Annotated in this window: 88 protein-coding genes and 1 tRNA gene (1 of these 89 running past the window's edge); 42 read left to right on the forward strand and 47 right to left on the reverse strand. The window is 65.5% G+C overall.

Features of this window, described 5'->3' with window-relative positions:
* A protein-coding gene (locus AC3A6P_RS10935) for a GNAT family N-acetyltransferase (protein ID WP_487691508.1) crosses the window boundary here: on the forward strand, window positions 1-228 show its 3' portion. The gene continues 105 nt to the left of window position 1, outside the view; only the last 228 of its 333 coding nucleotides appear in the window; the start codon falls outside the window, past its left edge; its stop codon occupies window positions 226-228.
* Between the two features lie 13 nt (window positions 229-241).
* Here AC3A6P_RS10935 and AC3A6P_RS10940 read toward each other — a convergent pair whose 3' ends face one another.
* The 3 genes from AC3A6P_RS10940 to AC3A6P_RS10950 all read right to left on the reverse strand — a co-directional run bounded on the left by AC3A6P_RS10940 (window position 242) and on the right by AC3A6P_RS10950 (window position 1,672).
* Window positions 242-436 (reverse strand): hypothetical protein, encoded by a 195-nt coding sequence (locus AC3A6P_RS10940; protein ID WP_487691509.1) that lies wholly within the window; start codon window positions 434-436, stop codon window positions 242-244.
* A gap of 153 nt (window positions 437-589) precedes the next feature.
* A complete protein-coding gene (gene usfY / locus AC3A6P_RS10945; RefSeq protein WP_487691510.1) occupies window positions 590-886 on the reverse strand; it encodes a protein UsfY in 297 nt (98 codons plus the stop codon).
* A 444-nt stretch (window positions 887-1,330) separates the two neighbouring features.
* Window positions 1,331-1,672: a hypothetical protein gene (locus AC3A6P_RS10950; RefSeq protein WP_487691511.1), complete on the reverse strand. Its 342-nt coding sequence runs from the start codon at window positions 1,670-1,672 to the stop codon at window positions 1,331-1,333.
* A gap of 575 nt (window positions 1,673-2,247) precedes the next feature.
* Here AC3A6P_RS10950 and AC3A6P_RS10955 point away from each other — a divergent pair.
* From AC3A6P_RS10955 to AC3A6P_RS10980, 6 genes are all read left to right on the forward strand, one after another.
* A complete protein-coding gene (locus AC3A6P_RS10955) occupies window positions 2,248-2,451 on the forward strand; it encodes a hypothetical protein (protein ID WP_487691512.1) in 204 nt (67 codons plus the stop codon).
* 336 nt (window positions 2,452-2,787) lie between these two features.
* Window positions 2,788-3,153, forward strand: coding sequence for a PASTA domain-containing protein (locus AC3A6P_RS10960; protein WP_487691513.1), 366 nt, complete (start codon window positions 2,788-2,790; stop codon window positions 3,151-3,153).
* A 290-nt stretch (window positions 3,154-3,443) separates the two neighbouring features.
* A complete protein-coding gene (locus AC3A6P_RS10965; RefSeq protein ID WP_487691514.1) occupies window positions 3,444-3,803 on the forward strand; it encodes a hypothetical protein in 360 nt (119 codons plus the stop codon).
* A gap of 186 nt (window positions 3,804-3,989) precedes the next feature.
* A complete protein-coding gene (locus tag AC3A6P_RS10970) occupies window positions 3,990-4,733 on the forward strand; it encodes an SGNH/GDSL hydrolase family protein (RefSeq protein ID WP_487691925.1) in 744 nt (247 codons plus the stop codon).
* A gap of 863 nt (window positions 4,734-5,596) precedes the next feature.
* A complete protein-coding gene (locus tag AC3A6P_RS10975) occupies window positions 5,597-5,839 on the forward strand; it encodes a hypothetical protein (protein WP_487691515.1) in 243 nt (80 codons plus the stop codon).
* Window positions 5,840-6,004: 165 nt separating this feature from the next.
* Window positions 6,005-6,775: a polysaccharide lyase family protein gene (locus AC3A6P_RS10980; protein WP_487691516.1), complete on the forward strand. Its 771-nt coding sequence runs from the start codon at window positions 6,005-6,007 to the stop codon at window positions 6,773-6,775.
* A gap of 56 nt (window positions 6,776-6,831) precedes the next feature.
* Here the strand turns inward: AC3A6P_RS10980 and AC3A6P_RS10985 are convergent, their stop codons facing one another.
* On the reverse strand, window positions 6,832-7,038 hold the full coding sequence (locus AC3A6P_RS10985) for a tyrosine-type recombinase/integrase (RefSeq protein ID WP_487691927.1): 207 nt from the start codon (window positions 7,036-7,038) through the stop codon (window positions 6,832-6,834).
* A 696-nt stretch (window positions 7,039-7,734) separates the two neighbouring features.
* A tRNA-Tyr gene (locus tag AC3A6P_RS10990) sits at window positions 7,735-7,817 on the reverse strand.
* Window positions 7,818-7,953: 136 nt separating this feature from the next.
* Here AC3A6P_RS10990 and AC3A6P_RS10995 point away from each other — a divergent pair.
* Window positions 7,954-8,445, forward strand: coding sequence for a YajQ family cyclic di-GMP-binding protein (locus tag AC3A6P_RS10995; protein ID WP_487691517.1), 492 nt, complete (start codon window positions 7,954-7,956; stop codon window positions 8,443-8,445).
* 17 nt (window positions 8,446-8,462) lie between these two features.
* Here AC3A6P_RS10995 and AC3A6P_RS11000 read toward each other — a convergent pair whose 3' ends face one another.
* Complete coding sequence (locus AC3A6P_RS11000; protein ID WP_487691518.1) at window positions 8,463-9,719, reverse strand: MFS transporter; 1,257 nt, start codon at window positions 9,717-9,719, stop codon at window positions 8,463-8,465.
* Between the two features lie 156 nt (window positions 9,720-9,875).
* On the opposite strand from AC3A6P_RS11000, the gene AC3A6P_RS11005 reads away from it, so the two are divergent.
* From AC3A6P_RS11005 to AC3A6P_RS11030, 6 genes are all read left to right on the forward strand, one after another.
* Window positions 9,876-11,408 carry a flavin-containing monooxygenase gene (locus AC3A6P_RS11005; RefSeq protein WP_487691519.1) on the forward strand — a complete coding sequence of 511 codons (1,533 nt, stop codon included), beginning with the start codon at window positions 9,876-9,878 and terminating at the stop codon, window positions 11,406-11,408.
* Window positions 11,409-13,945: 2,537 nt separating this feature from the next.
* Window positions 13,946-15,193, forward strand: a complete 1,248-nt coding sequence (locus AC3A6P_RS11010; RefSeq protein ID WP_487691520.1) for a fibronectin type III domain-containing protein — start codon at window positions 13,946-13,948, stop codon at window positions 15,191-15,193.
* A gap of 19 nt (window positions 15,194-15,212) precedes the next feature.
* The gene (locus AC3A6P_RS11015; protein WP_487691521.1) at window positions 15,213-15,410 is read left to right on the forward strand and encodes a dTDP-4-dehydrorhamnose 3,5-epimerase family protein; all 198 of its coding nucleotides are present in this window, start codon (window positions 15,213-15,215) and stop codon (window positions 15,408-15,410) included.
* A gap of 399 nt (window positions 15,411-15,809) precedes the next feature.
* The gene (locus AC3A6P_RS11020; RefSeq protein WP_487691929.1) at window positions 15,810-16,850 is read left to right on the forward strand and encodes an NAD-dependent epimerase/dehydratase family protein; all 1,041 of its coding nucleotides are present in this window, start codon (window positions 15,810-15,812) and stop codon (window positions 16,848-16,850) included.
* A gap of 43 nt (window positions 16,851-16,893) precedes the next feature.
* Window positions 16,894-17,913: a transferase gene (locus AC3A6P_RS11025; protein ID WP_487691931.1), complete on the forward strand. Its 1,020-nt coding sequence runs from the start codon at window positions 16,894-16,896 to the stop codon at window positions 17,911-17,913.
* Complete coding sequence (locus AC3A6P_RS11030; protein WP_487691522.1) at window positions 17,906-18,859, forward strand: TIGR03621 family F420-dependent LLM class oxidoreductase; 954 nt, start codon at window positions 17,906-17,908, stop codon at window positions 18,857-18,859. The genes AC3A6P_RS11025 and AC3A6P_RS11030 overlap by 8 nt, the downstream gene beginning before the upstream one ends.
* A 103-nt stretch (window positions 18,860-18,962) precedes the next feature.
* On the opposite strand, the gene AC3A6P_RS11035 is transcribed toward AC3A6P_RS11030, so the two are convergent.
* From AC3A6P_RS11035 to AC3A6P_RS11100, 14 genes are all read right to left on the reverse strand, one after another.
* Window positions 18,963-20,369 carry a tyrosine-protein kinase domain-containing protein gene (locus AC3A6P_RS11035; RefSeq protein WP_487691933.1) on the reverse strand — a complete coding sequence of 469 codons (1,407 nt, stop codon included), beginning with the start codon at window positions 20,367-20,369 and terminating at the stop codon, window positions 18,963-18,965.
* 105 nt (window positions 20,370-20,474) lie between these two features.
* The gene (locus tag AC3A6P_RS11040; protein ID WP_487691523.1) at window positions 20,475-21,884 is read right to left on the reverse strand and encodes a glycosyl hydrolase family 28-related protein; all 1,410 of its coding nucleotides are present in this window, start codon (window positions 21,882-21,884) and stop codon (window positions 20,475-20,477) included.
* 34 nt (window positions 21,885-21,918) lie between these two features.
* Window positions 21,919-23,289 (reverse strand): O-antigen ligase family protein, encoded by a 1,371-nt coding sequence (locus tag AC3A6P_RS11045; protein ID WP_487691524.1) that lies wholly within the window; start codon window positions 23,287-23,289, stop codon window positions 21,919-21,921.
* A gap of 29 nt (window positions 23,290-23,318) precedes the next feature.
* Window positions 23,319-24,032 carry an SGNH/GDSL hydrolase family protein gene (locus AC3A6P_RS11050; protein WP_487691525.1) on the reverse strand — a complete coding sequence of 238 codons (714 nt, stop codon included), beginning with the start codon at window positions 24,030-24,032 and terminating at the stop codon, window positions 23,319-23,321.
* A complete protein-coding gene (locus AC3A6P_RS11055; RefSeq protein WP_487691935.1) occupies window positions 24,029-24,697 on the reverse strand; it encodes an acyltransferase in 669 nt (222 codons plus the stop codon). Before AC3A6P_RS11055 ends, AC3A6P_RS11050 begins: the two co-directional genes overlap by 4 nt.
* Window positions 24,698-24,702: 5 nt before the next feature.
* Window positions 24,703-25,812, reverse strand: coding sequence for an MATE family efflux transporter (locus AC3A6P_RS11060; protein ID WP_487691526.1), 1,110 nt, complete (start codon window positions 25,810-25,812; stop codon window positions 24,703-24,705).
* A 145-nt stretch (window positions 25,813-25,957) separates the two neighbouring features.
* Window positions 25,958-26,965 (reverse strand): glycosyltransferase, encoded by a 1,008-nt coding sequence (locus AC3A6P_RS11065; RefSeq protein ID WP_487691527.1) that lies wholly within the window; start codon window positions 26,963-26,965, stop codon window positions 25,958-25,960.
* Complete coding sequence (locus AC3A6P_RS11070; protein WP_487691528.1) at window positions 26,962-28,107, reverse strand: glycosyltransferase family 4 protein; 1,146 nt, start codon at window positions 28,105-28,107, stop codon at window positions 26,962-26,964. The genes AC3A6P_RS11065 and AC3A6P_RS11070 overlap by 4 nt, the downstream gene beginning before the upstream one ends.
* Window positions 28,104-29,243, reverse strand: coding sequence for a DUF1972 domain-containing protein (locus AC3A6P_RS11075; protein WP_487691529.1), 1,140 nt, complete (start codon window positions 29,241-29,243; stop codon window positions 28,104-28,106). Before AC3A6P_RS11075 ends, AC3A6P_RS11070 begins: the two co-directional genes overlap by 4 nt.
* Window positions 29,236-30,465: a methyltransferase domain-containing protein gene (locus AC3A6P_RS11080; protein ID WP_487691530.1), complete on the reverse strand. Its 1,230-nt coding sequence runs from the start codon at window positions 30,463-30,465 to the stop codon at window positions 29,236-29,238. The genes AC3A6P_RS11075 and AC3A6P_RS11080 overlap by 8 nt, the downstream gene beginning before the upstream one ends.
* 2 nt (window positions 30,466-30,467) lie before the next feature.
* A complete protein-coding gene (rfbF, locus tag AC3A6P_RS11085) occupies window positions 30,468-31,235 on the reverse strand; it encodes a glucose-1-phosphate cytidylyltransferase (RefSeq protein WP_487691531.1) in 768 nt (255 codons plus the stop codon).
* A gap of 46 nt (window positions 31,236-31,281) precedes the next feature.
* Window positions 31,282-32,184, reverse strand: coding sequence for a glucose-1-phosphate thymidylyltransferase RfbA (rfbA, locus tag AC3A6P_RS11090; protein ID WP_487691532.1), 903 nt, complete (start codon window positions 32,182-32,184; stop codon window positions 31,282-31,284).
* Between the two features lie 2 nt (window positions 32,185-32,186).
* The gene (locus AC3A6P_RS11095; RefSeq protein WP_487691937.1) at window positions 32,187-33,731 is read right to left on the reverse strand and encodes a sugar transferase; all 1,545 of its coding nucleotides are present in this window, start codon (window positions 33,729-33,731) and stop codon (window positions 32,187-32,189) included.
* A gap of 1,256 nt (window positions 33,732-34,987) precedes the next feature.
* Entirely contained in the window at window positions 34,988-36,202 is a 1,215-nt protein-coding gene (locus tag AC3A6P_RS11100) for an MFS transporter (protein WP_487691533.1), read from the reverse strand.
* A 54-nt stretch (window positions 36,203-36,256) separates the two neighbouring features.
* On the opposite strand from AC3A6P_RS11100, the gene AC3A6P_RS11105 reads away from it, so the two are divergent.
* Window positions 36,257-36,814 carry a TetR/AcrR family transcriptional regulator gene (locus AC3A6P_RS11105; RefSeq protein WP_487691534.1) on the forward strand — a complete coding sequence of 186 codons (558 nt, stop codon included), beginning with the start codon at window positions 36,257-36,259 and terminating at the stop codon, window positions 36,812-36,814.
* Here the strand turns inward: AC3A6P_RS11105 and AC3A6P_RS11110 are convergent.
* Window positions 36,789-37,109, reverse strand: coding sequence for an ArsR/SmtB family transcription factor (locus tag AC3A6P_RS11110; protein WP_487691939.1), 321 nt, complete (start codon window positions 37,107-37,109; stop codon window positions 36,789-36,791). The two genes, AC3A6P_RS11105 and AC3A6P_RS11110, sit on opposite strands and share 26 nt — an antisense overlap.
* Window positions 37,110-37,209: 100 nt before the next feature.
* Here AC3A6P_RS11110 and AC3A6P_RS11115 point away from each other — a divergent pair, with 100 nt between their 5' ends.
* The 3 genes from AC3A6P_RS11115 to AC3A6P_RS11125 all read left to right on the forward strand — a co-directional run bounded on the left by AC3A6P_RS11115 (window position 37,210) and on the right by AC3A6P_RS11125 (window position 40,077).
* Window positions 37,210-38,412, forward strand: a complete 1,203-nt coding sequence (locus AC3A6P_RS11115; protein WP_487691535.1) for an MFS transporter — start codon at window positions 37,210-37,212, stop codon at window positions 38,410-38,412.
* Window positions 38,413-38,672: 260 nt separating this feature from the next.
* The gene (locus AC3A6P_RS11120) at window positions 38,673-38,984 is read left to right on the forward strand and encodes a hypothetical protein (RefSeq protein ID WP_487691536.1); all 312 of its coding nucleotides are present in this window, start codon (window positions 38,673-38,675) and stop codon (window positions 38,982-38,984) included.
* A 67-nt stretch (window positions 38,985-39,051) separates the two neighbouring features.
* The gene (locus AC3A6P_RS11125) at window positions 39,052-40,077 is read left to right on the forward strand and encodes an NAD(P)H-dependent glycerol-3-phosphate dehydrogenase (protein WP_487691537.1); all 1,026 of its coding nucleotides are present in this window, start codon (window positions 39,052-39,054) and stop codon (window positions 40,075-40,077) included.
* Between the two features lie 25 nt (window positions 40,078-40,102).
* Here AC3A6P_RS11125 and AC3A6P_RS11130 read toward each other — a convergent pair whose 3' ends face one another.
* Window positions 40,103-41,140 (reverse strand): S1C family serine protease, encoded by a 1,038-nt coding sequence (locus AC3A6P_RS11130; RefSeq protein WP_487691538.1) that lies wholly within the window; start codon window positions 41,138-41,140, stop codon window positions 40,103-40,105.
* A gap of 92 nt (window positions 41,141-41,232) precedes the next feature.
* Between AC3A6P_RS11130 and AC3A6P_RS11135 the strand changes: the two genes are divergently transcribed.
* A complete protein-coding gene (locus AC3A6P_RS11135) occupies window positions 41,233-41,712 on the forward strand; it encodes an NADPH-dependent FMN reductase (RefSeq protein WP_487691539.1) in 480 nt (159 codons plus the stop codon).
* 138 nt (window positions 41,713-41,850) lie between these two features.
* On the opposite strand, the gene AC3A6P_RS11140 is transcribed toward AC3A6P_RS11135, so the two are convergent.
* Entirely contained in the window at window positions 41,851-42,384 is a 534-nt protein-coding gene (locus AC3A6P_RS11140) for a hypothetical protein (RefSeq protein WP_487691540.1), read from the reverse strand.
* A 353-nt stretch (window positions 42,385-42,737) separates the two neighbouring features.
* Between AC3A6P_RS11140 and AC3A6P_RS11145 the strand changes: the two genes are divergently transcribed.
* Entirely contained in the window at window positions 42,738-44,150 is a 1,413-nt protein-coding gene (locus tag AC3A6P_RS11145) for a hypothetical protein (RefSeq protein WP_487691542.1), read from the forward strand.
* Between the two features lie 7 nt (window positions 44,151-44,157).
* Here AC3A6P_RS11145 and htpX read toward each other — a convergent pair whose 3' ends face one another.
* Entirely contained in the window at window positions 44,158-45,057 is a 900-nt protein-coding gene (gene htpX / locus AC3A6P_RS11150; RefSeq protein WP_487691543.1) for a zinc metalloprotease HtpX, read from the reverse strand.
* Window positions 45,058-45,132: 75 nt separating this feature from the next.
* Entirely contained in the window at window positions 45,133-46,140 is a 1,008-nt protein-coding gene (gene grcC1, locus AC3A6P_RS11155; protein WP_487691544.1) for a nonaprenyl/(2E,6E)-farnesyl/geranylgeranyl diphosphat synthase, read from the reverse strand.
* 21 nt (window positions 46,141-46,161) lie between these two features.
* On the opposite strand from grcC1, the gene menJ reads away from it, so the two are divergent.
* Window positions 46,162-47,394, forward strand: a complete 1,233-nt coding sequence (gene menJ, locus AC3A6P_RS11160) for a menaquinone reductase MenJ (protein WP_487691545.1) — start codon at window positions 46,162-46,164, stop codon at window positions 47,392-47,394.
* Window positions 47,395-47,460: 66 nt separating this feature from the next.
* Here menJ and AC3A6P_RS11165 read toward each other — a convergent pair whose 3' ends face one another.
* Window positions 47,461-48,339 (reverse strand): ribokinase, encoded by an 879-nt coding sequence (locus AC3A6P_RS11165; protein WP_487691546.1) that lies wholly within the window; start codon window positions 48,337-48,339, stop codon window positions 47,461-47,463.
* Complete coding sequence (locus tag AC3A6P_RS11170; RefSeq protein WP_487691548.1) at window positions 48,336-49,361, reverse strand: LacI family DNA-binding transcriptional regulator; 1,026 nt, start codon at window positions 49,359-49,361, stop codon at window positions 48,336-48,338. Before AC3A6P_RS11170 ends, AC3A6P_RS11165 begins: the two co-directional genes overlap by 4 nt.
* Window positions 49,362-49,521: 160 nt before the next feature.
* Here AC3A6P_RS11170 and AC3A6P_RS11175 point away from each other — a divergent pair, with 160 nt between their 5' ends.
* Genes AC3A6P_RS11175 through AC3A6P_RS11200 form a run of 6 tightly spaced genes read left to right on the forward strand, consistent with a single transcriptional unit; the run spans window position 49,522 to window position 54,438 of the window.
* A complete protein-coding gene (locus AC3A6P_RS11175) occupies window positions 49,522-50,520 on the forward strand; it encodes an ABC transporter substrate-binding protein (protein ID WP_487691549.1) in 999 nt (332 codons plus the stop codon).
* 11 nt (window positions 50,521-50,531) lie between these two features.
* Window positions 50,532-51,224, forward strand: coding sequence for a M24 family metallopeptidase (locus tag AC3A6P_RS11180; protein ID WP_487691550.1), 693 nt, complete (start codon window positions 50,532-50,534; stop codon window positions 51,222-51,224).
* A 46-nt stretch (window positions 51,225-51,270) separates the two neighbouring features.
* On the forward strand, window positions 51,271-52,026 hold the full coding sequence (locus AC3A6P_RS11185; RefSeq protein WP_487691551.1) for a glutamine amidotransferase: 756 nt from the start codon (window positions 51,271-51,273) through the stop codon (window positions 52,024-52,026).
* On the forward strand, window positions 52,023-52,778 hold the full coding sequence (locus AC3A6P_RS11190; RefSeq protein ID WP_487691552.1) for an ABC transporter ATP-binding protein: 756 nt from the start codon (window positions 52,023-52,025) through the stop codon (window positions 52,776-52,778). The genes AC3A6P_RS11185 and AC3A6P_RS11190 overlap by 4 nt, the downstream gene beginning before the upstream one ends.
* Window positions 52,778-53,614, forward strand: coding sequence for an ABC transporter permease (locus AC3A6P_RS11195; RefSeq protein WP_487691553.1), 837 nt, complete (start codon window positions 52,778-52,780; stop codon window positions 53,612-53,614). Before AC3A6P_RS11190 ends, AC3A6P_RS11195 begins: the two co-directional genes overlap by 1 nt.
* Window positions 53,615-53,628: 14 nt before the next feature.
* Window positions 53,629-54,438: a nitrilase-related carbon-nitrogen hydrolase gene (locus tag AC3A6P_RS11200; RefSeq protein WP_487691554.1), complete on the forward strand. Its 810-nt coding sequence runs from the start codon at window positions 53,629-53,631 to the stop codon at window positions 54,436-54,438.
* Here AC3A6P_RS11200 and AC3A6P_RS11205 read toward each other — a convergent pair.
* Complete coding sequence (locus AC3A6P_RS11205) at window positions 54,423-55,508, reverse strand: M20 family metallopeptidase (protein ID WP_487691555.1); 1,086 nt, start codon at window positions 55,506-55,508, stop codon at window positions 54,423-54,425. The genes AC3A6P_RS11200 and AC3A6P_RS11205 overlap by 16 nt on opposite strands.
* 109 nt (window positions 55,509-55,617) lie before the next feature.
* Here AC3A6P_RS11205 and AC3A6P_RS11210 point away from each other — a divergent pair, with 109 nt between their 5' ends.
* Window positions 55,618-56,037, forward strand: coding sequence for a GAF domain-containing protein (locus tag AC3A6P_RS11210; RefSeq protein WP_487691556.1), 420 nt, complete (start codon window positions 55,618-55,620; stop codon window positions 56,035-56,037).
* 155 nt (window positions 56,038-56,192) lie between these two features.
* Here the strand turns inward: AC3A6P_RS11210 and AC3A6P_RS11215 are convergent, their stop codons facing one another.
* Window positions 56,193-56,567 (reverse strand): hypothetical protein, encoded by a 375-nt coding sequence (locus AC3A6P_RS11215; RefSeq protein WP_487691557.1) that lies wholly within the window; start codon window positions 56,565-56,567, stop codon window positions 56,193-56,195.
* Window positions 56,568-56,698: 131 nt separating this feature from the next.
* Between AC3A6P_RS11215 and AC3A6P_RS11220 the strand changes: the two genes are divergently transcribed.
* The 6 genes from AC3A6P_RS11220 to AC3A6P_RS11245 all read left to right on the forward strand — a co-directional run bounded on the left by AC3A6P_RS11220 (window position 56,699) and on the right by AC3A6P_RS11245 (window position 62,581).
* Window positions 56,699-57,886 (forward strand): sensor histidine kinase, encoded by a 1,188-nt coding sequence (locus AC3A6P_RS11220; RefSeq protein ID WP_487691558.1) that lies wholly within the window; start codon window positions 56,699-56,701, stop codon window positions 57,884-57,886.
* Window positions 57,883-58,530, forward strand: a complete 648-nt coding sequence (locus AC3A6P_RS11225; protein WP_487691559.1) for a response regulator — start codon at window positions 57,883-57,885, stop codon at window positions 58,528-58,530. The genes AC3A6P_RS11220 and AC3A6P_RS11225 overlap by 4 nt, the downstream gene beginning before the upstream one ends.
* Before the next feature lie 353 nt (window positions 58,531-58,883).
* On the forward strand, window positions 58,884-59,669 hold the full coding sequence (locus tag AC3A6P_RS11230; protein WP_487691560.1) for a sugar phosphate nucleotidyltransferase: 786 nt from the start codon (window positions 58,884-58,886) through the stop codon (window positions 59,667-59,669).
* Window positions 59,666-60,328: a PIG-L deacetylase family protein gene (locus tag AC3A6P_RS11235; protein ID WP_487691561.1), complete on the forward strand. Its 663-nt coding sequence runs from the start codon at window positions 59,666-59,668 to the stop codon at window positions 60,326-60,328. Before AC3A6P_RS11230 ends, AC3A6P_RS11235 begins: the two co-directional genes overlap by 4 nt.
* On the forward strand, window positions 60,316-61,371 hold the full coding sequence (locus tag AC3A6P_RS11240; protein WP_487691562.1) for an NAD-dependent epimerase/dehydratase family protein: 1,056 nt from the start codon (window positions 60,316-60,318) through the stop codon (window positions 61,369-61,371). Before AC3A6P_RS11235 ends, AC3A6P_RS11240 begins: the two co-directional genes overlap by 13 nt.
* Window positions 61,352-62,581 carry a methyltransferase domain-containing protein gene (locus AC3A6P_RS11245; RefSeq protein ID WP_487691563.1) on the forward strand — a complete coding sequence of 410 codons (1,230 nt, stop codon included), beginning with the start codon at window positions 61,352-61,354 and terminating at the stop codon, window positions 62,579-62,581. Before AC3A6P_RS11240 ends, AC3A6P_RS11245 begins: the two co-directional genes overlap by 20 nt.
* Here AC3A6P_RS11245 and AC3A6P_RS11250 read toward each other — a convergent pair.
* Window positions 62,568-63,116 (reverse strand): dTDP-4-dehydrorhamnose 3,5-epimerase family protein, encoded by a 549-nt coding sequence (locus tag AC3A6P_RS11250; RefSeq protein ID WP_487691564.1) that lies wholly within the window; start codon window positions 63,114-63,116, stop codon window positions 62,568-62,570. The two genes, AC3A6P_RS11245 and AC3A6P_RS11250, sit on opposite strands and share 14 nt — an antisense overlap.
* A gap of 14 nt (window positions 63,117-63,130) precedes the next feature.
* Here AC3A6P_RS11250 and AC3A6P_RS11255 point away from each other — a divergent pair, with 14 nt between their 5' ends.
* On the forward strand, window positions 63,131-64,186 hold the full coding sequence (locus AC3A6P_RS11255; RefSeq protein ID WP_487691565.1) for a class I SAM-dependent methyltransferase: 1,056 nt from the start codon (window positions 63,131-63,133) through the stop codon (window positions 64,184-64,186).
* Here the strand turns inward: AC3A6P_RS11255 and AC3A6P_RS11260 are convergent.
* From AC3A6P_RS11260 to AC3A6P_RS11275, 4 genes are all read right to left on the reverse strand, one after another.
* Window positions 64,139-65,473: a lipopolysaccharide biosynthesis protein gene (locus tag AC3A6P_RS11260; RefSeq protein ID WP_487691566.1), complete on the reverse strand. Its 1,335-nt coding sequence runs from the start codon at window positions 65,471-65,473 to the stop codon at window positions 64,139-64,141. The two genes, AC3A6P_RS11255 and AC3A6P_RS11260, sit on opposite strands and share 48 nt — an antisense overlap.
* Window positions 65,470-66,363 (reverse strand): glycosyltransferase family 2 protein, encoded by an 894-nt coding sequence (locus AC3A6P_RS11265; protein WP_487691567.1) that lies wholly within the window; start codon window positions 66,361-66,363, stop codon window positions 65,470-65,472. Before AC3A6P_RS11265 ends, AC3A6P_RS11260 begins: the two co-directional genes overlap by 4 nt.
* Window positions 66,360-67,238, reverse strand: coding sequence for a glycosyltransferase family 2 protein (locus AC3A6P_RS11270; RefSeq protein ID WP_487691568.1), 879 nt, complete (start codon window positions 67,236-67,238; stop codon window positions 66,360-66,362). The genes AC3A6P_RS11265 and AC3A6P_RS11270 overlap by 4 nt, the downstream gene beginning before the upstream one ends.
* Before the next feature lie 399 nt (window positions 67,239-67,637).
* Window positions 67,638-68,333 (reverse strand): demethylmenaquinone methyltransferase, encoded by a 696-nt coding sequence (locus tag AC3A6P_RS11275; RefSeq protein ID WP_487691569.1) that lies wholly within the window; start codon window positions 68,331-68,333, stop codon window positions 67,638-67,640.
* Window positions 68,334-68,425: 92 nt separating this feature from the next.
* Between AC3A6P_RS11275 and AC3A6P_RS11280 the strand changes: the two genes are divergently transcribed.
* Window positions 68,426-69,250 carry an SDR family oxidoreductase gene (locus tag AC3A6P_RS11280; RefSeq protein WP_487691571.1) on the forward strand — a complete coding sequence of 275 codons (825 nt, stop codon included), beginning with the start codon at window positions 68,426-68,428 and terminating at the stop codon, window positions 69,248-69,250.
* 60 nt (window positions 69,251-69,310) lie between these two features.
* On the opposite strand, the gene AC3A6P_RS11285 is transcribed toward AC3A6P_RS11280, so the two are convergent.
* Complete coding sequence (locus AC3A6P_RS11285) at window positions 69,311-70,438, reverse strand: glycosyltransferase family 4 protein (protein ID WP_487691572.1); 1,128 nt, start codon at window positions 70,436-70,438, stop codon at window positions 69,311-69,313.
* A 103-nt stretch (window positions 70,439-70,541) separates the two neighbouring features.
* On the opposite strand from AC3A6P_RS11285, the gene AC3A6P_RS11290 reads away from it, so the two are divergent.
* Window positions 70,542-71,213, forward strand: a complete 672-nt coding sequence (locus AC3A6P_RS11290) for a DsbA family protein (protein WP_487691573.1) — start codon at window positions 70,542-70,544, stop codon at window positions 71,211-71,213.
* Here AC3A6P_RS11290 and AC3A6P_RS11295 read toward each other — a convergent pair.
* From AC3A6P_RS11295 to AC3A6P_RS11310, 4 genes are read right to left on the reverse strand one after another with little or no spacing between them, the layout of a single operon-like run.
* Window positions 71,194-71,694 carry a DUF3592 domain-containing protein gene (locus tag AC3A6P_RS11295; protein ID WP_487691941.1) on the reverse strand — a complete coding sequence of 167 codons (501 nt, stop codon included), beginning with the start codon at window positions 71,692-71,694 and terminating at the stop codon, window positions 71,194-71,196. The genes AC3A6P_RS11290 and AC3A6P_RS11295 overlap by 20 nt on opposite strands.
* 5 nt (window positions 71,695-71,699) lie before the next feature.
* On the reverse strand, window positions 71,700-73,310 hold the full coding sequence (menD, locus tag AC3A6P_RS11300; RefSeq protein ID WP_487691574.1) for a 2-succinyl-5-enolpyruvyl-6-hydroxy-3-cyclohexene-1-carboxylic-acid synthase: 1,611 nt from the start codon (window positions 73,308-73,310) through the stop codon (window positions 71,700-71,702).
* Between the two features lie 12 nt (window positions 73,311-73,322).
* Complete coding sequence (locus AC3A6P_RS11305; protein ID WP_487691942.1) at window positions 73,323-74,132, reverse strand: alpha/beta fold hydrolase; 810 nt, start codon at window positions 74,130-74,132, stop codon at window positions 73,323-73,325.
* Window positions 74,133-74,181: 49 nt separating this feature from the next.
* Window positions 74,182-75,462 (reverse strand): glycosyltransferase, encoded by a 1,281-nt coding sequence (locus AC3A6P_RS11310; protein ID WP_487691575.1) that lies wholly within the window; start codon window positions 75,460-75,462, stop codon window positions 74,182-74,184.
* A gap of 39 nt (window positions 75,463-75,501) precedes the next feature.
* On the opposite strand from AC3A6P_RS11310, the gene AC3A6P_RS11315 reads away from it, so the two are divergent.
* Window positions 75,502-76,149, forward strand: coding sequence for a TetR/AcrR family transcriptional regulator (locus AC3A6P_RS11315; RefSeq protein WP_487691576.1), 648 nt, complete (start codon window positions 75,502-75,504; stop codon window positions 76,147-76,149).
* Here the strand turns inward: AC3A6P_RS11315 and AC3A6P_RS11320 are convergent.
* The 4 genes from AC3A6P_RS11320 to AC3A6P_RS11335 all read right to left on the reverse strand — a co-directional run bounded on the left by AC3A6P_RS11320 (window position 76,098) and on the right by AC3A6P_RS11335 (window position 79,372).
* Window positions 76,098-76,853: a DJ-1/PfpI family protein gene (locus tag AC3A6P_RS11320; RefSeq protein WP_487691577.1), complete on the reverse strand. Its 756-nt coding sequence runs from the start codon at window positions 76,851-76,853 to the stop codon at window positions 76,098-76,100. The genes AC3A6P_RS11315 and AC3A6P_RS11320 overlap by 52 nt on opposite strands.
* Before the next feature lie 8 nt (window positions 76,854-76,861).
* Window positions 76,862-77,833 (reverse strand): GlxA family transcriptional regulator, encoded by a 972-nt coding sequence (locus AC3A6P_RS11325; RefSeq protein WP_487691578.1) that lies wholly within the window; start codon window positions 77,831-77,833, stop codon window positions 76,862-76,864.
* 54 nt (window positions 77,834-77,887) lie between these two features.
* Window positions 77,888-78,316: a DUF1707 domain-containing protein gene (locus AC3A6P_RS11330; protein WP_487691579.1), complete on the reverse strand. Its 429-nt coding sequence runs from the start codon at window positions 78,314-78,316 to the stop codon at window positions 77,888-77,890.
* A gap of 87 nt (window positions 78,317-78,403) precedes the next feature.
* Window positions 78,404-79,372, reverse strand: coding sequence for an o-succinylbenzoate synthase (locus AC3A6P_RS11335; protein ID WP_487691580.1), 969 nt, complete (start codon window positions 79,370-79,372; stop codon window positions 78,404-78,406).
* A 63-nt stretch (window positions 79,373-79,435) separates the two neighbouring features.
* On the opposite strand from AC3A6P_RS11335, the gene fadD8 reads away from it, so the two are divergent.
* Window positions 79,436-81,046: a fatty-acid--CoA ligase FadD8 gene (gene fadD8 / locus AC3A6P_RS11340; RefSeq protein WP_487691581.1), complete on the forward strand. Its 1,611-nt coding sequence runs from the start codon at window positions 79,436-79,438 to the stop codon at window positions 81,044-81,046.
* Between the two features lie 26 nt (window positions 81,047-81,072).
* Here the strand turns inward: fadD8 and AC3A6P_RS11345 are convergent, their stop codons facing one another.
* Genes AC3A6P_RS11345 through AC3A6P_RS11360 form a run of 4 tightly spaced genes read right to left on the reverse strand, consistent with a single transcriptional unit; the run spans window position 81,073 to window position 84,027 of the window.
* Window positions 81,073-81,648 (reverse strand): SAM-dependent methyltransferase, encoded by a 576-nt coding sequence (locus AC3A6P_RS11345; protein WP_487691943.1) that lies wholly within the window; start codon window positions 81,646-81,648, stop codon window positions 81,073-81,075.
* A gap of 26 nt (window positions 81,649-81,674) precedes the next feature.
* A complete protein-coding gene (locus AC3A6P_RS11350) occupies window positions 81,675-82,412 on the reverse strand; it encodes a PIG-L deacetylase family protein (RefSeq protein ID WP_487691582.1) in 738 nt (245 codons plus the stop codon).
* Window positions 82,412-83,329, reverse strand: a complete 918-nt coding sequence (locus AC3A6P_RS11355) for an acyl-CoA dehydrogenase (RefSeq protein WP_487691583.1) — start codon at window positions 83,327-83,329, stop codon at window positions 82,412-82,414. Before AC3A6P_RS11355 ends, AC3A6P_RS11350 begins: the two co-directional genes overlap by 1 nt.
* Entirely contained in the window at window positions 83,326-84,027 is a 702-nt protein-coding gene (locus tag AC3A6P_RS11360; RefSeq protein WP_487691585.1) for a glycosyltransferase family 2 protein, read from the reverse strand. Before AC3A6P_RS11360 ends, AC3A6P_RS11355 begins: the two co-directional genes overlap by 4 nt.
* A gap of 31 nt (window positions 84,028-84,058) precedes the next feature.
* On the opposite strand from AC3A6P_RS11360, the gene AC3A6P_RS11365 reads away from it, so the two are divergent.
* Genes AC3A6P_RS11365 through AC3A6P_RS11375 form a run of 3 tightly spaced genes read left to right on the forward strand, consistent with a single transcriptional unit; the run spans window position 84,059 to window position 86,147 of the window.
* Window positions 84,059-84,778, forward strand: a complete 720-nt coding sequence (locus AC3A6P_RS11365; protein ID WP_487691586.1) for an HAD family hydrolase — start codon at window positions 84,059-84,061, stop codon at window positions 84,776-84,778.
* A gap of 9 nt (window positions 84,779-84,787) precedes the next feature.
* Entirely contained in the window at window positions 84,788-85,243 is a 456-nt protein-coding gene (locus tag AC3A6P_RS11370; RefSeq protein ID WP_487691587.1) for a nitroreductase family deazaflavin-dependent oxidoreductase, read from the forward strand.
* 4 nt (window positions 85,244-85,247) lie between these two features.
* Window positions 85,248-86,147, forward strand: a complete 900-nt coding sequence (locus AC3A6P_RS11375; RefSeq protein WP_487691588.1) for a 1,4-dihydroxy-2-naphthoyl-CoA synthase — start codon at window positions 85,248-85,250, stop codon at window positions 86,145-86,147.
* The last annotated feature ends 136 nt before the right edge of the window (window positions 86,148-86,283 follow it).

An 86,283-nucleotide genomic window follows, 5' to 3' on the forward strand; every position in this document is an offset into this window, starting at 1 on the left:
GACCGCGACGGGCAGCGGGTTTTCTTCCACACCGAGGTGGACGACCAGTTCGGCGGTCGTGGTATCGCCACGGTATTGGTCCGTGAAGCGTTGGTCGCCACCCGGGCAGAAGGCCTGCGGATCGTCGCAGTGTGCCCGCTGGTGTCGGCCTACGTCAAAAAGCACCACGAGTTCGATGACATCGTGGACCGGCCGACGCGCGACATCATGCGCTGGCTGGAAAGTTAGCGCGCCGCTCGTCTCAAACGATCAGCGCTGCGAACACCGCCCCGGTGAGGATGGTGATGATGAGCGCCACGGTGGTCTCCCCGGCCAGCATCGCGACCACCACGGCCGTGATGGCTCCCAGAGCCAGAACGAAAAGCAGAGCGTGCAGAACGCTCTTGAGGGAAAGGTGACCTCCGCCGGCCGGTCGCAGTGCGGCGGGGGGATGCATCAGCGGACCTTGTGCACTGACCATGGCAAGCCCTCTTTCGTTGTGGCGAGAAACACAGTTTAGCGATTTATGTGACGAACGCCACAATATGTTGACGGCCTAAATGTGTTCGTGTCGGACCGACCGGCAAGTCGGTCATGTTCAGCCGCGCCGTTACAGATGCGGGCGCGGATGTTCAGCCATCCACCGACGCTCCACCCGTTTCACCCGCTGATGCTCGAGCGTGATCAGCAGCGCTCCGGCGGTGACCAGCGCCCCAGCCACCAGCCCAAGGATCAGCGGCCAGCCGTCGCGGCTGTACGCAGTGGCGGCGACAGTTCCGGCGATGGCGATGATTCCGAGCGCCAACAGAAACAACCCGGGCCACCACAGCGTGTCGATGAAGGATTCGCCAGCGTGTGGCTGGGTGGTCCGTGCGTGGTCGATCGGGTCGTGGAATGCGCCTTTCATTCCCATCTCCCTCCGCTAGAGATGCTTCGAGGCTACGCCTTTTGTGATGTGAATCACATAGAGCGGAGGCGCCTATAAGCGGTGTCAGTAGCTGGGCGCAGCAAGCAGCGATAGCCCGCTCCACGTAGGGTTGTTGCGTATGACGAGGTACGTGACGCGAGTGGTGCTTAGCCGCGCTGACGAGCCAACACGTCGAGATGTCAGCTCGGCTGCGGGTCGTGAACTTTTCTGCGTCTCGTGGACTCTCAGCAAATCCGGTTGCAGCGATCAGGACTTCACGCAGTCGCATCACACGCTCTGCTCGGCTCAGGCGCACGCCACCAAGCTGCTGCAGCGCCTACCGCTCGGCGCGTCGATCGGCGACGTCTACCGAGAGAGTCTCGAAGACGACGCGCCACCACGAGCGCGCACCGCGGCGGAACGCTGCGTGTGCGGTCATCCTTCTCATCCGAGCGGGTTCTGCTCGTGCGGCTGTTCGATCAGCGAGACCGACAACGGACGCGATGCAACTGCACGCACCACCACGCCTTCACGCTGACCGCTCTTGCATGCCCGAGGCCCGAAGCCGCCGTCATGCCCGCGCTGCTGCGTCCTGGTCACCGAGGTGCGGCTGGCGTCTCCGGCCCTTAACACCTGGCCCCGGAGGCGGCGGTTCGGACTCGATCCGGATACCGGATCGTTCACGGCCTCGCCATGCTGTACGCGCTGATCGTCAATGGCGTCAGCCGGACGCATGAAGAGTTGCGCTTGCCCATGCGTTCGTCGCGACAGCACAACCAAAGGCACCAGCGCCGACCGCCAACCCGACTTCGATCGAGCAGCAGTTCTACCTTGTGTGGCCCGCGTTGCTTCGTGCGCTAGGTCTGCTGGCAATCCACACGAGTCGGGGGCGGCAGTTACGGGTTACGGGCGGCGCCATCGCAGTGCCGACTGCCGCGTCATTGGCCTGGGTGATCTACGAGTCCGCCACCTCTCCGGCGTGGGCTTACTTCAGCACCTTCGCACGACTGTGGGGGTTCGGAGTCGGCGCACTTCTCGCCGTTGCGAGCGGATTGCTCGCACGTTTACCAAACTGCTCAAACCGCTACTGTCGTGGACGTGGCTGGGACTCATTGGCACGAGTGTTGTTCTCTCGCAGAACTTTCCACTGAAACACCTGGCTCCCTGTACGTTCCTGCCGGTGGCCGGAGCACGTTGGTAATCGCGGCCGGCACCGGGGGCGAGCCACAATCCCAAGGCTTCCTGCGCACCTGTGCCAGCACCTACATCGACAATCTCTCTGACTCGAGTACCTGGTGCACTGGCCGGCGATTGTGCTCATCGGATCGCTGCTGGCGATACACCACCTCATTTGAAACCCATTGCGCGAGGCCGATTCCAGCAAGATTCGCGAAACCCGTCGCGCGATCAGGGAGGGCGTTTACACCGTTGAGCGTTCAAGCAAGGTCGGGGTGGTGGCCGCCCTCGTGTTGTTGACAATCGGGCTGATCGCGTATGCCGCTCGGCCGGACGCATACGAACCGTCAACGCCGGCTCCGGTGGAGCAGGTCAACCCGCTGCTGTAGCCGGCTTGCCGCGGGGCGGAATACACAGTTTGCACCGCGAGTTGTGGCCAACGGATACAGACGGCGTATCTCCGGGTCTTCCGGTTGTTCCTGCTATGTCGCTGTGAGGATGCTGCATGCGCCGTGCCGGCTCCCACAGTGGTTGACAAGCTTGTTCACAGCACACACCACTGGTATTTGCAGCTACACGGTTGACAACCTCTGCTCATCGCAACGCTACGGCGTCGTAGCAGCTCTGCGAGGCATTGAGTCACTCGGCAACCGTTGAGTGGCAACACATTCGATGATCAGACCGGTCACCACGGGCTGCCTCGACCCACAGCAACAGGAACTCACATGAAGAAACATCTCACCATCGCTGCCGGCGCCGTTGCCCTGCTTCTCCCCGCAGCCATCGGACTCGCCGGGCCGGCGCAGGCAGCCCAAGCCTTCAAGATGCCGTCGATCGACGGCATGAACCTGCAGGAGGCCGAGGATGCGGTGTCCGCCGCAGCCAAGGGCCTACCCGTGGACATGCACTCGCACAACATCTCTGGCATGGCGCAGAAGCAACTCAGCCTCACCGACTGGCTGGTCTGCGATCAGGTGCCCTCTGCCGGAACGATGGTCAGCGCCTCAACCGACGTCGATTTCGGGGTCGTGCGCGAATTCGACGCGGCACGCAACACCCTGGACCCGATGGTGGCCGACGCCTGCAAGTAACCGTGAGCGACTGTGCCCGCGCCGGAACCTTTTGGCGCGGGCACAGTCGCGAGCAATGGCCCGATAGCGCTTTGCCATATTCACGCACGGCTGCGTACACGTAGCGGAGAAGTCGCCTCACTTGACCTCAGTAGCTAACTGCGACAACAACAATCGCAGAAACCAGAGCCGCTGCAGCGTTACCATAACGTGACCAGACTCCCGTTTAAGCTGGGCGCCACTGGCGTGTGCAGCTAAGCGGAGCTTCCTCTAATCCGATACGTTGGCCTCTCAATCACGAGAGGACCAGAGTGAGAACACGCACTGCAGCCGTCGTCAGCGCCCTCGCGATCGCACCCCTGTTGATCGCGAGCCCAGCCGCCGCGGAACCGGCGCCCACCGCGACGATCACCAGGACAGCCGCCCCGACCCCCACCTTCACCATGCCGTCGGTGACTGGCGTGACCCTCGCCAAGGCCCTGGACACCATCACCGCCATCTCGCCGACGACGCAGTTCCGCCTCAATGTCACCCAGATGGGCGGTGAGGCCACTCAGATTCAGAGCCCGGGTAGCTGGGTGGTCTGCCGCCAATCACCGGCAGACGGAGGCAGGCTCACCGCCCGAACGTCGATCACCCTTCGCGTGGAGCGTCCCTGGTACGGCTGCTGAGCTCTCCACTTCCAACGGCGAACTACGGCTTCATTGAGGGGCCTCATTGTGTTGTGTTACACCGAGGGCGAGTTCGAGGCTCCCCCGCAATAGGGACGTCGAGTCTATGACGACATCCGAACCAACGCGTTGGAACTTAATAACCATGACGGCACGACAGCCGTTCAGCAGCCGGGCGCGCCCTCAATGAGGTGCCGTAGACTCGCGCAGATTCTCAAAGGGGGCGTAAACGTGCGTACCGTGGCAATCGTTACGGCTCTGATCGCCATTTTGGCGGGATGCCAATTACACGAACCTCCGGAATATACGTCGCGATACACGTCACCCCCACCCCCGCCGCCACACACATACGTCGCCGTCATTGGGGATACGTATACGGCCGCCTCGGAGTTCGGGGGCCGGGGCCAGCGCGGCTGGCCGCTTATTGCCGCATCGCAGCTTCGACAACAGGGGCTCGATGTGAAGGTGACCAATGGATCCCAGGCAGGATCCGGTTACGCTGACCCCAATTTCAGGGGAGTCACATTCGCCAGCCAAGTCTCGCGGAGCGTCGGATCGGACACCAAACTCGTCGTTCTTTTTGGCGCTCGCAGCGACGACAAGGTTCCAGGCCCCGTCCTCATACCTGCGGTCCGTTCCACATTGGCTCAGGTCCGTGCGACCGCGCCGACCGCGCAACTGATAGTGGTAGGCCCGGCATGGGCTGACTCGACGCCGCCGCCTGGAATTCTTCACGCAAGAGACGTCCTCAGAAGCCAGGCTGCAACTGTTGGAGCTGTCTTCGTCGATCCAATAGCCGAAGGGTGGTTTGTGAACCAGCCGGGTTTGATATCCCCTGATGGCGCGCATCCCACCGACCAGGGACACGAATTCATCGCCAGCCGACTTACGCCCCTGATGGCGCAACAGATTTCGGCGCACAAGCCGTGAGCAGCTAGCTAGTCCTAGGTACAACCGGCCCGTGCGGCAATAACTACTGCCCGCACCTCATTGCTTTCTTTCAGAGCCGTTAGATTCGCCGCGACGACGATGATGAACGACTCATCGAATTAGTTCGACACACACGCACGCTCGCCTACCGCCCTGGAGGAGGTAGGTGCGTTAACTTGAACACAATGAGCTCGCTTAGCGTCTAGACCGTCCCGTGTCTGAGCGCATAGCGAAGCGTACGCTGCGATAAATAACCATCGGCAGATCGAGACCACAACGTTGAATCGCAAGGTATCCGACCGCATTGAGCACTCGCGCGTTTCGGTTCGCCATTCCATCAGGCGTAGATGAGCCTCTGCCATCGACGCTCGGAGTAGACGACTGGGTCGTCCTCCATCTTGTTCGCGCACTTGGAAGGTTCGTGCGACCTAGCGACGCCCAAAACGCAGTTATGTAACAGTGCGACCCGGCCCCCAAGGGCACCTACTCCGCCCACGCTCGTTCTGTAGTGACATTAAATGAGCAGACCCTCTTGACCAGCCACGCGGACGAGACTCGGCTGTCTGTGAGCCCCTGCAGTGCGTCTCTCGGAGCTATTAGACGGCACAGAGCGTCGAGCGCCGGGCTTGGCGGAATCTCGCCCAATAGTGGCACTGAGGCTCAAACACATCAGGCCCCTCTTTCGAGGGGCCTGAATACTGCATGGCAGGTACAGGATACGAACCTGTGTAGGCGTTAGCCGACGGATTTACAGTCCGAGATAGAGGTCGTGCGATAGTCCGGGCTCTCGCAGCGCTCAGCTCCCATTGGTCGAGCACAATGGCCAGCAGGGGTGCCTCAGCTCCGGTCCTATCCTGGCGTCCATGCTGACCTACGTGACTCGGATTGGGGTGACCCAGGTCGATGACTACGACCCGGCGGCGCACGACCTCACCACCGCGCCGGGCAGCCAGGTGCGGATCGTGGAGTGGACGAAGAGTGCCGGCCCGATGCGGGAGTTCAGGATGCCGCAGCCGTCAATAGCGGCGGCGCGGCGGCTGACGATGAACCTGCTGAAGATGCGGCCACCGGACAAGTCTGCAAATACTGCGCGGCCCGCGGCATAGAGCTTTGACTGAAGTGGGGGCCGTCGGGTCGTTTCGTCGCCGCTCCTCCTGGCATAGGTACTCTGCTGATTGCTGATACGTGTCGCCCACTCGGGCAAACAACGACGTCCACGGCCTCGGCGAATTCCTTAGGTCAACCAACAGCTGAGCAGCAGGTGAAGAGAGATGAGCACCTCCAGAAGAGCGATTCTTGGGGCTGCGGTCGCCGGCGCGGCGACCGTTGCACTCCCGCCCCCGGCACACGCAGCGGAAGATTGGAAGCTGCGCTGGTCACCCACCGCCGGTGAGGCCGGCATGGCGGGCTGGGAGCGGATCCTCGACGACTTTGCCAATTCCCACCCGGCCGGTGGGCCGCATATCTACACCGAGGGTGACAACTGGCGGTTCAACATGCACACCGTCGATCGTGACACCATGACGGACCGCCAGCGCCAAGAGGTACAGGGCTGCCGCACCGGCGATTCATCTCTAAATTGGTCGCGTGGCGAGACCTGGCGCATCACCTATTCGATGTATCTGCCCAGCTCACTCAAGGCGACCACCGGCTTTACCCACGTCATGCAGATGAAACAGAACTCCGGATTTCCGGTCGCCGTGCTCACCCTGCGTCGCGACAACGACGTCCCGACGATCGCGCTGCACTGCTACAGTGCCGACTCCACGATTGGGAGTACACCTCTGGAGCCGCTGTACGACAAATGGACCGATGTCGACTTCCGGATAAAGCTCGGCAACAAGAAGTCAGGCTCCATTCGCTTCATCCTCAACAGCGGTGGCACCCGCATCGACGCAGCGAGGAGCGGTATCGACACCTTGTTCCTGAACAGCCGGGTGTTCCCGAGGTGGGGTATCTACCGTTCTCTAGATGACACTTCCGGCTCGCTGCAGGACTGCTACATGCTCCTGACCAACCCCCGCGCATACCAGCTAGTCTGAAGGCGGTTCGAGCACGGCGCCGGTGACGGCTGCGTTGCCTTGGCCGCTTAAGTGGTCTAGATGACCTCGTGGCCGAGTTGGGGCTGCACGGCGGGCAGTGGACGGCCGACTTGGATCAGCCAGGACCCGCAGGTGTGGCGGAGGTCGTGGATGCGGGGTCTCTTGGTGAGTCCGGCGGCCTGGGCGCGGGCGACGGCGGGCGCCCAGACGTTGGGGTTGAAGGAGTCGGGCCTGGGTCGTCTCGGGTTATGCCGCCGGCGAATTGGCCTTGGCCACGGCCGGAGTTCCGAACACGATTCGGAATTCGCGAAAAGCTTTCGCCAGTACTATTGGTTTAGCTGCCGGTAGATGAGTGAGCACGAATCTGCCGCCATGTGGCATATATACCAGATGCAGCAATCAGGAGGCGTTGCCATTCGGTCTACTTATCAGCGCTTAAGTGAGGCGGTTTCCGCAAATTCAGAGCCAGCGCCCTCAATTTATCGGAGTCGTCGATTATATCGACTACCGAACCGAAACAATTCCTATTGGAAACGCTTACCGCAGCTTCACTCACAAGCGTAAGAGCTTCAAACATGAGCGGGAACTTTGGGCAATGACCGGTGTTCCTTACCTCAAACCCGGCGACGAGTTCGACAATCCGGATGACCGGAGCGAGGAACGCCAGAAGTGGGGATTCGAGTGGGCCGATGTGGGACCCGCTGTCATCCCAGCAGCGACGGACCTAGACAATTGGTCGAGGCAGTGAAAGTGGCCCCGGGTGCGCAAATCTGGTTTGGCGAACTGATTGGGCAAATCGTGGCCCGTTACGGTCGCACATGGCCGGTCCACCACTCCGACCTTGACTCCACGCCCATCTACTAGCCGCTCGCGCGAGTTTCGCGCGACCTGTGACATTCCGTGACAAGCCGAGTCCCCAGAACGCAGTCAGCCCCACTCGAAAGTGGGGCTGAGCTGCGTGGCAGGTACAGGATTCGAACCTGTGTAGGCGTTAGCCGACGGATTTACAGTCCGCTCCCATTGGCCGCTCGGGCAACCTGCCTGGCTTGCGCCGCTCCCGACCGGATGACCAGGCGGGTTTGGTGCGAGTAGCAGGGTACAACGAGGATGTAGGAAAGACGAAAACGGCCGGTTGTTGATGTAGCGGCGGCCACAGTGAGCAGAGGGGAACGTGTCCAATGGCGGATTCATCGTTTGACGTTGTGAGCAAGGTTGACCGGCAGGAAGTGGACAACGCGCTGAACCAGGCCGCCAAGGAGCTCTCCACCCGCTTCGACTTCCGCGGCACCGACACCACCATCGCCTGGAAGGGTGACGAGGCCATCGAACTGGTCAGCTCCACCGAGGAGCGGCTCAAGGCGGCCATCGACGTCTTCAAGGAGAAGCTGGTCCGCCGCGACATCTCCATGAAGGCCTTCGACGCCGGCGACCCGCAGCCCAGCGGCAAGACTTTCAAGGTCACCGGCACCCTCAAGCAGGGCATCAGCAGTGAAGAGGCCAAGAAGATCACCAAGATCATCCGCGACGAGGGCCCCAAGGGCGTCAAGGCGCAGATCCAGGGTGAGGAGATCCGCGTCAGCTCGAAAAAGCGCGACGATCTGCAGGCCGTCATCGCCCTGCTCAAAGGCGCCGACTTGGACGTCGCGCTGCAGTTCGTGAACTACCGCTAGACGTCCTATTTTCTGCGCTAGAAGCGCAGTTCGACGGGCCCGGGACGGTTGAGCACCCGGGCCCGGCACAGCAGCGCCACCACGGCGCTGATCACCGCGGCCACCAGGAACGCCGCCCGCACCGACACCAGATCGGCCGTCGACCCCAACAGCGCCGCCGCGATGGGCCGCGAACCGAGGAAACCGACCAGCCACAGAGACATGATGCGGCCGCGGTACTCATCGGGGGCGCGGGACTGCACCAGCGTGCTGAGCCCCGTCATCCCCCAGGAGAAGCCACCACCTGCCACGGCGAACGACGCCAGCACGGCGGCGGTCCATGGGCTCGCAGCGATACCGGCGGTGCCGGCCACCATGAGCCACAGGCCTACCGACGCGGTGACCCCGGGGCTCACCCGCTTGGACAGCAGCGCCTGTAGCACCAGGCCGATGGCCGCACCGATCCCGAACGCCGCCGACAGGTATCCCACCAGGCTGGCGCCGCCGCCGAGTTCCTCGGCCATCGACGGCGCCAGCGTCATCGACGGATCTGAGGCGAAGCCGACGATGCTGACACCGAGCAGCATCAGGAACAGCGGGCGGTCGGCCCAGACGTAGCGCAGCGCGGCGCTGACCCGGTAGTCGGTGTCGACCGCGTGCTTCTTGGCCCGCGGGAACTTCACCACCAGCAGCATCACGATGAACGCCAGGTGGGTGGCGGCACTGGCGGCGAACGCGGCCGTCGGCCCCAGATGCGCCAGCGCGAACGCCCCGAGCACCGGCCCGCCGATCCGGGCCAGCGTCAGCGGCACGGTGTTGAGGTTCATGCCGATGGACAGCTCCCCGGGCCGCAGCAGCGCCGGCACGATCGACTGCATGGCCGGCCCGCCCACCACGAAGCCGACGCCCACCACGGCCGAGGCCGCGATGATGGGCAAGGCGGCGGCAAGTCCCTGCGGGTTGTCGGCCAGCACTGACCACGCCGCCAACGACGCCGACCCCACCAGGCACACGATCCGGCCGATCATCACCTGCCGGATGGGGTCACCCCGGTCGGCCCACTTCCCCGCCAACGGGTTGAGCACGAGCTGCGGCACGAACATCGCCACCCCGAGCAGCCCCACCATGAGTGCGGACCCGGTGGCTTGGAACACCACGACGGCGGCCACCAGATTGTGGGTCCACACCCCGGCCGCGCTGACGAGCTTGCCCCAGAACAACGCACCGAACGCCGGATCCATCAGCAGCCGCCATGCGCTGCGGGGTTGTGCAGGTGCAGAAATCTCAGCGGTCACGTCCACACCTGCCTGAGACAACACACCCTTGTTGCATAGCACATGAATGTTTTCGGCAGGAAGTCGTTACCTCCGGACTCTGGCCCAACCAACCGGTGGATGCCTACCCTGAGGTGACCAGCACCACACCATCGGGGAAATACAGAGGTTCATCACGTGACCGCGACGCAGCTGAACTCAGCCAGGCAATCGGTGACCGAAGAAGTCGACGTCGTCATCATCGGCGCGGGGTTTTCCGGGATAGGCGCGGCCTACCGGATCGCCGAACGCAATCCGGACTTGAGTTACGTCGTGCTCGAGCGACGCGAGCAACTCGGCGGCACCTGGGATCTGTTCCGCTACCCAGGGGTCCGCAGCGACAGCAGCATCTTCACTCTGAGCTTCCCGTGGGAGCCATGGACGCGTCGCGAGGGCATGGCGGGCGGCGACCACATCCGCGACTACATGAACCACGCGGTGCGCAAGCACGGCATCGACCGGCACATCCGCTACCGCAGTCATGTACTGGCCGCCGACTGGGATTCGTCCACCGACACCTGGTCGGTGCGCACCGAGACCGAAGGCCAGCCGAAGACCTACCGCACCCGCTTCCTGTTCTTCGGCAGCGGCTACTACAACTACGACCAGGGTTACACCCCGGACTTCCCTGGTATCAACAACTTCGGCGGCCGCGTGGTGCATCCTCAGTTCTGGCCCGAGGATCTGGACTACGCGGGCAAGAAGATCGTGGTGATCGGCAGTGGGGCTACCGCCATCTCGTTGATCCCCGCGCTGACGGAGAAGGCCGCCAAAGTCACCATGCTGCAGCGCTCCCCCAGTTACGTGCTGAGCGGGTCCAGCGTCAACCCGGTCACCGATGCTGTACGAAAGCTGTTGCCGCGGCGTTACTCTCACAGCTTCGCCAAGTGGTACGCGGCCTTCTTCGAAGGACTGATCTGGTTCTGGGCACGCAAGTCGCCGAATTCGATGAAACGGTTCATCCGCCGCCAGGCACTGTCGCAGCTGCCCACGGACTATCCCATCGACGTGCATTTCAAGCCGCGCTACAACCCGTGGGATCAGCGACTCTGCGCGATACCCGACGGCGATCTCTACGAAGCCATCAGCGCCGGACGTGCCGACATCGTGACCGACCACATCGCCCACATCGACGCCACGGGCGTCACCTTGGAGTCCGGCGCGCACCTGGAGGCCGACATCATCGTCACGGCAACCGGCCTGCAGTTGCTGGCGCTCGGCGGGGTGGCCATCAGCATCGACGGAGAAAAATTCAATCCACAGGACCGTTTCGTGTACAAAGCCCACCTTCTGGAGGATGTCCCCAACTTGGCGTGGTGTGTCGGATACACCAATGCGTCCTGGACGTTGCGGGCCGACATGACCGCCCAGTCGGTGGCCAAACTGCTGGCCTACATGAACTCTCGCGGCTACACCCATGCCTATCCGCATCTCGGTGACGAACCGATGCAGGAGAAGCTGGCCTGGGATATCAAGGCCAACTACGTGTTGCGCAATCCCCACGCGCTGCCCAAGTCGGGCACCAAGCGTCCGTGGAATGTGCGGCAGAACTTCTTCGCCGACGCCATCGACCACCATTTCGACCGCATCGACGAGAGCATGGTGTTCGGTCGTTCCGCCGAGGTACGGCCCATCACGCCGTCGGTGAAGGCCCCCGCGATCGCCGGATAGTGCCTGGCGGTGGTTGCGGCGCCGGCCACCACGATGGGCACGGTGACAGCCAAGTATGTCGACCCCTCGACGACATCAGCTGGCACCGGCACCGGTCGGTGACCGTCGCCGCAACCACCGCGGCGGGAACGGTTCCCCGCGCGGGCAGGTGTTTCTGCCCGGCCGAGCAACCCGAGTTCGTCAGCGCCGACGTGACACGGTGAATGTCCGACATCGCAGGAGCGATGCCGGACGTGGCCGGTTGACCACCATGGCGAGCGTCGCCATCTGTCCGCATACTGCCACTCTCACCGAGCAACCCCCGCGATTGACTGAACCGGACATTACGCGACATCCAAAGCTTTTGCACAGTTTCAGCACGCGCATTCCAAGCACTGTCGATGCGAGCGAAAACCCCCGCCTGCGCTGCTGGTTTGCTGAAATCCCGTTGCGCAGACAAGGAGTTTTCGAATTCAAGTACCGCTCCTGGAACTCGACATGTGTTAGCTCCGGGCAACTTTCCGGCAAACATCGGACGACCGTCTCGCGATTGACGCACTACAAAACGTGTCGCGAGCCGGCGGCGTCCTCGCAATCCCTGACCTTTACGACGGCCGAAACCCATCCTGACGCCGTTGCAATAGCCGTGATCTGGCCGTAGCAAGACCTACCCGTTGCGCTACTTCAGGTTTGGCGACCTGCGCAGGCGGAAAACTCTCTGACATACCGGCTCGGGGCGGCCGTCAACCCGTAATGCCCGCGCAGCGTGGTGGCGGTGTACTCGGTCCGAAAACACCCGCGCCGCTGCAGGATTGGCAACGGGTCCCTTGAGCGCTGCGCGCAACGGAGTTACTGGTCGACAGCACCGGGGCCGTTGCGGGCGTGGCGGCTATCAACGCCCGGCCCGCCGAGAGTACCGCGTGCAGGGCCGAGGCTGTGGTGCGCTGCCGACCAGCGGCTGCGGCTTCCGACCGGAGGCCCTGGGGTTTGAAATGAACACCGGTGACGGCGCGCACAGCCCGCTGCCGCCCCCGAATCTCAGGCCCTGATCGCGCTCTGGGCTCAACGCCAGCCGGAAGGTGCTGCGATACCGCTCGTCGGGGCGTTGCACGTCAGAAGCAGCGATGCGATGAACGCCGTTCACGAACCCCGACGGGCGAGGGCGCCAGTCGCCTCCGAACTGAGCCCCAATACTCGAGCAACACCTCGACCATCGATCGACAGAAGGCTACGGCAATGACATTGGTCATAGCCCGATGGCGCACGCCATCACCACAATGCGATAGCTGACGCAGGTTGCAGTAATTTGCTGGACAAGGTAGCTGCAACGGTAGGTGCACTTGCAATGCGTAGACCCGGCCGCAGACCGGTTCGCCTAAGTAGTCGAAGAGCAGCGAGGTGGGCGCAATCGCTACAGAACGTTAAATCGCTGGTGCACATATGAATCGGCGCGGCAACCAAGTCGGCTTGGCATCCGGGACGGAGGACGATACCCTCCTAGCCAGCCAAAGGATTCAGAAATAACGGGTTGCGGTCCTGAAGCCCTACGATAGCCGCACTGGGTAGCGACAGACCCATCACAAGCATTACCCAACCCCATTTAGATCGCGGTCGCTCCATCAAGAGCGCTCGGTTCCTTGCGCTGCCCAATCGAGCCCAGGAGAAGCATGGCCGCCGAACAAAGTATGGATATGGGAAGCCAGCACGTGAGGACGCCGGACACTCCCCCCTCTCAGGCCAAGCCTGGAGCCACCCACGGCTTCGCGTGCTACGTCGCCCACGCTGGCGCGCTCGCCGTCGCGTTGGGCATAGGGTCCGCGCTAGCGCCAAGTGTGGCGGTAGCGCACGCATTGCCGCATGAAGCCCACTCTTCCTCTCCTGCAACCGAATCCGACAGTCAAGGTATGTCGTCGTCACCAAGATCCGGAGCAGATCGAGGCTCGGCTTCAGCTACAAGGGACGACGCTGACACTGGTTCCGATGCCGCCGACGACACCGCACCAGGCCCTAGCAGAACCGGCAAAGAGAACGATGCCGATGTCCTTGCCGCCGACGATCCTGGGCGTGATGAGGATTCTCCTGGACTCGGCCAGCGGTCGCATGATGACGAAGCCGAGGAATCGACCGCCGCTCCGGCAGAACCGTCGAAGAAGTCCCGAGGAAACCAACAGCCCGCCCCCGCCGGAGACCCTCTGGGCGATGACAGCAGGCAACTCCGGCTCGAGTCAACTCGCCGTCTTGGGCTGACCGTGACCAGAGACGGAGGCGACCCCGCCACTGCCAGTGAACCTGCCGCCGTTGACGACACGGATCGCGCCGAGCCTGCGCCACGACCTGCAACCATTGCTGTGAACGAGCAGTCGGATCCCGAATCATACAGGCGATCAAAGGTATTGGTCTCGCCAGCGAGACTGAGCTCTCTGACGCTACCGCCCGCCAACCCTGCCGCGCCAAACACGCCAGCCGCGCCAATGACGTTATGGACTCTGCTGGCGTCGACGGATAGGCAGCTTCGACAAACCTCCGACAATTCCGCCCCGACCATCGGCTACGACCCGTTGGGGAACAGCCTGGTCGACGGAATCGATTACACCACCGGCATTCTGGCGATCGATGACCACGAGAATGACCCACTCGAGTCGACAGTTACCAACCCGACGCACGGCCGGACCAAGCCCGCTACTCCCGCCGAGCCCGCTGTCACCCCCTCTGCCACCTCGGTTCTGGTCACCTGGACAAAGCAGAACGGTGGCAGTTCGGCGATCACGCGCTATTCCCTGCGGTACCGGTCTACTGGTGGCACTTGGATGATCGCACCGGACGCTGCTGCTACCGCCACGTCGGCGACGATCACGGGTCTTCTCCAGAACACCGGCTACGAGATCTCGATGCGAGCATCCAACGCAGTAGGTAACTCGGCTTGGTCGGCAGCGAGACTGACCAAGACCACCGGGGGCACGGCCACGATCGTCCCCAACCCGGCTCCCGAAACCCCTCCGATCGGTAACATTCTGTGGCAGGACAGGTTTGACGCTGCCCCGAACGGGCAGCTTACGAAAGCCTCCGGCGATGCGATGTTCGGTCGGACCGCGGCCGGGACCAGCGCCACCACCTACCGGTACGGAAGCATCCACATCGACCCGGAGGGCGGCAAGTTCCTTCGTCAATCCATCCCCGCAGGCACACTTGGCGGGTTTGTTGTCGCGCCCGTGCTCAGCCAACCCACCGATCACGCCATTCTCAACTACGACATCCGCTTTGACCAGAACTTCGACTGGCGCTGGGGAGGCAAGATGCCCGGATTGGTGGGCGTGGCTCCGGGACACGGAATCTACGAACCGACCTCTGGCAGCCCGAACCGGAATATCGGCTTCTCCACCCGACTCATGTGGCACGGCCGCGGCGACGACGGGACCCGCCCGTTTCAAGGCAGCCTCGGACCGATCAAAACAGGTACCGACAATGACCTCGTGACGTATATCTACGCCAAGAGCCCGTCGACGGGCTTCAACGGCTACGGCTGGCACACCAGCTTGGCCAGCGAAATGAAGCGCGGGCAGTGGCACCGCATCACCATGGAGGTCGACCTCAACACCGTCGGTAAGAGCGACGGCGTATTCAAGGTGTGGATCGACGACAGGCTTCGCTTCAGCGCCACCGACTGGCAGTACCGCGCCAGTCCCGACGTGGAAATTCAGGCGGTCCTCTACGACATCCACCGCGGCGGGGGGACCGTTCCCCCGAGCTGGGTCAGCTCGCGCAACAGCTATATCGACATCCGCAACATGGTGGTCAACGAACTGTGACTTCACCTGTGACCACCCGGTGCAGCGACTTTTCTCCTGGATTCCCAGCCGCGTTCCGCACGGACGTTTCGAGCAGGGCGAGTCGGAGTTCGTTCGATGTGCCACCGGCGCCGTTCTTGACCTGTTCGTCGATATCCGATGTGATTCACCGAAGTTCGGTGACCACGACGCATTCCGTCTAGGTGGGTTCAGGCACAGATCACCAAGGCTGACGTAGTGCTATCGGATCGATCACCCCACGACCCCACCGAAGATCTGGCGGTCGCGTATGACGACCGAGACCTGGACATCGAGTGGCTGCTGCCAGTTTCGGCGACCTCGGCCCCGAGTTGGACCCGGCTGCGTTCTCGACCCGACCAAGCCAAGGTGGTTACGCGCTGAAACAACAGCAAACAGTTCTGAACGATCGATCGCCTTGCCACCGGCGCCATGAAAGACTCCTAGCTACACCTGAACCCGCAAAGCGCCAACATTCTCTCCAAAAGGCTTCCGCATAACGATTTTTCAGGTAGTCGACAGTGGTGCGCAGCACAACGGCTTGCGCATAGACTGAGAAATTCGGCAATACCCCGGAGGATAGCGGAGAGTGCCGGAAGACACCGATGGGGAAGCCGTTATGCGGATATTGGTCACTGGTCACCAGGGGTATCTAGGCACCGTCATGGTGCCTCTCCTCATCGGGGCAGGGCACGACGTGGTCGGCCTGGACTCCGGGTACTTCGCCGACTGCGTACTGGGACCCGAACCGCAGGACCCGCCTGGATGGCAGCTGGATCTGCGCGATGTGAAACCGGAGCACCTGCGGGGCTTCGACGCGGTCGTTCACCTCGCCGCGTTGTCCAATGACCCGCTTGGTCGTCTGGCGCCCCAGATCGCCCACGACGTCAATCACCACGCATCGGTGTTGCTGGCTCGGTGCGCGAAGGATGCTGGTGTACAACGATTCCTGTACGCCTCCACTTGCTCGGTCTACGGCGCCTCTGGCGAGGGGCTGGTGAGCGAAGAGGCCGCACTCGCACCGTTGACCCCGTACGCCGAAAGTAAGGTCCGCGTAGAGAAAGACGTCGCCGACTTCGCCGACGGATCCTTCTCGCCGGTCTTCCTGCGTAACGCCACGGCTTTCGGATTCTCTCCACGCCTTCGTGCCGACATCGTGTTGAACAATCTTGTTGGCCATGCCGTGTTGACAGGCGAAGTGCGTGTGCTCTCCGACGGCACGCCGTGGCGTCCATTGGTTCACGCCCGGGACATCGCGAAGGCGTTCCTGATCGCACTGGAAGCACCAGTCGAAGCAACACACTGCCGCGCCTTCAACGTCGGAACCGAGGCCAACAATGTGAGCGTTGCCGAGATTGCACAATGTGTGGTTGATGTGGTGCCCGGCGCCAAGCTCTTGATCACCGGCGAGAATGGCGCCGACTTACGTTCGTACCGAGTCGACTTTTCTGCCTTCAGAAATGCGGTCGGGTATGAGGCCGACTGGTCCGTGGCAGACGGTGCCGCCGAGTTGTACAACGCCTACTTGTCGACAGGCTTGACCGCCGACGGGTTCGCCAACTCGTTCACCCGTCTGGCGCGACTCAACGCTCTGGTCGCAGCCGGAGTCGTCGATCAGTCGCTGCGTTGGGTGCGGAGCGATGCCCCAGCCCAGGTGTAGGGCGTGCGGCCATACCGAGCTGAGCCGGGTGCTCGATCTAGGCATGGTTCCAGTGGCCAAGCACTTCCCGTTGGCGCGTGAGCCAGTACGGGCGGACGAGGCGGCCTACCCCCTCGCGATGGATCTGTGCAGCAGCTGCGGCCTTGCCCAACTTGCCGGCGACGACACCGTTAGCGTCGAGCCGCGCGGAATAGAACCGCAAGCCTTACAAGACCAAGCCGCAGCTGCCATCTCCCTGGTCGAGGCGGCAGGCTGGCTCCGCGGTGACACCGTGCGCGAATTCGGCAGCCCTCATGGAGGAACCTGGATCCCGCTCCTGACCGCACGCGGCTTTGCCACCGCCACGGGCCAGACAACAACAGTCTTGGATTCGTTCGGCATCATGCACGCCCCGGATCAGCAAGAAGCGTTTCGTCTCCGGGCGCAATCCACTGCGCCTGATGGAGTGTTACTCCTGCTCTATCATTCCCTTGCCACCATCGTCAGCAAGGGACAGTGGAATTCTCTGCGAGACGGCCACTTTGCCTACTATTCACTGACCGCTCTGAGTCGACTGCTGAGCACAGTCGGCATGCAGATCGCCACTGCATGGGAGTTCGACCTCTACGGCGGAACAGTCCTGATCGCCGTAGTACACGGGGACGTCGAACCTGATGACACGGTGCGGCGCATCATGGTGTCCGAGCAGACACTGGGTATCACGGACAGTTCCGTCGTCGGCGGCCTCCAACGCAGCGCCGATCTTCACGTAGCATCGTTACGGGGCTGGCTGGACGCCGCAGCAGCCGCCGGACACGTGGTCTTCGCCTACGGCGCCGCCTCGCGTGCGGTGTCCTTGTTCAGCCGAGCGCAGCTCGACTCGCGGCTCGTCACAGCAGTGGCCGATGCGTCGCCTGCCAAACAAGGCAGACGGATGCCGGCCACAAATATCCCGATCGTGTCGCCGGAGGACTTGGTCGCCGCCAGACCAGATTTCGTCTATCTCACACTTCCCGATCTCCTCCCCGAAGTCAGTGCGCGGTACCCCGAGCTCGATGGCCGGTGGAAGCTCGACGATGGCTGAGCGGCTCCGCTTCATCACACCGATGCCACGACTCACCAGCGACGGCGAGGCGTGGGTTGCCGACCTGCGCCGCCTCGAAGATGCGGGGTTCGACACGGTCTGCATCTCGGAGCACTTCACTCAGGGGTGGCAATTATCCGCCCTTGCGGCAATGGCCTTCGCGGCCGCCAGCACATCGCGCATCCGCGTCCAGAGCCTCGTGCTGCAGAACGACATGCATCATCCGGCCCTGCTGGCCAAACAGATCGCGACAATCGACGTGCTCTCCGGCGGTCGAGTCGAGCTCGGGATCGGCGCGGGATGGAACCGGGATGACTATCTTTCAACCGGTCTGCCCTTCGATGACGGCCCCACGAGGGTCGCACGCTTGGCCGAGGCTCTCCACATCATCCGTGACTACTTCACCGGTGACCCAGTGCATTTCGCGGGTGACCACTACCGGATTGACCACATGGAAGCACTGCCGCGGTGCAGCCAACGTCCGAACCCGCCGATCCTCGTCGGCGCAGGTGGGCCCCGGATGCTGGAGCTTGCCGGCCGTATGGCCGATATCGTCGGGATACACGCCACGACGAGCCGCGGTCAGATCGACGCCACGTCAGTGCGGGACCTGACGGCCGTTTCGATCAAGGAGAAGATTTTGCGGGTTCACTCCGCCGCCGCGTCCGCTGGGAGGCCGTGCCCGACCATTCAGTTCACCTCCTACCACGTCCGGGTCACTGACGCTCTGGGCGGCGCCGACGGGCCTCGATCGTCATGGGACGCCAAGATCGAATCAGCTCAGGATTTCTTGAAGGGCTCACCCGCAGTTCTGGTGGGTTCCGCAGCGCAATGCGCGGACACACTGCTGGAGTGGCGCGCCCGATTCGGCATCACCTATTGGCATCTCGGCCAAGACGCTCTCGCGGCAACCCGCATCATCGAAGAAGTCCGCTCTCGCGAATAGAGCGGGTGAGGTCATCTCCGCGACCTTCGAGTACGCAACCGACGCGCACTGAGCCTGCAGGCAGCCGGCGTTGTTCTTCTCCGTAATTTCAGGGCGGGCCAGGTCAATTCCGGCGATTGGCCGCCTTGACGCTCCGTTTGAGCAGATCAGGCACGGGCGCGAAGGTGGTCACTACACCCAGAATGTCGGCGCCGACTTTGTGGAGGCTCTCAACAGCTGACTCGAGATCGTCAACGGTAACATCGCCATACCGGGCGACGATCACCACCGCGTCACTGTAAGTCGCAGCGATCGCCCCATCGGTGAACGCCAACAGAGCGGGGGTGTCGACGAGTACGAAGTCGTAGAGCTTACTGACTTGGAGGAAAATTTTCTCCGCGCTGTCGGAGCTGAGCAGCTCACTAGGACGCGACGACCGTAGACCCGCCGGGATGACAGCAAGACGCAGCGAACTCGGGATGACGACGATGTCGTCGAGCCCGCATGTCCCCGCGAGCGCGTCGGCCAGCCCCCGTTGCCCAGCCATACCAAGACGTTCCGTCAAATGGGCATCACGTAGATCCGCATCCACGATGGCGACCCGATGACCGGCATCCGAGAGCGCCACGGCCAGCCCGACGACCGTCGTCGTCTTGCCATCACCCAGGCCTGCGCTGGTAACCGTCACGATGCCCGATGGGCTGTCCTTGAGCGCGTATGAGAGATTGGTGCGGAGTTCTCTGAAGCCTTCCATCACGAAGGCGTCGCTGGTGACGACTTCGACCGGATCAGTTGAACGTTTCCGAGACTTCGGAACAGAACCAAGCGGGGGCCGACCGGTGATGGCAGCGAGCTCACCGGGCTCGCGCACGCTCCGATTGGTCCGCCGCCGGAGATTGGCCAGCACCAAACCGATCGCGAGCCCAGCCAGGGCGCCAAGTCCGGTGTTGCGAAACGTATTCGGTGCCACGGGAGCTTCTGGAGTAGTCGCCGGCTGGACGAGGGTCACCGTAGGCCTCGGTGTCGAAGGTGCCGTCTTGAGTTGCAACTCATCCACGAAATCAGCGAATTCGAACGCGGTGGCATTCGCGATCTCCCTGGCCATCGTGGGTGATGAGTCGGTGACTGTCAGGTTGATGAGAACCGTCTCCGGCTCGACGGTCGCCTCCACCTTCTCTGCCAGCTGAGCCGGTGGCAGGTCGAGACGAAGACTCTCCACCACTCGTTCGGTGACGGCTTGACTGGAAGCAAGCCGTACCAGCGAGAGGGCCATCTGCTGTGACGCCGAAGTCTCCTGATAGGAGGCGTTACTCACGGGAGCGCCACCGGTTGTGGAGACGAACATACCTGCGCGCGCCGTGTAAGTGGGTGTCGCAGTGGCGGATACGGCAAATCCCAGCAGAGCGCCCACCAACCCGCACGCGAGGCCCAGAACCCAATAATTGCCGCTTATAGGAGGTGGTAAAGATCGGTTTCTCACGTGGACCTCCCCATCAGATGGTTGTTTGACAATGCATGACCAGCGGCACATCGTGGACAACAGCGGATGTATACGGGGCGGATGTCCAGCTCCTGAACAGTCACCTCCTCGTCAGGGGCGATAGGCAGGCGTTCATCATGCAGGCCGACTCGGTATTCAACGCGCACCGTGCACCGCCTGAATGCACCAATCGGGTCCGCTGTCGAAGCGCACCAAGGTCAAGGTGCCGCCCACGGTGAGCTCTATCGGGGTCAGGGTGCCCTCGAAATCGATGTTCCCGCCAGACTCGAAGAACACCGACCCGCCAGAGGCCCTGAAGACCACCGTTTCGCCCGGCCATCGACTCGCGGTGACGGTCCGCACCGGGGTCGTAGATGCATTCAGCGACACCGTAGCTGCCGCTCCCACGCTGATCGCGGGAGCGGGATCGATCCGCCTCGTCAGATTTCGCGTGGTGATGGCTTGACCGCTCATAGTATTCGTCAACGACACGGTGCCACCGCTGTCGTCCGCCGAAGCCATCGACCCGAACCGGCCAAGAAAGACGTTCCCGGAACCGGACACCACCGAACCGTTCTCGGCCCGAATCGAGAAGGCGTCGCGGTCGCCCTGGGCTGAGTTCGCGAAGTGCCCGCGATCCACCCTGTTCAGTCCGGCGTTTGCAAACAGCAGGCCGTTGTCCAGGCCCTCGAAATGGCAGGTGTCAAAGGTGATCGACTCGGCGCCATCGACGTACACACCCAGCTGCGCCTGCTGGAAGGACACGCCCGCGAACAGATGGGTGTGCCCCGTCTTGTTGGACAGGTACTCCGACGAACCGTCGCTCGCCGGGTCATAGTGATCCAACTGCCGGCAGATCTTGGCATTGGTGCCGGGGTGCTCGCCCCGCGATCCGAACCCGTCGATCCTGCCGTTGAGCCACACCGTCTGATTCACCTGACCCGACATCAACAGACTAATCGAACGTTCGGAGTCATTCTTGCGCTCCAGGACCACATTGTCGAATGTCAAGAACTGCACGGGATCTCGGGCGTCCTGACCCCCACCTTGCAGCCACAGTTGCGCGCCTCCGAAGTTTCCCACCCGAAGGTTCCTGAAGTCGGAATGCCACAAACCCGATGCATCGTCACCAGCGGCGCGGCGGGCCTGGACGTGGATGCCGTGTTGTTCCTCGTTGTCAGCGGCCTCCAATCCGATTCCTTCGATGAGAACACTTCGGACGCGGCCGGAGTCGATGGTCAGCAGCGCGCCGTTTCTCGATCCCGGGACCGCGCGGATGACCGTGCTGTCCGGGCCCGCGCCGACCATCCTGGTTTGATCTCGAAGTATCAGACCGTCCGCCACATAGGACCCAGCCGGCAGGAACAGCGTCAACCCGTTGTCTCTGGCGAAGTCGATCGCATCCTGAAGGATTTTCGACTGATCCGCTCCGCCGGGTATGACACCGAAATCCTTCGCATTGGCCGCGATACCGGCCAGATCGGATACCACTTCCGGGGTGGCGCGGGGGGCCGGAGCCGCGCACGCCGCGCCGCCAAGCGCAGCCGAGGCAGTCACACCCGCCATCAGTACGCTTCGCCTCCCCACGGCACTGAACCTCTCAGACACGTCGTAATCGCTCTCCGGGCTTGAAAAGCCCTGTCTTCGGCACGGGTGCAGTTTTCAGCGACGGCAACTCCGAACTCCATGCCGGCCCATAGCAGGCCCCCAAGAGAACTGCGAGCCCGAGATAGGTCGCGGGGAAACCCAGGCCGCCCGTCGCCACCGTCCCGACGGCGAGGCAGATTGTTGTGACGAGCAGGACCTTGCGCTGAGTCAAAGCCAGCGCGGTGGCCGGCCAAATGTCCCGAGAGCCGGCACGCACCAGGAGATGACACATGAAGCCTGCGTACAGAACTACGCCCACGATCCCCGTCTTCATCAGGTAATAGGCGTACCCGTTGTGCAGGAAGGAGGCTTCGGTTCGACTGAAATTTGAGGTCGTCGACGCTGTTTCGAGGCCAAAAACCACCCGGCTCCCCCAGCCCTGGCCGACCCATTGCCCTAAGGCCGGCTGGGCGTCGAACTGCAGCATCGCTTGGTTCAGCTCGAAAGCACGGTAGTTGTCGGCGATCTGGGTCTGCGTCTCCAGCCTGGCACCGGACACCTCCGTCAGCGAATTGACCACCCGCGTGATGAAGAACTCGTCGAGGAACACATAGACCGCCTGCAGAAAGAACCGGATGAGAACGTACACAACCACCACCGCCGCCGCGGCCAGGGCTGCGCTGATCAGCAATCTGGGCAGGTTGGCGGCCAACCGGTTGGCCCGGTTGGCGATCAACCCGGCAGCTCCGAGGGCCAGAATGATCAACAGGAACATCAGCCCACGCGACAGGGTCATCAACATCGAGACCACCAGCACCACGGAACAACCGATTGTCAGACGTCTGTATGCCGGCTGCCCGATGTCACGAAGCAGTACCAGCGTCGCGCACAGCGCCGCAAACTGCGTCACCGAACCTCGGCCGGCTTCTAGGCGAAACAGGTACAGATTCGTCGCACCACTCGACAACACCTCGCCGAGCCGCGCCAGGTGCACCACGGAGATGAGCACGCCGGCGGCCACCACCGCGATCAGGAGCAGCCGAAGCGTGCTGCGGCTATACGCGAAGTAGTAGCCCACAGAGAAATACAGCAGGTACGACAGCGAGATACCCAGGTCTCGCTGGAGATCGATGTCCAGAACTGTCCGGCCCCCGACGTTGGCCACCACGGCGGAAAGCAGACCCAGAACCAGGATCCCCACCAACCACAGATCCGCGGTAGGGAACGTGGGTCTGGGAAGTTTCGTGCCGAGAACGGCCGCAATGGCGACAGTCGTCACCGCAACGGCGATGCCGATGATGGGCCCCAGATATTCGGCCACCACAAGCGAGACGAACACCGCCACCGCGAGCAGAGTCCAGCCCAGCGACAGCCGCTCGGTCACCGCCACATCACCGCCGCTGTGAAAGGCCATCAGCCCTGCCTGTTCACGACGACGGCGTCCAGCACGCGGTTGGCGACGGCCAGGTGCCCCCGGTTATTCGCGTGAAACGCATCCGACGGTCCGTTGAAGGTGGGAAGTCCTTCCGGGCCCTTCATTTCCGCGTTCTCCGAGATGTCACTGATGCTGCGGAACACACCGCCACGGGCCTCGCACAGATCCTTGATGATGGTGTCGAACCGCACGGCCACTTCTTCGGGCCGCCAGGCGCCGATACACAGCAGCGCGGCGTCTGGTGACGCGGCCTTGATCCGGTTCAGCAATTCGCCGTAGTCCTGCCGGAAGGCGCGGTGGCTCGTCTCCGTGGCGTCATTGGTACCCAGTTCGACGACATACAGATTCTGGTCTCGCGGGATGTCGCGGTTCTGCAGGGCGCGTTGTGCGGTGCCGCCGAGCGAATTGAGCGGATTGTCGGCCACGGGCCCACCTTTACGCCAGTTCTCCACTACCAACTGGTGGAATCCATCGGACGGGGTGGTGGCGTAGAGGCCGTGGTCGAGGGAGTCACCGACGAAGGTCACCAGCATCGGCTCACCCTCGGCCACCGTGACCTCGGCTTTGAAAGGGTTTGATGCCGTGGTCTCCGGGGACCCGAATATGTAGGCGATCACGGCGGTGCAGACGAGAAGGAACGCCAGCCCCACGACGAGCAGAGTGGCGGTGCGGTTCGAAGCGGGCGATCTCATGGCCGCTCCCGATGTCTGAGCACCTTCGCCGGAACTCCACCGATGATGCAATTTGGCGGAAAATCCCCTCTCACCACACTTCCCGCTGCAACTACCGAACCACTGCGGACATGCGCCCCCGCCAAGAAAGTCACGCGGGCACCGATCCATACGTCGTTCTCGACGACCACCTCGAGCTCGCGGGTACCTTGGCTCCGGATGGTGTGGTCCAGCGAATCCGTGATGTGTTCCTGCGAATGGAAGGTGACGTAGGGGCCGGCGATGACGTCACGTCCGATGGTGACGCCGCCGCTGCACCCGATGTGTGCGTAATCGCCGATACCGCTGTAGTCGCCGATTGTCAGCCCGACCCCTCGTTTCGAGAGCTGGCTGGTCGTTGTCACAATCGACCTTCTGCCAACTTTGGCGCCGCGGCCCAGGTTCACGCCGCGGGTACCGCTGGCATCGATGATGGACCCCGCACCCAGTGTGGCGAAGTGCCCGGCAACGAGGTTGCGCTTGCACATGATCTGGACATCTGGTCCGCGAAATACTTTGTGCCGCAGTGTTATCAGCCCCCGCAGCAAGTGCACTGCTCGAGTGAGATACTGGACGTAGAGGAAACTACGGGGAATCCCGGTGTCGACGGTGTAGTTCCGGCCGGAATCCTTGATCACACGATCCACCAAACTCAAGCCACCCGCTCCTTCACGCTTCGTCGTCGCGACCAGACAAGAAACCCAGCGTGGAGTACTGCGACCAACAGCCATGCCGATGCCGACGCGAGCGCAGCTCCGAGCGCTCCCAACGCATCGACGGTGAGGATCGACACCACGACAAGGACCACCGCCCCGAGGGTCGAATTGACCGTGGCCGCAAGATGGTGCCCACGCAGCACCAGCTGTGTGCCAACCACAGCTGCTGCACACATCCCCGAACTCGCCAGCGCCGCGAACGCCACCACGCCCGGGTCGAATCTGAAATCAGGCCATATCTTTCCGCCCAGCACGATCAGCAGTGTCGAGATGATCACGCTTCCCGCCACACCCATCCCGATGCTGCCGACTGTCAAAAGCCTGACGCGGCGCTGGGCGAACGCGTTGTGCGCGGCCTGTATCAGGGCGACGATCGGCAGATAAAGGTAGGTGATCCCGGTGAGCGGACGCACCACCGCCTGGTACTGGCCGGCCTCGTCGACTCCCGCCACGAACGAGAGAATGTAGGTGTCGGTCCACGTCAGAAGGAATCCACTCAAGGCCACCGTGAGCCCGGGCAGCCAGAACGCAGAGTTGCTGCGCAAGAACCTCCAGCTGAACCTCCTGGGGAGCCGCGGCCTGCTGCACAACAGCGACGTCAAGATCGCGCCGAGCATTGCCGCTACAGCTGTGTGCGCAAGACTGCCGACGATAGATCCCAGCTTGGGAGCATTCTGCCAACTGACGTTGTATCGGGTGGCCGCCTTCTCATCGCCGTTCTGTACCGCCGCCGACGCGTTCGCCCTGTCACCGATGAGCAACACAGCGCACAGGAAGGCCGCAGCCGCAATGTACCCGAAGGAAAAACCACTGAGCCCGATGACTACCGAGACAACGATACCGACAAGGCAGACAATCGATGCGATTGTTACCGCGTTCTCTCGCAACAACTCCCGCAGATCACCCGGTAGGTCTGAACGAAGCGATGCATTCAAGGACCCGAGGTCTGAGAATTGGAGCGCCGCTTGCAGAACCGACAGACCCAGAATCAGAATGCCGAATTGCCCGACCCCGAGGTTGTTCGGCAGGAAGTAGAACTGAGCCACGGCAAGGGCTCCGGTGAGCAGAACGACACCCACATACGCCGATGGCGACAACCTGCGGTCCCGGCCACCCGCCGTCGGCGGCCCGCCCTGCCGTCCCCCGTTCCGACTCCCCGGCCGGCCACTGTGCGAGGTGACCGCGGACTCGTCAGCGCCAGACTGCAAGCGCATTTTTCATCAGATGTCTCGCCCTGCGGTCCTGACGATCTCGGGCCAAACGAACCGAAGCCCGTACTGCGTTGCCCGAGGTGAACGTCATCCGCCACGCCAATCGCCCTGCCGCCGACGGATGGAACTGTCTTGTGTAGTAGTCGTAAAGGTTCTTACCCCACATCGTGCTGACATCGATCGACGGATCGTCACCGGAACTCACCGGCGCTGTGACCAACTCGGCTGCCATGGTCTCTTCGGGGGTGCCGGGCGACTCATCAACCGGCGGCGCCGAGGACGCGCCCACCTCGTGGTATGCGTGGGCCCCCGCCAACACCTTGATGCTGAGGCCCGCGTCGAGCACGCGTTGGCAGTATTCGGTGTCCTCGGCATAGAGGAACCAACGCTCGCTCAAAGCGCCGACTCGATCAATCGTCGACCGGGGAATGTACAAGCAGCATCCCGAAGTCCACTCGACGTATTGATCCTCGTGCGAGTGGTGGCTGAGGAAAAGGTGTCGGCCTCGTAGCCGGCGAACCTGCGGAAACGCCCTACTCAAACCGGAATAATGAGTGAACATGGGCCACAGCCGAGGTTGACGTCCGGCCGACATCACACTGATTTCCTCGCCACCGGTCACCAGCGGCGAGACCATACCCAGCGTTGGATCTTCGCTGATGGCCTGCCGCATCATGTCGATGGTGTCCAGATCAACTCTGGCATCGGGGTTCAGAAGCAGGATGTCGTCGTTCCCGGAACGCGCGATGACATCGTTGGCCGCGACCGCGAAGCCGGCGTCGTTGTCGGACATGATGACATCGTCGACATAACCGTCAGCAGCCAACTTTCTGAGGATCTGGGGAGTGTCGTCACGTGAGCCGTTGTCCCTGATCCTGATGGTGATATCGGCTGGCCGGTCGACGAACCACTTCACACAGTCAGCGATGTGGTTACGTGAGTTGAAGGTCACCATGGCGATGGTGAGCGGGTTCGGCGTCTGGGTCATATCTTGCTGACCTCAACGGATTCCACGGCTTTCACGATCTCGCGCTCATAACGATCCAATCCGAACTTCTCGTTGACATCACGCTGGCCGATCGATGCGAGCGCCGCCGATCGATCGGGATTCGATATTGCCCACAGGCAGCGCTGCGTGAGCGATTCCCGGCTTCCGGCACGGAAGGTGAGGCCGTTCTTCTCGTCATCCACGATCTCTGTGAGACCGTCCACATCGGCAACGATCGTCAACAGGCCGGCCGCCATGCACTCGGCGGCGACGGTACCGAAGGGTTCGGTACGGGACGGCACGATGGCGATGTCGGTTTCCCGCAGCACGGGCCGGATGTCTTCCTGGAACCCCAGGAAGACGACGCGGTCGTCGATGCCGAGGTCATATGCAGTTTTCCGTAATTCGGTCTCGAACCACTCGTTCCCGGGGAAGACATTGCCCGCAAGAGTGAGGTTTGCGTTGTACCCAGCGGACACGATGTCGGCTAGTGCGATGACGGCCAGATCCTGACCCTTACGCTCACTCAGGCGCCCCACCACGGTCAACCGCGTCGGGCCCCATGGGGCCGCATCACGCTCAGGCCGATCCACCCGATACTCCGACCAGTCTTTACCGTTGTAGATCACCGTCGCCCTTCGCTGCAACCGCGGAAAAACCGAGACGATCTCTCGCTTCGTCGATTCGCTGTTGCACACAATGAGATCTGCCCACAGAAGCGGGGCATAGAGGAGTCTGCGAACAAGCCGAGGCAACTGTGCTTCAGCCTCGCGCACATGCACGACCACCCGACGGCGCTGCAGCTTGGCTGTGACGATCCACCAGGGCTGGACGATGGTGTTCGCATATACCACGTCCGGGTCTGCGGAACGAAGGAATCGAGCACGGTGGCTTGAAGTTTCCAGTACGTTCCAGATCAGCTTCAAGGCCTGTAGCGGACTGAGCGCCGACTTTCTCAGCACGGGTACATCGGCGACCACGATGTCCACGCCGGTACCGGAGATCTTCGCTACGAGTGGGCCGTCCGTGGGCACCACGGTCGTCACCGTGTGTCCTTTTCTCACCAGCGCCTGCACGGTCAGCAACGCCATACGGTCGGCACCGTAGAGCTCGGCCGAGGGATGAGTGACGAGAATCCTCATATCGGTTGCTCTGTCCGCGTCAGCTTGCGACTGGACATCGATTCAAGTGTTGAGGAATACCTTTCACACACCAGGTCCCAGGTATAGGCATGCTGCTGTCGAACACGCACCGCGGCGCTGAGCCGGCTCTGCAGAGTCGTATCGCAGAGCACTTGGTCCATGGCGGTGGCGATAGCGCCGCCGCGAGGTTCGACGAAAAGCCCCGCATCACCGAGAACCTCGCGGTTGTACACCGTGTCGCGAGCCACGGTGGGAGCTCCGCAGGCCATGGCTTGGACGAGTGCTGGATTGGTGCCGCCCACGCTGTGACCGTGGAAATAAGCCCCTGCGTTCTGCCACAACCCGAACAACTTCGCGTCGTCGTTGAGGTGACCGAACCACTTTATCCGGTCATTGGAGTCGGCCAGCTCCTTCGCCTGAGCATCGATGGGACCGCCGTATCCGCTGGACCCGACAATCGCTACATCCCAACGCAGGCTGAGTCGTGTTGCTGCATTGAAGAATTCGGTGACAGTATTCTCGGGAACGAAGCGGGCGACCATGAGCGCATATTGTCGGCGAACCAGTTCATCGTCGAACGTCGTCATCAGGGGTTCCGATGCGCCGTAGGGAATGTAAACGCCCTCACGGCCGTACCGCTCCTGCCACCTTCGACCTATCTCCGCGGAGTCGTATACCAGTCTGTCAGCGTATTTCGCGGTCAACGCCGCCCCGGCCATGAAGGCACTCTTGGCCGCACGACCCCACTTGGCCCGTTCCCACTCGATTCCGTCCACGTTGATCAGCGTCGGGATCCCACACTGCTTGAGCAGCGGCAACCAGAATCCATTGGCGACGTTCATCACCAGTGCGACGTCGGGGCGGGTCTTGGACGCGTGCATTGATGACGTGAGCCCATAGGACAGCGTGCTCAACGATTTCGATTCGATACCGGGAGTCTGGACTCGACGGACTCGGGGATCGCAGGCCGCGTTCCGGTCATCGGCGCTGCCCGCCCGGCCGTACACCGTGACACCCCAACCCTGGTCCGCCAAATATGGTGCGAGACGCCTGACCAGCGTCTCGAATCCGCCGTAAAAACTCGGGTAGCCGCGGGTTCCGATGATGGCGACCGAGGGCCGCTTGGAGTCAGGCACCGTGCACCGCCAAGGTGGGGATCGGAACGACGAAGCTGCCGCCCCAGTCTTTGATGAACGACATGTCGGCCATGATCTCGTCACGAAGGTTCCACGGCAGGATGACGACGTAGTCCGGTCGCGCTTCCCGTAGGTAGTCCGGGTCGTAGATCGGTAGATGGGTTCCCGGAAGGAATCGACCCTGCTTATAGGGGTTACGGTCGACGGTGTAGGAAACCAGATCCGACCGGATACCGCAGTAGTTCAGCAGCGTGTTCCCTTTGGCCGGTGCGCCGTAGGCCGCCACCCTGGCTCCCCGCCGCTTGGCGTTGATCAGGAATTCCAGCAGATCGTGCTTGACCTGCTCAACCTGCTGCGAGTAGGCCAGGTGACCCCCAAGCGAGTTCAGCTGTGCGGTTGCCTCTTTGCGCTGCACGTCAGCCACGCGCTCTGACGTCGAGTAGTGGCTCGACTCGGTTCGGCATGCATACACCCGTAGGGAACCCCCGTGTGTGGACAGCTCTTCGACGTCAAACACTCGCAAGCCGTGCTTCTCCAACGCCGACGTGGCGGTCAGCAAGGAGAAGTAGGAGAAGTGTTCGTGATAGATCGTGTCGAACTGGTTGTTCTCGATCAGCTGGAGCAGATGCGGAAATTCCAGCGTTATCCGGCCGTCCGGCGCCAACACCATCGCCATCCCCGCCACGAAATCGTTGAGGTCCGGAACGTGAGCGAGGACGTTGTTGCCGATGAGTAGGTCAGCGCGGATTCCTCGAGCCAAGAAACCGGCGGCCAGATCAGTTCCGAAGAAACCGATTTCGGTAGGTACACCGTCCTCCAACGCCACGGCCGCGACGTTGGCGGCCGGCTCGACGCCCAGGGCCGGAATACCTGCAGCAATGAAGTTCTTCAGCAGATAGCCGTCATTGCTGGCGATCTCGATCACCTGATCCGTCCCAGTCATGTCGAAGCGCTCGATCGCGTTCTCCACGTACTGGCGAGCGTGCTCGAGCCACACTGCCGAATAGGATGAGAAGTACAGATAGTCACTGAAGATCTCCTCGGGCGACTGGTACACGACCAGCTGGACGAGGAGGCAGTTCGAGCACACATAGGCATGCAAGGGGTAGAACATCTCCGGGCCAAGCTGCGCGGAGGCCAAGTAGGAGTTCGCCATCGGCGACATACCGAGATCGCAGAATGACTGCTTGAGCTCCTGATCACACAACCTGCATTGCGCCATGGTCAACTCCAGACCTTCCACGGCGCCTTGCCGTCATCCCAGAGACCGTTGAGGACGATCTTGTCCCACATCGTGTCCATGCCGTACCAGTAACCGTGGTGCCGGTACGCAGCGAGTTGGTTCTCTAACGAGAGTCTTTCCAGTGGAGCCTGCTCGAACACCGTGAGGTAATCATCGATGTAGTCCAGAACTGACGGCTCAGCCACAAAGAAGCCGCCGTTGATCCAGCCACCGTCGTCTACCGGCTTTTCCTTGAAGGTCGCCAGATCGCCGTCAATGGCCAGACGTCCGTATCGGGACGGCGGCTGTACAGCTGTGACAGTCAGGAGCGAAGGCCGCATCTGATGGAACTTGATGACCTCCCGGACGTCGAGGTCCGTCACGCCGTCGCCGTAGGTGAAGCAGAACGTCTCGTCACCTATGTAGGGAGCCGCCTGCTGTAGGCGTCCCCCCGTCATGGTGTGGATACCGGTGTCCAGCAACGTGATCGACCACCGTTCCGACGTCGAGCGCAGTACCTCGACCGTGTTGGTGGCCAAATCGATCTTCACGCTGGAGGAATGCAGGAGGTAATTCGCGAAGTACTCTTTGATGGAGTAGCCCTTGTAGCCAAGTAGGACGATGAAGTCCGTGATGCCGGCACGCTCGTAGATCTTCATGATGTGCCAGAGGATCGGTTGGCCGCCGATCTCGACCATCGGCTTCGGCCGCGTCTCGGACTCTTCACTGATCCGGGTGCCGCGTCCACCTGCCAGAATCACAGCCTTCATGCTTGGTCCTTGATTGGTTGACGGAGGGATGGAGATTCGATGTTCTCTACAACGGCACCTCCGTCTCATCGAGAAGGCCGAGCAAATAGTCGCCGTATCCGGACTTATGTAAAGTTTCTGCCCGGCAACGCAATTCGTCATCGGTGATGAAGCCCCGCCGCCACGCGGCTTCTTCCGGAACGCCGATCTTGAGGCCTTGCCGCTGCTCGATGGTGCGGACATAGTTGCCGGCGTCGATCAACGAGTCGAAGGTGCCGGTGTCCAGCCACGCGGTGCCGCGGGGAAGCACCTCGACTGAGAGTTTGCCTTGCTCCAGGTAGAGACGGTTGATATCGGTGATCTCGTACTCGCCACGTTCTGAGAGCGGCAGGGACGCCGCAAGACCGACGACTTCGTTGTCGTAGAAGTACAAGCCCGGCACCGCGTAGTTGGACTTAGGCGACTTGGGCTTCTCTTCGATGGAGACCGCCGCGTGGTTGCTGTCGAATTCGACCACACCGTATGCCCGTGGGTCCGCGACCCAGTAGGCGAAGATGGTGCCACCTTGGCTGTAATTGAAGCGATTCAGCTGCGACCCGAGCATGGGTCCGTGGAATAGGTTGTCCCCCAGCACCAGTGCGACCGAGCCGTCCCCGATGTGCTCCTTGCCTATTACAAAAGCCTGGGCCAGGCCTTTGGGCGAGGGCTGCACCGCATAGGTGATAGAGATGCCGAACTGCGATCCGTCGCCCAGCAGACGGGCAAATGACGGGCAATCCTCCGGAGTGCTGATGACCAGGATGTCGCGGATTCCGGCAAGCATCAGAGTCGACAGCGGATAGTAGATCATCGGTTTGTCGTAGACGGGAAGCAGCTGTTTACTTGTGCCCGTCGTGATCGGATGAAGGCGCGTTCCGGCCCCTCCGGCAAGGATGATGCCTCTCGGCTTTTCTGGGATGCAGGTAGTCACAATCAGTACGCCCCTTTGCTCAGCAGGACTGCACGCAAGGTCTTGCCGATGATCACGAGGTCTCCCACCATCGACCAGTTGTCCACATAAGAGAGATCAAGGCGAACGGCGTCGTTCCAGGACAGATCAGACCGACCGCTGACTTGCCACAAGCCACTGACGCCGGGCTTCACCAAGAGCCTGCGCAGCACGTCGTAGTCGTAGGCCTCGACCTCGCGCCGTAGCGGAGGACGCGGACCCACAACGCTCATCTCGTTTCGCAGCACGTTGACGAACTGCGGTAACTCGTCGATGCTGAGCCGCCGCAGCACCCGACCCACTGACGTCACCCGGGGATCGTTTCGAATCTTGAACAACACGCCGTCAGATTCGTTGGCCATCATCAAGTTCGGCAGGTGGGCGTCCGCATCGACGACCATGGTGCGGAGCTTGAGCATCGCGAACGGTTCACCGTGTATCCCGATCCGCTCCGAGGAGTAGAACACCGGCCCCTTGCTGGTCAGCTTGATCGCGATCGCGGCGACCAACAGAACAGGTGAGACGGCGATGAGAGCCGTCAAAGCGAAGCAGAAGTCGAAGGCTCGCTTGGAGAAGCGCTTCGCACCCCGGTACTGCGGCTTCTCGATGTACAGCAAAGGCAGCGCCGATGAGGGTCGCATGACCAGGCGGGACAACGCGCAGTCCATCACCCCGGTCGAGACCACGAGGTCTACGCCCATCGGCTCGAGTTCCCAGATCAATTGCCGGATACCCCGGGCTCCAAAGTGTTCCGTGCCGGCGATTGCCACCGTGTCGGCGCCACAGGAGTTGATTGCCGCCAAGGCGTGCAACTCCCCGCCGACGATCGGCACTGACCTGCCGTCGAAATCGAGTTTTTCCCCGCGCGGCGGGCCGTATCCCGGAATGCTCGCTCCGACAACACGATATCCATCGACCGGGCTGCGGGAGAGTTCGGCGGCCAGAGCAGCTGCCGCCCTCCGGTCACCTACCACCAGAACCGAGGTTTGAGATTTGCCGCGTCTGCGCGTCCGGCCTACGTGGTGCCGCCATGCCACACGGCCGGTCAAGAGCAGCGCCATGCCGGACGGCAGCGCCACTGCAAGGTAACCGCGGGCAATGTCGAGCTTCAGCAAGAGCGTGATGATGGCGATCGCTCCGAAGGTCCACAACGACGCGGCAACCACCCGCCGATACTCTTCGATACCGGTACCGATGATCCTCGACGAACGTGTCCGAAAGGCCGAGAGGGCGACCAGCCACCCGAGTGCGAAGGCCGCCGAAAAAGCGGGCACATAGAACGGCGAGTAACCGGGGGGCGAGAGTGTCCAGCCGAAGCGCATGTATTGAGCGGCCACTATTGCTACGGACACCGCAACGACGTCGCTGACGACGAGATTCGTGGCATAGCGCCGTTGCCATCTCGTTCTGTTGACGACTTCGGCCGGTAGACCGTCGCCGCTCGCGATTCCGAAGGGGCGCCCACCGGCCGATTCGATGGGCCGACGGACGGCCCGCCACGGCGATGCCGTATCAGGTGTGGAGCCCACCTCGTCAGCGTCATGGTTCCGTATGTTTCCGGCGCGCCGGGCGCTTACGCAGGGCGTCAGCTGCGATGAATCCATAAAGGCCCCCATACCGCGCGGAAATCCAAACCCGAAGAATTCGCTAGATCGACAACAATGCGAATTCCCATCTCCGTGGCGCAAAAGCTATCACCAGCTTGCGAACTTCACAAGCGTGGCAAAAGGACCATCTTTTCCTGCACCAGCAACGCCCTAAAGGCGTGAGTCAGCGCCCGCGCGCCGAGGAAAATACTTTGCAATACTCGCTATACGTTGAGATCAGGGGAATTTTAGGCTTAGCTCAATACGCTAGCCCCGTGGCCGCCCTGTGTGCACGAGGACAGTAAAACGCTCCGTCGAAACGCGGCTCCAACACTTGCAGTTTCACCTGATTTCCATCAACGAAAACAGATTCATTCGTACGAAATGCGGAATTCGCCAAAAAAGACTGTTCACGATTTACTCGGCCAGCTATAAATCGTTCGATTGTGAACATATGCCGAGCACCGGCTCCGTGATTTGCTTAATACCGGCCCTTTGCGACTCACCAGCTACTGGCCAGCACTACAAACGCGCTTTGCCGGGGCAAATACAGGCCGTTACGGAACCGCAGGCGCCCAAGTCAGCGAACAGAAGATGCGCGTGCACGTCGCTGTAGATCACCTCGGCACCAGATCCAGCTGGGCTGGAGGTTCGTATACGCGCTCAGGACCTCACCTCCCGGCCGGATGGTTAGACGTTCCGTCTCGGGTGGCGCCAATCCGCCACCAGGCTCCTCGAGAGCACGTATCCCCGGGCGAGGACCGAGCTACTGGTGCGTCACCGTTCATACGTCACCAACCGGCTTCGCGGCCGCCATCACGCTCAGCACTGGTGTGCGCCGACAGCGAACCGGGCACGGCGTACGGGCTTCTCCTGCGCGAAGTTCGCCATCATGGTCGGTCAGGGAGATTCGTCATACGGACGACGTCGTGATGCCGGCTTGGTACTCACCCTGGGGCCCTAGACACTCGCCCCCCGACACGAAGGGGCCGCAGCCGCGAGCGATCCCGTGAAGACAGAGTCTTCAGAGCGAAAACTCTGAAAAAGACTGGGCTCAGGATGAATTCGTCATGGCGCAACGAGCCCTTCGCACCCGATCGACCATCACCCCCGGGCCGACACTGCTTGAGTTTTCCTCGAAGGTATCGATGTGTGCGCTTGTCGCCGAGCGCGGTAAGCCGCTGATCAGCTGAGGCCCCTCACGCCTTTGCCGACGCGAGTTCCGGTGGCGCGTCGACCAGACCGTGCAGCGGTCCCGCTGCCCGCGCGACGAGCGGGCTGACGACGGCGACCGCGGCCAGGCTCACCGATACCACCACGGCGCCGGCCAGCCCGAAGGCGTCGGTCGCGACACCCGCGATCGCGGTACCGAGTGCCCCGCCGACCAGCGCGCCACTGTTGAGCCAGCCGAACGCCTCGGTGGCCGACTGTTCCTCGATCTCCCGCGACACCATGAAATACAGCGCCGACAACGCCGGGGCGAAGCCGAGCCCCGAGAAGAACAGCGCCGCCAACTGCCACGCCAGCACCTCGGTGAGCCCGAACAGCGCCGTCCCGATGGCGACGATCAGCAGCGCGAAGACGAGACCGGCCAGGCCGAAGCGCCGGTGCCCGAAAACCAGCCCACCGATCAGGGATCCGACGCTGGCCACCGCGATGGCCACGCCGGCCATCACGCCGGTGCGGCCCAGCGCCGCCACGATGCCGACCTCCAGCGCCATGAACGACGCCACCAGCGCGAGGCTGGCCACCATAGCGAGGATGACGGCGCGGTTCTTGAGCACGCGGCCGAACGACGAGGTGTTGCGCGGGATCTCGGGCCGAAGACGCCTGGCGCTCAACAGGAACCAGCCGGTTCCGCCCACCGTGATGCCGGCGGACACCACCAGCGGCAACGCCGTCGACACCGCCGAGGCCAGGAACGTCGCCGCAACCGGGCCGATGACCCAGATGAGTTCCTGGGCCGTCGTGTCGAGGGCGAACAGCGCCCGCACCCCGTCGCGCGGCACCAGCTGCGGATACAGCGCGCGCACCACCGGCATCAGCGGGGGCACCGAGGCGCCGATGAGCAAGCCGAGGACCATCAGCACCGCCGGGGCGGAACCGGCGAACGCCAGCGCCAACATGGCGGCACCGTTGAGCAGCGCGGCCGCCGACAACGTCGGCACCATCCCCAGCCGCCCGGTGAGCCGGGCCGTCACCGGCATGGCGAGCGCCTCTCCGGCACTCATGCAGGCCACTACCACGCCCGCCGTGGCATAAGACCCCGTGCGCTCCTGGACGTGCAGCAGGATCGCCAGCGAGAGCATTCCGAGGGGCAGCCGCGCAAACAATTGCGACGCAGTGACATTCAGCACGCCGGGCACTTTGACCAACTCGACGTAGGTGCGCACCGCTCCTCCAGCCCTTCGCACGACTATACCGTCCAGACGGTACAGTAGCCGGTCGGCTCGCTTAAGCTCAAGGTCATGACCTCGGCACGCGACCGCATCCTCGATGCCTACGCGGACCTGTTGGCCGCCGAGGGCGAGCGCTACGCCACCCTTGAAGCGGTGGCCGCGAAGGCGGGGGTGTCCAAGGGCGGCCTGCTCTACCACTTTCCGTCCAAGGACCGGCTCGCCGGCGCACTGTGCGAGCGGTTGACCATCTTGGCCGCCGAGGACGCCACCGAGATGCGCAGCGCATCGGAGGGGCCGGCGCGCTACTACGTCCGCTCGTCGCACTATGTCGGCACGCCGCTGGACCGCACCATCGTGGCGGTCTCGCGGCTGCGGCAAGCCGGCGACGCCCAGGCTCGTTCGGTTCTGGACGCCGCCTCACGCGAGTGGCTGCAGATCCTGCACCAGGCGCTCGGTGACCTCGACACGGCCCGGGCCATCAAGCTGATGGGCGACGGCCTCTACTTCAACGCATTACACAGCGCGCTCGGCGGCCAGCCGCAGACGACCGCTGCCGATGACGGACTACTGGCCGTGGTCGATCAGATCGTCAAGAATGCGGCTACGAAGCCGACACGGCCCGATTAGCGCTGCCCACAACGGCTTCCAACAAGCCGGGCACCGCGGCGTCCACGTCCTCGGAACGCAACAGCTGGTAGGTCTGCCCGTCGGCGACCACCCGCTCGGTCAGGCCCGCTTCGCGCAGGATCTTGAAGTGATGGGTGGCCGTCGACTTGTTGATGCCGTCATAGAGCGTCTGGCACCGCAACGGCTCACCGGCGTTGCGCAGCCGCCGCACCATCTCCAGCCGCACGGGATCCTGCAGCGCCGCCAACACCTGGTGGACCGGCGCCACGGGACAACGCACCACCGTCTCCGCCATGGCTGTGCCCCTCGTCACGAGAAAATAGGTTTGATGATCATCAAACCAGGCGTAAGCTCAGCCGGGTTCGACAATCATCAAACTTACCCCAGGAGGGACGATGGCGCTCGCTTCGACCGACCCGATGCCCGGGACCGGAACTCAGCGATGGGCCTACCCCCTGCTGCTCGTACTCTGCGGTGTGGCGCTGGGCGTCTCGGGACTGCCCGCGCCGCTGTACGGGATCTACGAGTCGACCTGGCACCTCACCCCGTTGGCCACCACCATCGTGTTCGCGGTCTACGCGTTCGCCGCCCTGGCGGCCGTGCTGGTGTCCGGTCGGATCTCCGACGTGGTGGGCCGCAAACCGGTGCTGCTCGGTGCGCTCGTCGCACTGATCGTCGGCCTGGTGCTGTTCCTCATGGCCGAGGACATCGTCTTGCTGCTGATCGCCCGCGCCGTGCACGGTGCCGCCGTCGGGTCCATCGTGGTGGCCGCGGCCGCTGCCCTGCTGGACCTGCGTCCCCACCATGGGCTGCGGTCGGGCCAACTCAGCGGCGTCAGCTTCAACATCGGCATCGCGGTGGCCATCGTCGCCTCCTCGGTGCTCGCGCAGTACGCCCCGCATCCGCTGCGCACCCCGTACGCGGTGATCGCGGTGGTGTGCGCCATCGTCGGCGTCGGCGTGCTGGCACTGCGGGAAACCCACACCAGCCGCTCCTCCGGACCCATCCGGTTCTCCAAACCCGCTGTGCCGCAGGAGATCAAGCCGGACTTCTGGTTCGCCGCGCTGGGGGCCATGGCCTCGTGGTCGGTGCTGGGCGTGCTGTTATCGCTGTACCCGTCGCTGGCTGCGCACCAGACGCACATCGACAACCTGCTGTTCGCCGGCGGCGTCGTCGGAGTCACCGCGTTTTCCGCGGCGCTGGCCCAGATGGCGGCCACCAAGGTGCCGGCACACCGCGCCGCGATCATCGGCGACGTCGGCATGGCCGTCTCCTTGGTGGTGACGATCCCGGTTCTGAGCCTGCACTCCTGGCCGCTGGTGTTCGTCGCGGCCGCGCTGCTGGGCGCCACCTTCGGCCTCGGCTTCGGTGGATCGCTGCGGCACCTGTCCAAAGTGGTGCCGGCCGATCAACGCGGCGAAACCATGTCGGCGTTCTACCTGTGCGCCTACGCCGCCATGGCCATTCCGACCATTCTGGCCGGTTGGGCCGCCACCCACTGGAGCCTGGCCGCGGTGTTCCCGTGGTTCGCCGCCCTGGTGGCGCTGGCCTGCGTGGCCGCGGCCGGTATCGGGGCCAAGACCATGCGTTCTGCCTGACTGATCAGGACCAGCCTGGACCCGGGCGCCCAGTTCCCGCGGTCGTCACCAATTGATGACGACCGCGGGAAGGATATTGACTCAGGGACAGCTGTTCACCGAAACCCTGCGTGCGGCCCGCTTCTGGCGGCCGTCAACACTCGATGACGCCCGTAAGGGGAACGTTCAGCGGACTTCGTGGAACCGCGTGTCAGAGGTGGACGGCACACTTCCCGGAAACGTCAACATTTGATGACGACCACGGGAAAGAAGTTGGCTGCATGACGGACATGTCCGAGATAGCTCGGCGGGCCTTGGCCGAGCTCGAACTGGAGATAGAACGCGCCGGCCCGCCTGCACCGGTGGTCCCCGACCCGGTGGTCGCCGAATTGAGCACCGGCGCATGCTGGCGTGAACTCGGCGCCGCACGCGACGATCTCGCCCGCGCGAAAGAGCGGTACCACGCCGCAGTACTCAACGCCCGCGCGGCGGGTCTTTCGTGGGGCGAGATCGGTCACGTCCTGGGCGTGTCCAGACAACAGCTGCACCGCCGGTACAAACCACAGGAAAACTCTGAGCGCGCTGCGGGATGAACACCGATCAGCACGCACCTTCCCGAACCGCCCGTGAACTCCTGCGCTGCCCAATACCCTGATCGCCATGGCTCCAGCGCAACGTGAACCCAAGGTCGTCGTGCTCGGTGGTGGTTCCTGGGGAACCACCGTCGCATCCATCTGCGCGCGGCGCGGACCGACCTTGCAATGGGTGCGCGCCGAGGAGACCGCCGCCGACATCAACGACAACCACCGCAACTCGCGTTACCTCGGCAACGACGTCCTCCTGCCGGAGTCGCTGCGCGCCACCACCGATTTCTCCGAAGCCGCCAACTGCGCCGACGTCATCGTCATGGGCGTGCCCTCGCACGGATTCCGCGGGGTGCTCACCGAACTCGCGCGGGAGCTACGGCCGTGGGTGCCGGTGGTGTCGCTGGTGAAAGGCCTGGAGCAGGGCACCAATCTGCGGATGAGCCAGATCGTCGACGAGGTGCTGCCCGGACATCCCGCCGGCATCCTGGCCGGACCAAACATCGCCCGTGAGGTCGCCGACGGTTATGCCGCCGCGGCTGTGCTGGCCATGCCCGACCAGCATCTGGCCGCCAACCTGGCAGACCTGTTCCGCACCAAGCGTTTTCGTACCTACACAACCGATGACGTCTGCGGTGTCGAGATGGCGGGTGCGTTGAAGAACGTCTACGCGATCGCCGTCGGCATGGGCTACTCACTGGGCATCGGCGAGAACACCCGCGCCATGGTGATGGCCCGGGCCGTCGCCGAGATGTCCAAACTGGGTGTGGCATTGGGCGGGCAGCGCGACACGTTCGCCGGCCTGGCCGGGATGGGCGACCTGATCGTCACCTGCACCTCGCAGCGCAGCCGCAACCGGCACGTCGGTGAACAGCTGGGCTCGGGCAAGCCGATCGACGAGATCATCGCCGCGATGAATCAGGTGGCCGAGGGCGTCAAAGCCTCCAGCGTCGTCATGGAATTCGCCGACAAGCACGGCATCGCCATGCCGATCGCCCGCGAGGTCGACGCCGTGATCAACCACGGCTCCTCGGTAGAACAGGCCTATCGCGGGCTCATCGCCGAGAAGCCGGGCCACGAGGTGCACGGCACCGGCTTCTGATACGTCCGCGGGAACGACGCGGCGGTCAGCGCGTCCGCTCGCCGACGGTGACGGTCACGGTCTGTTGATCGCTGCCCCGTACCACGGTGACCGGAACCTGTTGACCGACGCGCGTACTGCGCAGGATCCTGAGCAGGTCCTCGACATCCTGCACGGGTTCGCCGGCAAGATCGACGATGACGTCACCCGGGCGCAGACTCGCCGCCGCCGCGGGTGAACCGGGATCCACCGCGGTGACCAGCGCGCCGCGGTCGGACTCCACGCCCAGCGACCGTTGGATCGCCGGCGTCAACTGCCCCAGCGACACCCCCAAGAACGGGTGCGCGGCGCGCCCGGAGTCCAGAAGCTGCGCCGTGATGTCCAGCACGGTGCTGGTCGGGATCGCGAAACCCAAAGACACCGCACCGATTTCAGGCGGAATGTAGGCCTCATTGATGCCGACGACACGCCCCTCGGCATCCAGCAGCGCCCCGCCGGAGTTCCCGGGCGAAATCGGGGCGTCCGTCTGAATCAGGTCGACCAGTGAGGACGACTGCGCGGCCGAACCCGGGATGTCGCGGTGCAACCCCGAGATGACTCCCGCGGTGACCGAATTCTGGAAACCGAGCGGACTACCGATGGCGATCGCGTACTCACCGGGCCGCGGCAACTCCGAGCGGTACTCCGGGACCGGCAACCCGGCGCGCTCACTGCGCACCACCGCGAGATCGGTCACCTCATCGGACGCCAGCACCGTACCGCCGGATTCCTCTCCGTCGGCAAACTCCAACACCACTTCCCGGGCCGACCCCACGACGTGAGCGTTGGTGACGATGACATCAGGCTGCAACACCACGCCGCTGCCCACGCCGTCGGGGATCCGGACGGTCACCACGCTGGGTGCGAGGCGTTCAACCACGTCGGCGAATCCAGCGCCAGGTGCCGGAACCGGCGACGCGGGTGCGGGTGCGGAAGCTGCAGCGCTGGTGGTGGTCTGCGTCTCGGGTGGCGATTGGGTGCCTGCACAGCCGGTCAGCACCGCGACCGACACACCGACAACTGCAGCCTCCCGAACGCGAACCACCTCTACCTCCTGTGATCGGTACCTCAAGCGTAGGTACACATCGGCCGCTAGTGGAACGCGACAGCAGAAACACTTCGGTGTTGACTGTGCGGGTGACAGTCGTAGTCGTAGGCAATCCCAAGCCCAACTCACGCACCCGTGCCGCCGCTGAACTGGTGGCCCAGAAGCTCAGCGGTTCCGCACCCGAGCACGTCATCGACGTCGTGGACCTCGGCGCCGGCCTGCTCGGCTGGGGTGACCCGAAGGTCGCCGAGGCCAAGGAGATCGTGAAAGCCGCCAGCTCGCTGGTGGTCGCGTCACCGACCTTCAAGGCGACGTACACCGGCCTGTTGAAACTGTTCCTCGACCAGTTCGGCGCCGGCGAGTTGGGGCAGATCACTACGTTCCCGCTGATGCTCGGTGGCTCGTATGCCCACGCGTTGGCGCCGGAGCTGACACTGCGCCCGGTGCTCGTCGAGATCGGCGCCAGCTGCCCGGCGCCCAGCCTCTACCTGTTGGACTCCGACTACGAGAACTCGGCCGACCTGGAGAAGTGGTTGCCGATCGCGAAGCGATTCGTGCCGGCGTCATAAACCCGCGCTGCGACCACGCATCCCGCACCCGCCGGATGATCTCGTCCTCTGCAGTTGTCCGCAACCACCCGAACGTTGAGCCAGCCCACCCTGGCGATGCACTCACTTCGTTGAGGTCGCGGGTGTAGAGCGAGACACTCAGTTCATGTAGGGGTTGGTGCCCTCAGGGCGATCCAGCAGCGGGTTCACCGCGCCGAAATTCCAGCTCGCGGTCGGCCCCAGCACGAAGCCGGTCTGATCGAAGCTGTTGGTGCAGATGGCCGCACCGGCGCCGTCGACGCCGCAGCTGATGGTGCCGTAGCTGATCCGGGTGTTGGCCGGCAGCGGGTTGGCGGGCTTGTCGGAGACGAACAGCGGCCGCGGCGAGCTCGAGAAGCCGGGCATGCCGGTGGCCCCGCCGGTGATGAGGTTGGCTCCGTTGGGCGCTCCGGGGATGGGGCCGTTGCAGCCGTAGGCGGTGCTGCGGCTCACGACGCAGGTGAGCCCTTGCGGAGTGGTGAACGCGTAGAGCCCGGGCTGCACCTCGTAGTCAGCCGGGGCCGCCATGGCGTAGCCGTTGATGTTCGGCGGCGGGGGCGGAGGCGGCGGCGCGGGTTCGGCCGCGGCGGTTCCCGCGGCGCAGGTCAGCGCCGCGCCCGCAGCGGCTACCGCGATCGAAACTCTGCTCAGCACATTGCTCACACTAGAGGTTCGCTCCGGGCCGTGCTCGGTGTTACTCCAGCACGAGAATTCGCCGCAGTTACCCGCGCGGCGCGGAGTTAACCGGAGACACCTGAGATGCACCCTGAGACATACTTAGGAAATCGCCAGATCCGCACCGAGGCGACAATCGCCGCGCACACGTCAATAACCCGGAAGACCCGCAGCTGAGCGGGCATCTCGAATACTTCCCAGCAACGGGTAAGTGGGCTTACACTGCTTAGCGAATTATCAGGATCACGCGGGGAGGCGGTGACGTGGCAGGGGATTTGCGGTCGTCCATTCTGACGACAGCGGCAGTTGCCGCGAGCGTCGCTGGACTCACCGTGATCCAGCCCCTGACGGCGGCCCCGCCGCTGCTGCTCGCCGCACTCCTGATGGACGGCGGCTCCGGCGACATCGACGGCGTGGGCGGTATCGCCGACGCCATCCAGGGCAGGCTGCTGCCCTCAGACGGCCGTGGCGTCATGATCAACTTCCTGACCGGACCGTTCGGCATGTGGAATGCGCTCGACGAATCCGAGGGCTCCTACGGCACCGTGCCTTCGAGCGCGCTGGGTGTCGCCAGTTCGCTGCCGTTCCTCAACCAGCAGGGCTGGACCGTGACGCCCCCCTCGCTGCCCCCACTCACCCCGAGCCTGGCGCCCGCGGTTCCGCCCGCCCAGGTGGTGCCCGCGCCGGTGGTCACCTTCGATGTGCCGTCACTGCAGATCGGCGAATCGATCGTCACCCCGCCGCCCCAACCCGTCCCCGCTCCGGGACCCGGCGATGTCGTCACTTCGTACAAGTTCGGCCTGGGCGCGTACGCGCCGGTGACGCTGCTGAACCCCATCACCCTGACGAACACGGTGGCCGAGTACCTGAATCGGGCGCTGTCGCCGGTCCGGGTCAACCCCGATGGCACGGTGACGTGCCGGGCCGGTCTGTCCTGCGATGACCTGGGCGTCACGACGGAGCGGGTGGGCGACGTCCTCTACGTCACCTTCAAGAACCCCGACGGCAGCCTGGTGAAGGCGAAGGTCGAGACCCGCAACGGCGTCACCTACGTGACCTACGAGGACAACGGTGCACTGCCGCTGGTCCGGCCGCTGCGCGACTATTTCGGGCTGTTCGGCAACGAGCTCGCCGACATCATCGAACCGGCGCTGACGGCGCTGGTCTACTGGGGTTACCGCGACGCCACCGACGGCACCAGCAACAACCTGCTGCCGACACCGGCCGAGACCATCAAGGCGGTCCTCGACTTCCTGGTCGGCGTCAAGGAAGGCATCGAGTCACTGTTCGTGCCGCACTCGCCGGCCGCCGACACCACCCTGGCCCGAGCCGAGGACGCCGAGACCGACGAGCCCGTCGCCGACGAGGACGACACCCCCTCCAGCGAGCCGGAACCGTCCACACCAGCCGAACCCTCAGAAGACCCGCAGGCCGAAGTGCCCCCGCCCGCCGAGGAAACCCCGGCCGAGGAAACACCCGCCGAAGAAGACCAGCAGCCCGTCGCTGAAGAGCCGGCGGATGACGATGCCACCGAGGAAACCCCGGACGGCGACGAGCCGGCCGAGGACACCCCCGCTACCGGCCCCAAGGACGACCAGTCCGACGACGCCGACGACAAAGACCGGGACCGCTACAACCAGCACCGCGACCGGGACAAGGACAAAGACGCGGGCAACGGCAAGGACACGGACAACGCCAAAGGCGACACGCCCTCCGCCGACACGTCGTCCTCGTCGGAGGGCTGACGCCGGATCAGTAGTGCCCCGGGCCCCGGCCGGCCATGTCCTCGAGCCGGCGGATCCGGTCGGCGATCGGCGGGTGGGTCGAGAACAGCTTGCCGATCTTCTCGCCCGCGCGGAACGGGCTGGCGATCATCAGGTGCGCCTGGTCGGCGAGCTTCGGATCCGGCGGCAGCGGCGCCTGCTCCACTCCCCCGGAGATCTTGCGCAGCGCCGAGGCCAGCGCCAGCGGATCACCCGTCAACTCGGCACCGGACTGGTCGGCCTGGTACTCCCGCGAACGCGACACCGCCATGCGCACCACTGTGGCGGCGATGGGACCCAGCAGCTGGATCAGCAGGATCACAAAGAAGTTGCCGCCGTTGCCTTCCCGGTTGTTGCCGCCGAACATGCCCGCGATCCACGCGATGTTGGCCAGCGCGGTGATCACCGACGCCATGGCGCCTGCGACACACGAGATCAGGATGTCGCGGTTGTAGACGTGCGACAGTTCGTGACCCAGCACGGCGCGCAGCTCACGCTCGTTGAGGATCTGCAGGATGCCGGTGGTGCAGCACACCGCGGCGTTACGCGGGTTGCGCCCGGTGGCAAAAGCGTTGGGATTGGCGGTATCCGAGATGTACAGCCGCGGCATCGGCTGGTGCGCGGCGGTGGCGAGTTCGCGGACGATCTTGTACATCACCGGCGCCTGGATTTCGGTGACCGGCTGCGCATGCATGGCGCGCAGCGCCAGCTTGTCGCTGTTGAAGTAGGTGTAGGCGTTCATGCCGAGGGCGAACACCAGCGCACCCCAGATCCACACCGTGTTGCCGGTGGCGCCTGCGAACAGGAACCCGACGAAACCGATCAGCGCGGTGAACCCGATCAAGAGCAGAAACGTCTTGATCCGGTTGCCGGTCGGGTGCCAGGTCATCAGCGTCCTCCTGCAGGAAATTGCGACTGTGTCAGCTGATTTAACGACACACGTGGCAATTTGGGTTCCCTGGAGTCAGCCGTGTCTGTTGACGGTGTATTCGACCAGCGATTCCAGCGCGCGGCGACCCGGAAGATCCGGCAGTCCGGCGAGCTCCTGACGGGCCTGTTCGGCGTAGCCGCGCACCATCTTCTTGGCCTCGACGATGCCCTGCGAGGCGCGCAGCAGCTGCAGGGCCTCCGCCACCGCGGCGTCGTCATCGATGGGGTTGGCCAGCAGTTCCCGCAGCCGATCCGCGTCCGGCCCGGTTTCGCGCAGCGCGTACAGCACCGGCAGGGTGTGCACACCTTCGCGAAGATCGGTGCCCGGCACCTTGCCCGACTCCTCGGGGTCGCTGTCGATGTCGATGATGTCGTCGGAGATCTGGAACGCGGTGCCGACGATGCCGCCGAGGCGGAACAGCCGCTCGATCTGGTCATTGTCGGAGCCGGAGAACGTCGCACCGAACCGGCCGGACGCGGCGATCAGGCAGGCGGTCTTCTCGTAGACCACCTTGAGATAGTGGTCGATCGGGTCGACGCCCTCGGTGGCCCCGCGGGTTTCCCGCATCTGGCCCGTCACCAGTTGAGCGAACGTATCGGCGATCACCAGCACCGCGTCCGGGCCCAGCCGGGACACCAGCCGGGAGGCCGTCGCGAACAGGTAGTCGCCGGCCAGAATGGCGATGTTGTTGCTCCACCGGGCGTTGGCGCTGGAGGCGCCGCGGCGCACCTGCGCCTCGTCCATCACATCGTCGTGGTACAGCGTGGCAAGGTGCACCATCTCGATGACGGCGCCGGCGATGACCACGTCGTCGTTGGTGGGGTCAGGCCCCAGTGACGCCGACAGCACGGTGAACAGCGGGCGGAACCGCTTGCCGCCGGCCAGGAACAGGTGGTGTACCGCCTCGGACATCAGCTCGTCGGCTTTGCCCAGCTCAGTCGCCATCAGCTGTTCGATCCGCGACACTCCCGAGCGGACGCTCTCGGCCAACTCGGCGTCGCCGAAATCAACTCCCGCCACCACACTCGCCGGTGTCCTCACGGGTCCAACATACTGGGCACCATGCAACCCTTCCCCGCCAGCGCCGCCGATGTGGTGGTCGTCGGCGCCGGACCGGCCGGCTCGGCCGCCGCGGCGTGGGCCGCCAGAGCCGGGCGCGACGTGCTCGTGATCGACGCCGCGACCTTCCCCCGCGACAAGGCCTGCGGTGACGGGTTGACCCCGCGGGCGGTCCTGGAGCTGGAACAGCTGGGCCTGGGTCCGTGGCTCGACGAGCACATCCGGCACGCCGGGCTGCGGATGTCCGGGTTCGGTTCGGCGGTCGAGGTGCGCTGGCCCGGGCCGTCGTTCCCGGCCACCGGATCAGCGGTGCCGCGCACCGAACTCGACGACCGGGTGCGCGCGGTCGCGGAGTCCTCGGGAGCGCGCATGTTGCTGGGCGCCAAAGTGGTTGATGCCGACCGAGATTCGTCCGGCCGCGTGACGTCGGTGGTGCTGGGCGACGGGCAGCGGGTGGCGTGCCGGGAGCTGATCGTCGCCGACGGCGCCCGCTCCACGCTGGGCCGGGTGCTGGGTAGGCAGTGGCACCAGGAGACGGTGTACGGGGTGGCCGGCCGCGCGTACCTGGCCTCCCCGCGCGCCGACGAGCCGTGGATCTCCTCGGATCTCGAGTTGCGTTCGATCGACGGCACCGTGCTGCCCGGGTACGGCTGGATCTTCCCGCTGGGCAACGGCGAGGTGAACATCGGTGTCGGCGCGCTGGCCACGGTGAAACGGCCCGCCGAGATCGCCCTGAAGCCGTTGATCAAGCACTACACCTCACTCAAGCGCGACGAGTGGGGCTTCGACGGCGAGCCGCGGGCGGTGTCGTCGGCGCTGCTGCCCATGGGCGGGGCCGTCTCCGGGGTGGCCGGGCCCAACTGGATGCTGATCGGCGATGCCGCGGCGTGTGTGAACCCGCTCAACGGTGAAGGCATCGACTACGGCATGGAGACCGGCCGCCTGGCCGCAGAGTTGCTGGGCACCGGCGATCTGTCGCACGTGTGGCCGCTGGTGCTGCAGGAGCACTACGCCCGCGGCTTCTCCGTCGCCCGGCGATTGGCGCTGCTGCTGACCATCCCGAAGTTCCTCCCGCTGACCGGCCCGCTGGCGATGCGCTCGAGTGTGCTGATGGGAATCGCGGTGCGGGTGATGGGCAACCTGGTGACCGACGAGGACGCCGACTGGGTGGCGCGGCTGTGGCGGGCCGCCGGCGCCGGCTCGCGACGGCTGGACCGCCGCAAACCCTTCACCTGACCTCCGCGAGCGCGCGTGTCTGTACAGCTGCGCGCGGCGTGTCCCGTACAACGACGCGCGCTCGGGCTACTGGGGCGTCGTGAGGTAGTGGTCCACCTCGGCACCGCGCGGGCAGGTCTGGCCGCCGACATGGCGGGTGGACATCGCTGCCGCGACCGTCGCACGCCGCGCGGCCTCCACCACAGCCACACCCGCGGCGATGCCCGCTGCCAGCACACCACAGAACGAGTCCCCGGCGCCGGTGGTATCGACGGCGCGGACCTGCGGACAGGCGATGGCGGTGTAGCTGCCGTCGGCATCACGGACAGCGCACCCGGCACTTCCGAGCGTGGTGATGACGGTCCGGACCGGGAGTTTCGCCATCGCCGATGCGACGTCTCCGTCGACAATCGGTACGTACCAATTCAGTTCGCTCTCGTTCAGCACGAGTAGATCGATGGACGCCCAGAGGTGATCCGGTAGCGGCGCGGCGGGCGCGGCATTCAGGATGACGACGCCCGGCCACCGCAGCGCCGTCTCGACCACGGTTTCGGTGGGAATCTCGAGCTGCATCAGCACCACATCACCGGGGCGGGCAGCACCGACCACCGGAGCGGTGCTGCCATTGGCTCCGGCCGAGACGACGATGCAGTTCTCACCGGACCCGTCACGGAGCACGATGGCACTTCCGGTGGCCTGTCTGCCTACGCCCAGACCCGCACTGTCGATCCCCTCGGCGGCCAGGACGTCGCGCACGATCGCGCCCCCGGCGTCTGCACCCACCGTACCGACGAATGCCGTCGAAACACCCTGTCGCGCAGCAGCAACCGCTTGGTTGAGGCCTTTGCCGCCTACCGCGGACCGGGGATCACCGCCCGCTACCGTCTCACCGGGGGTGGGTGGCCGGCGTACTTCGACGATGCGGTCGACGTTCGCACTGCCGACCACCGTCACCGAACCCGTCATCGAATGCCGCTCGACGCACTCGGATCGGTGGACTGACGCACCACCAGCCGCGAACCGAGCGAGGCACGGATGGTCTGTGCGGTGGCCTTGCCGTCGATGGCCTGCGCCAGCAGTCGAACTCCTTCGGCGGCGATATCGGCCAGCGGCTGGGTGATGGTGGTCAACGGCGGCGTGCTCAACGCCGCGAACGGAATGTCGTCGAATCCCGTCACCACCACCTCATCCGGAACCGGCACACCGGCCTCACGGCATGCCTGCAGGACACCGAGGGCAATCAGGTCGTTGCCACAGACGATCGCATCGGGACGGCGACCGGAATCCAGGATCTGGGCGCCCGCCTTCTGGCCCCACTCGACGGAGTACTCACCGAGCAGTACCGACGCCATGTCGATGTTGAGCCCTTGCGCCCGTGCATGTTTGAGCAGTCCCGCCTGCCGCAACTCCGTGGACGAATCGGTGGGCGTTGCGCTGACGAACGCCACGCGCGAGACTCCGAGCTCGGCGAGGTGCGCCACGATCAACGATTCGGCGAAGTCGTCGTCGATGCCCACCCAGTCGGTGTCGGTATCGCGTGCTCGCCGGTCGATCTGCACGACGGGAACCCGTGAGGCCGCCGCCCGCACCGCGGGCCCGCTGTCGATCTCGTTGGTGGGGCTGATGATAACCCCGTCGACGCGCCGGTTGATCAGCGACGCAAGGCGTTCGGCCTCGATCCGTGAATCGGACTGCGCGTCACACAGCAACATCTGCCAGCCGCGTTCGGCCAGCACCCGGTCGACGTTCTTGACCAGGGCGGTGAAGAACGGATTGGCGATATCGGGGACGACCATTCCGATGGTGTCGGTGCGGCTGCGCCGCAGTGAACTGGCGATGCCGTTGCTGGAGTAGCCGAGTTCTGCCACCGCGTCATCGATGCGACGCGCCAGTTCCGGGGACACCGTCCGCGTCCCCGACAGCGCGCGCGACACCGTCGCCGTCGACACCCCGGCACGCTCGGCGACCTGTCTGATTGTCGGACGCACGCTCCCCCTCTCACCGTTGATGCCCAAGTTTCTAACACGGCACCCCTCCGCAGGCAATCGTTTACATCCTGGAAACGCCTGGGTCTTGACCCGGCCATCCACCGAGTGCTTTTGTGTGTTGCACCAGCTTTGTAATCGATTACACCAATCGAGGAGACGCATGACACGCACCTTCCGCTCCCGTCTGGCAGCCATGCTGATGATCACCGCAACCACGGCCGGGCTGGTCGCCTGCGGCAGCGATACCGACCAACCGACGGCTGACGGGATGACGCCGGTGAACATGGTCATGGAATGGCCTGTCGCAGACGCTTTCTGGACGCCCTTCGTCGTCGCCAAGGACAAGGGCTACTTCTCCGACGCCGGCATCGACCTCACCATCACGCCGCCTCCCACCGTCGCCGACACCATGAAGTTCCTCGGAACCGCAGAGGCCGACATGGCGTTCACCACCACCCTCGACGTGCTGTTCGCCAAGGATCAAGACGCACCGGTGATCGCCACCGGCGCCTACGGAGACCAGAACAACTGGGGTTTGATCGCCCGCGAGCCGTTCGAACTCGCCAGCATCAAAGGCAAGACCGTCGGCATCTACAACGACGCCTGGTCAAAAGCTCAGCTGACCATGATGCTGAACTCCGTCGGCCTGCAACTGTCCGACGTGCAACTGGTCACCGCCGCGGACAACACCGTGCCGCTGCTTCTGGAGAACCGGGTCGACGTGATCACCGGTGTCACCAACGCGGAGTCCGCCGACGTCCGGGTCAACGGCGGCTTCGACCCGTTCTTCATGCCCGCCAGTGAGCACGGGGCACCCAACGCACCCATCTTCGTGGTGGCGGGTAACACCGACTGGCTCGAGGAGAACCCAGCCACCGCAAAGGCTTTCATGGCTGCATCCAAGCGCGGCCTCGAAGACGCTCTGAGCGATCCCGAGGCGGCGATGGCCACCTTCGAGAAGGCCTACCCGGGTTCGGACATGGGATTCATCGTCGACTCGTGGAACGCCACCGCCGAGATCTTGAAGGCACAGCAACCGCCCTTCGAACAGAGTGACGCGCAGTGGAGCGGGCTGTTGGACGCGGCGGTGGCACAGGACCTGGTGAAGTCGGTGGACGAACCCAGCGCCTACTGGACCAACGACTACCTGCCCGAGTAGAGGCCGCCACCATGTCTTTCACCGACGACTCCCTCGTGACCCCCGACACCGTGACCGTCACGCCCCCGCCAGGCCTGGTCACAGCCCAGCTCCTGGCCCGCGACGTCGCCGAGCTGGCCGCCGACGCGGTGTGGGCGGGCATGACCGAACGGGAGTTGGCGCGCTGGGCCGAGGAGACGCTCCGTGCGCGTGGGTCCACCGGGCTGTGGACGATCGTCAACGTCGGCTTCGGCGCGGGCAGCCTGGACTGCTTTCCCACCGTGGCCCCGACGGACCGGATGCTGTGGAACATCGATTCCGGCTACATCGACGTCCATCCCGTAGTCGACGGCTGGTGGGGTGATTGCACTCGCACCTTCGTCGTCGGCGACCAGCCTGACTACGTAGAGGCCAAGGCGCAGATCCAGACGATCCACGACACCGTGCTGGCCGCGGCGTACCCGGGAATGCCGGCCAACGAACTGTGGTCGGTGTTTCGTGACTGCATCGCCGGCACCGGCTGGAACCACATGGACCGCCTGGGCAACATCGGTCACTCCATCGGCCAGAACGTCTCCTACACACAGGGTTACATCGACCGCCACAACACGACGAAGATGTGGGGCGGCTGGGCCGTCGAGCCCTTCATCGGCAACCACCTCTACGGCGTGAAGGTCGAAGACGTCATCTGGTTCGGGCCGGAAGGGTGCACCGTGATTCGGTGACCACCTTCGCAGCCCGAGATCTCACCACCACGAAAGGAGTCGGTACATGGCCCGAACGCTCATCGCCGGCGAGTCCTGGACCACCACCTCGATCCACACCAAGGGGTTCGACTCATTCACCACCGTCGCCTACGAGGAGGGCGTGAAGGACTTCTCCGCAGCGCTGGAATCCGGCGGGCATGACGTGACATTCATGCCCAATCACGTTGCCTCTCAGCACTTCCCTACCACCACTGACGAGCTGGAGCGCTACGACGTCGTCGTGCTGTCCGACATCGGCTCCAACACCCTGCTGATGCCCAATGACGTGTTTCTGCGCGGCAAGGCGCATCCGAACCGGTTGCTGGTGCTCCGCGACTGGGTACGCGCCGGCGGGTCGCTCATGATGGTGGGCGGTTACCTCAGTTTCCAAGGCATCGAGGCGAAGGCCAACTACAAGAATTCGCTGCTGGCAGAAGCACTCCCGGTCCTCATGGAAGACGGTGACGATCGCGAGGAGTGCCCCGAGGGTGCGGTACCGCGACTGTTCGGGCCGGATCATCCGTGCACGACGGGGTTGCCCGACACCTGGCCGGCCCTCCTGGGCTTTCAGCGCTTGTCGGCACGCTCGGCGTCGGAAGTTCTGGCTCAGGTCAACGGTCACCCGCTGTTGACCGTCGGACGCTACGGCAAGGGCCGGTGCGCGGCCTTCGCGAGCGACATCGGTCCGCACTGGGCACCAACGGAATTCACACAGTGGGAGGGCTTCGCCCGGCTGTGGTCCCAAACCGTGTCCTGGCTCGCGGCCAAGGACGTCCCATGAGCCTGCGCCTCGAGGGCGTCTCCCACACGTTCGACGGTATCGAGGCGCTGGCACCGGTGGACCTCACTGTCGAGGACGGCGAGTTCGTCTGCATCGTCGGTCCGTCCGGCTGTGGCAAGTCGACCATCTTCAACATCGTCTCCGGACTGCTCACCCCCACCGCGGGTGCGGTCAGCCTCAACGGTCACGACATCAAGGCCAAGACCGGCCACGTCGGGTACATGCTCCAGAAAGATCTGTTGCTGCCCTGGCGGACCGTGCTGGACAACATCGTGTTGGGCGCCGACGTCCGCGGTCGGGCATCGCGGGATGACCTGCGTTCGGCGGCCCAGATGGCGCAGCGGTACGGCTTGGGCGCCTACCTCGATCACTACCCGCACGCGCTGTCGGGCGGTATGCGGCAGCGGGTCGCGGTGATGCGTACGCTGGCTCTCGACCACCCGGTGATGCTGCTCGACGAACCGTTCGGCGCGCTGGACAGCCACACCCGAATGCTGATGCAGCAGTGGTTGCTTCAGGTCTGGCGCGAGCAACGCAAGACCATCCTGTTCGTCACGCACGACATCGACGAAGCGCTGTTCCTGGGCGACCGGGTGGTGGTCATGACACCGCGGCCCGGGCGGGTGGCAGCCGTCATGAGGGTGGATCTGCCCCGTCCCCGCGACATTCACCTGACCACCGATCATCGCTACGTCGAGCTGAAGTCAACCGTGCTCGACCTGATCTACGGCCGGCCGTCGGAGGTGGCGTGATGAAACGCAACCGCCTCACGACGCCGGCGCTGCCGGTGCTCGGGTTGGTGCTCGTCGTGGTGGTCTGGGATCTCGCGGTCCGGCTGTTCGACATCGCGCCCTACGTCCTGCCCAGCCCGCAACGCACCTTCGAAGCGCTGCGTGACGACTGGGACAAATTGGGGCCGGGCACCATCATCACCAGCAAGGAGTTCGTCCTGGGCTTCCTGATCGGAGCGGCGGCGGGTTTCTTCTTCGCCCTGGTGATGTCGTGGTCCAAGACCGTTCAGCGTTTCCTGTACCCCATTCTGATCACCTCGCAGGCCGTGCCCATCATCGCCGTCGCCCCCGCCCTGGTGATCTGGATGGGATTCGGCCTGGCACCCAAGCTCACCATCGTCGCGCTCATCGTGTTCTTCCCGGTGGTCGTCAACGTTCTCGACGGCCTCGCATCCGTCGACAAGGACCTGATCGCCCTGGTTCGCGCGATGGGCGGAACCCCCTGGCGCATCTTCCGGACCGTGACGCTGCCGGCCACCCTGACCCCGCTGTTCTCCGCGCTCAAGATGACCGCCACCTTCGCCGTCACGGGCGCCGTGCTCGGCGAGTGGACAGCATCGACCACCGGAGGGCTGGGGGTCGCGCTGCTGGAAGCACAATCGCGGCTCGACGTGGCCTCGGTGTTCGCCGCCATCATCCTGCTGGTGATCCTGGGGCTGTTGGCATTCGGGGCCGTGGCGCTGGCCGAGATGCTGTTGACGCCCTGGCGGCGTACATCGATCAAACCCGCGTGGCGCAGACGGTTCCGCCCGAATGCCTCCGAACAAGTCGAGCCCGAGAAAGTGGGAGCCCCGTGATCAGGGTCGCCAGCGTGCAAACCAACCCGGTGATGAACGACGTCGCGCACAACGTCGACGCCATGGTCGACGCCATGAGCGAGCTCGCCGAGGCCGGAGTTCAGTTGGCCGTGTTCCCCGAGCTGGCCACCACCGGTTACATGTTCACCGACACCGACGAGTGCCGCGCTGTCGCCGAGGAGATTCCCGACGGCCCCACCACCGCACGCCTGCTGGCTGCCTGCGCCCGATACGACATGCACATCGTGTTCGGCATCGCCGAGCGCGCCGGCGAGCGGCTGTACAACTCGAGCGCTCTGCTGGGCCCGAACGGGCATATCGGCACGTACCGCAAACTGCACCTGTGGAACCGGGAGAACCTGGTGTTCAGCCCCGGCGATCTGGGCCTGCCCGTCTACGAGACACCGCTGGGCGCCATCGGCATCCTGATCTGCTACGACATCTGGTTCCCCGAAGCCGCCCGCACGCTGGCGCTGGCCGGAGCGCAGCTGCTCTGCGTCCCGACCAACTGGGTGCCGCTGACCGCGGGCAATGACGCCGAGGGGCGGGCGATGGCAAATGTGCTGTGCACCGCCAACTCTCACTGCAACGGTGTGCCGATCGTGGCCGCGGACCGGTGCGGAACCGAACGCGGCCAGGAGTTCCTGGGCCGCAGCGTCATCACGAACACCAGCGGTTGGTATGCCGCAGGCCCGGCGCCCGCGCTCACCGAGGAGACCATCATCGCCGACCTCGACCTGGACAGCATCCCGGCGGCCCGTGAATGGAATGAGTTCAACAATCCGTTCGCCGACCGTCGAACGGACGCCTATCTACTCCACTGAGAAACCGCTCGACGGTAGTGGTCTGCCGCCGCATCGAGATCACTGAGCAGAATCGACTCGTCGACGGCATGCATGGTCGCCGGGTCGCCGGGCCCCCAGATCACCATCGGAACTCCGGGTAGCGCGGCACTGAATGCGGACCCGTCGGTGAAGTAGGCAACTGGTTCGGCGGTGGCATCCACCGGAAGGCGCGATACCCACTCATCCTCGGCGGAGGTCCACACCGCGGGCAGATCGATCAACGTGTCGACCTCGTGGACCTCGGCTTGCGCTCGCCACCAGTCGAGCAGGGCGTCGCCGTTGGCGACCGTACGATGATCGATGACGCAACTGGCTTGTGCCGGAACGATATTGGGGACAGCGCCGCCGGTGATCGTCCCCAGGTTCCACGTCGAAGCGCCCAGATGGGAATCCGTTGTCTGCGGCAGTTCCACGCGCGCACGTCCGATCACGTCCATCAGCGTCAGGATTGCGTTGCGCCCCAGGTGCGGGGTGCTGCCGTGCGCGGCCACCCCAACGCTGTTGATGCGCAACCACAGCGCGCCTCGATGCCCGAGTCTGACGCTGTTGGCTGTCGCCTCGGGGATGACCACCGCGCCGATGTTCGCTTGGGCGGCGGCGTGGCGCGCTCGTTGCGCACCGGCGGCGCCCACCTCCTCGTCGGAGGTCAGGATCAGAGCGACCGGGACGCCGAGATCCACCGCGTGTTCCACTGCCGCCAACGACGCGACCAGGCCGCCTTTCATGTCGGTGGCACCCCGGCCGACCAGCCGTCCGTCATGCACTTCGGCGGCGAACGGAGGATACGACCACCCCGACAGCGGCCCCGTCGGCACCGTGTCGACATGACAGCAGAACGCCATTCGACGGGCGTCCGGCCGGGCGGCATTGGTCAGGATCGCCCACGGATGGGCGCCACCCAGGTCGGCCTCCACCTGCACGGTGCTGTCCTTCGCACGGAGAACGGACAGGCAGAGCTCGATCGCCTCCCGCTGCGGCGCGGGCTCCCCGGACACGGTCTGCAGCGCAACCAACTCGGCGAGCAGACCTCGCATATCCACTCGAGCCACCACCTTCAACAGTGCATCAAAAGCCTGTGACGACAGACCATCTCACGTTTCACGTCGACCCTACTCGTTGTCCACCCAGACGGCAGGGTCGACGGCTAGGGTCAACTCGATGACCGACGCGCACCGAGTTCACGTCTATCGCGCACCCCTGCGCTCGCGGCGTGACGACATCGACCCCGCCGCGACGCTGGCGCGTGCGCTGTCGCTGGGCGTGTGCGGGTTCGGCGAAGCGCCGCAGAACCGGGTGCGACGGTTCGCCGAGGCCGAGGACGGTTCACTGGTGTGGACGCGCGACGGCGACGGCCTGTTCTGGCTGGGCCAGATCGACGGCCCCTACAGCTACGACCCCGACGGTGCGGTCGTTGACCTTGTGCACATCCGGCCGTGCACCTGGGGGCCGAGACCGTTCACCGAAGCAGCCACCCCGGCTGCCGTCGTCGCCACCTACGGCCGCGGCGGCCGCAACTTCCAGCAGATCCACCACCCGGCCGTCGGCGCCCAGAGCCAGGCGCTGTGGACCCGACGCTGAGTTCCTGCCAACCGTGGTGCAATCACCGCCAACCGGAAATCACGGCGGTGAGCTGCTGGTTCTACTTATCAGAACAGCCGCAGAACGTGATTGAGAGGGGCCGTACGGTCCGCCTGGAACTTCTCTCGCCAGGCGGGCCGTACGGGCAAATACCCTCACGCCGAACGGCTCAGATGCGGTCCGTCGTACACGTCGACGATGTGCTTCTCCCCACGCCGCAATGCGCGCACGCGCACCGACCGGCGCCCCCCAATGTCCAGCAACGCGGTGAGTCCGGGATTGGCGTGCACCAACTGATTGCGTGCGTGTTCGGCCGGAACATCCTCGTGCACAGCCTGATCCAGTTTGGCGGTCAGCATCGTGACCCACCGGTGCCGCAGTGCCAGCAGGATGCCTTCCTCGTTGCCGAACAACCGGTCGATGTCAGATGCCCTGTCGGCGAGGGCTTGCGGAATGTCACCGTCGGCCGCCGCGATATCGATCAATTCGCCCATCAGCGCCATGCGCTCGTGCAATTGTGACCATGTCATGGCTCGAACCTACGAAGCCGAACCTGCGCCCGCGTCGTGCCCGGATCTGGTTTCCGGATCCGCCCCCGGGCGGTCCCGCTGTCCTACTCCGGCATGATGTGCCGGCGGCGAGAACTCTCTACGATCGAACGGTGCTACGTGATGTGACGGAGTACGTGGTCGATCGGCTGCGCGCCAGAGGCGCGCTGATCCCCCACGGCTTCACGTGGACGTTCGTGGTGACCGTCGACGTGAGCCTGCTGGCGATCCTGATCGCCGCCGGACTACAGCGAGTGCACACGGGTCTGCTGCCGTCGCTGGTCGCCGCGCTCATCGCATTCTCACCGCCATTGTTGTTCTTCTTCTCCGGCATCAAGTTTCATCCGGCGCTGATCTGGCTCACCACCTCGGCCGCCACCGCCATCCTGTTGTTCAGCACGCCGGCCCCCATCGACTCCGACATCGCCCCCATGCTGCTGGTGGTGATGATCGGCATCGTCGCCTCGCACACCACGGTGCTCCCGGGAGCGCTGGCCGCGGCATCGGCATGCGCGCTGTTGCTCGTCGCCGCCGCGTCGCACCACATCGACGCGCTGCCGCTGTACCTGACCGCGGTGGGGCTGGGCTGGCTCGTCGGCTTCCTGATGCGGATCCAGCAGCAACTGCTGGTCAGGCAAGCGGAGAACCAAGCCGCCCTGGCCGAACTCGCCGCCGCCGACGAACGCCGCCGCATCGCCCGCGAAGTGCATGACGTCATCGCCCACTCGCTGAGTGTCACGCTGCTGCATCTCACCGGAGCCCGGCGCGCGTTGCAGGAAGACCGCGACGTCGACGACGCGGTGGACGCCCTGGAGCAAGCCGAACGTCTGGGCAGGCAGGCCATGGCCGACATCCGCCGCACCGTCGGGTTGCTCGACGGCGCGCCGCTGCGCACCGCACCCGAGCCCGGTATAGACGACATCCCGCCGCTGGTGGACGATTTCGTCAAGGCCGGGCTGTCGGTGCGGCTGCATGTCAGCGGCTCTCCCGACCGCGTCTCCCCGGCGGTGGGCCTGGCGTTGTTCCGCATTGCCCAGGAGTCGCTGGCCAACATCGCCAAACATGCCCCGGAGTCGACATCCTCGGTGCTGCTGTCGTTTTCGCAGTCGTCCGCGCGCATCAGCGTGGACAACCGCTTACCGGTGGCGGTGCAGAGTTCCGAAGGCCGGGGCGTGCGCGGTATGCGGCAGCGGGTCGAGTTGCTCGGCGGGATTCTCGACGTCGGGCCCAGCGGCGACGAGTGGTCGGTGCGCGCCGAGATCCCGCTGGGCGAAGGTGGCCGATCCTGGTGCGGCCGATGACCGAGGACGTGATCCGGGTGCTGCTGGTCGACGATCAGGATCTGGTGCGCTCGGGGTTGCGCCGCATCCTGCGGCGCAAGGACGGCTTCCTGATCGTCGACGAATGCGCCGACGGCGACGAAGTGCCCGCCGCGGTGACCGCACATCTGCCTGACGTGGTGGTGATGGACCTGCGGATGAAACGCGTCGACGGGATCGAGGCGACGCGGCGCCTGGGCGGCACCCCGCCGGTGCTGGCGTTGACGACGTTCAACGAGGACGAGCTGCTGTCCGGGGCGCTGCGTGCGGGGGCGGCCGGGTTCGTGCTCAAAGACTCCTCAGCCGAGGAACTCATCCGCGCGGTCCGGGCCGTCGCGCGTGGGGACAGCTACCTCGATCCGGCGGTGACCTCGCGGGTGCTCAGCACGTATCGCCGCTCCCCCGCCGGCACACCCGAGGCCGTCACCGAGCTGACCGCCCGCGAGCTCGACGTGCTGACCCTCATCGGGAAAGGCCGGTCGAATGCCGAGATCGCCGACGACCTGTTCATCTCCGGTGTCACCGTCAAGACCCACATCGGCCGCATCTTCACCAAGCTGAACCTGCGGGACCGGGCCGCCGCGATCGTGTACGCCTACGACCACGGCATCGTCGCACCCCGGTAGCCCGCGAGGATTTGCCTATTGTGCAGGTGGCGACATTTACCCAGCTGCAAGGCAGATTTAGATGCAAATCCTGGTGGTCGGCGCCTGCACGTTGCCCCGGCCGGGCGGGCTCGAAGCGCCCGCTGGTGGAAGCACTCTCCAACTGCACCTCAGAGCGTTCTACGGCCTGTCGCGGCGGGCAAGCTGGAGATTTGCTGTGCTCGTGTTGAAACGTTGATGTAACGGTGCTAACTTCGGGTGATTCGCCGCGCTTCCCGCCCTAGGAAGCGTCGGGGGTTAAGAAGTGAAATTTTGCGGGTACAGATCCTGCGCGCATCCGGTGCGCCTCGCAATCGTCCAACTGGGAGCGAAGTATGAAGGTTGTCTTGTTCTGCGGTGGCTACGGGATGCGGATGCGCACCGCGCAGGACGACGTCATACCCAAGCCACTCCAGATGGTGGGCCCACGCCCGCTGGTCTGGCACGTGATGCAGTACTACGCCCACCACGGCCACAAGGATTTCATCCTGTGCCTGGGTTACGGCGCAGAGAAGATCAAGGAGTACTTCCTGCGCTACAACGAGACCCCCTCGAACGACTTCGTGCTGGCCGACGGCAAGGTGCAGATGCTGTCGTCGGATATCGCCGACTGGACCATCACCTTCGCCGAAACCGGTATCGAATCCCCCATCGGCGAGCGGCTCCGCCGGGTCCGTAAGTACCTCGGCGATGACGACTACTTCCTGGCCAATTACGCCGACGTCCTGACCGATGCCCCGCTCGACACGATGGTCGAGAACACCGTCAACAACGGGGCTCTCGCCTCGATGCTGGTGGTTCCGCCGGCCTCGTCGTTCCATTGTGTCGATCTCTCCCCCACCGGTGAGGTCAAAGAGGTCCAGCCGCTGGCCGAGATGTCCGTCGGGATCAACGGCGGCTATTTTGTGCTGCACCGTGACGTCATCGACCTGATTCCGGAGAACGGCGATCTGGTGGGTGACGCCTGCTTCTCCTTGGCCGGCACCGGAAAGTTGATCGGCTACCGCCACGAAGGGTTCTGGAAGCCGGCGGACACCTTCAAAGAGCGCGCCGAACTCGACACCGACTACAACAAGGGCGTGCGGCCGTGGGCGCTCTGGGAGAACAAGGCCGCCGCGTGACGACGCTGTCACCGCAGAGCATTTCGAGTGTCGCGGTGGTCGGGGCGCACTGCGACGACATCGCGATCGGCGCCGGAGCCACCCTGCTGCAGCTGACCCGGCGCAATCCCGGCCTCGTGGTCCACGCTCTGGTGCTCACCGGGGCCGGGACCGAACGGGAGATCGAGGAGAAGAACGCGTTTGCGGCGATGTGCGGCGACGCCCAGGTGCACCTGACGGTAGCCGGCTTTCCGGACGGCAGGCTGCCCCTGCACTGGAGTGAGGTGAAAAGCCAGGTGGCCGAGTTCCGGCGCACCTGCGAACCCGATCTGGTGATCGGCCCGCAGCGACACGATGCCCACCAGGATCACCGGCTGCTCGCCGAGGTGATGCCCACCGAGTTCCGCGGGCACCTGTACTGGGGCTACGAGATCCTCAAGTGGGAGTCGGATCTGCCCACGCCCAACGTGTTCCACCCGGTCACCGCGGAGATCGCCGCGCAGAAGGAACGGCTGCTGCACACCAGCTATCCCTCCCAGACCGGCAAGCCGTGGTTCGACGCCGAGGCCTTCCTCGGCCTGATGAGAATCCGCGGCGTCCAGTGCCAACACCGCTACGCCGAAGGCTTTGTCGCGGACAAGGTCACTATCGAATTGGAAGAACACTCATGCGTGTCTTGATCACCGGATCCGACGGTTACCTCGGTGCACTGGTGGCGCCGTACCTGCATTCCCACGGCGTCGAGGTGGTGGGGCTGGACACCGGCTACTACAAGTCGGGTTGGCTGTGCTCGGAACGTCTGGCCGGTACCGGGCCCTACACACCGGCGACACTGGTCCGCGATATCCGTGACGTCACCGTCGACGATCTCCGCGGTTTCGACGCCGTGGTGCACATGGCGGAGCTCAGCAACGACCCGCTGGGCGACCTGATCGGCGAGGTCACCTACGACATCAACCACGGGGGCAGCGTCCATCTGGCGCAGTGCGCCAAACAGGCTGGGGTGACGCGGTTCGTCTACATGTCCTCGTGCAGCGTGTACGGCGCGGCGGACGGTATCGTCGACGAGACCAGCCCGCTGAATCCGCTGACGGCGTACGCGAAGTGCAAGGCCATGGTGGAACGGGACCTGACCGCGATGGCAGACGACGGTTTCTCGCCGACGTTCCTGCGCAACGCCACCGCTTTCGGCGCCTCGCCGCGGATGCGGTTCGACATCGTGCTGAACAACCTTGCCGGACTGGCGTGGGTGAACAGCACCATCGCCATGACCAGCGACGGCACCCCATGGCGTCCGCTGGTGCACGGCCTGGACATCGCCCAGGCGATCAGGTGCGCGCTGACCGCCGACCGCGAAACCGTGCACACTCTGGTGGTCAACGTCGGCAGCGACGAGAACAACCGCACCGTGCGCGATATCGCGACAGCGGTGGGTGACGAATTCCCGGGCTGCACGGTCACTTTCGGCCCACCCAGCGCAGACCAGCGCAGCTACCGGGTGGACTTCTCCCGGATCCGGAACGTGTTCCCCGAGTTCACCGCGCAATGGGACGTGGCCCGCGGAGCTGCACAGCTGCACCGCGTGTACGGCGCCATCGAACTGACCGAGGCGATGTTCTACGGCCGCGGCCACACCCGGCTCAAGCAGATCGAATACCTGCTTGCCACCGGACAACTCGACAGCCGACTGTTCTGGAGTGAGCATGCGCTGCAGACTGTGTGACTCCGACCGGTTGCGCAGCATTCTCGATCTGGGCGCCACACCGCCCTGCGAGAAGTTCCTCTCCGAAGCCGAACTCGATCTACCGGAATCGACGTACCCGCTGCATCTGCGGCTGTGTGAGGATTGCCTGCTGCTGCAGATCCCGGCACTCATCACTCCGGAGGACACCTTCACCGAGTACGCCTACTTCTCGTCGTTCTCGGACAGCTGGGTGGCGCATGCCAAGACATTTGTCGCCGAGACCACCCGACGGCTGGGGCTGGGACCCGACTCGCTGGTGGTCGAGGTGGCCAGCAATGACGGATACCTGCTCCAACACGTGGTTTCGGCCGGAATCCCCTGCCTCGGTATCGAGCCGTCGGTGAATGTCGGCCTCGCAGCGCGTGAACGCGGAGTGCCCACCACCACCGCCTTTCTGGATGAGGCCCTGGCCGCCGACGTGCGGGCCGAACACGGCCCTGCCGACCTGGTGGTGGCCAACAACGTGTATGCCCACATCCCGGATCTCCTCGGCTTCACCCGGGCGTTGCGGGCACTGCTGGATGACCAGGGCTGGCTCAGCATCGAAGTGCACCACGCGCTGGATCTGGTGCGGTACGGCCAGTTCGACACCATCTATCACGAACATTTCCAGTACTACACCGTGTTGCCGGCCATGCGGGCGTTGGCCAGTGCTGATCTGGCGGTGGTCGATGTCGAGCTGTTGACCACCCATGGCGGATCGATCCGGCTGTGGGCGCGTCCGCTCGCGGCTGCCGGAGAGCCCAGCCAGCGAGTGCGTGACGTGCTCGCCACCGAAGCCGCCCACGGGCTGCACGAGGTCGACGGATACCGTCAGCTGAAGGGCCGCACCGAGGCCATTCGGCACGAACTGCTCCGCTTCCTACTGGACTGCCGCGCCGAGGGCAAACGTGTGGTCGGCTATGGCGCGCCGGGCAAGGGCAACACGCTGCTCAACTACGCCGGCATCCGCTCGGATCTGATCGAGTACATCGTCGACCGAAACCCCTACAAACACGGCAGATTCACCCCCGGTACGCGGATTCCGATCCACGATCCCGCCCTGCTGGCCATCGACCGGCCCGACGTGGTGCTGGCCTTGCCGTGGAACCTGGAAACCGAGTTGACCGCGCAGCTGAGCTATATCGCCGAGTGGGGCGGGCAACTGTACTTCCCGCTGCCCGAGATGCATCGGGCTACAGCTTGGTGAGCAGCTCAGCCCAGCTTCCCGCCGCCGCATCGCGTGCCGAGATCTGTGTCACCGGTTGCGGCCACGCGATGGCGAGTTCGGTGTCATGAGGGTTGACCGAGAGGTCCTCGGCCGGGTCGTGCGGCCGGTCGATCCGGTAGCACACGTCGGCCTCGGGAGTCAGTGCCTGAAATCCGTGCAAGAACCCGGGCGGGATGTACAGATGGCGAAAAGTGTTGTCGTCGAGCAGGAACGTCTGCTGCTGACCGAACGTCGGCGAATCTCTGCGGATATCGACCAGCACGTCGGACACCGCTCCCCGGGCGCACCGCACCAGCTTGGCCTCACCCCGGCCGGAACGGCCGTGCATCCCGCGCAGCGTTCCCTGCACCGAGCGGGACTGGGAGTCCTGGACGAAGGTCGCCGACACCGCCGCACCGAGGTAGCTGTCGAAGATGTCCGCATCGAAGGTCCGCGAGAAGAAGCCACGGTGATCATGATGAGGTTCGTTGTTGAGTACCAACACATCCGCCAGCCGCGCCTGCTCGATCCGCACCGGGTGATTGTGGCATGAAATCGTGTCGCGGATGCGCCGGACCGGATCTGCATCCGGTGCTGGATCTGGGTCTGGTGCCGGCGGCCGACCATTTCCCGCCGGCGGAAACACCGCTGTCCGATCGGGAATCGACACACCCGCTGAGCATGGTCCTGTGTTCGGGGTGCGGGCTGGCGCAATTGGCCGACGACGACACCGACACCGAGGAACCGCGCGGTATCGAGCCGTTGGCGCTGCGATTACAAGCCGCCGACGCGGTGCACCGAGTGGCCGAGGCCGGCTGGTTGCGCGGTACCACCGTCCGCGAGTTCGGCAGCCCCCACGGCGGAAGTTGGCTGCCGCTGCTACCCGACTTCGCCAGCGCCGAGACCGCCGACATCGTGCTGGACTGCTTCGGGATCATGCACGACGCCGACCAGCGGGAGGCGTTCCGGATCCGCAGCGCCGCGACGGCCCCGGGCGGGGTGCTGCTGCTGCAGTTCCACTCACTGTTGACGATCGTGGAGCAGGGTCAGTGGAATGCCCTGCGGCACGGCCACTTCGGCTACTACTCACTGACCGCGCTGCGCAGACTGCTGAGTGCGGTGGGGATGAGTGTGACGGCGTCATGGGAATTCGACCTCTACGGAGGCACCGTCTTGTCCGCCGCAGTGCACGGTCACGCCGAGCCCGACCCGACCACCTCGGCGATCCTGGAGCGCGAACAACGCTTCGGAATCACCGAACCGTCGGTGGTCGGACAACTGGGGCGCGGTGCCCGTGCTCAGTCAGCAGCGTTGCGAAACTGGCTGGAATCAACGCAGAACCGGGTCTACGCCTACGGGGCGTCCTCCCGTGCGGTGGCGCTGTTCTGCCTGGCCGGCCTGGACCGGCGGCTCCTGGCGGGCGTCGCCGACGCGTCCACCGCCAAGCAGGGCCGCCGAATGCCGGGCACCGACATCCCGATCATCGCTCCGGAGACCCTCGAAGCCGCGGCACCCGACGAGATACTGCTCACCGTCCCCGACATCCTCGGCGAAGTGTCACAACACTTCCCCGGGCTGAACGGGCGGTGGCGCACCAGCTGGTGAATCCGCGTCGGGCGGATTGGCCCGCGCCAGCCAACCCGGATCCCGTTTGTTGCGCCGGAAGTAGCGCAGCACCGGCACGATCAGCAGCGCGGCGGTCACCGATTCCACCGCCAGGTAGGCCCAACCCACACCGATGACCCCAAACATGTCGGTGGTCACGAAAGACCCGCCGATGATCAGCGTCGCCGCCGTGACCCGGATACCGAAGATCAGCCCCAGGCGGCGCTCCACCCGGGCGAAACCCTCGTAGATGGCCGACACCGCTGACAGCGGGATGAACAGTGCGGCAAGGTACAACAGCGACTCGCCGTGCTGCCGGTACTCCCCACCCACCAGGCCCAACGCGAACGGGCCCGCGGTCACCAGCCCCAGACTGCCGACGAGCGCGGCGATCGAGGTCATCTGCACCATCCGCTTCGAGAGGCTCGCCACCTTGTCGGGGTGTGCTGCGACCTCGGCCACGAACGGGCTGATGATCAGGTGCATGGTCATGTACAGCACGCTGACGATGGCCCACGCAATGGTGAAATGCGCGTTGGCCACTGCGCCGAACTGGCTGAGCACGATCAGCGGCACCACCAGAGGTGCGACCACCGAGGCCGCGGTGAGACCGAACGACGGCCCGAAGTACTGCGCGATCTCCCGGCGGGGCGGCAGGGTGGGGGCGGCCAGGAATCGCGGGTCGGTGCGGTAGCGGTGCCGCATCGCCGCCAGGATGACGATCACCGCGAGCGCGCCCGTCACACCCCAGGACAACACGATGGCCAGCGCACTGCCGGTCCACGCGAAAGCGACGAGGGCCACCAGCTTGACCACGGCGTGGAAGGTGTTCTTGGCCGCCGCCCAGCGGGCGACGCCCAGGCCGGTGGTGGCCTTGTCCTGCAACGTGAACAACGCATGCTCCACCACCAGCAGTGGGTACAGCAGCACCATCCAGCTGGACACGAAAAGCTCGTCGGGCCCCAGGAACACGGCTCCGATGCCGGCGACCAACGCCGCACACGCGACCACCAGGAAACCGCGCAGCAGCAGCCCGCCGGTGCGGGTGCCGGCCAGAGGCAGGAACCGCTCGAACAGCGCGTCGATACTCAACAACGACAGCGCCGCCAGCATGATCGCCGAGTTCAGCACCGCCGACCCGACGCCCACCGCTTCTGGCGGGTACAACCGCGCGGCGGCACCCCAGAACGCCAGGCCCAGCACGCCGCTCAGCAGGTTGGAGAAGATCAGGGAGTAGGTGTTGAGGCGCAGATTACGCTGCGCGGGAGCCTCTTCCGCCAGCGTCATCGATGCCGTCGCGCGTCACGGCGTTTACTGATCGCGAAGAGGACGATTCGCCGTAACTGCTTGTCGTAGGTGTTGACCCGGCAGATCATCCGGTCGGTACCCGTGATGCCCCAGCGTTGCTGCGCGGCGAGGACACTGACAAACGCCTTGTGCTGCGCCAGCTGTGAGCGAACCGCCATGGTGGCCGAGACGGTCTGGCTGCCGAACCGGAACGACGCGAGAGTGCGTGGGATGCCGTAGAACTCGCCGTGATGCAGCAGGCGGACCCACAGCTCGACATCGGCGAGGAACAGCAGTTCGTCACGGAAACCGCCGGCACGGAGGAAATCGGCGCGCCGGAACATCACCGCCGCGGGGGCTCCGATGGGGTTGGTTCCGCTGCGGACGATGCGCCGGACCACACGGTCGGCGGGGTGGCGTCCGATGACTCCTCGCAGGCCACGACCGGGCCGCAGCAGCACGCCTTCGTCGTCGACGAAATCGGTTTGCACGCCGACAAGGGCGACGTCGGGGTTGCTGTCCAGGACAGCGGTCTGCGCGGCGACGCATTCGGGGTGCAGGATGTCATCGGCGCACACGAGTTTGACGTAGTCGCCCCGGCACTCGGCCACCGCGCGATTGAAGTTGTCGACCAGCGGAACCCTGGAATCGTTGCGGATCACGCGAATGCGGTTGTCGTCGAAGCTGTTCAGCACCGCAGCGGTGCCGTCGGTGCAGTTGTTGTCGAGCACCACCACTTCAAAGTCGTCGTGCCGTTGGGCCAGCAGACTCTCGATGGTGCGGCGGATGTGCCGTTCGGCTTGGTAGGCGGGCACACACAGCGACACCTTGGGACGGTCGGCGTCGCCGGCGGCGGCGGGCCGGTTGTCCACCTGCACCAGGCCGGTCACTGCGCTCGCTCCCGAGAAAGAGTTTCGACAGTGGGTGTGGTGACCGCGCGACGCCCGAGGCGGCGGCGGAGGAAGGTGCCGAACGGGATGACGTTGGTGTCGGTGCTGGTGCGCGGGGCTTTCACCCTGCTGTGCGAATGGAATTCGCTGCAGATGGTGCGCAGCACCCGCAGGCCGTCGCGCACCGCATTGAGATTGCTCTCCCCGTGAATCCGGTTGGCCTCGTGGCTGTGCACCTCGGCGATGGTCAGACCGCGTGCGACGGCACGGACGTTGACCATCGTCTCGATCTCGAATCCGTCACCCCACTGCGGTTCGCGAGTGGTGCTGTCCGGCAGGTCGATGACGTCGAGGCAGTACCGCCAGAAAGCGTTGTAGCCGTAACACAGATCGCTGTAGGTGGCCGAGAACAGGATGTTCACCAGTGCGTTGAGTCCCCAGTTGCCGGCGCGGCGGATCCTGGTGATGTCGACGCTGCCGCCGCCGGCGATGAAGCGGGAGCCCTTGGCGAAATCGGCGCCGGCCAGCAGCGCGCCGACGAAACGAGGGATCTCCGCCGGATCGGTGCTGCCGTCGGCATCGATGGCGACGATGATGTCGCCGGAGGCGGCGGCGAACCCGCAGGCGAGTGCATTGCCCTTGCCTTTCCGGGTCTGCTGGATGTGCACGGCGTCCGGCCACAGCTGGCGGGCGACGGCCACGGTGTCGTCGACGGAGCCACCGTCGACAACCACGATCTCATCGATCCCGGCGGGCATGCGTTGGGCAACATGCGGCAGGTTTCGCGCTTCATTGAGCGCCGGGATGATCACCGACACCGAGGGCAGCGGGTCATCACCCGGCAGGGCGTCGCGGATACTGATCGCAGGGGTCATCAACACGTCTTCCGTTACACAGTGGGGCGGTCTAGCTGCGGGCGTTTCTGTGGATCAGATACGCATGACTTTTTTCGGCCGTCCCCCGAACGCCCTGCGTTGGCTGATCGCTACGGTAGCTAATTCGTAACACGGCTCCTTGTACCCAAGCGAGCCAAAATGTATGCAAATGATCAAGGTCACATATTGACATGCCGGTCGATTGCTGGAATCGCAAATGACGGTTACAAAGATAGCATTGCAGCTGTTGGTCGCCGATAATAAGGCTCCCGCGGCAGAAACTGTCTCGTTTGCCACTTCTGCACGCATCGGTCAAGGGCAAAGCCAGCCCGCCCGGGCCGGGCCCACGGCAAGACGCGCCACATTACGAAAGAGCACATTTCCAGCAGTGATGCTGGCTCAGACCCCGATGGGTTTGGTGGCGGCGTGCAGAGCGACAATGCCTGCAGTCAGATTGCGCCACCGGACCTGCGACCAGCCAGCCTCCGAGATCAGCCGCGCCAATGCCGCCTGATCGGGCCAGGCGCGGATGGACTCGGCCAGATACTCATAGGACTCCGGATCGCTGGACACCACGCGTGCCATCGCCGGCAGCGCCCGCATCAGGTACTCCTTGTAGACGGTCGCGAACACCGGAACCGTCGGCGTGGAGAACTCGCACACCACCAGGCGGCCACCCGGCTTGGTCACCCGCGCCATCTCGCGCAGCCCACCCACCGTGTCGACCACATTGCGCAAACCGAAGCTGATGGTCACCGCGTCGAAAACCCCGTCATCGAACGGTAATTTCGTGGCGTCGCCGGCCACCTTCGGGACGGGCCGGGCGGCGCCGGCGGCCAGCATGCCGACCGAGAAATCGCACGCCACACACCACGCGCCGGACTTCGCGAGTTCCACCGTGGACACGGCCGTACCGGCCGCGAGGTCGAGCACGCTGTCCCCCGACCCGATCCGCAACGCCGACCGGGTGGCGCGCCGCCAGAAGCGATCCTGGCCCATCGAGAGCACGGTGTTGGTGAGGTCGTAACGACGGGCCACGGCGTCGAACATCGAGGCGACCTCGTGGGGGTCCTTGTCCAGCGTCGCGCGGCTCACCTACTTAACGCTACCTGTGAACTTTTGCCTTCCGGGAATGGGCGTCATCCGCCAGTGTTGGTAGCCGAAGACAGCAACCACGAAGGGGCAACATGGCAGAGAAGGTCTGGTTCATCACGGGCACCTCCCGCGGCTTCGGCCGGGAGTGGACGATCGCGGCGCTGGAGCGCGGCGACAAGGTTGCCGCGACGGCCCGCGATACCGCGACCCTGGACGACCTGGTGGCCAAGTACGGCGACGCCCTGTTGCCGATCACACTCGATGTCACCGACCGCGACGCCGACTTCGCCGCCGTGGCGCAGGCTCACGAGCACTTCGGCCGACTCGACATCGTGGTCAACAACGCCGGCTACGGACAGTTCGGGTTCATCGAGGAACTCTCCGAGCAGGAAGCGCGCGACCAGATCGAGACGAATGTGTTTGGCGCCCTGTGGATCACCCAGGCCGCTTTGCCGTACCTGCGGGCACAGCGCAGTGGGCACATCATCCAGGTGTCCTCCATCGGCGGGATCACCGCCTTCCAGAACGTCGGTATCTACCACGCCTCGAAGTGGGCACTCGAGGGTTTCTCACAGGCACTGGCGCAGGAAGTCGAGTCGTTCGGTGTGCACGTCACGCTGATCGAGCCGGGCGGTTTCGACACCGACTGGGCCGGGCCGTCGTCCAAGCGCGCGACGCCGCTGCAGGACTACGCCGAAGCCCACGAGGCGGCCAACGCCGCCCGCGCCAAGCGCGTGGCCAAGTCCGGCGATCCGGTGGCGTCGGCACAGGCGCTGCTGAAGGTGGTGGACGCCGAGAAGCCGCCGCTGCGGGTGTTCTTCGGCGAGCTGCCGCTCTCGTTGGCCAAAGCCGACTACGAGAACCGGCTCAAGACCTGGGAGGAATGGCAGCCGGTCGCGGTGCTCGCCCAGGGTTAGTCGGGATTTGGGCGCGCTGGTAACCGCTCAGCGGTTGCGAGCGCGCCCAAATCGCACGGTTTAGGCGGCGCGGGCGCGGCGGGCGCCCAGGACGGCCTCGTAGTGACCGAGCAGCTCATCGCAGATCGCCGGCCAGGTGCGGCTCAACACGCTGCGCCGGGCCGCACCGGTGTAGCGGCCACGCTCGGCCAGCAGGTGATCCACCGCCGCGGGCAGGCGTGATTCGAACTCCGGCACATCGAGCAGCAGGCCGGTGCGCAACGGCGACACCAGATCCCGTGGCCCACCGGCGTTCGGCGCGATCACCGGTACACCCGAGGCCATGGCCTCCTGCACGGTCTGACAGAACGTCTCGTGCTCACCGGGATGGACGAACACATCCATCGACGCATACGCGGTGGCCAGCTGCTCACCGTACAATGCACCGGTGAAAACCGCTGATGGCAAAGCATTTTCGAGCTTCTGACGGTCGATGCCGTCGCCGACGATCACCAGCTGCAGATCCTCTCGCTGAGCCAGTGCGGCCAGGCGCTCGACGTGCTTTTCCGGCGCCAGCCGGCCGACGAAGCCCACCACCGGTTTCCCGGACGGCGACCACAACCGGCGTAACTCATCGGAGCGGGCCGACGGCGCGAAACCGGTGACGTCGACACCGCGACCCCACTTGTGTACCCGCGGGATGCGATGAGCGGCAAGGTCTTCCATGGCCGCAGTGGACGGCGCCAGGGTGCGGTCGGCGCGGCTGTGCAGATGCCGCGTCCACGCCCACGACGCCCGTGACAGCGCCGGGACACCGTAGCTGGTCGCGAACCCGGCGACATCGGTCTGGAACACCGCCACCGTCGGCACCCCCAGGTACCGGGCCGCGTGCAGACCGCCGTACCCCAGCAGGGCCGGCGACGCCAGGTGCACGATATCGGGGTCGAAACCCCGCAGCACCCCGACCATTCGGGGCCTCGGCACACCCAACGGCAGTGAGGTCACCTTGGGGAACATCTTCGACGGCACCCGGTGGACCCGGATCCCGTCATACAGTTTGTCGGCCGCCGGCTCGCCACGCGGAGTGTCAGGGGCGATCACCAGAGCCTCATGACCGGTGCGGCGCAGATGCTCCAGCACCCGCAGCACCGAGTTGGTGACTCCGTTGACATTCGGCAGGAAACTCTCCGCGACGATCGCAACGCGCACGCCAGAACCATGACAGGACAGGCTTTCGGCAAGGTTGCCGCCAGGAAGACGTCACGCGAAGAGTCGGCGAGACGGTAGGTTTTGTGCCGAAAGCGAGGTTTTGATGCGACACACGAGGACGGTCGTCGCGCTGACGGCGGCGTTGGCGCTCACGCTGACGGGCTGCGCGAAGGAGATCGCCGGCGTGGCCGTGCCCGACCCGCGTCAGCCCGGGGTGGCACTGACCCCGGACGGCTTCGGCATCGTGACCGGTTTCGCCGACGCCCCCGTGCAGGTGGAGATCTTCACCGAACCGCAGTGCTCGCACTGCGCCGATCTGCAGGCCATGCACGGCGAAGACCTCAAGGCCGCCATCGAGAACGGTCAGCTGACCGTCACCTACCGCCCGTTGACCTTCCTCGACGACGAGTACATGACCGACTACTCCGCCGCCGCCAGCAACACCATGTTCCTGGCCGTCGACCAGGCCACCGACGCCGGGACCTTCCAGACCTACGTCGAAGACTTGTGGGCCAACCAGGATCTGTCGTTCTTCGATTTCACCGATCAGGATTTCGCCGATATCGCCACCGACAGCGGGCTGTCCGACGAGATCGTCGCGCGCATAGCCGACGGCGAGTCCGCCGTGGACCCGGTGCAGCTGCTGGAGGTCAATTTCGCGGCGCTGGAGGATGTTTCGCCCGACAGCCTGGGCACCCCCCTGGTGTACGACCTGAACAACGACGAGGTGGTCGACATCACCGAGGACGACTGGCTCACGACGCTGCTGCGCTGAGTTCGAACCGTTTCTCCAATGCCGCCAGCCCGAACAGCGCCGCGGCCGCCACCAGCCAGCCGACGACGGCCACCGACAGGGCCGGGATGATGGCCAGCAGTGCGTTGCGGTCCTGGACGCGCACCAGGTCCGGGTTGGACCGGTCGTATTCGACGTAGATCCGCATACCGTTCTCCAGCTCCGACGGGTACAGCACGCCCAGCTCCGGCCGGTAGGTCACCCGGTCGGGGGTGACGAACTCGATGGTCGAGCGGCGCGGGCCGGCGTCGAGCACTTCGGCCGCGGCCACCCCCATGTTGCTCTCGATGGCCAGGTCGTTGCGGTAGGCCCCGGCCACCAACAGCACCGACTGCAGCGTCACCAGCGACACGATGACGAGCACCGCCACCCGCGCCCAGCGGATGAAGCGGCCCGGCCTGGTGTGCGACACCTCGCCGCCCGGGCCATGCAGCAGGATGTCCCAGACCCCCTTGAGCCTCAGGAGCACTACAGCGCCGCCTTGATCGCCGCGTGCAGCGCCCGCAGCGACGAACGGTCGGCCTTCACCTCGAGCACCCGCATCCCGGTGAACGGTTCGTCGAGGGCGGCAGGCAGGTCGGCGAGTTCGAGCGGGGTGTGGTCGACGTGGTAGGCCCGGCACAGGGCGCCGACGTCCACGTCGTGCGGGGTGCCGAACACCCGGGACGAGACGTCCTGGAAACGGGGGTCGCCCTGCTCGAGCAGTTCGAAGATGCCGCCGCCGTTGTCGTTGGACACCACGATGGTCAGCTGCTGCGGCGACGGTTCGGTGGGCCCGATCAGCAGGCCCGAACTGTCGTGGACGAAGGTCAGGTCGCCGATCAACGCGATGGTCCGGCCCGGATGCGCCAAGGCGGCGCCGACGGTCGTCGACACCGTGCCGTCGATCCCGGCCACACCGCGGTTGGACCGCACCTTCACCCCGTGCGGCAGCAGACCGACCAGGGCCGCGTCGCGCACCGGGTTGGACGCACCCAGGATCAGCTGGTCGCCGTCGCGCACGGTGTCGGCGATGGCCGCCGCGACGTGCAGGCCGGTGGTCAGCGGGTGCGCCTGCAACTGGGTGCGCACCGCGTTGAGCGCGTGGGCGTGGACGTCGGCGCAGCGCTTGAGCCACGCCGGGTTGGGCGCGCCGCTGGTGATGGCCCGGGTGCCGGTGGCCTGGGAGTTGCCGGACACATCCGGCCAGCGCGGCCCGGTGGTCAGCGCGAACACCGGCACCGACGGGTCGGCCAGCAGCGACGACACCGGACGGTGCAGGGTCGGCCGGCCGGCCATGATGACCTGTTTGGGATGCAGCAGCGGCAACGCCAGCGGGTGCAGCGGGTTGGCCGCAGCCGGTGCGGTGGGCTCGGCGACCGTCGGCAGCTCGGCCAGCGCGGGATGTGCGCCGGCGCCGTGACCCGAGATCACCACGGTGTCCGGGGTGATGTCGATGTCCAGCGGCTGATCGAAGCTCACCGGCGGGGTGTAGGTCCACGGCCGGCCGTTGGGCCTGCCCGCAGGTATCGGGCCGTTATCGGTGTCGGGGACCAGCGGCTCGCGCAGTGGGATGTCGAACTGGACGGGGCCGGCGTTGCCGCTGCGCGCACCGGTGGCCGCGACCAGGACCCGGCACGTCGCCGACCGCCACTGCGCAGCCTGCTTTTCCACGGCGTCTTCGGCCAGACCCAGGCTGATGGTGGCGCGCACCTGCGTACCGAAGTAGCCCAGCTGCTCCATGGTCTGGCTGGCGCCGGTGCCCAGCAGCTCATAGGGACGGTTGGCGCTCAACACGATGAGCGGGACACGGGCGTAGTTGGCCTCGACCACCGCCGGGCCCAGGTTGGCCACCGCGGTGCCCGAGGTCATGGCGATCGGCACCGGCGCTGCTCCGGCGACCGCCAGACCGATGGCCAAGAAGCCCGCGGTGCGTTCGTCGATGCGCACGTGCAGGCGGATGCGGCCCGCGCGGTCGGCGTCGGCCAGGGCGAATGCCAGCGGGGCGTTACGTGAGCCGGGACACAGCACAACGTCCCGGACGCCGCCGCGGATCAGTTCGTCGACGACGATGCGTGCCTGTGCCGTCGAAGGGTTCATTACTACAGCCTGTCACAAGACGTTCAAGGAGCGCCTCGGCGTGTTTCCGGCCCCGAAGAACTCCAGGATCGCGGTGTTGACGGCCTCGGGCTGTTCGATGAACCCGAGGTGGCCCGCCTCCCGGATCTTGCGGAATTTCGCATTCGGGATGGCGTCGGCCACCTCGGCCCCCAGGTGCGGCGGCGTCACCACGTCGTCGGCGAACCCGATGACCAGTACCCGGTTGGCGATGCTGCGGTACACCGGCAGGCGGTTCTCGTACGGCGCCACCTGCAGTTGCGCCAGCAGGCCCGGGGTGTTGCGCTCCGGCCACATGGTGAACATCTCGATCCAGTCGGCCGCCACCCGGTCGTTGTTCAGGGTGACCGGCGAAAAGCTCTCCAGCATACGGATTTTCGCGCTGTAGTCCGGCGGCAGCTCGACACCGGCTTCCATCCGCTTCTTCTCGGCCTCGATGAAGAATCCGCGGGTGTGGTCGTGACGGCCGCGGGTGGCCATCAGGACGGCCTCGCTCACCAGCTCGGAACGCGCGACCATGAGTTCCTGGGCGATGAAGCTGCCCATCGAGACCCCGACGATACGAACCGGCCCGCCCACCAGCTCTTCGATCAGGGTGGCGGTGTCGTTGACCATCGTCGCGGTGGTGAAGCCGTTGGCGTTCTCGGTGGCGCCGACGCCGCGGTTGTCGAACGTGAGGACCCGGTAGCCCGCCCGCTGGAAGGCCGGCACCTGGTGTAGATGCCACGTGCGTCCGGCTCCCCCGCGTCCGGCGATGAACAGCACCGGGTCACCGGAGCCGCGGTCGTCATAGGCCAGGTTGATCACCCGGCCCAAGTTACTACGTGCGATTACGACCGCTCAGCGCGCCTTTTCACGCCCGGGTGCCCGCCGCGATCACGTTGTCGACCACCGCGGCCAGGCCGTCGAATCCGGGCGCCGCGGCGATGTCCGCCGCGACGCGACGGCTCGCCTGCCGGTAACGCGGCTGACTAAGCACCGCCATGATGTCCCGCTTCAGCGCGCGCGGGCTCGGTCGTTCACTTCTGATCCGCCGTCCGACGCCGGACCAGGCCACCCGGGCCCCGACCTCGGGCTTGTCCTCTTTGCCGCCGGTGGCCACGATCGGCACACCGTGGCGCAGCGCGTACTGCACCCCGCCGTATCCGCCGTTCGTGACGTAAACGGCTGTGCGGGGCAGCAATTCGTCATAGGGCAGATATGTCGCCGCGCGGGCGTTGGCGGGCAGCGGGGGCAGCGTGTCGAGCGGGCGGTTGCCGGTTGAGACCACCACCAGCACGTCCTCGTCGGCCATGGCGAGCAGCGTCGGCGCGATGGCCTGGTCGTAGTCGACGTTGGCGACCGTGCCCTGGGTGACGTGCACGACGGGCCGTGTCCCGTCCAGATCGGACCACCACTGCGGCAACGGAGCGTGTGACACCCCTGACAAGGGGCCGACGAAGTGAAGCTCCGGCGGTGCGTCGCTCACCGGATACTCGAACGACGGCACGCCGAACTGGACGACCGCGTCCGCTCGGCGCGGCCAGTTCATCAGGGTGCCCGGCATGTCGACGCCGTGCACCTGCCGGTGCAGGTCATTGATCGTCCGATAGGACTGTCGCAGCACGTGGCGACTCACCGCGAGCAGCGCGGCGTTGCGCGGGCGGTTGAGCACTCGGGCCGGCCGAAGTCCCATGCCGAACGGCGGGATGTCGTGGCTTTCGACGCACAGTGGGATGACGCCGCACATGACGACGGCCGGGCGTTCGGGACGGCGGTGCGCGAGCAGGAACGCGGCGCCGAGAAACACCGGGTCGGCGAGAACGACGTCCACAGGTCGTGCTGCCATGGCCGTGACGATCGCGTGGTACTGCGCCTTCGCGGGCCGGGCGAACACGTGCTCGACGTCGAACGCGATGGCCTTCGTGCCCGTCAGCTTCGCCCGCTCGGGGAAGCTGTCGAACAGGGACTCGTCGTAATCGGCTTCGGCGGGCAATGGCAGGTGGGTCGCTCCCGTCGCGGCGATCTTGTCCGCGAAGCGTGCCCCGGTGAGGAATCGGACGTCGTCGCCGCGCCTGACGAAGTTCTCGGCGGCGGCCAGCAGCGGCGTCACATGACCGTGTGCAGGAATGCAGGCGATGAGGATGGATGGCATGGCAGTCCCCCTGACTACTGCACTGTAGTATTCAATACTGTGCCACCCAAGTCAATACCGAAACCCCGCAAATACCAGTCCGAGCTGCGCCAACAGCAGGCCGAGGCGACCCGCAACCGCGTTGTGGACGCCGCCGCGCAGCTGTTCGCGTCCGAGGGTTACGCGGGCACGACGCTGGGTCGAATCGCGGCGGCGGCGGGGGTCTCCGCCGAAACCGTGCAAGGCCACGGCCCCAAGGCGGCCCTGCTGATCGCCGCGATCGAGCAGGCCGCGGTGGGCGTCTCCGGCGAGGAGAACATCCTCAACGTCGAGGTGGGACGCCGGCTGGTGGCCGCGCGAGATCCCGACGAAGCCATCAGCCTGCTCGTCGCGGCCCAGAGCGAGGTGCACACCAGAATCGCGCCCCTGGCCGAAGCACTGATCAGCGCCGCCAACGGCGACCCCGAGCTCGACCGGTACCGTCGCGATTTGATAGCCGGCGTGACGCTGCAGTGGCGACGCGTGTTCGACGCCTACCGCGAACGGCGCTGGATCCGCACGGACGTCCCGGTGGACGAACTGGCCGAGGGCTCAGCGGCATTGGGCAGCGTGGAGACCTATCTGCGACTGATGGCGTGCGGCTGGGACCTCCAGACCTATGAGCGGTGGTGCCGACGGATGCTGGCCGAGACGGTGTTCGCGCGCTGAGCCCGAAGTCGCCCGATGGCCTGGTCCCACAGCAGCAGCGTGCTGGCCTTGAGGGCTTTCGGTTTGACGAGATCGCGGCCGAGCAGGGCCGTTGCGGTGGCCTTGGTGGCGGCGGACGCCTTCGAGAAGTGACCGGAATCAAAGGGCGGCTGCGGATCATATTCGATGACCAGCTGCACGGTCTTGGCGTGTGCCTCATCGGTGAGCCGGGCCGCCAGCCACAGGCCCAGGTCAATTCCGGCCGAGACGCCCGCGGCCGTGAGGACTTTGCCTTCGTGAACGATCCGCTGGTCACCGACCGGTGTCACACCGAACGCCTTGAGCACCGGCAGCGCCGCCCAGTGCGACGTGGCCCGCTTGCCGTTGAGCACCCCGGCGGCGGCCAGGATCAGCGACCCACTGCACACCGACGTCGTCCACAAGGTCTGCTGGTGCACCTGGCGCACCCACGCCAGCAGCTTCTCGTCGCGGGCGTGCTCGACGGTGGACATGCCGCCGGGGATCAGCAGCACGTCGGGGGCCGGCGTCTCATCGAAGGTGTGCGTGGCGCCCACCATCAACACACCGGAATCGGCTGCGATGGGCCCGGTTTCGTGCCAGACGAACCGCACCTCGGTGTCGGGCAGATTCCGCAACACCTCGTAGGGGCCGATGAAATCCAGGGCGGTGAAGCCGGGATAGACGACGATGGCGAGCTGGGTCATGGTTTCTCCTAGGCGAACATGCGGCGGTACTGGTCGGGCGGAACGCCCAGGCGCCGAATGAAGTTGCGGCGCATGGTTTCTGCAGTGCCGAATCCGCAGCGGGCGGCGATGGCGACGACGGTGTCGTCGGTCTGTTCGAGCTGGCGGCGGGCCGCCTCGGTGCGGATACGTTCGACATAGGCCCCCGGCGCTTCCCCCACCTCGTCGGTGAAGACGCGGGTGAAGTGTCGCGGACTCATCGCCGCGCGACGGGCGAGGTCGGAAATGCTGTGCGCGGCACCGGGTTCGGCTTCGATGCTGTCCTGGACCTCGCGGATCGGCGCGCGTTTGGCCCGCGGCATCCACACCGGCGCCGCGAACTGGGTCTGTCCGCCCGAGCGCCGCAGCGGCAGCACCAGCCAACGCGCGACGGCCTGGGCCAGTTCGGTGCCGTGGTCGTCCTCCACCAGGGCCAGTGCCAGGTCGATGCCCGAGGTGACGCCCGCGGCCGTCCACACCTTCTCCGAGCTCCGGACGAAGATGGGTTCGGGGTCGACGTGCACCAGCGGGTACCGGGCGGCGAGCCGGTCGGCATACCCCCAGTGGGTGGTGGCCCGGCAGCCGTCGAGCAGCCCCGCGCCGGCAGCAAGAAAGGCACCGGTGCAGACGCTGACCACACGGCGGGCCTGCGGTGCGACGGCCCGGATCCAGTCCAGCAGCCGCGGGTCCGCGTCATCGGAACCACCGCCGCCGGGCAGCACCACCGAGTCCACCGGCTCGCGCGGATCAGGCAAGGGAGCCGCGACAAAGGTCAGCCCGGTGCCCGTCGACACCGCAGCCCCGTCCAGCGACACGATTCTCACGTCGTAGCCGCGCCGGTATCCCTCGTCGCCGTGTTCGGCGGCCAGCAGCAGGGTTGCCGCAGTGAAGACGTCGAAGGGCCCAACCAGGTCCAGCGACTGGATGCCCGGGTATCCGAGAATCACCACCGCCCGCCGCATGGTGTCGATCGTGACGCACAGACCTCATGGCGTCTACGCCATGGAGCCCACAGATCAGGACATGACGCGCTTGAGGCCGAGCCGCACGGGAATCGCGTGGGACGCCAGCCCGACGCCCGCCCCCAGGATCGGCCATACCGGCCAGAAGTAGGTCGCGCCGGCGAACAACGCCGTGGCCGCCCACACCGTCAGCACGATGACGACCATCAGCAGGTAGGCCGCAAGGTGGATACGCACACTCAGCCGCGCCGCCCGGGCCGCGGCGGCCTGCCGTTGCGGGTCGTGTCTACGGATGACCGCCGGGAGATCAGCGACCAACGGACCGAGCTCGGCGACGGTGCTCGCCGCGAAGGTGCGATCCATCCGGCCTTCGTACTCGGGGAAATCCAGGTAGCCCTGCGTCAGCGCCAGACCGAGCTGTGCTGCGGTGCGCTCGCGGTCGGTGTCACCGATCCGCCGGTCCGCGATCGTGGTGGAGGTCATCAGCGCGCTCCCATCTTGTCAGTGTCTAGTTGCAAATCTAGACAGTGACAAGTTCGCGCGTCAAGGGTGCCTCCTCCGGACGCGGACTCACCTCCGGGCGAGAACGGCGTGACACTCGCCGATGCGGGTGCGCCACCAGTCCCGCCGGTCGGCGGGCGCCTGCAGCGCATCGAGGCGGGCCGGGTCGGGCGTCACGGGGGCGACGGGCAGGAATCCGTCGACGGGAACTCGCGCCTCGGCCACGTCTTCGACGAACAGGCCGCCGGTGCCCAGCCCGCACGCATGGTGCAGTGCCGGCAGCGCGGCGGCCGCGGTCAGACCGACACCGATACCGACCGCAGAATCCAGGGCGCTGGACACCACCACCGGGATGTCGATCTGGCCGGCGATCGTCAGGAAGGCCGAAACCCCGCCCAATGGAGCCACTTTCAGCACCGCGATGTCGGCGGCACCCTCACGGACCACCAGCAGCGGGTCCTCGGCCTTGCGGATGCTCTCGTCGGCGGCCACCGGAACCCGCACGCGGCGGCGCACTTCGGCGAGCTCGGGCACCGTCGCGCAGGGCTGCTCCAGATACTCCAGCGGTCCGTCGGCGGTCAGCGCGGCCGCGGCCGTCACCGCCTCGTCCACCGCCCAGCCACCGTTGGCGTCCACCCGCACTGTCGGGATCAGCGCCCGCACCGCATTGACCCGCGCCACGTCGTCGGCCAGCGTCTGCCCCGGTTCGGCGACTTTCACCTTGGCGGTGCCCGCCCCCGGGAACCGCGCCAGCACCTCGGGGACCTGCGCGGCCGGCACGGCGGGCACCGTGGCGTTGATGGCGATCCGATCGCGATGAGTCGGCGGCGCGCTGTGGTAGGCCGAGTCGATGGCCGATGCCAGCCAGTGCGCGGCCTCGGGCGGCTGGTATTCGAGAAAGGCGCCGAACTCGCCCCAGCCGGCCGGGCCGTCGAACAGCGCGATCTCGCGACTGGTGATGCCACGGAACCGCACCCGCATCGGCAGCGTGACCACGTGCACCCGGTCCAGCAGGTCGTTCAGCGCAGGCAACGGCATGAATCGAATGCTATTGGCCCCGACTGCTGACTAGAACTGCAACACGTTCTAGTCTTGGGTCTCATGAGTGACGAACTGCTGCGCCACCCCGTCCACTCCGGCCACCTGCTCGCGGGGGCGCTCAAGCGCCACCGGAGCAAGCCGCTGCTGCATCTGGGCGACACCACACTCACCGGCGGGCAGCTCGCTGACCGCATCAGCCAGTACATTCAGGCATTCGAAGCGGTGGGCTCGGGAAGCGGAACAGCCACCGGCCTGCTGTCGCTGAACCGGCCCGAAGTCCTGATGATCGTGGGCGCCGGGCAGACCCAGGGCTACCGCCGCACCGCACTACACCCTCTCGGCTCGCTCGACGACCACGCCTATGTGCTCTCCGATGCCGGGGTGACGTCGCTGATCATCGATCCGCAGCCGATGTTCGTCGAACGGGCGCTGGGCCTGCTGAGCAAGGTGGACTCGCTCAAGCAGATCCTGACCATCGGCCCGGTGCCGCCGGAGCTGGCCTCCTTGGGTGCCACCGTCCTCGACCTCAACGCCGAGGCCGCGAAGTTCTCACCCCGTCCCCTGGTCGCCGCTGATCTGCCGCCAGATCACATCGGCGGGCTGACCTACACCGGCGGCACCACCGGCAAACCCAAAGGCGTGATCATGACGGTGCAGGCCACCACCACGATGACGACCATTCAGCTGGCCGAGTGGGAGTGGCCGGAGACCCCGCGATTCCTGATGATCACCCCGCTGTCGCATGCCGGTGCGGCGTACTTCCTGCCGACCGCGATCAAGGGCGGCGAGATGTTCGTGCTGCCCAAATTCGATCCCGCCGAGGTGCTGCGTGTGATCGAGGAGCAGAAGATCACGGCGACGTTCCTGGTGCCGTCGATGTTGTACGCGCTGATGGATCACCCGGATTCGCGGACGCGGGATCTGTCGTCGCTGGAGACGGTGTATTACGGCGCGTCCGCAATCAATCCGGTTCGGCTGGCCGAGGCCATCAAACGTTTCGGGAAGATCTTCGCGCAGAACTACGGGCAGTCCGAGGCGCCGATGGCCATTTCGTATCTGGCCAAAGCCGATCACGACGAGAAGCGGCTGTCCTCCTGCGGGCGTCCGACGTTGTTCGCGCGCTGCGCGTTGTTGGACGCCGACGGCAATCCGGTGCCGCAGGGCGAGCCGGGTGAGATCTGCGTGTCCGGGCCGTTGTTGGCCGGCGGGTACTGGCAGCTGCCCGAGCAGACCGCGGAGACGTTCAAAGACGGCTGGCTGCGCACCGGCGACATGGCTCGCGAAGACGAGGACGGTTTCTGGTTCATCGTCGACCGGGTGAAGGACATGATCGTCACCGGCGGGTTCAACGTGTTCCCCCGCGAAGTCGAGGACGTGATCGCCGAGCACCCGTCGGTGGCGCAGGTGTGTGTGGTCGGCACTCCGGATGACAAGTGGGGCGAGGCTGTCACCGCGGTGGTGGTGCTGCGTCCGGACGCGCCGTCCGATGAGGCTTCCGTGGCGACGATGACATCCGAAATCCAGGCTGCGGTGAAGGAACGCAAGGGGTCGGTGCAGTCACCCAAGCAGATCGTGCTCGCCGAGTCGCTGCCGCTGACAGGGTTGGGCAAGCCGGACAAGAAGGCCGTGCGGGCGCAGTTCTGGGAGGGTGCGACGCGCTCGGTGGGCTAGGGTCTCGCCCGAGAACCAGGGTGATGTCACCGCGCGCCGGGGACCTGCTCCCGGGCGGCCACCGACCGCCCGTCGCCGGTGTCGAACACATCGATGACGACGTCGTCGTCCCGGTAGCGGCCCAGGCGTGTCAATCCCGGTGCCGCACACAAAATCTCGTGCACCTCGTCGCCGGCGAGAGGATAGTCGGCCACGGGATGGCGCCAGTGCGCGGCCAGCACCGTCGCACCCTGCCCCAGCCGCGGGATCTCGCGCCGCACCACGTCCGTGAGCAGGTCGGCATCCAAGTAGTAGCCCACCTCACTGAGCACCACCAGATCGAACGGCCCGGCGGGCCACGGCTCGTCGAGCGCCCCGCGCGCGAAGGTGGCACCCGCAGCCACCCGCGTGGCCGCGGTCTGCAACGCGGCATCGGCGACGTCGACCGCGGTGACGTGATCGCAGCGCTGCGTGAGCAATTCCGTGAGAACACCGATTGAGCAGCCCGGTTCGAACGCATGCCGATAGCGGCGCTGCGGCAGCATCGCCATGGTGATGGCGTACTTGCGCTGCTCGTACCACCGCGAGCTCAGCTCCCAGGGATCGTCGGCGGCGGCGTACATGCGGTCGAAGTACTCTCCGGAGATCTTCACCGGAACACCACCTCCCCCACCGCCAGCAGCCGGCGCACCACGAACGGCGCCAACACCGGCGACGCACCGCCCGAGGCGTCGACCTGACTCCGAAAACACTGCACCGCTAGATGTTTCCGCTCGACAGCGTGCCGGTCCAACGGCACCGACCCGGCCCGGTCCCACGGCACCACAGCATCCCCCGGGTCAGCCCAGTGCCACATCCACACCGGGTACTCGACCAGCGTCGCCCCCGCATGGGCGGCGGCCACCGCCGCGGCCCGGCCCGCCGCCTCGTGATCGGGATGGCCGTCACCGCGCCACGTCACCGCGCACCACACCCCGGGGTTCAGCAGGTCGGCGAGCCGCTCGATGAGGCGCTCTTCGTGCTCGGCGATCCGGCCGTCGGGCAGACCGAGGCGGATCACCCGCTGTACCCCGAGAACAGCGGCAGCACAATCGAGTTCGGCTCGTCGGGTGGCTTCCAGGCGCATCCGGTCGACCTGGGTGGTCTCGGGGTGGGCGGCGCCGCCGTCACTGATCGACACCACCGTGACGTCGACACCGCGAGCCACCAAGGCGGCGATCATCCCGCCGGCACCGAGGGTCTCGTCATCAGGATGCGGCGCCACCACCACCAACGCCGGGCACTCGCGCAGGTCCACCGTCGGCGGAGGTTCACCGGCCAGCCAGTCCTCGATCGAGGTGCCCGGCTCCGTCAGCGGCCGGGCGGCGAAGCGGGGGCCGTTGCTCATCACCGAACCGCCAGCCGACCCAGTGCGGCGAGGTCCCGCTCGGCGTGGCTCTGGCGGACGTAGACGGTGAGATCGGCGACGCGCTGGGCGTGCAGGGCATCCATCCCCAACGGGCCGGGCCCCAGCGCGTGGCCGGTGCGGGTCAGCGTTTCCTCGACGGCGTGTTCGACGACGGCGCGGGCGCGACGGGCAAACAGCTCGCCGTGGGCCACCTGGTCCACCGCGTCGATCTGCTCTGCGGTGGTCTGCAGCACGGCCGCGGCGGCGGTGAGCGCGGCGTCGACGGCGCCCAGGTGTGCCAGTGCGTGCTCGTCGGCGGCCTTCTCGTAGAGCGGGGCGGCGACGGCCCGGGCTCCGCCGAGCCAGCAGGCCGCCACCCCGATGGCGCCGTACCAGAACCCCGGCCGGCTCAGGTACGCACCGGGGGCACCGACAGCAACAGCCGGAGCTTCGGTGAATTGCACTGAGCGGGTGTCACTTCCGGCCATGCCGGCGTTGGCCCAGGTACTCGGCAGCGGCCGCGCGAACGGATCGGTGAGGCTCACCGCGTACAGGGCGCGCTCACCGTCGGGCCTGCGCGCGGTCACCAGGGCGTGGCTGCAGAAGCCGGCTCCCGAGCACCATGGTTTGACACCGCTGAGCGTGGCCTCGTCACCGTCGGCCGAGGCCGTCACCACCTGATCGGAGGCTTCGGCGGCCCAGACGCCCCACAGCTGATCGGGCAGCGGCGGTTTGGCACCGAGCTCGTCGAGGATCGCCACGGCGTCGGTGTGCGCTTCGGCGATCCGGGCGGCGACGAGGTCGGTTTCAGCCAACTCCGCGAGGCGGCGCCACCGCTGCGCGGTGGCGCCGGAGGCGGGCAGCGGCAGATCCAGGACGCCGTCGGCGAGCCAGCGCCGCACGGTTTCGACGCTCAAGCGGAGTCACCCGCGAGGGAACGCAAATGTGCGGCGAACCCGCCAGGTGCGCGACCCTGACTACGCGCCGACGTCGCCACCGACAACGCCGGATCACGACGAATCCGGTAGTCGCCGACCTCGAAGCGCTGCACCAGATCGACGTCCTCGCCGGTGGCCAACGCGTGGAAGCCGCCCACCCGCCAGTAGGCGTCCGCGCGGAACCCCATATTGGCGCCGTGGATGTGCTGATGCTCCTGGTCGGTGCCGCGGTGATAACCGCGCAGGTAGCGGCGCAACACCTGCGCGGGCAGGCGCCGCCAGTCGGCGATGCGCACCACGCCGAGCACCATGTCGGCTCCCCCGTCCGAACAGGCGTCGAACTGCCGGATCAGCCAGTCGGGGTCCACCCGGGAGTCGGCGTCCGTGGTGGCGTACCAGGTGTGCTCGTCGCGGCCGCGCAGCGACGCGGCGAAGGTGAACCCGGCCGCCCGGGCCGCCCCGACATTGCCGGCCTCGACGGTCACGAAGTGCACATCGGGGCCGTAGCTGCCGGCGAGCGTCGCGCTGTCGTCGTCGCAGTTGTCCAGCACGACGACCACGGACACCGGCACCGGCGCACACGCGGCGCTGGTGAGCACGGCGCGCAGGCAGCGTGGGAGGTTGGCCAGTTCGTTGTGCGCGGGGATCACCACGGCCGCCGCGGAAACAGTACTCACGGCGAAGATATATCCATTTAGCGAGAAATCCATGCCGACCGAGGCAAACGCGAGTGGCACCATGGCAGGCGTGCACAACGCCGCGCTGTTCGACTTCTCCGGCACACTGTTCCGCCTGGAGGAGGATGCGAGCTGGTTCGAAGGCATATCGGTCAACGACGCAGAGGTGGACGGACACGTGCAGGCCGAGCTGATGCGCCGGCTCACCGCCCCCACCGGACGCTCGGTCGACATGGGCCCCGACGAGTACCACGCCTGGGTGAACCGCGACCTCGCCCCGCACCTGCACCGTGAGGCCTATCTGCATGTGCTGCGCGAGTCCGGGGTCGCCGACCATCACGCGGAGTCGTTGTATCAGCGGGTGATCGACCCATCTTCGTGGACGCCGTATCCCGACACCGCCGAGGTGCTCGCGTCGCTGAAAGGGCTGGGGGTGCGGACCGCGGTGGTATCCAATATCGCGTTCGACATCCGTCCCGCGTTCGCGGCGATCGGGGCCGACAAGCACGTCGACGAATTCGTGTTGTCCTTCGAAGTGGGTGCCGTCAAACCGAGCCCGGAGATCTTCACCACCGCGCTGGAACGTCTCGGCGTCGCAGCAACCGAGGCCGTCATGGTCGGCGACAGCGACGAGGCCGACGGCGGCGCCCGCGCGGTGGGCTGCGGTTTCCTGCTGGTGGACCCGCTGCCCACCGCTGAGCGGCCCGACGGGCTGCTGCAGTCACTGCGGCAGTACGGATTCGCGGTCTAACCTCGAGGAATGGCCGACGAGCAGATCCGCCCGCCGTGGTGGCTCAAACCACTGAACAAAGTCCTCATGGGCGCCCAGAAGGCGCGCCTTCCGGTGTTCGGCAAAGAAGGACTCCCGGTGCTCACGGTGGTGGGGCGCAGATCGGGCAAGCCGCGCTCCACCCCGATCTCGCCGATGACCGTCGACGGGAAACGGTATGTGGTGGGCGGATTCCCCGGCGCGGATTGGGTGCGCAACGCCCAGGCCAACCCGAATGCGGTATTGAGGCAGGGCCGTCGCAGCGAGCAGGTGCGGATGGTGGAGATGACGGCTGAGCAAGCCCGGCCGCTGCTGCGGGTGTTCCCCGAGAAGGTGCCCACCGGACTGAGTTTCATGAAGAACGCGGGCCTGGTGTCGGAGGGCACACCGGAGGAGTTCGAGGCATTGGCCGGCCGCTGCGCGGTTTTCCGGTTCGATAGCGTGTGAACCCGTGAGCGAGAACCCCTTTGACCCCAGTCTGTGGCGGCCTGTCGACGGCTTCGATTTCACCGACATCACCTACCACCGCGCGCGCGGCGACGCGACGGTGCGGGTGGCGTTCGACCGGCCCGAGGTGCGCAACGCGTTCCGGCCGCACACCGTCGACGAGTTGTACCGGGCGCTCGACCATGCCCGGATGGATCCGTCGGTGGGGGTGGTGTTGCTGACCGGCAACGGTCCCTCACCCAAGGACGGCGGCTGGGCGTTCTGCTCGGGAGGCGATCAACGCATCCGCGGCCGCAGTGGTTACCAGTACGCCGACGGCGAGACCGCCGACACGGTGGATGTGGCGCGGGCGGGGCGGCTGCACATCCTGGAGGTGCAGCGGTTGATCCGGTTCATGCCCAAACCGGTGATCTGTCTGGTCAACGGCTGGGCCGCCGGCGGCGGGCACAGCCTGCACGTGGTGTGCGATCTGACGCTGGCCAGCCGCGAGCATGCCCGCTTCAAGCAGACCGACGCCGATGTCGGCAGCTTCGACGGCGGTTACGGCAGCGCCTACCTGGCCCGGCAGGTAGGCCAGAAGTTCGCCCGCGAGATCTTCTTCCTCGGCGAGGCCTACACCGCCGAACAGATGCACCAGATGGGTGCGGTCAACCGCGTCGTCGACCACGCCGACCTCGAGACCGTCGGCCTGGAGTGGGCGGCCGCGATCAACGGCAAGTCGCCGCAGGCCCAGCGCATGCTGAAGTACGCGTTCAACCTGCTCGACGACGGTCTGGTAGGCCAGCAGCTGTTCGCCGGTGAGGCCACCCGGCTGGCGTACATGACCGACGAGGCCGTCGAAGGCCGGGACGCCTTCCTGGAGAAGCGCGACCCCGACTGGACCCCGTTCCCCCGCTACTTCTGAGGGATTTCGGCCCGGTCGCCGAGCTCGAGGTACGAGAGCGAGAGCGGGCCGGGCTGGTGATTTCGGCCCGGTCGCCGAGCTCGAGGTACGAGAGCGAGAGCGGGCCGGGCTGGTGATTTCGGCCCGGTCGCCGAGC

The organism is Mycobacterium sp. Soil_C_30 (assembly GCF_057656995.1).

Bases quoted from the DNA above. Each gene is read 5' to 3' on its own strand.
- AC3A6P_RS11105 (WP_487691534.1), top strand. From the start codon at position 36,257: ATGACCTCGGCACGCGACCGCATCCTCGATGCCTACGCGGACCTGTTG.
- AC3A6P_RS11230 (WP_487691560.1), top strand. From the start codon at position 58,884: ATGAAGGTTGTCTTGTTCTGCGGTGGCTACGGGATGCGGATGCGCACC.
- AC3A6P_RS11325 (WP_487691578.1), bottom strand. From the start codon at position 77,833: ATGCGGCGGGCGGTGGTGATTCTCGGATACCCGGGCATCCAGTCGCTG.
- AC3A6P_RS11225 (WP_487691559.1), top strand. From the start codon at position 57,883: ATGACCGAGGACGTGATCCGGGTGCTGCTGGTCGACGATCAGGATCTG.
- AC3A6P_RS11215 (WP_487691557.1), bottom strand. From the start codon at position 56,567: ATGACATGGTCACAATTGCACGAGCGCATGGCGCTGATGGGCGAATTG.
- AC3A6P_RS11345 (WP_487691943.1), bottom strand. From the start codon at position 81,648: ATGTACGCCGCCGCCGACGATCCCTGGGAGCTGAGCTCGCGGTGGTAC.
- usfY (WP_487691510.1), bottom strand. From the start codon at position 886: ATGAAAGGCGCATTCCACGACCCGATCGACCACGCACGGACCACCCAG.
- AC3A6P_RS11290 (WP_487691573.1), top strand. From the start codon at position 70,542: ATGCGACACACGAGGACGGTCGTCGCGCTGACGGCGGCGTTGGCGCTC.
- AC3A6P_RS10980 (WP_487691516.1), top strand. From the start codon at position 6,005: ATGAGCACCTCCAGAAGAGCGATTCTTGGGGCTGCGGTCGCCGGCGCG.
- AC3A6P_RS10940 (WP_487691509.1), bottom strand. From the start codon at position 436: ATGCATCCCCCCGCCGCACTGCGACCGGCCGGCGGAGGTCACCTTTCC.
- AC3A6P_RS11270 (WP_487691568.1), bottom strand. From the start codon at position 67,238: ATGACCCCTGCGATCAGTATCCGCGACGCCCTGCCGGGTGATGACCCG.
- AC3A6P_RS11320 (WP_487691577.1), bottom strand. From the start codon at position 76,853: ATGACCCAGCTCGCCATCGTCGTCTATCCCGGCTTCACCGCCCTGGAT.
- AC3A6P_RS11070 (WP_487691528.1), bottom strand. From the start codon at position 28,107: ATGAGGATTCTCGTCACTCATCCCTCGGCCGAGCTCTACGGTGCCGAC.
- AC3A6P_RS11115 (WP_487691535.1), top strand. From the start codon at position 37,210: ATGGCGCTCGCTTCGACCGACCCGATGCCCGGGACCGGAACTCAGCGA.
- AC3A6P_RS11125 (WP_487691537.1), top strand. From the start codon at position 39,052: ATGGCTCCAGCGCAACGTGAACCCAAGGTCGTCGTGCTCGGTGGTGGT.
- AC3A6P_RS11165 (WP_487691546.1), bottom strand. From the start codon at position 48,339: ATGACGGGTTCGGTGACGGTGGTCGGCAGTGCGAACGTCGACCGCATC.
- AC3A6P_RS11175 (WP_487691549.1), top strand. From the start codon at position 49,522: ATGACACGCACCTTCCGCTCCCGTCTGGCAGCCATGCTGATGATCACC.
- AC3A6P_RS11030 (WP_487691522.1), top strand. From the start codon at position 17,906: ATGGCTGAGCGGCTCCGCTTCATCACACCGATGCCACGACTCACCAGC.
- AC3A6P_RS11195 (WP_487691553.1), top strand. From the start codon at position 52,778: ATGAAACGCAACCGCCTCACGACGCCGGCGCTGCCGGTGCTCGGGTTG.
- AC3A6P_RS11190 (WP_487691552.1), top strand. From the start codon at position 52,023: ATGAGCCTGCGCCTCGAGGGCGTCTCCCACACGTTCGACGGTATCGAG.
- AC3A6P_RS10975 (WP_487691515.1), top strand. From the start codon at position 5,597: ATGCTGACCTACGTGACTCGGATTGGGGTGACCCAGGTCGATGACTAC.
- AC3A6P_RS11260 (WP_487691566.1), bottom strand. From the start codon at position 65,473: ATGACGCTGGCGGAAGAGGCTCCCGCGCAGCGTAATCTGCGCCTCAAC.
- AC3A6P_RS10960 (WP_487691513.1), top strand. From the start codon at position 2,788: ATGAAGAAACATCTCACCATCGCTGCCGGCGCCGTTGCCCTGCTTCTC.
- rfbF (WP_487691531.1), bottom strand. From the start codon at position 31,235: ATGAAGGCTGTGATTCTGGCAGGTGGACGCGGCACCCGGATCAGTGAA.
- menD (WP_487691574.1), bottom strand. From the start codon at position 73,310: ATGAACCCTTCGACGGCACAGGCACGCATCGTCGTCGACGAACTGATC.
- AC3A6P_RS11370 (WP_487691587.1), top strand. From the start codon at position 84,788: ATGGCCGACGAGCAGATCCGCCCGCCGTGGTGGCTCAAACCACTGAAC.
- menJ (WP_487691545.1), top strand. From the start codon at position 46,162: ATGCAACCCTTCCCCGCCAGCGCCGCCGATGTGGTGGTCGTCGGCGCC.
- AC3A6P_RS11025 (WP_487691931.1), top strand. From the start codon at position 16,894: ATGGTTCCAGTGGCCAAGCACTTCCCGTTGGCGCGTGAGCCAGTACGG.
- AC3A6P_RS11335 (WP_487691580.1), bottom strand. From the start codon at position 79,372: ATGCCGTTGCCTGCGCTGAACGACCTGCTGGACCGGGTGCACGTGGTC.
- AC3A6P_RS11240 (WP_487691562.1), top strand. From the start codon at position 60,316: ATGCGTGTCTTGATCACCGGATCCGACGGTTACCTCGGTGCACTGGTG.
- AC3A6P_RS11020 (WP_487691929.1), top strand. From the start codon at position 15,810: ATGCGGATATTGGTCACTGGTCACCAGGGGTATCTAGGCACCGTCATG.
- htpX (WP_487691543.1), bottom strand. From the start codon at position 45,057: ATGACCTGGCACCCGACCGGCAACCGGATCAAGACGTTTCTGCTCTTG.
- AC3A6P_RS11040 (WP_487691523.1), bottom strand. From the start codon at position 21,884: ATGGCGGGTGTGACTGCCTCGGCTGCGCTTGGCGGCGCGGCGTGCGCG.
- AC3A6P_RS10970 (WP_487691925.1), top strand. From the start codon at position 3,990: ATGAGGTGCCGTAGACTCGCGCAGATTCTCAAAGGGGGCGTAAACGTG.
- AC3A6P_RS11035 (WP_487691933.1), bottom strand. From the start codon at position 20,369: ATGTGCCGCTGGTCATGCATTGTCAAACAACCATCTGATGGGGAGGTC.
- AC3A6P_RS10995 (WP_487691517.1), top strand. From the start codon at position 7,954: ATGGCGGATTCATCGTTTGACGTTGTGAGCAAGGTTGACCGGCAGGAA.
- fadD8 (WP_487691581.1), top strand. From the start codon at position 79,436: ATGAGTGACGAACTGCTGCGCCACCCCGTCCACTCCGGCCACCTGCTC.
- AC3A6P_RS11050 (WP_487691525.1), bottom strand. From the start codon at position 24,032: ATGAGATCGCCCGCTTCGAACCGCACCGCCACTCTGCTCGTCGTGGGG.
- AC3A6P_RS11110 (WP_487691939.1), bottom strand. From the start codon at position 37,109: ATGGCGGAGACGGTGGTGCGTTGTCCCGTGGCGCCGGTCCACCAGGTG.
- AC3A6P_RS11120 (WP_487691536.1), top strand. From the start codon at position 38,673: ATGACGGACATGTCCGAGATAGCTCGGCGGGCCTTGGCCGAGCTCGAA.
- AC3A6P_RS11280 (WP_487691571.1), top strand. From the start codon at position 68,426: ATGGCAGAGAAGGTCTGGTTCATCACGGGCACCTCCCGCGGCTTCGGC.
- AC3A6P_RS11210 (WP_487691556.1), top strand. From the start codon at position 55,618: ATGACCGACGCGCACCGAGTTCACGTCTATCGCGCACCCCTGCGCTCG.
- AC3A6P_RS11180 (WP_487691550.1), top strand. From the start codon at position 50,532: ATGTCTTTCACCGACGACTCCCTCGTGACCCCCGACACCGTGACCGTC.
- AC3A6P_RS11245 (WP_487691563.1), top strand. From the start codon at position 61,352: ATGCGCTGCAGACTGTGTGACTCCGACCGGTTGCGCAGCATTCTCGAT.
- AC3A6P_RS11310 (WP_487691575.1), bottom strand. From the start codon at position 75,462: ATGCCATCCATCCTCATCGCCTGCATTCCTGCACACGGTCATGTGACG.
- AC3A6P_RS11350 (WP_487691582.1), bottom strand. From the start codon at position 82,412: ATGAGCAACGGCCCCCGCTTCGCCGCCCGGCCGCTGACGGAGCCGGGC.
- AC3A6P_RS11185 (WP_487691551.1), top strand. From the start codon at position 51,271: ATGGCCCGAACGCTCATCGCCGGCGAGTCCTGGACCACCACCTCGATC.
- AC3A6P_RS11065 (WP_487691527.1), bottom strand. From the start codon at position 26,965: ATGACCCAGACGCCGAACCCGCTCACCATCGCCATGGTGACCTTCAAC.
- AC3A6P_RS11080 (WP_487691530.1), bottom strand. From the start codon at position 30,465: ATGGCGCAATGCAGGTTGTGTGATCAGGAGCTCAAGCAGTCATTCTGC.
- AC3A6P_RS11330 (WP_487691579.1), bottom strand. From the start codon at position 78,316: ATGACCTCCACCACGATCGCGGACCGGCGGATCGGTGACACCGACCGC.
- AC3A6P_RS11255 (WP_487691565.1), top strand. From the start codon at position 63,131: ATGAAATCGTGTCGCGGATGCGCCGGACCGGATCTGCATCCGGTGCTG.
- AC3A6P_RS11365 (WP_487691586.1), top strand. From the start codon at position 84,059: ATGCCGACCGAGGCAAACGCGAGTGGCACCATGGCAGGCGTGCACAAC.